The organism is Paenarthrobacter sp. NPDC089307 (genome assembly GCF_040685055.1).
Taxonomy (GTDB): Bacteria; Actinomycetota; Actinomycetes; order Actinomycetales; family Micrococcaceae; genus Arthrobacter.
Map to the genome: position 1 here is coordinate 1 of NZ_JBFBHE010000004.1, position 114,424 is coordinate 114,424.

The window sequence follows — 114,424 nt, forward strand, 5'->3', positions numbered from 1 at the left end:
CCATCCCTCAAGGATGTCCGCGACCAACCTCAACCGGACCTTTTTCAATGAGGCAACGTATCCAGTTCCACGGACCTTTTCCATGAGTCAACGCGGGTGCTTGCAATCACGGACGATCTGGGGTAGACAGGAAGGCTGCTTTGCCGTATTGTAGATATTTGCGTCTTCCCTGTTAACCTTCAGCCTTCATATAGCGGTGGGCTTTACCTCTCAGCTGCGTCATTGACGTGCCGTTCCGAAACGTGCATGGCTATGAGCAGACTGGGTCCGGGTCATATAGCGGAACCGGATTAAGTATCCTGCGGAGCACTCCGCGGAATGCAAACGGGGGAGATCTGAAAACGCCTGAAGGTCTGTGGAAGGATCCCTCTTGGTCGCCTCGAGCACCTCTAATAACGAAACCGCTAACACGACAAGCACCGATGGTGCCACCCGTCGCCTCTCATTCGCAAAGATTCACGAACCCCTGGATGTTCCGAATCTTCTCGCCCTGCAGACGGACAGCTTTGACTGGCTCGTCGGAAACGAACGCTGGCAGGCGCGGGTAGCGAAGGCTGTCGAGGAGGGCGACCTCAGCGTCGCCACCACCTCCGGACTTGCCGACATCTTCGAAGAGATCTCCCCAATCGAGGACTTCCAGGGCACCATGTCCCTGAGCTTCTCCGAGCCGGAGTTCGCTGACCCGAAGTACACCATGGCCGAATGCAAAGACCGTGACGCCACTTACTCGGCCCCGCTGTACGTCAAGGCCGAGTTCATGAACAACAACACGGGCGAAATCAAGCAGCAGACCGTGTTCATGGGCGACTTCCCCCTCATGACTGAGAAGGGAACGTTCGTCGTCAACGGCACCGAGCGTGTCGTTGTCTCCCAGCTGGTCCGTTCGCCGGGCGCCTACTTCGAGCGCACCGCCGACAAGACCAGTGACAAGGACATCTTCACTGCGAAGATCATCCCGTCCCGCGGTGCCTGGTTCGAACTCGAAATCGACAAGCGCGACCAGGTCGGCGTCCGCCTCGACCGCAAGCGCAAGCAGTCGGTCACGGTTCTCCTGAAGGCCCTCGGTTGGACCGAAGGCCAGATCCTGGAAGAGTTCGGCCAGTACGACTCCATGCGCGCAACGCTGGAGAAGGACGCTACCGAGACCCGCGAAGACGCGCTCCTGGACATCTACCGCAAGCTGCGTCCGGGCGAGCCGCCCACAGTCGAGGCTGCCCAGTCCCTGCTGGACAACCTGTACTTCAACGCCAAGCGCTACGATCTGGCCAAGGTTGGCCGTTACAAGATCAACCGCAAGCTCGGCATCGACCGTTCCCTTGGTGACAAGGAAGCTTCGGTCCTGCACGTTGAAGACATCGTTGCCATGATCAAGTTCCTCGTTGCGCTGCACGCCGGCGAGAAGACCATCATGGGCAAGCGCGATGGCGAAGACCACGAGCTCCGCGTCGACATCGACGACATCGACCACTTCGGCAACCGTCGCATCCGCGCCGTGGGCGAACTGATCGAAAACCAGGTCCGCACCGGTCTTTCCCGCATGGAACGCGTCGTCCGCGAACGCATGACCACGCAGGACGTCGAGGCCATCACGCCGCAGACGCTGATCAACATCCGTCCCGTTGTTGCAGCCATCAAGGAGTTCTTCGGAACCTCCCAGCTGTCGCAGTTCATGGACCAGAACAACCCGCTTTCGGGTCTGACCCACAAGCGCCGCCTGTCGGCACTTGGCCCGGGTGGTCTGTCCCGCGACCGCGCAGGCATGGAAGTCCGAGACGTTCACCCGTCGCACTACGGACGTATGTGCCCCATCGAAACCCCTGAAGGCCCGAACATTGGTCTGATCGGTTCGCTGGCTTCCTACGGCCGCATCAACCCGTTCGGGTTCATCGAGACGCCGTACCGCCTGGTTTCCAACGGTGTTGTCTCCGACGAGGTCCAGTACCTCACCGCCGACGACGAGGCTGAGGTCCTGATTGCACAGGCCAACGCTCCGCTGGATGCTGACAAGAAGTTCTCTGAAGAGACTGTCCTTGTCCGTGCCCGTGGTGGTGGAGGCGAGCCCGTTCTGGTTCCGGCCGCAGACGTTCAGTTCATGGACGTTTCCCCGCGCCAGATGGTGTCCGTTGCAACGGCCTTGATCCCGTTCCTCGAGCACGACGACGCCAACCGTGCCCTCATGGGTGCCAACATGCAGCGCCAGGCCGTGCCGCTGGTCCGTTCCGAGGCTCCTTTCGTGGGCACCGGCATGGAGCGCGCAGCAGCCGTCGACGCCGGTGACGTTGTCATCGCGAAGAAGGCCGGTGTGGTCACCGAGGTTTCCGCCGAACTCGTTGTCATGATCAACGACGACGGTACCGAGACCAACTACCGCATCAACAAGTTCGCCCGTTCCAACCAGGGCAACTGCTACAACCACCGCGTCCTGGTCAACGAAGGCCAGCGCCTGGAGGTTGGCGGCATCATCGCTGACGGTCCCGCAACGGACCAGGGTGAGCTTGCCCTCGGTAAGAACCTCCTCGTGGCATTCATGTCATGGGAAGGCCACAACTTCGAGGACGCCATCATCCTGTCCCAGCGCATTGTTGCTGAGGACGTCCTTTCCTCCATCCACATCGAGGAGCACGAAATCGATGCCCGCGACACCAAGCTTGGTGCCGAGGAAATCACCCGTGACATCCCCAACGTGTCCGAGGAAGTCCTGGCTGGCCTGGACGAGCGCGGCATCATCCACATCGGTGCCGAGGTCGAAGCAGGCGACATCCTGGTAGGCAAGGTCACCCCGAAGGGTGAAACCGAGCTGACCCCGGAAGAGCGCCTTCTCCGCGCGATCTTCGGTGAGAAGTCCCGCGAAGTCCGCGACACCTCCCTGAAGGTGCCCCACGGCGAGTCCGGTACGGTCATCGGCGTGCGCGTCTTCGACCGCGACAACGACGACGAACTGCCCCCGGGCGTGAACCAGCTGGTCCGCGTCTACGTTGCAGCCAAGCGCAAGATCACCGACGGCGACAAGCTCGCCGGCCGTCACGGCAACAAGGGTGTTATCTCCAAGATCCTCCCGATCGAGGACATGCCCTTCCTTGCAGACGGTACGCCGGTGGACATCGTCCTGAACCCCCTGGGTGTTCCGGGCCGAATGAACGTTGGCCAGGTTTTGGAAACCCACCTTGGTTGGGTTGCCAAGACCGGTTGGAAGATCGAAGGCGAGCCGGAGTGGGTCAAGAACCTCCCGAACCTGCCCCGCGAAACCGGCCAGACCACCGTTGCCACCCCGGTGTTCGATGGCGCCCGCGAAGAAGAAATCACGGGCCTGCTCGACTCCACCAACGTGACCCGCGATGGCGACCGCCTGATCGACTCCTCCGGCAAGACCCGTCTGTTCGACGGCCGCTCCGGCGAGCCGTTCCCGGACCCGATCTCCGTCGGTTACATGTACATCCTGAAGCTCCACCACCTGGTGGACGACAAGATCCACGCGCGCTCCACCGGCCCGTACTCCATGATCACGCAGCAGCCGCTGGGTGGTAAGGCTCAGTTCGGTGGCCAGCGCTTCGGTGAAATGGAAGTGTGGGCGCTCGAAGCTTACGGTGCCGCCTACACGCTTCAGGAACTCCTCACGATCAAGTCGGATGACATCCATGGTCGTGTGAAGGTCTACGAAGCCATCGTCAAGGGCGAAAACATCCCTGAGCCTGGCGTTCCCGAGTCCTTCAAGGTCTTGATCAAGGAAATGCAGTCGTTGTGCCTGAACGTGGAAGTTCTTTCCACCGACGGAACCACCATCGAGATGCGTGACTCTGATGACGCAGTCTTCACGGCTGCGGAAGAACTGGGTATTGATCTGTCCCGCGCAGAGCCCAGTTCCGTAGAAGAGGTCTAGCAGCGGTTCCGGCGGGCGGTCATCAACCACTGTCCGCCGGAACAGCTCCCTCTTCCCGTAACCAAGACTTCAGAATTTAGAGAACAAGAGAGAACAGGGACCATATGTCCAGCGAATCCTCCTTCGGCCTCATGCAGATCGGCCTCGCCACCGCGGAAGACATCCGTGGCTGGTCTTACGGTGAGGTCAAGAAGCCGGAAACCATCAACTACCGCACGCTCAAGCCCGAGAAGGACGGCCTCTTCTGCGAGAAGATCTTCGGCCCGTCACGTGACTGGGAATGCTACTGCGGCAAGTACAAGCGCGTCCGCTTCAAGGGCATCATTTGTGAGCGTTGTGGCGTCGAAGTCACCCGCGCCAAGGTGCGCCGTGAGCGCATGGGCCACATCGAACTGGCTGCGCCTGTAACCCACATCTGGTACTTCAAGGGCGTTCCCTCGCGCTTGGGCTACCTCTTGGACCTGGCACCGAAGGACCTTGAGAAGGTCATCTACTTCGCTGCCTACATGATCACCAGCGTTGACACCGAAAGCCGTCACGCCGAACTGCCGAACCTCCAGGTTGAGCACGACCTCGAGAAGAAGCAGATGATCGACAACCGCGACAGCGACATCGCCACGATCGCCCGCGACCTTGAAGACGAGCTTGCCCGTCTGGAAGGCGAAGGCGCCAAGGCTGCCGACAAGAAGAAGGCCCGCGACTCTGCAGACCGCCAGATGGCGAACGTCCGCAAGCGTGCCGACGCCGACATCGAGCGCCTTGAGCAGGTCTGGGACCGATTCAAGAACCTCAAGGTCGCCGACCTCGAAGGCGACGAAGGCCTCTACCGCGAACTGCGCGACCGTTACGGTCTGTACTTCGAGGGCTCCATGGGTGCCGAGGCCATCAAGAAGCGCCTCGAGACCTTTGACATGCAGGCTGAGGCTGAGTCCTTGCGCGACACCATCCAGAACGGCAAGGGCCAGCGCAAGACGCGTGCCCTGAAGCGCCTGAAGGTTGTCAACGCGTTCCTGACCACCAATAACAGCCCGCTCGGCATGGTACTGGACGCCGTCCCGGTCATCCCGCCGGAACTGCGCCCGATGGTCCAGCTGGATGGTGGCCGCTTCGCGACTTCCGACCTCAACGACCTCTACCGTCGCGTGATCAACCGCAACAACCGCCTCAAGCGCCTGCTTGACCTCGGTGCTCCGGAGATCATCGTCAACAACGAGAAGCGCATGCTTCAGGAAGCTGTTGACAGCCTCTTCGACAACGGTCGTCGTGGCCGTCCCGTCACGGGTCCGGGCAACCGTCCCCTGAAGTCCCTGAGCGACATGCTCAAGGGCAAGCAGGGTCGTTTCCGCCAGAACCTGCTCGGCAAGCGCGTCGACTACTCCGGCCGTTCGGTCATCGTCGTCGGCCCGCAGCTGAAGCTGCACCAGTGTGGTCTGCCCAAGCAGATGGCCCTGGAGCTCTTCAAGCCGTTCGTGATGAAGCGCCTGGTTGACCTCAACCACGCCCAGAACATCAAGTCGGCAAAGCGCATGGTCGAGCGTTACCGTCCGCAGGTTTGGGACGTGCTGGAAGAGATCATCACCGAACACCCGGTGCTGCTCAACCGTGCACCTACCCTGCACCGCCTCGGCATCCAGGCCTTCGAACCCCAGCTTGTGGAAGGCAAGGCAATCCAGCTTCACCCGCTGGTTTGTGGCGCCTTCAACGCTGACTTCGACGGCGACCAGATGGCAGTCCACCTGCCGCTGAGCCCGGAAGCCCAGGCCGAAGCACGCATCCTGATGCTGTCCTCGAACAACATCCTGAAGCCGTCCGATGGCCGTCCGGTGACCCTGCCTTCGCAGGATATGATCATCGGCCTGTACCACCTGACCACCAAGCGTGTCGGTTCCGCCGGTGAAGGCCGTGTCTTCTCCTCGGTTTCGGAAGCAATCATGGCGTACGACGCCCGTGAGCTGCACCTGAACTCCCAGGTCAAGATCCGCCTCGACGACTTCGTGCCGTACGCAGGTTGGGAAGCCCCGGAAGGTTGGGAGCCCGGTCAGCCGGCCCTCGTCGAAACCTCCCTCGGCCAGGTCATCTTCAACCAGACCCTGCCTGAGGACTACCCCTGGGTTGAGGCTGTTGCGGACAAGGGCGAACTGTCCCGGATCGTCAACGACCTCGCAGAGCGTTACCCGAAGGTTGTCACGGCCGCAACGCTGGACAACCTGAAGGATGCCGGTTTCTACTGGGCCACCCGTTCAGGTGTCACGGTTGCAATCTCCGACATCGAGGTGCCGACGTCCAAGCCCGCCATCCTGGCTGGTTACGAGAACATGGCCGCCAAGATCCAGGGCCAGTACGACAAGGGCCTGATCGACGACGACGAGCGTCGCCAGGAACTGATCGAGATCTGGAACAAGGCAACCAACGAGATCGCCCAGGCGATGCGCGACAGCCTGTCCCCGATGAACACCATCAACCGCATGGTGTCCTCCGGTGCACGTGGTAACTGGATGCAGGTCCGCCAGATTGCGGGTATCCGTGGTCTTGTGGCCAACCCAAAGGGTGAGATTATTCCTCGCCCGATCAAGTCCTCCTACCGTGAGGGCCTGTCGGTTCTGGAATACTTCATCGCCACGCACGGTGCCCGTAAGGGTCTGGCCGATACTGCTCTGCGTACCGCCAACTCGGGTTACCTGACCCGTCGTCTGGTGGACGTTTCGCAGGACGTCATCGTCCGTGAAGAGGACTGTGGTACCGAGCGCGGTCTGGTCACCCCGATCGCCGTGCCGGATTCCAACGGTGAGCTCGTCCTGGACGAGAACGTCGAGAACAGCGCCTACGCACGTACGCTGGCTGTCGACGTCGTCGATGCCCAGGGCAACGTCCTGGCTGCCGGCGGCACCGACTGCGGCGACGTCGTCATCGACCAGCTGCTGGCTGCAGGCATCACCGAAGTCAAGGTCCGCTCCGTACTCACCTGTGAGTCCAAGGTCGGTACCTGTGCGCTTTGCTACGGCCGTTCGCTGGCCACCGGCAAGACCGTTGACATCGGCGAGGCTGTTGGCATCATCGCCGCACAGTCCATCGGTGAACCCGGTACCCAGCTGACCATGCGTACGTTCCACACCGGTGGTGCTGTCTCCGCCGGTGGTGGCGACGACATCACCCAGGGTCTGCCCCGTATCCAGGAGCTCTTCGAAGCCCGTACTCCGAAGGGTGTGGCACCGATTGCTGAAGCAGCCGGCCGCATCACCATCGAGGAGTCCGAGCGCCAGATGCGTTTGGTCATCACTCCGGACGATGGTTCCGAAGAGATCGCCTACCCGGTGCTGCGCCGTTCACGCCTCCTCATCGAAGATGGCGAGCACGTCAGCGTCGGCCAGAAGCTGATCAACGGTCCTGTGGACCCGAAGCAGGTTCTGCGCATCATGGGTCCGCGTGCTGCACAGAAGTTCCTCGTGGACGAAGTGCAGGGCGTTTACCGCAGCCAGGGTATTGGTATCCACGACAAGCACGTCGAGGTTATCGTCCGCCAGATGCTGCGCCGCGTGACCGTCATCGAGTCCGGCGACTCCGACTTGCTCCCCGGTGAGCTTGCAGAGCGCGCCCGCTTCGAGGACGAGAACCGCCGCGTCGTGTCCGAGGGCAAGTCCCCGGCTTCGGGTCGTCCGGAACTCATGGGTATCACCAAGGCTTCCTTGGCTACCGAGTCCTGGCTGTCGGCCGCTTCCTTCCAGGAAACCACCCGCGTCCTGACGCAGGCGGCAATGGAAGGCAAGAGCGATCCTCTGCTCGGCCTGAAGGAAAACGTCATCATCGGTAAGCTCATCCCGGCTGGTACGGGTCTGCCCCGCTACACAGAGGTCACTGTGGAGCCGACGGAAGAAGCAAAGGCAAGCCTGTTCACGGGCCCCAGCGCTTTCACCGACTTCTCCTATGACGCCCTGGGTGGCGACGGCGCTCCCGAGTTCCACGCCATCCCGCTGGATGACTACGACCTCGGCAACGACTTCCGGTAACCGGAAGCTGACGCTGTAACGGTCGGGCCCCGCACTTTCGAGTGCGGGGCCCGACCCGTTAACGGCAGCTTGCCGGCCGGTTCGCCGGGGGAGTGGAGGACGACGGCGGCACCTGGCTGCCGCCGTCGCCCTCCATACACCCGATTAAGGCCTCAGATCAAGCCGTGCTAGACTTTTGGTAATTGTTCTGTGTGGCAGTGGATGAAGGCCGCCGCAGCATCATTTTGGTTTTGTTCTCATGGTGCTGGGTGGAGCCTGTTTCCGGGTTGCGGGCAACATGCGCAACGAATGCCGCACTTTTGCACGCCTACCGGAGTTTCGGCCGGCTGCACGAGCAACGCCAAAGTTCCCACGTTTACACAGGCTGGCGCCTGTGTGTGGGGGCAGAGATCAAACAACGGAGAACACGAAAGTGCCTACGATTAACCAGCTGGTCCGCAAGGGCCGCACGCCGAAGGTCTCCAAGACCAAGGCTCCCGCGCTGAAGGGCAGCCCGATGCGCCGCGGTGTTTGCACCCGCGTTTACACCACCACCCCCAAGAAGCCGAACTCGGCTCTTCGTAAGGTGGCACGTGTACGCCTCAACGGTGGCGTGGAAGTTACCGCTTACATCCCCGGTGTTGGCCACAACCTCCAGGAGCACTCCATCGTGCTCGTCCGTGGTGGTCGTGTGAAGGACCTTCCGGGTGTCCGCTACAAGATCGTCCGCGGCGCGCTCGACACCCAGGGTGTCAAGAACCGCAAGCAGGCCCGCAGCCGTTACGGCGCAAAGATGGAGAAGAAGTAATATGCCTCGCAAGGGTCCGGCCCCGAAGCGGCCGCTAGTTTCCGATCCCGTTTACGGCTCCCCGTTGGTCACTCAGCTGATCAACAAGGTTCTGGTTGACGGCAAGAAGTCCACCGCAGAGCGCATCGTTTACGGCGCACTCGAAGGTGCACGTGCCAAGTCCGGCGGCGACCCCGTTGCCGCTCTCAAGAAGGCCATGGACAACGTCAAGCCTTCCCTCGAGGTGCGTTCACGCCGCGTTGGTGGCGCCACCTACCAGGTTCCGGTTGAGGTCAAGCCGGGCCGCTCCACCGCCCTCGCTCTGCGTTGGCTCGTGGGCTACTCCAAGGCCCGCCGGGAGAAGACCATGACCGAGCGCCTCCAGAACGAAATCCTGGATGCCTCCAACGGTCTCGGTGCCGCTGTCAAGCGTCGCGAAGACACCCACAAGATGGCCGAGTCGAACAAGGCCTTCGCACACTACCGCTGGTAAAACTTCCCGAACGCCGCCGGCTCCACAGAGCCGGCGGCGGACGTGTAGTCCATCCGAAAGGGAGACCCCGTGGCACAGGACGTGCTTACCGACCTTAACAAGGTCCGCAATATCGGCATCATGGCCCACATCGATGCCGGCAAGACCACCACTACCGAGCGCATCCTGTTCTACACGGGTGTGAACCACAAGATCGGCGAGACGCACGACGGCGCCTCGACGACTGACTGGATGGAACAGGAAAAGGAACGCGGCATCACCATCACGTCTGCCGCCGTGACTTGCTTCTGGAACCAGAACCAGATCAACATCATCGACACCCCGGGCCACGTGGACTTCACGGTTGAGGTTGAGCGCTCCCTGCGCGTCCTCGACGGCGCAGTTGCAGTGTTCGACGGCAAGGAAGGCGTGGAGCCGCAGTCCGAGACTGTTTGGCGCCAGGCTGACAAGTACAACGTTCCGCGTATCTGCTTCGTCAACAAGATGGACAAGCTGGGTGCCGACTTCTACTTCACCGTAGACACCATCATCTCCCGCCTTGGTGCCAAGCCGCTGGTCATGCAGCTGCCGATCGGTGCCGAGAACGACTTCATCGGCGTGGTTGACCTCCTCGAAATGCGTGCGCTGGTATGGCCTGGCGACGCAAAGGGTGACGTCACCATGGGCGCTTCCTACGAAGTGCAGGAAATCCCGGCGGACCTCCAGGCCAAGGCCGAAGAGTACCGCGCACAGCTCGTTGAGACTGTGGCCGAGGCTTCCGAAGAGCTCATGGAGAAGTACCTCGAAGGTGAAGAACTCACCCTTGAGGAACTCAAGGCCGGCATCCGCAAGATGACCATCAACTCCGAGCTGTACCCCGTGTTCTGTGGCTCTGCCTTCAAGAACCGCGGCGTGCAGCCGATGCTTGACGCTGTTGTCGACTTCCTGCCGAACCCGCTCGACGTCCCGCCGATGATCGGTCACGATCCCCGCGACGAAGAGAAGGAACTCACCCGCAAGCCGTCTGCAGATGAGCCGTTCTCGGCCCTCGCCTTCAAGATTGCTGCGCACCCGTTCTTCGGCCAGCTGACCTTCGTCCGCGTGTACTCCGGTCACGTCGAGGCCGGCGCCCAGGTTGTTAACTCCACCAAGGGCAAGAAGGAACGTATCGGCAAGCTGTTCCAGATGCACGCCAACAAGGAAATGCCTGTTGAAGGCGCTACCGCGGGCCACATCTACGCAGCCATCGGTCTGAAGGACACCACCACGGGTGACACCCTGTGCGATGCCAACAACCAGATCGTCCTCGAGTCCATGAGCTTCCCGGAGCCCGTGATCTCGGTTGCCATCGAGCCCAACACCAAGGGTGACCAGGAGAAGCTCTCCACGGCCATCCAGAAGCTCTCCGCTGAGGACCCGACCTTCCAGGTCTCCCTCAACGAAGACACGGGCCAGACCATCATCGCCGGCATGGGCGAGCTCCACCTGGACATCCTGGTGGACCGCATGCGCCGCGAGTTCAAGGTCGAGGCAAACGTCGGCAAGCCGCAGGTTGCTTACCGCGAAACCATCAAGCGCGCAGTCGAGCGTCATGACTACACGCACAAGAAGCAGACCGGTGGTTCGGGTCAGTTCGCAAAGATCCAGATTGCGATCGAACCGATGGACACCGCTTCGGGCGAACTGTACGAGTTCGAGAACAAGGTCACTGGTGGCCGCGTTCCGCGCGAATACATCCCGTCTGTTGACGCCGGTATCCAGGATGCACTGAACGACGGCGTCCTGGCCGGTTACCCGGTTGTCGGCATCAAGGCCACGCTGATTGACGGCGCGTCCCACGATGTTGACTCCTCGGAAATGGCGTTCAAGATCGCCGGACGTATGGCTTTCAAGGAAGCTGCACGCAAGGCGAACCCTGTCCTGCTTGAACCGCTGATGGATGTTGAGGTCCGCACACCTGAGGAATACATGGGTGATGTTATTGGTGACCTGAACGCCCGCCGTGGCCAGATGCAGTCCATGGAGGACGCAGCAGGTGTGAAGGTTATCCGTGCACACGTTCCGCTGTCCGGCATGTTCGGCTACATCGGTGACCTGCGGTCCAAGACCCAGGGTCGCGCTGTGTACTCCATGACGTTCAACAGCTACGCGGAGGTCCCGAAGGCAGTAGCCGACGAGATCATCCAGAAAACCCGCGGCGAGTAATCTCCCGGTAACGGATGCAATTCCGGTATCGGGAAGGCATCTAAGCGCAAGTGGCGGGGCTGTGGCGAGAGCTGCAGCCCGGCCCCCTGCGCAAACAGGCTCTAGGAACTATCATTGGTTCCTGAATCTGCAATTTCACCAAAACCAAGCCCCCAAGTAGACTTGCTAAAGTTTCTGCCGCGAAAAGCGCGGCCGAGGAGCACTTCACTTGAAATCGTTCTAGGAGGAACCTGTGGCAAAGGCAAAGTTCGAGCGGACTAAGCCGCACGTCAACATCGGCACCATTGGTCACGTTGACCACGGTAAGACGACGCTGACTGCCGCCATTTCCAAGGTGCTGTACGACCAGTACCCGGATCTCAACGAGCAGCGCGACTTCGCGTCGATCGACTCCGCTCCGGAAGAGCGCCAGCGCGGTATTACCATCAACATCTCCCACGTGGAGTACCAGACCGAGAAGCGCCACTACGCACACGTAGACGCCCCCGGTCACGCTGACTACATCAAGAACATGATCACCGGTGCTGCCCAGATGGACGGCGCAATCCTCGTGGTTGCTGCAACCGATGGTCCGATGGCTCAGACCCGTGAGCACGTTCTGCTCGCCCGCCAGGTTGGTGTTCCCTACCTGCTGGTCGCACTGAACAAGTCCGACATGGTTGATGACGAAGAACTCCTCGACCTCGTCGAAATGGAAGTTCGTGAGCTCCTGAGCTCGCAGGGCTTCGATGGCGATGAGGCTCCGGTTGTTCGCGTTTCCGGTCTCAAGGCTCTGGAAGGCGACCCCGTTTGGGTCAAGTCCGTCCAGGACCTGATGGCAGCTGTCGACGAGTCCGTTCCGGACCCCGTACGTGACCGCGACAAGCCGTTCCTGATGCCCATCGAAGACGTCTTCACGATCACCGGCCGTGGCACCGTTGTTACGGGCCGCGCCGAGCGTGGAACCCTCGCCATCAACTCCGAGGTCGAGATCGTCGGCATCCGCCCGATCCAGAAGACCACGGTTACCGGTATCGAGATGTTCCACAAGCAGCTCGACGAAGCATGGGCCGGCGAGAACTGTGGCCTCCTGCTCCGCGGTCTCAAGCGCGACGATGTCGAGCGTGGCCAGGTTGTCGTCAAGCCGGGTTCCATCACCCCGCACACCGACTTCGAGGCCAACGTCTACATCCTCTCCAAGGACGAAGGCGGACGTCACAACCCGTTCTACTCCAACTACCGCCCGCAGTTCTACTTCCGTACCACGGACGTAACCGGCGTTATCACCCTGCCGGAAGGCACGGAAATGGTTATGCCTGGCGACAACACTGAGATGACCGTTGCGCTCATCCAGCCGATCGCTATGGAAGAGGGCCTCGGCTTCGCTATCCGCGAAGGCGGCCGCACCGTTGGTTCGGGACGTGTCACCAAGATCATCAAGTAGTCACTGCTTGTAGATCGGTGATCTCCCGGCCCAGCCGGTAGTTTGCTTGGAAGAACCCCATCGCTTCGGCGGTGGGGTTCTTCTTTGCTATCATTTATCTATCGAATGGATAAACGCTGGCTGATGCCCCTCGGCCGGTGACATCAAGGAGTTGCCATGAATGCCCTGTTGGTCGTGATGCTGCTTGCCCTAACCGCAGTGGTCAGCCATGCGCTGGGTCGGAGGCAGGGGCGCAGGGCATCGGAGGGGGAGGGCCCAGCCGGCTCGCCTGCCCGGGGCATGAATGAACAGGCGTATCACGCCGGATACCTGGCCGGCCACGTTGCCGGGTGGCGGGACGCTGAAGCCAGGCGCCAGGGGAGCGGCGCTCCGTCGGTACAACCCGCCTCCGTATCGCCCGCCCACATGCAGCCGGCGCCCCCAAGGCCCATGGCTGTCCAGCCGCCGCCATTACGGCCATTGCCATTCCAAGCAGAGCCGGTTCCTCCAACTGTCCTACCGGCACCGAGGCCTCAGCCCCAGCCAGTGACCCCGGAGGAAATGGCGGCCCGGAAGGCTAAACGGGATCAGCAAAACATCAACATCACCCTTTACGTCGCCAGCTTGTTGTTGGTGGCCGCGGGTGCGCTGTTCGTAGGAACGAGCCTTCCGGAGCTTTTCCGTTTCGCTGGGATCTGGTTCATCACGGTGTTGTTCTACGTGGCCGGCATGATCCTTCATGCAAAGATCCCGCGCCTGCGACCCGCAGCTACGGCCTTTGCAGGCACTGGACTTGCACTGATCCCGGTCACTGGACTTGCGATGTACAACTTTGTACTCCACAACGGCCCTGCTGCGTGGCTGGTTACCTCGTTGCTGGGAACTCTCGTGTATGCGTTCACGGCCGTCAAGCTGGACAACAGGGTCCTGGCCTACTTGTCGATCAGTTTTGTCGTTTCCACTGCGTGGTCGGGAGTCTCCGTCCTTGGGGGCGCATTGGTCTGGTACTTCACGGCCTTGATTGCTGTGGCCGTACTGCTTACGCTGGGCGCCTTGCTTCGGCCGCGTTGGATCCCTCCACTGTATGTCCGCCCCTTGATGTTGCTCCATCCTTACGTTGTTCCACTGGTGGCCTTGGCGGTGACCTTCACTCCCCAACTGTTGTCAAAGGGCGAGTACGCGCTGGTCATGCTGATGTGCGGCACCTACTTCTCAGTGATGGTGCTGGTCCCCAGTGCCAGGTACCGGCTGCAGCATTTCTACGCCGCCCGCGTTGCACTGACGTTGTCAGTCGTCGGGCTCGTATGGGATGTTGCCTCCGATATCAGAACGGTGTTGATGGCGGTTATCGTCTGCCTGGGCGTCCAGTCCCTTGGTGTCGCTTTCGGGGGTGTCAAACTTGCACCGCGGGTGTGGTGGGCTGACGCAGTGTCCTGCTGGGGCCTGCAACTTCTGCTCGCCGCCATCCTGACCGCGGTCCTGGGGACAGGTACTTATGACATGCCCGTCCAGCTTCCCCTTTACGTGGCCCTGCTAACGGCAATGGTGCTGGGATGGAGGCTGGCCCGGGGTCCCGTTCCTGCTGCCGCAGCAGTGCTCTTTGCCCCGGCCGCCGTGGTGGCTGTGGCGCTGGCTTTGTCGTTCCTGCTGGGCGCATGGCCGTCTGCTGTGGTCCTGGCATCAGCCGGTTCCTACTGGTTCCTGATGGCCGTGCTGCTGCCTGTCCTTCACCGCCAGCAGCTGATTCTTGCTGGCCGGATAGCCCTGACTGCGGCCGTGCCTGCCGTGGTGGCAGGGATCCTGGACGGAAGCCCAAACAGGGTTGCCTTCTCGCTGTTCTCACTTGTGGCAGCGGCGGGTCTGCAGGAACTTGCCAGTGCAGTCCTTGTGCGTGGTGGTGTCCGGCTCGTGGCTCCCCAGGCCACCGCAGCGGCATTCGGTGCCACCTCCATGGCCGCCCTTGCGCTGCAGGCGATCTTTGACCACGGCGCTGGCCGACCCTCAGTTTCTGCCTCGGTGGCAGTGGTTCTCCTCGCTGGAGTTGCCTCCGGGATGTTGATGTTGAACCGTCGGGTGGTCGGGCAGGCCGCTGGCGCGTGGACCCCCACAACCGGAGAAGTGTTGGCACCGGTGTCTGGGTTGGTGTCCTGGGTGATCGCCGCTACGGCAATCTCCATGACCATGGCGAACGTGGTGCTCCTGGTGACTGTGGCGTATTTCTGCGCTACGGCATTGCGGCTGCCCGGCATGTATCACCGGCAAAGCTACTGGTGGCTGGCTCGGGCAGCAGGCACTTTGCTTGCCGCCTCGGCCTATGTCGACGCGCTGCACGGAGGCTGGTTCGTACTCGTGGCAGGTGAGATTCCCAGCGTGCGCTTGGTGGTGGCCGCATTGGCCGCCCTGCAAATGTCACTGCCTTTGGCCGGTCGTTTCCAGCGTCGCTTCCCGACGGCCTCCGTCATTGACGCTGCAGCCCTGTTGGCCGTGATGGCAGGTGCCACTGTTGCCCTGTCGGTTGGTCCCGCTATGCGGTTCGAGGGTCAAAGCTGGCAGCCCGGGTTCGTGGCAATCGGCACCGCCCTCGCAGCGGTGGCCTCCACTCTGAGCCTGCATCGTCGCGCCGGAGCGTGGATCTTCGCTCCTGCCGCGCTAATGGTGCTGCTGCCGCTCCGGCTCGGAAACGTGCTGGACGTCGAAGTCCTCCTGGGCATCTTCACTGGCTGCAGTGTGCTCATGATGGGCCTGGTCCGTAATTCCCGGGTGCGTGGCGGCTACCTTGTGGCAGTACGCGTTCTTGGGACGGCGTTCACCGCCGTGGTGGTCGCCGACATTACGGAGTCGGCGGCTGCGGTAACCATGGCGCTGGCCGCGCTTGGGTTGCTCCAGCATGCACTGACGCTGTTCCTGCGCCGCCGGCGCGTGGATGTCGCCTTCCAGCAGCCGACGACGTGGGTCGCCTTGGTCGCCCAGGTTGTGCTTCCCGGTGCCTACCTTTTGGCCGGCGATTACGACGGCGGTGGCCGTTGGGTGGTCATGTTTGGCTTGGGCGTCGTCCCGGTAGCAACGGCAGTGGCTCTGCGTTTCCTGAACGTGCGTGGTTCCCAGTATTTGGCCACGGTTTCAATCGGGGCACTGGTGATCTCAGCAGGGCCGGCGTTGCACTTCCCTTCGTCCACGTGGATGTCATTGCCGCTCCTTACCAACTCGCAGGTGGTCTTGGTGTTGCTGGGGCTCGCGGCGTCCATGGTGCTCATTCGGATCGCCTTCCCACCGCGGTTTGACGCCCAAGAGACCACTGCGCTGCAGATCCTTGAGCAGTGGTTCTGGCTGGCATCCGCGGCAGGCTTCGTGGTGGTTGGCGGTCTCCTGTCCTTGTCCGTGGACCAGGCGCTGACCGGTTGGTCAGTACTGGTACTCGCGGCTAGCCTGTTTGCGGCTTCCCACCTGGAACGTCTGCCCCGGCTCTACCTTGCGGCCGCACCCTTGGTGCTGCTCGGTGCGATACCCGCCGTCGAGGGTTTGCTCCGCAACCTGCCGCCCGGCGTGTGGGCGCATTACGCGGTTTGGCTCCTGGGTGCCGGGGGAGCGGCAGCTGCCCTGTATGCAGCAAAGATGTTCGGGCCTCCGTCAATTCGCAGCGTGCCATGGCGGCGGAGAGCCCTGGCGGTCACCGCGGTGGCCGGCTTTGCCTGGGCGGCGGTGGTCGGGCTGGTCCACGATGAGACTGCCTTGGTGGCGTTTGTGCTGGTGTCAGCTACAGGCGCCCTTGTGGTGGCTGAGGTTCCCCGGGGGAAGTGGCTCGCCGGGGAGGTGGCAGGCCTGGCATCAGTAGCGGCCCTTCAGCGGGCGGTGCTGTTTGTGGACGCCGCAAGCCCTGACTGGTTCTGGACCGTGCAGTGGTACACGGTCGCCGTGGCCGTTATAGCAGGACTGCGCTACATCAGGGGGCAGCGCAGTGAAGGCTTGCTGCGCTTGTGTGTCGGCGCCGGCAGCCTGTCCCTGACGTCGATTGGGACCATCTTCGGCGGAACGCCGGGACAGCAGCTGTACGTCCTGGTAGCCCACGTGGTTCTGCTCGCGGCGGGACTCGTGCTCGCCGAACGCGTACTGGTGACGTGGGGAGCCGTGGGCGTGGTGCTGAGCATCATGTGGGCCCTTCGCACCTATGCCTTTGCGATGCTTGCGCTTGTTGCCGTGGGGCTCATCGTCCTCGCCGTGTGGCGGTTGAACCGCAAGCCGCCAACCGGACCCGGCGGCCCGGACCCTGGAGCGGATGCAAGCAATCCGGCACCCTCGCAGGGCTATGGTGGCATCCGATAGTGTTGCATTCCAAGGAGAGGAGCGCAGAGTGGAATTCCTGATTTTCCTGGCAGTCATAGCTGCCATTGGTGGTGTGGTGCTGTGGGGCCGCAAGAACTTCCGGCAAGAGATCGACAGGGCCAAACGCATCAGGCGCGCCAATAAGAACCAGTAGCATCCGGGGGACAAACCGGCTTCCGGAACACCCGGGAGGATTTAACCTCCTTGGGCTACATCCCCTGTCGGCGTGCGCGAGCCAACGCCCGCAGCCAGTAAAACGATTCCTTGGGGGTTCGCTCCAACGTTTCGAAGTCCACATGGACCAAGCCGAAGCGCTGCGAGTAGCCAGCTGCCCACTCGAAATTGTCCAGCAGCGTCCACACGTAGTAGCCGCGCAGATCCACACCTTCCGCAGCGCCGCCCGGGCCCGTCGCCGTCACGGCGTGGCCCAGGTGCTCAGCCAAGTACGTGATGCGGTTGGTGTCCTGGATGGGTGCGTCTACGTGGGCCGGCTCCGGATAGCTGGCACCCCCTTCGGTGATGTAGACAGGGGGCAAAGCATCCCCATACCGCTGCTTCATCTCCTGGAGCAACGTAGAGAGTTGCTCGGGGGCCTCCGGCCAACCGAAGCCGGTGGTTTCGTACTCCTGGTAGGCGGCAAGGTGGAACGGGACATTCGTCATCTCTTCGGCTTGCCCGGTAGGAATCTCGGCTGGCCCCCGTCCTGACGCCACTTTGATGGGGTAGTAATAGTTCAGGCCGTAGAAGTCCAGGGGCTGGCTGATGGTTTCGAGGTCTCCGTCGAGTACAGGACCCAAGGAACGAAACCAGGGCCACAAGGGAAGTGACGGCTTGGGGTACTGGCCCAGGAGGACGGCATCGGCGTAGATGCGGTTCAAAATCAGGTCCAGGGCCTCTGCCATCAGGCGGTCCGAGAGCCGGTTGCTCGCGGGCCGGACGGGGGAGTGCATATTGGACAGCCCGATCTTCCCTTTGACGCCCTCCGCCCGCAGTGCTTGGACCGTCAGTCCGTGGCCCAACAACTGGTGATGTGCGGCGGGAAGGCAGTCGAACAGGAGTTCGCGGCCCGGGGCGTGTGCGCCCAATGCATAGCCTTGCAGGGTCACCGAGACAGGTTCGTTGACCGTGACCCAGTGGTCCACCCGGTCACCGAACTGGCGCGCGGCCACGGCGCCATACTCGGCGAGACGCCCCGAGGTGTCCCTGTTCATCCAGCCGCCTGCATGTTCGAGGGGGAGCGGAGTATCCCAGTGATAAAGGGTGACCATGGGGGAGATGCCGGCGGCCAGGAGTTTGTCCAGCAAACGATCATAGAAGTCCAGGCCGCGCTGGTTGATCGCGCCCTTGCCGTCCGGCTGGATCCTGGGCCAGGACAGTGAGAACCGGTAGGAATCGATGCCAAGCTCCTGCATCAGGGCTATGTCCTCATCCGCGCGGTTGTAGTGGTCGCACGCCACGGCGGGGGAGCCGCCGTCGACAATTGCGCCCGGCTTTTCCGCGAAGGCGTCCCACCCGGACGGGCCACGTCCGTCAGCAGTGAGCGAGCCCTCAATCTGGAAGGCGGCGGCCGCCACCCCCAGCGTGAAACCAGGCTGCAAGCGTGCAGCGAGATCTTCCACTGAGCCTGAATCCTGGACGGACATGCCACCATCATCCACAGTTGGCGGGTGCCCGGCAATGGCCATTCAGGGGTCGATTGGCCTTTACTCCGGATTTCCGCCATACTGGATGAGTTGTTCAAGCGCTTCTTCGTGTCCCGATCCGGATAATGCCGGGTGTCAGGGTCCAGGTTGAAGCCCAAACATAACCCTGAACCCCATGGAATGCGGTCGAGTCTGCGTGGAAATCGCGACACGCCCGACCGCGGGGGTCGGTGCGCCGGCAGGTTGAGGAACCCGGAATATCCGGATTCAGCTTGTGCGGCGTGTGGTGGTAAAACCTCAAACGCCTCGGCGGCCACATCAACAGGTAAGTAAACAGAGCAGCCCTAACTAGAGCAGCACTAGCTGAAAGAGAGTCAGGCGACATGGCGGGACAAAAAATCCGCATCCGGCTGAAGTCATATGACCACGAGGTCATTGATGTTTCAGCGCGGAAGATCGTTGAGACGGTCACGCGCGCAGGCGCAACGGTAGTCGGCCCGGTGCCGCTGCCCACGGAGAAGAACGTTTACTGTGTTATTCGCTCTCCTCACAAGTACAAGGACAGCCGTGAGCACTTCGAAATGCGTACTCACAAGCGTCTGATCGACATCATCGACCCCACGCCGAAGGCTGTTGACTCGCTTATGCGCCTCGACCTGCCTGCAGACGTGAACATCGAAATCAAGCTCTAGGGAGGTGCTGAGAGACTATGACCGCAACCCGTAACGTAAAGGGCCTGCTGGGCACGAAGCTCGGCATGACCCAGGTCTGGGACGAGAACAACAAGCTCATCCCGGTAACTGTCGTCCAGGCTGACTCCAACGTCATCACGCAGCTGCGCAACGCAGACGTCGATGGCTACGTCGCCGTCCAGATCGGCTACGGCCAGATCGACCCCCGCAAGGTCACCAAGCCGCTGGCTGGTCACTTTGAAAAGGCTGGCGTCACCCCTCGCCGCCACGTCGTCGAACTGCGTACCGCAGACGCCGCATCCTACGAGCTGGGCCAGGAGCTCTCTGTTGAGATCTTCGAAGCCGGCCAGAAGATCGACGTCGTCGGCACCTCAAAGGGTAAGGGCTTCGCCGGTGTTATGAAGCGTCACGGCTTCCACGGCGTTGGCGCTTCCCACGGTGCCCACAAGAACCACCGTAAGCCTGGCTCCATCGGTGGCGCATCCACCCCGAGCCGCGTCTTCAAGGGCCTGAAAATGGCCGGCCGCATGGGCGCCGAGCGTCACACCACGCTGAACCTCACGGTTCACGCTGTTGACGTTGAGAAGTCGCTGCTCCTTATCAAGGGTGCCGTCCCCGGTGCCCGCGGCCAGGTCGTACTCGTACGCACCGCCGTGAAGGGAGCCTAGTTCAATGACTAGCACTGTCAAGGTAGACCTGCCTGCAGAGATCTTCGACGTCCAGACCAACGTGCCCCTGCTGCACCAGGTCGTCGTCGCACAGCTCGCTGCTGCACGCCAGGGTACTCACAAGACGAAGACCCGCGCCGAGGTTTCCGGTGCAGGTCGCAAGCCGTTCAAGCAGAAGGGCACCGGCCGCGCCCGTCAGGGTTCAATCCGTGCTCCTCACATGACCGGCGGTGGCGTTGTCCACGGTCCGACACCTCGTGACTACAGCCAGCGCACCCCCAAGAAGATGAAGGCTGCTGCACTCCGCGGCGCCCTGTCTGACCGCGCCCGCAACGGCCGCATCCACGTCATCGCTGAACTGGTAGCCGGCACCAAGCCGTCCGCCAAGGAAGCACTGGCTTCGCTGCGCTCCGTTACCGAGCGCAAGAACCTGCTCGTTGTTATCGAGCGCGCCAACGATGTTGCTGCACTGTCCGTGCGCAACCTCCAGGATGTTCACGTTCTGTACGCAGACCAGCTGAACACCTACGACGTGCTCATCTCCGACGACGTGGTCTTCACCAAGGCTGCTTTCGAGGCGTTCGTCGCTGACAAGGCAAAGAACGAGGAGGCCTCCAAGTGAGCGTAACCACCATCAAGGATCCGCGCGACGTCGTGCTTGCACCCGTCGTCTCGGAAAAGAGCTACGGTCTGATCGACGAAGGCAAGTACACCTTCCTGGTGGACCCTCGCTCGAACAAGACCGAGATCAAACTGGCCGTTGAGAAGATCTTCTCGGTCAAGGTTGACTCGATCAACACCATCAACCGTGCCGGTAAGCGCAAGCGCACCAAATTCGGCTGGGGACAGCGCAAGAGCACCAAGCGTGCGATTGTCACCCTCAAAGAAGGCACAATCGACATCTTCGGCGGTCCGCTCGCGTAGCGGAGACCACTTTAACGAGGAAATAAATTATGGGAATCCGTAAATACAAGCCGACTACCCCGGGCCGTCGCGGCTCGAGCGTAGCCGACTTTGCTGAAATCACGCGATCGACTCCGGAAAAGTCGTTGCTGCGTCCGCTGCACAAGACTGGCGGCCGTAACAACTCCGGTAAGATCACCACCCGTCACAAGGGTGGTGGGCACAAGCGCCAGTACCGTCTGATCGACTTCCGTCGTCACGACAAGGACGGCATCAACGCCCGCGTTGCCGAAATCGAGTACGACCCGAACCGCACGGCTCGCATCGCACTCCTGCACTACGTTGATGGCACCAAGCGTTACATCATCGCCCCCAACAAGCTGTCCCAGGGTGACTTCGTCGAGGCTGGCCCCGACGCTGACATCAAGCCGGGCAACAACCTGCCGCTGCGCAACATCCCGGTTGGTACCGTAATCCACGCAGTTGAACTGCGTCCGGGTGGCGGCGCCAAGATGGCACGTTCCGCAGGTGCTTCGGTACAGCTCGTTGCAAAGGAAGGCCGTTTCGCCCAGCTGCGTCTGCCCTCCGGTGAAATCCGCAACGTTGACGTGCGCTGCCGCGCAACCGTCGGCGAGGTCGGCAACGCCGAGCAGTCGAACATCAACTGGGGCAAGGCCGGCCGCATGCGCTGGAAGGGCGTTCGCCCGACCGTCCGTGGTGTAGCCATGAACCCGGTTGACCACCCGCACGGTGGTGGTGAAGGTAAGACTTCCGGTGGACGTCACCCGGTTAACCCGAACGGCAAGCCTGAGGGCCGCACCCGCCGTCCGAACAAAGAGAGCGACAAGCTTATTGTTCGTCGCCGCCGTACTGGCAAGAACAAGCGATAGGAGCCTGGAGACATGCCACGCAGCCTGAAAAAAGGTCCTTTCGTTGACCAGCACCTCTTTGTGAAGGTCGCACGGGAAAACGATAAGGGCACCAAGAACGTCATCAAGACCTGGTCCCGTCGTTCGATGATCATCCCCGACATGCTCGGGCACACGATCGCCGTACACGACGGACGCAAGCACATCCCGGTGTTTGTCACTGAGTCGATGGTCGGGCACAAGCTCGGCGAATTCGCTCCCACGCGGACATTCCGCGGCCATGTTAAGGACGACCGTAAGGGCAAGCGCCGCTAAGCCGCAGGCTTAGTAACGCTGTCTTTACGTCTTAGACGAGAGAAGGAAAGCAATGGAAGCCAAGGCTATTGCGCGTCACATCCGCGTAACGCCTATGAAGGCCCGGCGCGTCGTCAACCTTGTTCGTGGTAAGCAAGCGAATGAGGCTCTGGCAATTCTGAAGTTTGCCCCCCAGGCAGCTTCGGAGCCGGTATTCAAGGTACTTCAGTCGGCAATCGCCAACGCACGTGTCCTCGCGGACCGTGACGGCGTTGCGTTCGACGACAGTGACCTGTTCATCAGCGAAGCATTCGTTGATGAAGGCCCGACCATGAAGCGGTTCCAGCCGCGTGCCCAAGGCCGCGCCTACCGCATCAGGAAGCGGACCAGCCACATCACTTTGGTCGTGGCAACCCCGGAGAAAGAGGAGGCTCGCTAAGTGGGACAGAAAGTAAACCCGCACGGGTTCCGACTCGGCATCACCACCGACCACGTTTCGCACTGGTTCGCTGACAGCACCAAGCCCGGACAGCGCTACAAGGACTTCGTCCGCGAGGACATCAAGATCCGTCAGCTCATGTCCACCGGCATGGAGCGCGCCGGCATCGCCAAGGTCGAGATCGAGCGCACCCGTGATCGTGTCCGCGTGGACATCCACACGGCACGCCCGGGTATCGTCATCGGCCGCCGCGGCGCCGAAGCAGACCGCATCCGCGGCGAGCTCGAAAAGCTCACCGGCAAGCAGGTTCAGCTGAACATCCTCGAGGTCAAGAACCCCGAGATGGAAGCACAGCTTGTTGCCCAGGGCATCGCTGAGCAGCTGACTTCCCGCGTGGCTTTCCGCCGTGCGATGAAGAAGGCAATGCAGTCCGCACAGCGTGCGGGTGCCAAGGGCATCCGTGTTGCTTGCTCGGGCCGTCTGGGTGGCGCAGAAATGTCCCGCTCGGAGTTCTACCGTGAAGGCCGTGTGCCCCTGCACACCCTCCGCGCGAACATCGACTACGGCTTCTACGAAGCCAAGACCACCTTCGGCCGTATCGGTGTGAAGGTTTGGATCTACAAGGGTGACGTAACTGCCAAGGAACTGGCTCAGCAGGCAGCTGCTGCTCCGTCCCGTGGCCGTGCAGGAGACCGTCCGGGCCGCCCGGGTGGCGACCGCCGTCGTCGTAACGACCGTCCGGCAGCTGAGGCAGCACCTGCTGCCGTTGAAGCACCGGCCGCTGAAGCTGCTGCCCCCGCAGCAGAAGGAGGACAGGCTTAAATGCTTATCCCACGTCGAGTCAAGCACCGTAAGCAGCACCACCCGGGTCGTTCCGGCGCTGCTACGGGTGGCACCAAGGTCAGCTTCGGTGAGTACGGTATCCAGGCCCTGAGCCCGGCATACGTTACCAACCGTCAGATCGAGTCCGCCCGTATCGCGATGACCCGCCACATCAAGCGTGGCGGTAAGGTCTGGATCAACATCTACCCGGACCGTCCGCTGACGAAGAAGCCTGCTGAAACCCGTATGGGTTCCGGTAAGGGTTCTCCGGAATGGTGGGTCGCAAACGTCAAGCCGGGCCGGGTTCTCTTCGAACTCTCCGGTGTCAATGAAGAGGTAGCTCGCGAGGCCCTGCGCCTGGCAATCCACAAGCTGCCGTTGAAGGCACGCATTGTGCGTCGCGAAGGTGGTGAATAGAAATGGCAGTAGGGTCGAAGGATCTTGCACCCGCACAGCTGGACGGTTTCGACAACGAGCGTCTCGTTGAAGAACTCCGCAAGTCCAAGGAAGAGCTGTTCAACCTGCGTTTCCAGTCCGCCACCGGACAGCTGGAGAACCACGGTCGCCTGCGCGCGGTAAAGAAGGACATCGCACGCATCTACACCGTTCTCCGTGAGCGCGAGCTGGGCATTCGTGCCGAGGTTGCCGCACCGGTTGTGGAAGCCAAGGAAGAAAAGAAGTCCAAGAAGGCTGCCAAGGCTGAAAAGGCCGAGGTTGAAGCTGGAGAGGACGCCAAGTGAGCGAGAAGGAAACTGTGACGGAAGCAGCAGCCAGCGCTGAACAGCGCGGTTACCGTAAGACGCGTCGCGGCTACGTTGTCTCTGACAAGATGGAAAAGACCATCGTTGTTCAGGTTGAAGACCGCGTAAAGCACGCTCTGTACGGCAAGGTTATTCGCCGCACCTCGAAGATCAAGGCTCACGACGAAGAGAACACCGCCGGCATCGGCGACCTCGTTCTCATCTCTGAGACCCGCCCGCTGTCCGCTACCAAGCGGTGGCGTCTGGTGGAGATCCTCGAAAAGGCCAAGTAAATCCGACGCCAGGCATGCCTGGCAGTGATTCACTGGAAAGGCCCGCATTCCCTACGGAATGCGGGCCTTTCCGCTTTCCAGCGCGGTTCGGCTACTGGCCGTAAACGTGCTAGGATATTGAGTTTGTATGGCGCCAGTTGTGCGTCGTCCACTACCTCGTAAACAATCGTGCCACTGCATACTGCCCCGCGCAGAGTTTTCTGCAAGGGAAGCTGATGCTTGTGGCACGGGCGTTTAGGCCTGATCTGGCAAAATCCAGGCAGGTCAAGAGACACCCCGATCAACCGTTCCGCAAGGCTCATTCCGTATGCATTATTTCGGTCTGAGAACCGGCGCGACGCAAGGAGTAGAAATTGATTCAGCAGGAGTCGCGACTCAAGGTCGCCGACAACACGGGTGCTAAGGAAATCCTTACCATTCGCGTTCTCGGTGGATCCGGTCGTCGCTACGCAGGCATCGGCGACGTCATCGTCGCCACCGTCAAGGACGCTATCCCTGGCGGCAACGTAAAGAAGGGTGACGTCGTCAAGGCCGTCATCGTTCGTACCAAGAAGGAACGCCGCCGTGCGGATGGTTCCTACATCAAGTTTGACGAAAACGCAGCTGTGATCCTGAAGAACGACGGTGACCCCCGCGGTACCCGTATCTTCGGCCCGGTTGGTCGTGAACTTCGCGACAAGAAGTTCATGAAGATCGTTTCGCTGGCCCCGGAGGTGCTTTAGTCCATGGCTAAGATCAAGAAGGGTGACCTGGTTCAGGTCATCACCGGCGCCAAGCAGGAACGCGGCGGCGACCGCGGCAAGCAGGGCAAGGTCCTGCGCGTATTCCCGGACACCAACCGCGTGTTGGTAGAGGGCATCAACCGCGTCACCAAGCACACCAAGGTCGGTCAGTCGCAGCGCGGCACCAAGACCGGTGGCATCGAGGTCGTTGAGGCCCCGATCCACGTTTCCAACGTTGCTTTGGTTGACCCGTCGACCAAGAAGCCGACCCGTGTTGGTTTCCGTCTCGACACCGTTGAGAAGGATGGTCGCACCAAGACTGTCCGTATCCGCGTGTCCAAGGCCACCGGGAAGGACATCTAATGACTGAGACCACCACAGTCGAAACGAAGATCGTTCCGCGTCTGAAGACGAAGTACGCAGAGACCATCAAGAAGTCGCTGCAGGACGAATTCAACTACGCGAACGTGAACCAGGTTCCCCGCCTCGTGAAGGTCGTCGTGAACATGGGTGTTGGAGATGCCGCAAAGGACTCCAAGCTGATCGACGGCGCTGTCCGCGACCTCACCCTGATCACCGGCCAGAAGCCGCAGGTAACCAAGGCCCGCAAGTCGATCGCACAGTTCAAGCTGCGCGAAGGCATGCCGATCGGTGCACACGCAACACTGCGTGGAGACCGCATGTGGGAATTCGTGGACCGTCTGGTATCGCTGGCACTGCCGCGTATCCGTGACTTCCGCGGCCTCAACGGCAAGCAGTTCGACGGTAACGGTAACTACACCTTCGGTCTGACCGAGCAGGTTATGTTCCACGAAATCGACCAGGATTCCATCGACCGCGTACGCGGCATGGACATCACGGTCGTCACCACCGCCAAGACCGACGACGAAGGCCGCGCGCTGCTCAAGGCGCTTGGTTTCCCGTTCAAGACCGAAAACTAACTACGTGACAGGTCCGTCCGCGCTGGCTCCTAAGGGCAAGCGCAGCGGAAACCGGTACGAGGAAGGGCTATAGCCCAAATGACTATGACAGATCCTGTCGCAGACATGCTCACGCGTCTGCGCAATGCAAACTCGGCATACCACGACACCGTGTCCATGCCGTACAGCAAACTGAAGGCACGCGTTGCCGACATCCTGAAGGCTGAAGGCTACATTGCCGGCTGGAAGGAAGAAGACGCCGAGGTTGGCAAGAAGCTGACCATCGACCTGAAGTTCGGTCCGAACCGCGAGCGTTCCATCGCTGGCGTCCGCCGCATCTCCAAGCCGGGCCTCCGCGTTTACGCGAAGTCCACCAACCTGCCTCACGTGCTGGGTGGCCTGGGTATCGCAATCCTGTCCACCTCTTCCGGCCTCCTGACTGACAAGCAGGCCGGCAAGAAGGGCGTGGGCGGCGAAGTCCTCGCGTACGTCTGGTAACGGGAAAGGAAGAGAATAATGTCACGTATTGGACGTCTCCCCATCACCGTTCCTGCCGGAGTTGAGGTCAAGCTCGATGGCTCCGTCATCAGCGTCAAGGGTTCCAAAGGCGAGCTGAGCCACACTGTGGCCAGCCCGATCGAGGTTTCCCTGGAAGAGAACACTCTCACGGTCACCCGCCCGAACGACGAGCGCGCTTCGCGTTCGCTGCACGGCCTGACCCGCACCCTGATCGCCAACATGATCCAGGGCGTTACCGAGGGCTACGAGAAGAAGCTTGAAATCGTTGGTACCGGTTACCGCGTTCAGGCCAAGGGTTCTGACCTGGAGTTCGCTCTGGGCTACAGCCACCCGGTCAACGTCTCTGCACCCGAAGGCATCACCTTCGTAGTGGAGGGTCCGACCAAGCTCTCTGTTGCGGGTATCAACAAGCAGCAGGTCGGCGAGGTTGCTGCCAACATTCGCAAGCTGCGCAAGCCCGACCCCTACAAGGGCAAGGGTGTCCGTTACGCCGGCGAAGTCATCCGCCGCAAGGTCGGAAAGGCTGGTAAGTAAACCATGGCCATCGCAATTAACAAGAAGCGTACGAACAAGAGCAAGTCGGCTGCACGCAACCGTCGCCAGCTTCGTATCCGCAAGCGCATCACCGGTACGGCTGTACGTCCTCGTCTGGTCGTCAACCGTTCGGCACGCCACATGTTCGTCCAGGTTGTCGATGACAGCAAGGGTGTAACCGTGGCTTACGCTTCCACCCTGGAAGCGGACCTGCGTGCACTTGACGGAGACAAGACTGCCAAGGCCAAGCGCGTCGGCGAGCTCGTTGCCGAGCGTGCCAAGGCTGCAGGCGTCGAAGCTGTTGTCTTCGACCGTGGCGGTAACAAGTACCACGGCCGCATCGCCGCCGTCGCTGACGGTGCTCGCGAAGGTGGGCTGGCACTGTGACCGTTGAAAATAACGAAAAGGACATTCAGGTGACTGAAGCTGTAGCTGCTGAAGCAACTGAGACCGCACCCGCTGCCGATGACCGCCGTGGCGGACGTCGTGGCGAGCGTGGCGACCGTGGCCAGGGCCGCGGCGACCGTGGTGGCCGTGGTGGCCGCGACGGCGGTCGTGAAGCCGAGAAGAGCCAGTTCGTAGAGCGCGTTGTCACCATCAACCGCGTTGCCAAGGTGGTCAAGGGTGGTCGTCGCTTCAGCTTCACCGCCCTGGTCGTCGTCGGTGACGGCAACGGTATGGTCGGCGTTGGCTACGGCAAGGCCAAGGAAGTTCCCGCTGCTATCGCAAAGGGCGTAGAAGAGGCCAAGAAGTCCTTCTTCCGCGTTCCCCGCGTTGGCAACACCATCCCGCACCGTGTGCAGGGTGAGGCTGCTGCAGGCGTCGTCCTGCTGCGTCCGGCTTCCGCCGGTACCGGTGTTATCGCCGGTGGTCCGGTCCGCGCGGTATTGGAGTGCGTGGGCATCCACGACATCCTCTCCAAGTCGCTCGGTTCTTCCAACGCGATCAACATCGTTCACGCGACCGTTGACGCTCTGAAGCAGCTCGAAGAGCCCGCTTCCGTGGCTGCCCGCCGTGGCCTGCCGCTGGACGAGGTTGCTCCTGCTGCTCTGGTGCGCGCGCTCCAGAACCAGAAGGCAGGTGTTTAGTCATGGCTAAGAACCTGACTCCCTCCGACGCCAAGTTGGAGATCACCCAGATCAAGGGCGTCATTGGCGCCAAGCAGAACCAGATCGCCACCCTTCGGTCCCTCGGCCTGAAGCGCATCGGACACACCGTTGTCCGCACCGCTGACGCCGTGACCGTTGGAATGCTGAACACGGTTCCGCACCTCGTGAATGTAGAGGAGGCGAAGTAATGGCAGAGAACAAGACCGCCGCAGAGACTGCTGAGAAGCAGAACGCTCTGAAGGTCCACCACCTGCGTCCCGCCCCGGGTGCCAAGACAGCCAAGACCCGTGTTGGTCGTGGTGAAGGCTCCAAGGGTAAGACCGCTGGTCGCGGTACCAAGGGTACGAAGGCCCGCTACCAGGTAAAGGCTGGCTTTGCCGGCGGCCAGCTGCCGCTGCACATGCGCCTGCCGAAGCTCCGCGGCTTCAAGAACCCGTTCCGGGTTGAATTCCAGGTTGTAAACCTGGAGAAGCTCAACGAGCTGTTCCCGGAAGGTGGCACCGTCACCGTTGAATCACTGGTTGAAAAGGGCGCCGTTCGCAAGAACCAGCCCGTGAAGGTGCTCGGCACCGGCGACATCACCGTCAAGGTCGACGTCACCGCCCACGCTTTCTCTTCCAGCGCTTCGGAAAAGATTGCCGCAGCAGGCGGATCCACCACCACTCTCTAAGAGTTCGTGGGGCATCAGCCCGCTGTAACAAAGAATCCCGGTATGCGGGGCTTAGGCCCCGGATACCGGGATTTTTTTCGCGGTTGTGGACTCTCGATTATTCCGACGGCGTCACAAGCAGTTAGACTCGGTTGTTGGGTTTCATTGAGCCCGACCACATCCTTGTACTTTCTACTCAGGAGGACGCTTGCTAAGCGCATTCGGCCGGGCGTTTCGGACGCCTGATTTGCGACGCAAGTTGTTGTTCACGCTGGGAATCATCACAATCTTCCGCTTGGGAGCTTTCATCCCCTCGCCTGGTGTGAACTACCAGAATGTCCAGCAATGCTTGAACAACGGTGACACCTCGCAGGGCATCTACCAGCTGGTGAACTTGTTCAGCGGCGGCGCGTTGCTGCAGGTCTCGATCTTTGCCCTGGGCATCATGCCCTACATCACGGCGAGCATCATCGTGCAGTTGCTCCGGGTGGTCATTCCCCGGTTCCAGCAGCTCTACGAAGAGGGATCATCGGGCCAGTCCAAGCTGACGCAGTACACCCGGTACCTCACCATCGCCTTGGGCCTGTTGAACGCCACCACCCTGGTGTCGCTGGCCCGCTCCGGCCAGTTGCTGCCGGGCTGCAACCTGCCGATCATCCCCGATGAAAGCATCATCACCACCCTCCTGATCATCATCACGCTGACCGCGGGTACGGGCCTGATCATGTGGATGGGCGAGCTCGTTACCGAGCGCGGCGTCGGCAACGGCATGTCGCTGCTGATCTTCACCTCCATCGCAGCAGGTTTCCCCCGCTCACTCGGCTCCATCTGGGAGACCAAGGGCCCGGGCACCTTCTTCATCGTTCTTGCCATCGGCCTGCTGACCGTAGCCCTCGTGGTTTTCGTCGAGCAGTCGCAGCGCCGTGTTCCGGTGCAGTACGCCAAGCGCATGATCGGCCGCCGCACTGTGGGAGGCACCAGCACCTACATCCCGATCAAGGTGAACATGGCCGGCGTCGTGCCTGTCATCTTCGCTTCCTCAATGCTCTACCTGCCCGGCTTGATTTCGCAGTTCAACCAGCCGAAGCCAGGGGAGCAGATGGCTCCATGGGTTGAGTGGATCAACAACAACCTCACCCGTGGCGACCATCCCATCTACATGGCGCTCTACTTCGCCATGATCGTGTTCTTCACCTACTTCTACGTAGCCATCACCTTCAACCCTGAAGAAGTGTCGGACAACATGAAGAAGTACGGCGGGTTCATTCCGGGCATCCGGGCGGGTAAACCGACCGCGGACTACCTGCAGTACGTGCTTTCCAGGATTACTTTGCCTGGAGCCCTCTACTTGGGCTTCGTGGCGTTGATTCCGCTGGTTGCACTCGTCCTGATCAATGCCAACCAGAACTTCCCGTTCGGTGGCACGTCAATCCTGATCATGGTGGGTGTTGGCCTGGAGACCGTCAAGCAGATTGATGCGCAGCTACAACAACGTCACTACGAAGGGCTTTTGCGATGACGAGAATGCTGATCATTGGACCTCCGGGTTCGGGCAAGGGTACGCAGGCTGAGCGGATTTCGGAGCGCCTCGGCGTGGTCGCCATCTCCACCGGCGACATCTTCCGTGCCAACGTCAAGGGCGAAACTCCCCTGGGCATCGAAGCCAAGAAGTACATGGACGCCGGCGACTTCGTTCCGGACAGCGTCACGAACAACATGGTTCGCGACCGCCTGGGCCAGAGCGACGTCGAGAACGGCTTCCTCCTGGATGGCTACCCGCGCACCACTGCGCAGGTTGACTACCTCGACCAGATCCTCGCTGAGGGCCAGCAGGAGCTCGACGTCGTGCTCCAGCTGACCGCCGACGACGAAGAACTGGTTGCGCGGCTCCTGGGCCGTGCGAAGGAGACCGGCCGCTCGGACGACAACGAGACCGTGATCCGTCACCGTCTTGACCTGTACCACGAGCAGACAGAAGCAGTCGTGGCAAAGTATGCCGAACGCGGTATCCTCACGCAGGTGGACGGCATCGGCGGTATCGATGAAGTTACCGACCGTGTGCTCACGGCCATCGAGTCGGCCAAGGCCGTCTAGGGTTCTCCACATAGCCGGGCAACCGGCGCTTGTGCGAAGGGTGTGTCCCGTACCATAAAGTGCGGGACACACCCTTTTTCGTTGACGCGGCACATTCTTGGGGGAAGCGCATGCAGACAGCTCTGTCAGGCCATAGCCGGATTTCCGGGCTTGAGGTCTACCTGCCACCCACGCGGCTGGACACTTCCGCCGTCGAACGCCGCATCGCAGACTCCAGTCCTGGCTTCCGCATCCCACAAGGCCTCATTGCGAGGGTTACGGGAATCCGGTCCAGGAGCGTCATGGCGGAGACGGAGCAGGCGTCGGATCTGGCGGCCAGCGCTGCGGGCAAGGTCTTGGCCGAATGCGGTCTCCAGGCTCCGGATATTGACCTGCTCATCTTCGCCTCTGCCAGCCAGGACATGGTTGAACCGGCCACGGGCCACATGGTTGCCGCGAAGCTGGGACTTTCCTGCCCCGTGATGGACGTCAAGAATGCCTGCAACAGCTTCCTCAACGGCATGGAAGTTGCCGACGCCTTGATCGCCGGCGGACGCTACGCCCGGGTCCTGGTGGCCACCGGGGAGTCGCCCTCAAGGGCGGTGAGGTGGTCGGTAGCCGATTTCCAGACGTTCGCGGCCAGCTTTCCCGCGTACACCATGAGCGACGGCGGAGCTGCGGTGTTGCTCGAGGCCGCGGAAGAGCACGCCGCGGCTGGGGACGAGGCGCCGGGGATCCTCGCCACCGCTTTTACTGCGCGAAGCAGGCACTGGTCCGTGGGTACTTTGGCTGCGGGCGGTTCGGCCTTTCCCCGTGATCCTGAGGCCAGCTACTTCTCCATGGATGGGGAAAAACTCAAGGACGCTTTCCTGGACCTGGGTTCGGGAATCCTGGACGAGACACTCGCACGGCTGAACCTTTCCTGGGCTGACTTCGCCGTGGTGTGCGTGCACCAGGTCAGCGCCCCGTACCGGAAGATTTTCGCCGAAGGTGCCGGAGTCCCGGAGGAGCTGCTGGTTCATTCCGTGGAGGACTTCGGCAACCTGGCCTCCGTAAGCCTTCCCCTGCAGTTGAAGCTGGCTGTGGACAGTGGCAGGGCCGGGCCTGGCGATCTCGTCGCGTTGGTGGGCCTGGGTGGCGGCGTGAGCCTGGGGATGGCGGTGGTGCGGCTGTGAACCAGCCGGAAGAGCACAGCGCGCTCAGCAGCGCGGCCCCCACCCGCGCGTTGAGCGTCGCGATGCCGATGCTCAACGAAGAGAAATTGGTCCGGCAAGCACTGGCTTCGCTGGCCGCGCAGTCATTCCCGGACTTCACTGTGGTGGTAGTGGACAACGGCTCGACGGACCGCAGCTGCGCCATAGTGGCGGAGTTCGCGGCGGAGCACCCCACCATGGACATCAGGCTGGTGCACGAACCGGAAAAAGGCACTGGTGCGGCAGCTGATACCGGCATGCGCTTCGGCGTCGAACATGGGGCCCGATGGTTGGCGCGTACCGATGCCGATTGCCTGGCGGCTCCGGATTGGACTGCCCGGATCATGGCCGCTTTCGATAGTGGTCTGGAGTTGGTGGCGGGCCAATTGAATCCCCGTGAGGATGAGGGCATTACGACCCGTGAACGGCTCATGATGTTGTTCGCGGTGGAGGTGGCTTCCTTTTTTGGGCGTATCCGCCCTGGGAACAAGGGCGACGGGTACCTTGGCCCGTACCAGATGCTTCCTGGCTGCAACATGGCCATTACGGCAGACATGTACCACCGGTCAGGCGGCTTCCCGAGAACAAAGATCGAAGACCTTCACGAGGACCGGGCGTTGTCCAACCAGGTGCGCAAGCTGACGCGGAACTATGCACTGCGGCGCGATGTGCTGGTCTTCGGCTCCTCCCGCCGGGTGAAGGCCTGGGGCCTGAAGAACACGCTCGCTTGGTACGCGGACCACCGGTACCGTCCCGAACACGTGGATATCCGTTGACACGCGTACAGGAGGTGACAAGGGACGTTCCTGCCAACCGTCAACAGAGCACAGCGGAGCGTTGGGAACGCCGGGTCCACCTTGGCGCCCATCCGGTGCTGTACCCCGTCATCAGGGGATTGGGCAGCATGCGTCCCGTGCTGCGGCTGCCTGGACTGGGCGTGCTGGTGAGCGAAGCCGGACTGGTTCGTGAGGTTTTGATGAACCAGGAGGTTTTCGTCAAGAACGGCCCTTCGGGTTCTGGAGCGTTGTGGACCCCTGTTGTGGGGCCGAAGGCATTGGTGAACATGGACGGTGAGGAGCACAAGCTCCTGCGTCGGCGGCTGGGTGACCTCTTCACTCCCCGTTCCGTCGAGGGCATCGTGGAACCGGCGGCGGCTGCGTTGAAGGCACGTGTTCATGCTGAACTGGAAATGCGCGGCAGCTTGGATCTGGTGGACTGCGTGAAGGCCTTGGCGGGTGGCGTCATTTCCCGCTTGCTGGGGGTCCCTGGGGACGCCCCGGGAAAGCTCGCTGACAGGGAGCTTTTCGACCTCGGATCTTCCATCTCCTCGCTGGTGCGCCTTGGCCGGCCGACGCTTACGGCCAGGCAAGTGGCCAAAGGGCGGACCGCCGTCGGGATTTTGGCCGGACCGGTCCTGGCGGCCTACAGGGAAAGCGACCCCGACACCTTCCCCGGCAGGCTCCGTGAACTCGGGATGTCCGAGGACGAGGCGATGGGCATCATCAGCGCGTTCGTGATGGTCGGCACCGAAACGCTGGTGTCGTTCGTGCCCAGGCTGGTGGCTCTGCTGGCTGACAGCGGACGGCTCGATGAACTGGCCGCGGACCGGTCGGCAGTCCCGGCTGCGGTCAACGAAGCATTGCGCTTCACCGTTCCCTCGCCCATGATGCTGCGGGACGCAGTGGCCGACGCGGAAATCGGCGGCGCGAAGGTCCGCGCAGGAGACCGCATTCTGTTGTCAACGATTCATGCCGCGAAAAGCCTGGGCGGCTTCGATCCATCCCAGCCAACGCCGCAGCAGGCACGGCAGCTATGGTTTGGTGCCGGCCCGCACTTCTGTATTGGCATGCCGCTAGCGATGGCCGAAATCAATACCACGCTTGACCTGCTGTTGGATACGTACGCCCAGCGGCCATGGACCATTGCTGCCCGCCAGGTCAGCAGGGGCGTGTTGATACCCGGGTACCGGAAACTGGAGCTGGCCCATGCCTGAGGGATCACCTGTCCAGCCGCTGACGACCAAGGACTTGATCACCGCCGTCTACGCGGCGGCCGAACGGGGCCCCGACCGTCCCGCCATTACAGCTCCGGGCAAAAGGCGGCCGCCGTGGGCCAGACAGGGAAACGACGGCGTGCGGCCGGGCCGCACTGTCACGTACCGCCAGTTGGTGGAGGGTATCGAAGCCACGGCCCGGCGCCTGCAGGACGACGGATTCGGGACGGGTGAGCGAATGCTCTTCTCGGTCCGCCCCAGCCCGGACGCCTTCGTTCTGGCCTTGGGAGCCGTCAGGGCAGGCGGCTCCGTGGTGTTTATCGATCCCGGCATAGGGCCCTCCCTCTTCCGGGACAGGGCCGAGCTTGCCGCGCCCCGTTGGGCGGCGTCGGAATCACTCCTGTATGCGCTCAGTGCCAAGAGCCCGCTCCGCCCCGTTGCACGTGGCCGCGGCCTGCTTCTCCCGGACTATGGAGCCATGGATGTCCGGCATTATTATTCAGGACCGTGGCTGCCGGGCGTTCCCCGCGGCGCCTCGCCGGTGAAGCGCCTTGCGGCTCCCCTTTCCGAGGGCCGGAAGCGCGGCGTCGCCACGGAGGCGGTGACCGAACAGGAAGCGGTGATCATCTTCACCTCCGGCACCACCGGGTCACCCAAAGGGGTCATCCACACCAGGGGCTCGCTTGCCGCAGGTTTCGAGCAGTTGTCGACAAGATGCACCTTCGGCGAGGGCGATCGGATTCATTCCGAGCAGCTCATGATGGGCCTCCCGGCCTTGATCGCAGGGGCGCACTGGATCATGCCCGGTTATGGCTTTTCCGCCCATATCGACCCCCTTCGCCTCGCAGGGGAGTTGGGCGCCGTAGCCGGCAGGAAGACAAGCTACGACGCCGCCACCCACCTTTTCCTGGTGCCCTCACAATTGGCGCCCATCCTGGACGCGATCGAAGACGGTTCCGTCACTCTGCCCAGGACGCTGAAGACAATCATGCTCGGAGCGGCCCCGATCCTGGCGCCCTTCCTGGAACGGGCAATGACGCTACTGCCAGGCGTGGCCTTCAAGCTCATCTACGGCATGACCGAGGTGCTGCCCATCGCCATCGCCGAGGGCCGGGAGAAACTGGCTTTCGCCTCCGGAGCCGAAGCGGAGTTCACTGCCCCTGATGGCAGCGGTGAGGGCGACTTCCTCGGGGAGCCGCTGCCCGCCGTCGGAATCCGGGTGGCAGCAGACCACGAGCTGTTCGCCCGCGGACCGAACATGTGCCATGGCTACTTGGGCGAGGACCCGATGGTGGAGCACGCTACCGGTGATTTGGTGCGCTTGGATCACGGGGGAACGGGGGAGCCACGGCTGGTGATGATCGGGCGGAAGAAGGACATGATCATCCGCGGCAAGACCAATATCTATCCGGCCCTATACGAGCCCCTGATCGCCGCAGTGCGCGGCGTCAGACAGGCCGTCATGGTGGGGGTGCCGGACAGCATCGGGGACGAGGCCGTGTGGCTGGCTGTGGTCGCCGCCCCCGGGCAGTCAGCTGATGCCCTGAAGTCACGGTTGGCCAACGAATTGCCAAAGATCATCGATGAATCCGCCCTTCCGGACCACATCGAAGTCCTGGAAGCGATGCCGTCGGCGGGAAGGCACCGCAAACCTGACCGGCTGGCTTTGCGGGAGATGTTTGCCGCCAACGCGGTGCCTGGAACGGACGCATGAAAATCGCGGTGACAGGCGCAACGGGATTCATCGGAGGTGCGGTAGCCAACGCTGCCCAAGCCCTGGGCTGGGACGTGGTCCGTTACGCCCGCCGTCCCGGAAGGGGACTGGTCTACTGGGACCTGGCCGGCCTCCCGCCCGCCGGAATTCCGAGGGTTGATGCCGTTGTCCACGCTGCCGCCCACGTGGCCGACTGGGGCGCCGCCCCCATTTTCCACCGGGCAAATATCCTAGGGACAAGGGCAGTTACCGAAGCATTTGCCGGGACACGACTGGTGCACATTTCAAGCTCCAGTGTCTACCCCTGGTGGGAGCCATGCGTGAACCGGGCCGAAGAGGAAGTGGCTCCCCGCCATCTGAACGCGTACGGACGCAGCAAGGCGCTCGCTGACGTGGAAGCCCGGAAGCATGGGAACGCCGTGGCACTACGCCCCCACGGCGTTTACGGTCCGGGGGACCGAACCCTGTTGCCCCGCCTGGTAGGCAGCATCCATGGAGGCCGGCTGGTGAGTGTTGGACACCCCGGGGTGAAACATCAACTGACGCACGTTGACAACCTGGTCCGGGCCGTCCTTGCTGCCTGCCAGTCAACGGTGCGGGGCGCCGTCAACGTGGGAGATGCCGAACCCGTGGCGCTGGGGGCCGTACTACGGCAGGTTCTTGACGTTTCGGGCCACGCCAACGTCCCCATCGCCTACCTCCCGGAGCCTGCAGCCATGGCCCTCGCCGCCGTTTCGGAGGCGGCGTCACGGGCCACCGGCCGTGCGCCGAGGCTGACCCGCTATGCCGTCAGCCAGGTTGGGAAGGAACGGACGTACTGTTTGGACCGCCTGCGCTGCGAGCTGGGAATCGAGCCAATTTCGACCACGGTCGCAGATGCGGGAAAATGGTTGAAGCACAGGGCCTGATCGGCCCTCACCGCAAACTTTCCAGAGGAGAACATGGCGTTCGGTCAGCCCCGCATTGAATATAAGACCAACGAGCAGATGCGCACGATGCACCAGGCCGGGCTTGTCCTGAGCAGGGCGCTCGACGCTGCCGTTGCGGCTGCCAAGCCCGGCGTCACCACCAAGGATCTGGACGATGTCTTTGCCGCCGTCCTCAACGACGCCGGAGCAAAGTCCAACTTCCTCGGCTACCACGGATTTCCGGCCACCATCTGCACCTCCGTCAACGAGGAAGTGGTCCACGGGATTCCAGGCGGGCGTGTCCTCCACGACGGCGACATCATCTCCATCGACGGAGGCTGCATCGTTGATGGCTGGCATTCCGACTCGGCACGGACAGTCATCGTGGGCACCGCGGATCCGGAAGACCAGCGGCTTTCGGACGTCACCGAGGCCGCTATGTGGAGGGGTATCGCGGCCTTGGCCAAGGGCAAGTTCGTGGGCGACATCGGGAACGCGATCGATGACTACGTCTCCTCGGTCCCGGGCAAGCCCCTGGGCATCCTGGAGGACTATGTCGGCCACGGCATCGGTTCCGAAATGCACATGGCTCCGGATGTTCTGAATTACCGGACCAGCCACCGTGGCCCCAAGATCCGCGCCGGGCTTTGCCTTGCAATCGAACCCATGTTGGTCCGTGGTGACATCGAAACTGCCACCCTCGAGGACGACTGGACAGTTGTCACCACCGATGGCAAGCGTTCCTGCCAGTGGGAGCATTCAGTAGCCGTGCACGAAAAGGGCATCTGGGTCCTTTCCGCCCCCGATGGGGGCGCAGCGCAATTGGCGCCCCTCGGCGTCGTGCCCGTCCCGATCCCGTAACCCCTGCAAAAGAAGTGCGGAGCCACTCAAGGTAGCTCCGCACTTTCCTGCTTTAGGGGTTCAGGCCTTCAGCTTGGGCTTGACGTCCTTGGTGTAGATGCCCTCAAGCGTCTTCTTCAGTTCGGTCATGGTGGCCTGTACGTCCCCCTGCTGGGTGAGGATCTTGGCCGCGGACTTGGCCATTTCCTGGTCGGCGCCCGGCAGGAAGACGCGCGCGTTGTCCTGGACCTTGGTGGCTGCGAGCTGGTCCATGGCTGTCTTGATCTGCGGGGTTGCGGCGAGGACGGCTGACATGTCGGCCGAAAGCCTGGTGGGCATGTATCCGGTGGCTGCAGAGAAGGCTGCAGTGTTCTCCGGTTCCGTCATGAACTTCAGGAACGTTGCCGCGGCCAGTTGCTCTTCCTTGGTGATGCCGCTGGGGATCCCCAGGCCCGCACCACCGGTGGGGCATACGCCGCTGGGTACCTCGGGGCCGCCGGGAAGGAACCCGACACCCACGTTGAACTTGGCTGCTTTCAGGACCCCAAGGAGCGAACCTGTGGAGGAAATGGTGGACGAGGTGATCCCGGCGGCAAAGTCGTCGGCGGCCTCCTTGGAGGAAACACCGGCCCAACCGTCCTTGTAGATGGAGTCCTGGGCCCATTGAAGGGCGGCCACGGATTCCTTGGAGTCGCAGGTGATGTCCCAGCCCTTGGACCAGCCGCCGCCCCAACCCCACAGGTTGTTCTGCAGCGTCCACCCCGCGTAGCCCGCCAACGCCGGGTAGATGTAGGCGTACTGCGCCCCGGAGGTGGCCTTGAGCTTGGGAGCCCACTGCGCGAACTCCTCCCACGTGGCCGGCGCCCGGTCGGGAAGGCCCGCTGCTTTGAAGTGGTCCTTGTTGTAGTAGAACAGCGGGGTGGACCGGCCGTAGGGCAGGGCCCACTGCTTGTCGTCGTACTTGTAGTCGTCAACCAAAGACTTCTGGAAGTCGTCGATCTTGATGTCCAGCTGCTTTACCAGTCCATCGAGGGGGATGATGCTGCCGTTGGAAAAGTAGCGGAACCACCAAACGTCGGAAAGGACAACCAGCCCGGGCAGGCCGGTCTTGGCTGCCTGGGAGGTCTGGAACTTCTGCGCTATCTCTTCGTAGTTGGCCCCAGCCGTCACCAGGTTCACTTTGATGTCCGGGAACTTGGCCTGGAACTTCTCAATGATCGCCTTCTCCACGTCCTGGGACTTGCCGGGGTGGTTGGTCCAGAAGTCGATGGAGGCTGCGGGCTTAACGCCGGTGAAGTCGATCGTGGCGGTGTCGACGGCGTCCGCCGTACCCGCCGTCGACGGTCCGCCGCACGCGGCGAGGGCCGCGGCTCCGGCTCCAAGGCCTGCCAGTCCCAGGAAATGGCGGCGGTCAAGGTTGGTGCGCATGGTGCTTCCTCTCAATTACGAACTCTGATGCGAATGGTGGATGGAGAATCAACCGGTGACACTGCCTTGGGTCAGCCCGGCCACGATGTATCGCTGGAGCGCGGCAAACACCAGCAGGATGGGGACGATTACCAGAACGGCTCCGGCCATGAGGATTCCCCAGCCCGCCCCGTTTCCTTCAGAGTTCTGAAGCAAGGTCAGGCCCACGGGGAGCGTCATGGTTTCAGGGCGGTCCGTGATGATGAGCGGCCAGATGTAGTCGTTCCATTCGCTGACCACCGTCACCAGTGCCACCGTCGCGATGGAGGGAACGGAGACAGGCACGATGATCTGCCACAGGCGGCGCCAGTGGCCGGCGCCGTCGATCTCGGCGGCTTCAAGGATCGACGGCGGGAGGGTCAGGAAGTGTTGGCGCAGGAGGAACGTCCCGAACGCCGTCCCGAGCCCGGGAAGGATGATGCCCCAGAGGGTGTTCTTGCCACCCATGCCTGCAATCAGGATGTAGTTGGGCAGGATCGAGACCTGCGCCGGCACCATGAGGGCAACAAGGATCAACACGAAGATGACGTTCTTGAACGGAAAGCGCACGAACACCAAGGCGTAGGCCGTGAGGATAGCCAGGACCACCTTGACCGAGGAACCCACCACCGTAACGATCAGGCTGTTGGCGAAGAACTGCGCGAACGGGACCGTGGTCATGGCCGTGACGTAGTTCTGCAGGTTCAGTGACTCCGGAAGGATCCTGAGATCCATGGTGACGATCTCGCCGGGTTGTTTGAACGAACTCAGGAGCATCCACAGCAGCGGCAGGAAAACCACCAGCGTGGCAATTGTCAGCGGGACGTAGCCTGTTGCAACTGTCCGGAGAAGGTTCGCTCTGGACAGGGGGCGCTCGGGTGGAGCGGATTGTTGGCCGTTTTCATGCACGACGACGGGTGCTGGGGCTCTCATGAGTAGTGGACCTTTCGCTCAACGAACCGCAGTTGGAGGACAGTAATGATCAGCAGGATGGCGAAGAGGACCACCGAGATCGCCGCTGAGTAGCCCGCCCGGTTGTAGGCGCCGAACGCCTGCAGGTATGCCTCGTAAATCAGCGTGCTGGTGCCGTTGCCCAGCGGAGTCATGATGCGGATGAGGTCGAACGCCTGCAGGGAGCTGAGCATGGTGGTGATCAGCAGGAAGAACGTGGTGGGGGAGAGCAGCGGCAGGGAGATATTGAAGAACCGCCGGAGGCTGTTGGCCCCGTCCAGTGCCGCGGCTTCCATCACGTCGCGGGGCAGGGACTGCAGGCCGGCCAGGAACACCACGGCGCAGTAGCCCAGGTTCTTCCACACGTAGACGATGATGACCATTACCAGGGAGAGCTGGGGATCGTTGATCCACTGCGGGCTTTGTTGGCCGAGTCCCCGGAGGATCCAGGCGAGCACCCCGTAGCCGGGATCGAAGATGAACAGCCACACCAGGCCAACGCCCACCCCGGACAGCACATAGGGTGCGAACACCGCGGAACGGGCGAAGGTGGTGCCAGGGACTTTCGAATTCAGGGCGAGAGCGACGAGCAGGCCAAGGATCATGGAGCCGCCTACGGTCAACACAGTAAAGATTGCCGTGGTTCCCAGGACTTTGGACGCGTCCTCACTGGTGAAGAACGTGGCATAGTTCTGCAGACCGACTACCGTGGCCGAGGCCGAGCCAAGTGTCCAGTCCAGCGTTGAGTAGTAGATGTTGTTGATCAGCGGCCAATACGTGAAGGTTCCGATCAGTATCAGGTTCGGCAAGGCCATGGCCAGGAACACCACGAAGTCCTTGCGGCTGCGGGCGGACCAGCGGCGCCTCGCCTGAGCCGGCGCGGGTTCCTCAGGGGATCCTACTGTCGAGGCTGGATCCGCGTGGGCCGGCCGGTCAGTGGGCGCGGCAGTGCTGTTCTTCATCAATGGGACAGTCATGTAGTACTCACGGTTTCGAACGGATGCGGGGTGCCTGCTCCCTGCCAGGGGCGGCGAAGACAGGCCTAGCTCACCACACCGGGACGGGCCGTTGAGGCCAAAAAGGGCCTCAGTAGCGAGAGTTGTCTTACACTTTCGAGCCCGTTCACCGGACGTTACTCACGCGTTCGTATTTGAGCCGCGGCTCCCAGTTCGTCCCCGCAGGAGGGGGGGAGAATGGAGCCATGAACTCAATAACCGATGTTCCGGGCATGCGGGTGGGGCACGTGCAGAAGAACGACGACGGGTGGCTGAGCGGCGTGACCGTTGTCCTTCCGCCAGTGGGAACCGTTGGGTCGGTGGATGTGCGCGGCGGGGGACCGGGAACCCACGAGACCGACGCGTTGGACCCCACCACCCTGGTTTCCACTGTGGACGCAGTGGTGTTGACAGGAGGCAGCGCCTTTGGGCTGGCTTCGGCTACCGGCGCCCAGCTGTGGTGCGAGGACCAGGGCCGGGGCTTTGCCGTTCCGGGAACCGTGGTTCCGATTGTGCCCGCCGCGGCCATCTTCGATCTCGGGCGCGGTGGCGACATCTCTGCGAGACCGAACGCGGACATGGGTTACCAGGCGGCTGCCGCGGCGTCCGACTCCGGTGACCATGCCGCCGTCGAACGTGGAAACGTCGGCGCTGGCACCGGCGCCGTGATCGCGCGCGGGCAGTACAAGGGCGGAGTGGGTACGTCCTCCTTGACCCTGGACGGCGGGGTAATTGTTGGCGCCCTTGCCGTGGTGAACGCACTCGGGTCGCCGCTGTTTGGTCCTGCCGGGCCGCGTCCCTCCGCAGGTGGGACCCCGCCGCAGGGGCTGAACACAACGCTGGTCGTGATCGCTACGAATGCAATCCTGGACGTTGCCGAGTGCAAGCGGACTGCAAGTGCCGGACATGCGGGCTTGGCGCGGGCGCTTGATCCGTCCCATACCCTTGCCGACGGTGACACCGTTTTCGCTTTGGCGACGGGCGCCGTCGCCCTTGACCGCAGCACCGAACAGGCGCGGCAGGTATCGCTGATAACCCTCCAGAGCGCGGCCGCGGAAGCGGTCCGCCTGGCCATTCTGGATGGCGTGGTGGCGGCCGAAAGCGTCACGACGGCGGCGGGTCACTTCCCCGCTTATCGTCCGGTGGGGGAGTGACGGCCGGGGATACGTGCGCTACCATGGTCGGATTTAACTTTCCAGCCTGATTGGCGTAGAGTTATTTGTTGGTTGTCTGTGCAGCCGCGCCCTTTTTGGTGTCGTGGCTCCAAGGCGGTCAAGCAAACAAAAAACGTCCGCTGGATCTTCGGTGCCTAACCGAAGGACGGTGGCAAACAACAGTTAGCGGAGGATATGGCCAAGAAGGACGGGGTCATTGAGATCGAGGGCGTTGTGACTGAGGCGCTGCCCAACGCGATGTTTCGTGTTGAGCTCACCAACAAGCACGTCGTTCTCGCACACATCTCTGGGAAGATGCGTCAGCACTACATCAGGATTCTCCCAGAGGACCGGGTAGTGGTGGAGCTGAGCCCATACGACCTCACACGTGGTCGTATCGTCTACCGCTACAAGTAAATTGCTGGGCGGCAGGCAATAGTGCCAAGCCGCTCCAGCAGATCAACTGCAAAACACGCAAAGGAACGCCATGAAGGTCAAGCCGAGCGTCAAGCAGATCTGCGACAAGTGCAAAGTGATCCGCCGTAACGGCCGGGTCATGGTGATCTGCGAGAACCCGCGCCACAAGCAGCGCCAGGGCTAATTCCCCTTCCGGGAATCAGCGCCCGCAAGGGCAAACCTGGGTTGCTAGCCCACGCAAGTAAATAAAGGCAGCACAAGCTGTGCCAGGACTGCATTACAGAGCCTGGTCAGCGAACCCCCGGTCGGAGGCTGGGGCCGCACTGAACGTGCGGGTGTACTGCCTACGACCTCCGGTTTATTCAAGGAGTACCGCCACTATGGCTCGTCTCGCTGGCGTAGACATTCCCCGCGAAAAGCGGTTGGAAATTGCGCTTACTTACATCTACGGCGTGGGCAAGACCCGTGCACACGAAACCCTGGCTGCCACCGGCATCAGCGCTGACGTTCGCGTCAAGGACCTGACTGACGCCGAACTGGTTCAGCTGCGTGACTACATTGAAGGCAACTACAAGGTTGAGGGTGACCTTCGCCGCGAGGTAGCCGCTGACATCCGCCGCAAGGTTGAGATCGGCAGCTACGAAGGCCTGCGCCACCGCAAGGGCCTGCCCGTACGCGGACAGCGTACGAAGACCAACGCTCGTACCCGCAAGGGCCCGAAGCGCACCGTCGCCGGCAAGAAGAAGGCCGGACGTTAATCCCTCGGGATTGACCTGGTTTTCCCCCGATAACTTTCTGTAGGAGAAACAATGCCCCCGAAGACTCGTGGAGCGGTTCGTAAGCCGCGTCGCAAGGATAAGAAGAATATTGCGCTTGGCCAGGCGCACATCAAGAGCACCTTTAACAACACCATCGTGTCCATCACGGACCCGAACGGTGCTGTCATCTCATGGGCTTCCGCCGGTGAGGTTGGCTTCAAGGGTTCCCGTAAGTCCACTCCGTTCGCTGCACAGATGGCTGCCGAAGCCGCTGCAAAGCGCGCTCAGGAGCACGGCCTGCGCAAGGTTGACGTATTCGTCAAGGGCCCGGGTTCCGGACGCGAAACCGCAATCCGTTCACTTCAGGCCGCTGGCCTCGAGGTTGGCTCCATCCAGGATGTCACCCCCAGCGCCCACAACGGTTGCCGCCCCCCGAAGCGCCGCCGCGTCTAATTAGGTCTTCCCCGCCTGACCGGCCGGGCCTGCTATGGATGGTTTTCCTTCCATCAGCATGGCCCGGCTGGTCAGGCTGGAAACCGAAGCCGATTTCCACCACCTGTGTTGCGTCATATAGCGGATGCTCGCCGAAAGGAAACCTAAGTGCTCATTGCACAGCGCCCCACCCTGTCCGAAGAAGTTGTATCCGAGAACCGCTCCCGTTTCATCATTGAACCGCTGGAGCCGGGCTTCGGTTACACCCTCGGAAACTCCCTCCGCCGTACCCTGCTCTCCTCCATCCCCGGTGCCGCTGTAACCAGCATCCGGATCGATGGCGTGCTGCACGAGTTCACCACGGTTCCCGGTGTCAAGGAAGATGTCACTGAGATCATCCTGAACATCAAGAACCTTTCGGTTTCCTCCGAGCACGATGAGCCGGTTGTTGCTTACCTGCGCAAGCAGGGCCCCGGAGTCGTCACCGCCGCGGACATCGCTCCGCCGGCCGGCGTCGAATTCCACAACCCGGATCTGCACATTGCCACTCTGAACTCGAAGGGCAAGTTCGAACTCGAACTGACCATCGAGCGCGGCCGTGGCTACGTTTCGGCAGCTCAGAACAAGTCCGGCGACTCCGAGATCGGCCGTATTCCGGTTGACTCGATCTACTCGCCGGTCATGAAGGTAACTTTCCGCGTGGAAGCTACCCGTGTTGAGCAGCGCACCGACTTCGACAAGCTCATTGTCGACGTCGAGACCAAGCAGGCCATCGCCCCGCGCGATGCCGTTGCTTCCGCAGGCACCACCCTGGTGGAACTGTTCGGTCTGGCCCGTGAGCTGAACACCGCAGCTGAAGGTATCGAGATTGGCCCGTCGCCGACGGACGCTGCCCTGGCAGCTGACATGGCTCTGCCGATCGAGGATCTGGACCTCACCGTCCGTTCCTACAACTGCCTCAAGCGTGAGGGCATCCACACCGTGGGTGAACTCGTTGCCCGCTCCGAGGCTGACCTGATGGACATTCGTAACTTCGGTGCGAAGTCCATCGACGAGGTCAAGGCAAAGCTCGTGGAACTGGGTCTGTCCCTCAAGGACTCCCCTCCCGGTTTCGATCTCGCAGCCCGCGCCGCAGCCATCGAAGAGGACGACGCCGCGTTCAGCGACGACGAGCTCTAAACAGCAGATTTTGGCCGCCGGGTCCAGCAATGGACTTGACCGGCTTACATAACAGGAGAAATAACTATGCCTACCCCCACTAAGGGTCCGCGCCTCGGAGGCGGCCCGGCTCACGAGCGCCTTATGCTCGCGAACCTGGCAGCTGCTCTTTTTGAGCACAAGCGCATCACCACCACGGTCACCAAGGCCAAGCGCCTCAAGCCGTACGCAGAGCGTCTGGTCACCTTCGCCAAGCGTGGCGACCTCGCTTCCCGCCGCCGCGTTCTCGGCCTGATCAGCGACAAGGGCATCGTCCACGAGCTGTTCACCGACATCGCCGGCGCCGTTGCCAACCGCGATGGTGGCTACACCCGCATCACCAAGATCGGCAACCGCAAGGGCGACAACGCTCCCATGGCTGTCATCGAGCTCGTTCTCGACCCGGTTTCCCCGAAGCAGGCCGTTGTTGCTGAAGCAACCGCTGCCGCTGCCAAGGCTGCTCCGGCTGAGGAAGAGGTCGTTGAGACCGAAGCCGTAGAGACCGAAGCTCCTGAAGCTGAAGAGGCTCCGGCCGCTGACGCCGAAGCTGCTGACGCTGAAGTTGCTGAGACCGAAGAGGCCCCGGCCGCTGAGGACAAGAAGTAATTCACTGAATTCTTCGCAGTAGACTTGAGTCTATGAACGAACGAAAACCCGCTGCCCCCGTTATGGGGGGCGGCGGGTTTTTGCGTATCCGGCTTGATCTTTCGTACGACGGCGGCCCCTTCAACGGTTGGGCGCTGCAGCCGGGCCTGCGGACGGTGCAAGGCTCTTTGGAAGAAGCACTGGCGCTGTTGTTGCAGCGACCGGTCCGGGTGACGGTGGCCGGCAGGACGGACGCCGGCGTCCATGCCCGCGGCCAAGTGGTCCATCTGGACGTCACCGAAGCCGAGTGGCTTTCACTGCCGCGCGGGCACGAACTCGATCCCGCCGTCGCACTTTTGCGTCGGCTCCGGGGCGCCTTGAGCCGCGTTCTGGGCGACCTCACCGGGGCGGTGGAAGTGCACGACGCCGGTCTGGCGCCGGAGGGTTTCGACGCACGGTTTTCCGCGTTGTGGCGGAGGTACAGTTACCGGATTGCCGACGGTCCCGCCCGGTGGGATCCGGTGTTGCGGGGGATTACGCTCTGGCACAAGGCGCCCCTGGATGTGTCCCTGATGAACGAAGGTGCTCAGTCCTTGTTGGGGCTCCAGGATTTCCGCTCGTACTGCAAGCCGCGGGAAGGTGCCACCACCATCCGCGAGTTGCAGAAGTTCTCGTTTACGCGAGGCACCGATGGCGTCATTGTTGCCACCGTGCAGGCCGACGCGTTCTGCCACAACATGGTGCGCTCGTTGGTTGGCTCAGCGTTGCGGGTAGGGGAGCGACTGGAATCGCCTGAATGGCTGCACCAACGGCTCCTGGAACGGAAACGCGATGCCAAGTCCGTACTGGCTGCGCCGCATCCGTTGGTCCTGGAAGAGGTGGCATATCCGTCTGACAGTGAGCTGCTGGCCAGGGCTGAACTGACGCGCGCGCGGCGGGAGTAGCTTTAGGCGCAGCCCGGACGTTGGAGGACCCCCTCCCGGCTCTGGGTACCGGAAGGGGGCCGTTGTGACACTCCGTGGTCTGGGATCCCCGAAGTGCCGGTCTATATCCCGGGGACAGGATCAGCTGAAGGCCTGAATGATCCGGATGACCGCGGGACCCAGAAGGACTATGAACAGCACGGGAAAGATGCAGAACAGCAACGGAAAGAGTACCTTCACGGGCAACTTCATGGCCCTCTCTTCGGCGTTCTGCCGACGCCTGACACGTGCTTTCTTAGCCTGGGCCCGAAGCACGTTGGCGATGCCGATACCGTATTTGTCGGCTTGGATGACAGCCAGGACGAAGCTTCGAATGTCCGGGACCGCGCAACGCTCGGCAAGGGCTTCATAGGACTCTTGCCGAGGGCGTCCAACCTGGATATCTTGCAGTGTTCGCAACAGTTCGGCCGGCAGGGGCCCCGATCCTTGCACCGCCGCCCTTTCCATGGCCGACTCGAATCCGAGGCCGGCTTCAACCGAAATCAGCATCTGGTCCAGGGTGTTGGGAAACTCCAGCTTTATGGCTTCTTGCCGCTTGATTCCCGTGTTGTAGATCAGCAGATCAGGAAGAAAGTAGACAAATATTGTCAGGAAAAGTCCCATCCCCGACATTCCTGGGCCGGGACTGAGAAGAAACAGAAGGATTCCGCCGAGAGCTCCTGCCAGCGCCAGGGCCGGCTTCAACGATAGAAGTCTGGGGAGTGGCATCGACATTGGTCGCCCGGCGAGGGCAAGCAGATGGTCCAGCTTGGCTTCATAGCTTTTAGAGGTCAGCTTCCGTGCAACACCCAGCAGGAGTGGTGGGCGTTGCAGGTTCACACCAGCACCTTGTGTGAAGCCGGAACCGAGATTGCTCTGTATTGCGACGATGCTCTTACGGTCGATGCTGATCAAGGACCACGCAAAATATGCCAGGGGCAGGACGATAACGGCGATGATCAGCCATGCAATGGGAGTCATGAGCTTTATCTCCTAGAACTTGATCTTCACGGTGCGGCTCATCCAGAAGCCGCCGACGGCGAAAAGAAATACGCTGACGACGATCATGGCGATCCCCACGGGGTGGCCGGTGAAGAGTTTCAGATAATCGGGGTTCAGCACTGACATGAACATCCCCACCGCGATAGGCAGGATCATGAGAACCACTGCTGACATCTTGCCTTCGGCGCTGAGGGCACGAACGTGTCCCTTGATTTCGCTGCGTTCCCGGATGGTCCCCTCGACCTGCTCGAGAACCTCGGCCAAGTCACCGCCCACTTCGCGGTTGATCTGGATCGCTTGTCCAATCCACTGGAAATCCTCGCTGTCCATACGGGCCGCGCAGTCCTCTATTGCCTGTCGTGCGTCCTTGCCGATCCTGACTTCGTTGACAATGCGGCTCAACTCTTCGGATGTCGGGGCTTGCGATTCTTGCGCCGCGGCCTGCAGAGACCTCATTATTCCGTGCCCCACACGCAGACCACCGATCAGCATCTGGATAGTGTCAGTCAGTTGTAGCTCGAACTTTGCACGCCGTTTCTGTGTCCGTAGGACCAAGACCAGTTTGGCCAGTGAAGGGGCCAACACGGCCAGAAAGATGCCGCCAAAGACGCCGAAAATCAGAGAACCGACCACTGCGGCAACGACTGCGCTGGCGGCCACAAGCACCATGAAGTCGGCCGGTGCCTGTTTGACACCCGCTTGATAGAGAACTTCCCTGTTGAAGGGTCCTCCCGAGCGTCCGAGCGCGCTGTCCACGAACCTGACAGCGGTTTCTGACATCTGGCCCACGGCTGAAGTGTCAGTGGGGGCTTCCAACCGGCGACGTTCGATGGGAATACTGCCGCGTCGTGGTTTGAGGACAAAGACCACCAGGAAAAACAGGGCACCGACACATAGGGAGATAGCGAGGATGAACGAGGTGGGAGATTCCACGGCTACCGCCTCCCAACCGGCAAAGGAGCAACGCCAAAGGCCGCCGGAGATACGCTGATCCCAAGCTCGGCGAACCGGTCCAGGAAACGAGGACGGATACCCGTAGGTATCGCCCTGCCCAAGAATCGTCCTTGGGCATCCAGGCCCGCTGAATAGTCGAAAAGGAAGGCATCTTGCAAGGTCACGACATCCCCCTCCATGCCCTGCACCTCAGTAACGTGTGTTACTCGACGGCTTCCGTCACGCAAACGTGTGACCTGAACAATGAGATCGACAGCCGAGGAGACCTGTTCGCGGATCGCCCGGAGTGGTAGGTCCATGCCGGCCATGAGCACCAGCGTCTCCAGGCGGGCAATCGCGTCCCGCGGAGAATTGGCATGAACGGTAGACAGTGATCCATCGTGGCCGGTGTTCATGGCCTGCAACATGTCCAATGATTCCCCGCCGCGGACCTCTCCCACGATGATCCGGTCGGGACGCATCCGGAGAGAGTTCCTCACCAGATCGCGGATGGTGATGGCGCCCTTGCCCTCGATGTTGGGCGGGCGGCTCTCCAACCGGACGACGTGCCGTTGTTGCAGCTGGAGCTCCACGGCGTCTTCGATGGTCACGATGCGGTCTGATTCCGGAATGAATGACGACAGCACGTTCAGCAGCGTAGTTTTGCCGGTTCCTGTGCCGCCGGAGACGATGACGTTCAGTCGTGCACGGACACACGCACTCAACAGCTCCGCCATCTCCTGGCTCATTGAACCCCACTCGATGAGGTTTCGAACGGTCAAAGGAACGTGGCTGAATTTCCTGATGGTGAGTGAGGGGCCGTTGACCGCCAGTGGAGGAATGATCGCGTTGACACGGGAACCGTCTTCCAAACGGGCATCCACCAACGGCGAGGATTCGTCGATGCGGCGTCCAACCTTGGAAACGATTCGATCGATCACCTTTCGCAAATGATCATCCGAACTGAACTGGAGGTCCGTCAGGGCCAACTGGCCGTGGCGCTCCACGTAAATCTGATCGAAGCGATTCACCATGACTTCCGTAACGGAGGGATCCTCCAGCAACCTTTGCAAGGGACCATATCCCATCACTTCATCTGAGATCTCGCGGATCAGCCGACGCCGTTCCTCCGGGGACAAAGGAACTTGCTCGTCATCGATTACAGCTGAGAGTTCCTCCACGGCGAAGGAGCGAAGGTCCTCTTCAGATGAAGAAGCGTCCGCCATCCGACTTCCGATGCGTTCGAAGAGGGACGCTGCGGCACGCTTTTTGAGTCCGCCCAACGCATCCACCACCGGAGCCGTGGGGGCACCGCCCAGCATCGGTGTCGAGACTGAAGCAGGGGAAGCCCACTCTGCCCCGGGAATTTGTTCATCTCCGGTGGCACTGGCGGAGAGCGGATTGTTTCTGGAAAGCCTCTCCGAGAGTTTCATGACACAACCACCCTCCGGTGCAGTTTGTTGTGCGGGGCAGATTCCAGACGTGGATCGAAGCGCTGAACAAGCTTCCGCAACCCTTTGATGGCTGTATCCCTTGCTGTTCCTTGTAGTACAGGAATGCCGCGGTTGGTTGAGTAGGGCAGTGTTCTTGAGCGCGGTATGACTGTGTCGACAGGCACTCCGATGGTTGCTTCGACATCCTGGACAGAGAGTCCGCTCTTTCGGTCCGCAAAGTTCAGCACGGTATGCCGGCCCTGCGGGAGGAGTTGGAGTTCTTTCAGGACGCTGAAACACTTCCTCAGGCCCCTGATGCTTGGTACGTCCATCCCACAGACCCATACGCCGTCTGTAGCCAGCTCCAAGGTCGCCAGGCAGTGCTCGCCGAGTCCCGGGGCGGTATCCACCACCACGTACTTGAACTCCGTGGCTAATTGGTTGAGGAGTCGGGTGACGTGATCGGCCGTTATGTAGTCCGACTCCGATGGCTTCCGAGGTGCGCACAGGGCGTAGATTCCGGCCGGGTGGACGGTAAGAAACGCCTTGAGGACCATGGAGTCTTGGGCCGCAGCTCCGTGCACCGCCTCAGTGATGGAGTGTTCCGGTTCCAGCAGCAAACCGGAAGCGACATCACCGAACTGCAAGTCAAGATCGACGATCACCACGCTCATCGGTGCCAGGGTTCCAAGCCCAATGGCAAGATTTGTGGCAACGGTCGTCTTCCCCACGCCGCCTTTGGGCGACATGACGGCTATGACTCGTCCGCGTTCCTGGCCGGACTCGGCGGCGGGCAGCATCCCACGCCGCCGGCTGGCCGCAGCCAAGCACGCGCGCTCCAAAAGAACGCGGAGCTCATTGATTTCGGCTTCAGGTGACACGACATCCCTGACTCCTGCGTGCATGGCTTTCAGCACTACGTCAGCAGTGGGATCGGCAACCATCAGAAGGCTTATTTCCGGGTACTGAAGGTCCATCACGGTGGCCAGCTTGAAGGCATCGTCAGGATTGACTCCCGGGCCGAGGATCATCACCTCAGGAGGGGCCCCGGTGAGTAGTTTGAACAAATCGTCGGTGCCAGCTTGCAGGACTGAAGGTGACAAGGTTTGCAGGTCACCGTGCAGAGCCCCGGTGATGGCTTGGCGTACGCGGCTTTCAAAGTCGCGAACTGCAGTGATGGCTACGAAACGGCTCATTGGACCAGCCCTCCGAAAGTTGTCGTCGGCGGGTCGCTCTTCGCCGTCTTATCTGTCTGCTTGGAGAGCCATAAGGTACCGAATTCCGAACCGAAGACCATTTTGGCTGCGTTGGCGTCGCTGAGTGCCACTGTTACGTAGGCCGAGCCGTTGGGGAGGGCGACCGCTTTATCCGTCCCAGCTGACTTTTCGGAGTCAGGCGCCGCCTGCTGCACTGCCGTCACCAGGACGTCGTGGTACAGCAATTCCGTAAAGTTCTTCCAGCCCGTCAGGGCGGCGGGAACATTGGCGCCGGCGGCTATGGGTTCGTCCAGCTTGAAGGAGGCGAACACTGTTACTGTGTCACCGGCCTCAACCCGACCGCCGAGCATGCGTTCAGGTGCCAGCACAAAGGTTGTTTCCTGCAGTCCCTCCGGGACAGGAACGGTTCCGGGAACCAGGTCCTTCGGGCTCACCATTTTCAGTTCCAACAGTTGTTCACCCGGCTGAAGGTCGGCGGAGGTGACCTTGCCTTTTTGATCTGACAAGGCGCTCACCGTCCCGGGGGCGACGGCGGATTGCGGCAACGTCTCCATCTTGACTTTGGACCCTATGTCCTCGGCCTTGGTGCCGGCTGCAATATGTTCTTTGACGACAAGTACGTTTACGGGATCAAGCCCTTGCTGCGCCCGCTTGTCTGCTCCCTGTACATAGGTGACCAGCAATACGGTGCCTATGACTGCCAGCAGCAGTGCGGCAATGCCTCCCAGTAGGCGTGTTTTCACTTGGTAACTCCCTTCGAGTTCTCGTGAGATTGGTGGCAGGCACTCGAAGAGCGCCTATTCGGTGAGCGTTACCACCGACGCTCCATAGTTGGGGATGCCACCGGAGACTTGGGAACCTTCTTCGAGTGACACAAAACGGGAGAAATATCCCTGTAATGCCCTGCAGTTTCCGGTGCAGCTTGGTGCCGCGGGGTCAAGCTGCTGACCGCCATCGAACTTGTAACCGGTCACCTGGAATGCGGCGAAACCAACAAGCGTGTACTTCGTTTTGTTGCCGTTCTGAGCCGCTGTCTTGAACAGCGGGATAAGGGCGGGCTCGTCCATGATGTGGGCAAGCACCGTGTCGCAGGTGGCTGCATTGGGAAAATGGTTGCCCGGCTGGCCCTGCACCACCGCACCGATGTTGATGTCCGTCGAGCACGCGGAGGTCGTTTCCAGCCAGCCAAACCCTCCAGGTTGGTAGCCATTTTGCGCTACACATCCACCAACTGCGGGTGCATTCGTGTCATAGCGAAGCGTCACGTGGGTGGGGATGGGATCGCCGGAAAAGCTCCCCGTGGAATTCAGCGAGGCCAGCTGGGTCGGGGACAAATATTTCTTGAAGACGCACTCGCCGACTGTCCAGGGCAGTGTCGTTGCACTTGACGGAGCGCCCCAGGAAGCTTCCGCCGTGGCTGTTACCGCAGCAGTCTCAAACCCCAGAACCTGGGCGAAGTAGAGTGACAAACTGTTCTGGCCGCTTGTGTCCCGGGCGTTGGTTACCACGCGGACCGTCGTCGCCGCGGGAAAGGTGACAGCAGCGCCGCTGGTGTTGTCGTTGGCATTACTGTTGGCGAACTGATTTCCAGTGGAAGTGCTGCTTCCACAGCTGCCTCCGGCACAGTCGGTTGCGATGGCCAGTGCCGCAGCATCGGCACCGTTCTGCAGTTGCGCCTTCTCCGCGTAGATCGCCCCGACGTCCACTGCCAAAGCAGCGAATCCCAAAAGAACCACCATGAGGACTGCGACGATGACAGTGGAAGCACCGCGTTCATCGCCTCCACGCGTGTCAGCTTGACGGATGCGCTGCCCGGCGTCGCTCAGCCACCGCATCTCATCACCGCCACTCCTGACAGGTTGAGAGGAAATAGGCCTGTTCCATCGAGGAAGCCCGTCATCGATGGCAAAGACACGCTGGTGGTGACCTTCACGCTGGAACCAGGAGCGCAACTCGAAGCATTGTTGGTAACGGAAACGCCCAGGCCATCCAGTGCCGGCGCCGCAGACAAAGCCGCTCCGGATACGTTCAGACTACCGTCCTGATAGTGGACCGCCGCATAGCGGGCACCTTCGCGGGCAGCCTGCGTCAGAGAGACCTGGACGTTGTAAGCACGGCCAAACTCGATGATGCCAAACAGGATTAGCAGCAAGAGTGGCAGTATTATGGCCAATTCAACGGCCGCAGCGCCACGCTCGTTCGTCTTGGATTTCACGTCCATCTCCCGGTCCCAGATGTCAACAGAGTGTGCTCTTAAAGCAACGGGTTGGTCGTGGTTGCCAAGCGGCAGCCGCGACCAACCGCGTCACAGGCCGGAGCTAAAGGATTCCATCGAAGAGCGCTGTAACCCGGAGGCCGAGTGCGACGGCGGCCACTCCAACCACGACCGCGATGGCGGCGATGATAAGGCCGTATTCAACCATCGTTGCGCCCTTCTCTTCCTTGGTGAAACGGTCCTTGACGCCGGCGATGAAGGCAATGGTGTTGATCATGAAAGCAGACATTGGAAAATCCTTCCCAGAAATGACTTTGGTTGAGGGTGAAAATATTGATTCGGCAAATTCGGGGAAATTTCCCCGCTCTCCAAACTGCCCTGTGTTTCGTAGGCCGTTCGGAATTCGATGACATAAGAATTCACCCAGCACGGTACAAGTCACAATGCGTAGCCGTACTCGATTTATTCAGGCGTTCATTACTTGCCGGTTGGGCGCGTTGGTGCGAAGTACTCAGTTTCGGGACGCGAACAGGCGCAAATTACTTGGTTTTGGCAGGAGCCTTATTAGTCAGGAAGGTTCGACCAGTGGAGGTAAGGGCGTACTTACCCCGGACTAGTGCAGGGCGAGGATGATGCCCAGCGCTGCGACAACCATCGCCGGCCCATGTGCCGTTTCTGCTGGCTTTTCCGCGGATCGGAGCCGCAACATCAGCACCGTCAGCACCCCGCCCACCACGAACCCCAGCAAGCCGCCGAAGAGTACTTGCTGCCAACCCAAGTAGCCCAAGTACATTCCAAGTGGTGCTGCGAGCTTCACATCGCCCATTCCAAGGGCGCCCGGCGAAATAAGTCCCAGAATCAGGTAGCCAACCAAGAGTATGAAGCCTCCGGCCAGTGCGCGAAGCAGCTCCAGCCAGCCTGGATCCAGCAAAGAAGACAGGGCCAGGAGCGCCAGGCCACCAGTAAGAAGGGTTAAAACAAGGGGGTTCGGGAGCAAATGAAGCGTGAAATCAATGCGCGAAAGCTGCACGCCCAAAAGGGCAAGAAAGAGAAATGCCGGCAGCTCCCAGGAAATGCCAAAGCGCCATCCAAGCAAACCGAACAGCAGTGCGGTGACTGCCGCCGTCGTGATCCGTACCTTGGGGGAGGGGAGTCCGCCGAGCCGCGGCAGCATGCGCGCGATGAGCACCTCGCACAGCGGACCCAGCAGGAGGCCGGCAAGCGCCAGCAGGAGCGGCATGGCAAGTCCGTCAGTCACGAGCTCTCCCTCATTAACACAGATACCCCCAGGTGCGGTAACCCCATTTTGACCCGGGCACCCCGATGAAGGTATTGTTTAGAGTCGTTGTGCGTGTCCTATCTCGATGACACATGCCTACAGGGGGATCCAGTTGCAGGATCGCTAACTCCATGGGCATTTCGAGATCCTGGGATAACTGGTACATAGAGCCCTCACCTCTGCTCCGGTAGCGCATACATAGTAGGTACACGCCTCACTGCGTGTCGCCTAAAACATGAACGCCAGAACAAGAACGAGGCAAAACCGTGCGTACGTACACCCCGAAGCCCGGCGATATCAACCGCCAGTGGCACGTCATTGACGCCACCGACGTTGTCCTTGGTCGTCTTGCCAGCCAGACCGCAACACTGCTGCGCGGAAAGCACAAGCCGACCTTTGCGTCCCACATGGACATGGGCGACTTCGTCATCATCATCAACGCTGAAAAGGTTGCCCTCACCGGCGCCAAGCTGGAGCAGAAGCGCGCATACCGCCACTCCGGTTACCCGGGCGGCCTGACCTCCGTCAACTACGCCGAACTGTTGGAATCCAACCCGGTTCGCGCTGTTGAGAAGGCCATCAAGGGCATGCTCCCCAAGAACTCCCTGGCAGCTCAGCAGCTGGGCAAGCTCAAGGTCTACGCAGGCCCGGAGCACCCCCACGCAGCACAGCAGCCTAAGACTTTCGAAATCACCCAGGTCGCCCAGTAGTCCTGGCCACCAACCAACTTTTCATCACAAGGAGAACCGTGGCTCAGAACGAAGAACTGACCGCCGAAGCCGTCGAGGCTGAGGAAACCCTCACCAGCTACACCTCTGAAAGCAGCGCCGCTGCTGAAGATGCTCCCAAGAAGGAGCGCCCGGCACTGACCGTTGCCGGTGCAGCTGTTGGCCGCCGCAAGGAAGCCGTTGCACGCGTTCGCGTTGTTCCGGGTTCCGGCAAGTGGATCATCAACGGCCGCGAGCTGGCCAACTACTTCCCGAACAAGCTGCACCAGCAGGATGTCAACGAACCGTTCCGCGTTCTTGACCTCGAAGGTGCATACGACGTCATCGCCCGTATCCACGGCGGTGGCCCTTCCGGCCAGGCTGGTGCACTGCGCCTCGGCATCGCCCGTTCGCTGAACGAGATCGACGTCGACAACAACCGCGCCACCCTCAAGAAGGCAGGCTTCCTGACTCGTGACGCCCGCGTCATCGAGCGTAAGAAGGCCGGTCTCAAGAAGGCACGCAAGGCTCAGCAGTACTCCAAGCGTTAATTCGCTTCGCCCCATTACAGGGGTATCGGAAGCCCGTTCCGCCGTTTCGGCGGGGCGGGTTTCCGTCGTTTAACAGCCGCTTCGCCAGGCGCGGCGAGCGCCCGCTGCGGGACGCTCCGGTGGCCCGATGAACGGGTGCTGCCGTGGCGTCGTCTAAACTTGACCCGATGTCTAGATTATTTGGAACAGATGGCGTGCGCGGTCTCGCGAACGGATTACTCACCGCCGAACTGGCTATGCAGCTCGCGCAGGCAGCCGCCGTCGTACTCGGCCATGACCGCGCGACGGACGGAAAGCGGCCCCGCGCCGTGGTTGCCAGGGACCCTCGGGCGAGCGGCGAATTCCTCGCCGCAGCCGTCGAGGCCGGGCTTTCCAGCTCCGGTATTGACGTTTACGACGCCGGCGTCCTCCCCACCCCGGCCGCGGCCTACCTCGTGGCAGATCTCGACGCCGACTTCGGCGTCATGCTGTCGGCCTCGCACAATCCCGCGCCGGACAACGGAATCAAGTTCTTCGCCCGCGGCGGCCAAAAGCTTCCCGACGACGTCGAAGACGCCATCGAAGCGCAGCTGGGCAAAGAGCCACAGCGGCCGGTGGGTGCCGACGTCGGACGCATCCAGCGCTTCTCGGACGCCGAGGACCGCTACATCGTCCACCTGCTCGGCACGCTCCCGAAGCGCCTCGATGGCCTGAAAGTGGTGCTTGACTGCGCCCACGGCGCCGCAAGTGGCTGCTCACCCCAGGTGTTCAAGGACGCCGGCGCGGACGTAGTGGTCATCGGAGCCGAGCCCGACGGCCTGAACATCAACGAAGGCGTGGGCTCGACCCACCTGGGTCCGCTGAAGGAAGCTGTGGTCAAGCACGGCGCCGACCTCGGCGTAGCGCACGACGGCGACGCCGACCGCTGCCTGGCCGTTGACCACGAAGGCAACGAAGTGGACGGTGACCAGATCATGGCGATCCTGGCGCTGGCACTCAAAAAGGCGGGCAAGCTCAAGGACGACATCCTGGTTGCCACGGTCATGAGCAACCTCGGCCTGAAGATCGCGCTTCGCGATGCCGGCATCACCATCCGCGAAACCGGCGTCGGTGACCGTTACGTGCTGGAGGAAATGCGCGACGGCGGTTACAACCTGGGCGGCGAACAGTCCGGCCACGTGATCTTCTCCGATTACGCAACCACTGGTGATGGCGTGCTGACCGGCCTGCAGCTGGCAGCGCAGGTAGCGCTGACTGGCCGCACGCTTCAGGACCTTGCCGGTGCGATGACGAAGCTCCCGCAGCTCATGATCAACGTCAAGGGCGTTGACAAGGCCCGTGCCGCCACAGATGAAGGCGTTGCCGCTGCGGTGGCCGCAGCTGAGCTGGAACTCGGCGAAACCGGCCGGGTGCTTCTCCGCCCATCAGGCACTGAGGCGCTGGTCCGCGTGATGGTGGAAGCGGCAGACATGGAAACTGCCGAGCGTATCTGCACCGACCTTGCTGCCGTGGTCAAGGAGCGCCTGGGCGCTTCGAGCGAAATGGCCGTCTAGGAACGGACCTAGAGGTAGTCCGGTGCTGCCTCGAGCCCAAAGTACTCTTCGAGGGTAGCGATGCCGCGCGTGGCCATGTCCACCGCGGCATCGACTCCGATGTAGCGCAGGTGCCAGGATTCGTAGAAGTAGCCTGTGGTTTCGTGGAACATCCAGGGGTACCGGACCACGAATCCAAACTTGTGGGCGTTGGCCTTGGCCCAGACCGCTGCCGGTTGTTCGGCGAAACACGGCTGGAAGCTGCATGCTCCGCCGCCATCGCCAATGTCGAAGGACCAGCCCGTCTGGTGTTCGGAGTGGCCTGGACGGGCGGAGGCACGGTCGGCCGCGGCCTGGCCGGTGCTGGCAACGTACCCGTTGTACGTGGACACCTGGGTTGTGTAGGAACGATAGCCCGAAGCCAGCGTCATGATGACGCCCTCCGCTGCCGCTGCCCCGAACATCTTTTCTGCGGCAGTCGCCGTCGTGCTGTTCAACAACGCCGCCTCGCCGCTGACGGCGAGCCGGATGCCTGGCTGCACCAGATCGGCTGGCACGTAGTTCTGGGGACTCAATGGCCTGTGCTTATTGACGACCACCCATGGGCTGGCGGGATCGGTCAGCGAGTGCTGGGTGGGGAGGGCGCTCGAGGGCGCAGCGCTGCTCGGTGCAGGGCTGGGCGCAGCACTGCTTGGTGCGGCCTCAGTGGGCTCTGCCGTGGCCGAAGCGGCCGCTGTGGAGGGTTCCAGGCTAGAGGTGGCCGTAGACGGCGTTGCCTCGGCAGTGGAAGACATGCCGGCGGCAACGGGCGAAGGCGTCCCGTCCTGCGGAGTGCAGGCGGTCAATGCAGCGAGTCCGGCGCCGGCGGTGAGGAACCCCGCGAAGGCCCGACGGCTGGGCATTGGTGTGTTTTCGTTGCGCAACTAGACCTTCCTTAGCAGCATGCGCCGGATGGAGTGGTCTGCGTCCTTGGTGAGCACCAACTGCGCCCGGCCACGGGTGGGCAGAACGTTTTCCTTCAGGTTGGGCTCGTTGATGCGCTTCCAGATGCCCCGGGCGGTGGACTCGGCGTCGTCATCGGACAGGGTGGCGTAGCGGTGGAAGTACGACTCGGGCTGCGCGAAGGCCGTGCTGCGCAGCTTCCGGAAACGGTCCACATACCACTCCTCAATGTAGGAGGTCTTGGCGTCCACGTAGATGGAGAAATCGAAGAAGTCGCTGACAGCAAGGCCCTGCTTGCCGTCCATTCGCGGCCGTGCCGGAGCCAGCACGTTCAGGCCTTCGACAATCAGGACATCCGGGCGCCGCACTACCACTTCCTTGCCCGGAACGATGTCGTAGGTGACGTGTGAGTACCAGGGGGCCCTGACTTCCTCGGCCCCGCCTTTGACCTCGGAGACAAAGCGAAGTAGTCCGCGCCGGTCGTAGGACTCCGGGAAACCCTTGCGCTCCAAGAGGTGCCGGCGTTTGAGCTCGGCGAGGGGATAGAGGAAACCGTCCGTCGTGATGAGTTCCACATTGGGGGTTCCCGGCCAGCGGCGCAGCATTTCACGGAGCACACGCGCGATGGTGGACTTGCCAACCGCCACGGAACCGGCCACGCCGATCACGAAAGGCGTGCGCTGGGTCTGCTCACCCAGAAAGGTGGTGGTTGCGGCGTGAAGCTGGTGGGACGCCTGGACGTACAGGTGAAGAAGCCTTGACAGGGGGAGGTAGACCTCCCGGACTTCCTTCATATCCAGGGGATCGCCGAGGCCGCGAAGACGGAAGATGTCCTCTTCGTTGAGGGGCTGCTCCATCTGTGCTGCGAGCCTGGACCAGGTTTGGCGGTCCAGCTCAACAAACGGGGAAGCGCCGTCGCCATTAGCTTCGGTGCGTTGCAAAGTCACGCTCATGATTCTGCCCTTCGCGGGGCTGATCAGGAAATGGACGGTGGCTGGAGGGTGAATCGCGGGTGTCGTAGTGCGTCCAAAAAGCCTGAGGAAATGGGATGTCCCACGTCAGTTGTTTGCACTAGCCGCTAGGCTTGTACCCATGTGTGGAATCGTAGGCTATGTTGGCAATTCGTCTCGTGAGGCAGCTGGTTACAGCGCCCTCGACGTCGTGGTGGAGGGGCTGCGCCGTCTGGAGTACCGCGGCTATGACTCCGCCGGCGTCGCAGTAGTGGCTGATGGGGCCATCTCATCCCGTAAGAAGTCGGGCAAGCTGAGCAACTTGATCGAGGAACTGGAGACGCATCCCGTTCCTAAGTCCCTGACTGGCATTGGCCACACGCGGTGGGCCACGCACGGAGGCCCGACCGACCGTAACGCGCACCCGCACCTCTCCGACGGTGGCCGGTTGGCCGTCATTCACAACGGCATCATTGAAAACTTCGCTGAGCTCCGTCAGGAACTGCTCGCCAAGGGTGTCACTTTCGAATCGGAAACGGACACCGAGGTCGCTGCCGCGCTGCTCGGCGACATCTTCCGCAACCAGCTCAACGGCGACGGCGGCAACCTGACCGAAGCGATGCGCCTGGCCTGCCAGCGCCTTGAAGGTGCCTTCACCCTCCTGGCCGTGCACGCAGACCAGCCCGACGTCGTCGTGGCTGCCCGCCGTAACTCCCCGCTGGTGGTAGGTCTGGGCGACGGCGAGAACTTCCTCGGCTCGGACGTCTCCGGCTTCATCGACTACACGCGCCGCGCTGTGGAACTGGGCCAGGACCAGATCGTCACCATCACCGCGGACACCGTGGAGATCACCGACTTCTTCGGCGCACCTGCCGAAGGCAAGGAATACCACGTTGACTGGGACCCGGCTTCGGCCGAAAAGGGCGGCTTCAGCTCCTTCATGGAGAAGGAAATCAACGACCAGCCCGACGCCGTCGCGCAGACCCTCCTGGGCCGCTCGGACCTCAACGGCAAGCTGACCCTGGACGAGCTCCGTATCGATCCTGAGCTCCTCAAGCAGGTGGACAAGATCATCGTCCTCGCCTGCGGGACGGCAGCATACGCGGGCCTGGTGGCCAAGTACGCAATCGAGAACTGGTGCCGCATCCCCACGGAAGTGGAGCTTGCGCACGAGTTCCGCTACCGCGATCCGATCGTGGACTCAAACACGCTGGTGGTCTCCATCAGCCAGTCCGGCGAAACCATGGACACCCTGATGGCCGTCCGCTACGCCCGCGAACAGGGCGCCAAGACGATCTCCATCTGCAACACCAACGGCTCCACCATTCCGCGTGAATCCGATGCCGTGCTCTACACGCACGCTGGTCCGGAAATCGCTGTTGCTTCCACCAAGGCGTTCCTGGCACAGATCACGGCCGCGTACCTCCTGGGCCTCTACCTGGCCCAGCTGCGCGGAAACATCTTCTCCGGCCAAATCAAGGATGTCCTTGCGGACCTGAACAAGATCCCCGCCAAGATCCAGACGATCCTGGACAACGCAGGACCCCTGCGTGAGCTCGCCAGGAGCATGAAGGACGAAAAGTCGGTGCTGTTCCTGGGCCGCCACGTTGGCTACCCCGTTGCCCTTGAAGGCGCACTGAAGCTCAAGGAAATCGCCTACATCCATGCTGAAGGCTTCGCCGCCGGCGAGCTGAAGCACGGTCCGATCGCCCTGATCGACGACGGCCAGCCGGTCTTCGTCGTCGTGCCGTCGCCGCGTGGACGCGACTCCCTCCACTCCAAGGTGGTCAGCAACATCCAGGAAGTCCGCGCACGCGGTGCGCGCACCCTGGTCATCGCTGAAGAAGGCGACGAGTCGGTCAAGGACTACGCGGAGCACGTCTTCTACGTACCCGAGACGCCCACTCTCCTCATGCCCCTGCTGACCACCGTTCCGCTGCAGATCTTTGCGGCAGAACTGGCAGGCGCGAAGGGATACGACGTCGACCAGCCGCGTAACCTCGCCAAGAGCGTGACCGTAGAATAACCGCATGATTGTTGGCATTGGCGTAGACGTCGTAGATATTGAGCGGTTCGGTCGGCAGCTTGAGCGGACTCCGGGACTGAGGGACCGGCTGTTCGTGCCTGCCGAGCGGGAGCTCAATACCCGTTCCCTGGCCGCCCGGTTCGCAGCCAAAGAGGCAGTAGCCAAGGTCCTGGGCGCGCCCGCGGGCATGAACTGGCAGGATTGCTGGATCGGCCTTGACCAGAATGGTCCTACCGTTCAGGTCAAGGGCACGGTGCTTGCCGTGGCCGAGGCCAAGGGCGTCAAACGCTGGCACCTGTCGATTAGCCACGACGGCGGCATCGCCACGGCGACTGTCCTCGCCGAGGGTTAAACGGGCTTATAAACAAATGATCAGCGCCTTCACCGGACAACAGATCAGGGATGCGGAACAACCGCTCCTGGACTCCGGGGAGGGCGCTGTTCTTATGCAACGGGCGGCGTATGGGCTTGCCCAGGCCGTAATCCGCGAGGTCAGGAAAAAACGCAGGTTGGCCGGGGCTGGCGTCACGGTCCTCACCGGCAAGGGCAACAACGGCGGTGACGGCCTCTACGCTGCGGCCTACCTCGCCAAGCGCGGGATGCGTACGACGGCGGTACTCGCCGCAGACGCCGTGCATGCGGAGGCGTTGGCCGCTTTTCAGGCCTCCGGTGGCAAGGTATTGCGGCTGGGGTCATCGAATGCGGAAGAACTCGCGGTCCTGTGTGCTGGTGAGGACGTCATCATCGATGCCTTGCTGGGCACCGGTGCCCGCGGCGGATTGCGCGATGCCGTTGCCGAACTGGTTGCCGCACTGCAGGAACTTCGCCCCCGGTTGGTTGTGGCCTGTGATGTCCCCAGCGGGCTGGACGCCGGAACAGGGGAAGTGCATTGGCCTGTATTGGAGGCCAATGTCACGGTGACCTTTGGCGGTGTCAAGGCCGGGCTCCTGACCGATCCGGGGGAAGGCTGCGCGGGGCGGGTGGAGCTGGTGGAGATCGGGATCGAATCCGCGCTGCAGAACCAGATGCCAGAGCTGCGCCGCCTCACCGCCACGGACATAGGAGCCGTGCTTCCCCGTCCCGGCAGGCATGCCCACAAGTACTCCCGGGGCGTCCTGGGGATCGTCGCAGGTTCGTCCCGTTTTGCCGGCGCCGCCGTCCTGAGCGTGCATGCTGCAGCCCTCGCCGGAGTGGGCATGGTGCGGTACATCGGTCCCGAATCCGCGGCGCGAATGGTCCTCACGCGCACCCCGGAGGCCCTCTGGGAGTCACAGGCCCCTGGCCGGGTCCAGGCGTGGCTCATGGGTCCGGGCGTTGACGGGGACGAGCAGCTGCGCGAGGCAGGGGCTGCGGCAGAGAACGCCCTTCGCGATGACCTCCCGGTGGTGGTGGACGCCGGGGCGCTGAGCCTGCTGCCGGAGCATTGCCCACCCCATTGGATACTTACCCCACACGCGGGCGAACTCGCGTCCTTGCTGGATTCCCTTCCTTCCACCGGTGAAGTGGCGGTGACCCGTGCCGACGTCGAATCCCGGCCGCTGCACTTCGTACGGCAGGCCGCGCAACAAACCGGTGCCACCGTGCTCCTGAAGGGAGCCACCACGCTGGTGGCGTCGCCGTCGGGAACTGTGTTCAGCCAGTCTGAGGGCACGCCCTGGATGGCGACCGCAGGGAGCGGGGACGTCCTGGCCGGGGTCCTGGGCGCGCTGGTGGCGCAAGCGGCTGAGGAGATTTCGGACGACGACGGCGTTTACGCCGCCTTGGGCCTGGAGCCTGACGACCGCTGGGCTGCTGTGGCCGCGGTGGCGGCGAGCATCCACGCGCGGGCTGGAGCCCTTGCGTCGGGGGATTATGACGGTGGTCCCTTGACTGCGTCGGCGATCGCTGAGGCCGTTCCGCGCGTAATCGGTTCGCTCAGCGCGGAATACGACCGAAGAATACCGTAAGGTTACTGTCGTTGTCAGGGTCATGAGTAGGCTTGCAACAGTTGTTCGCATCATCAAGAGGAGAACGCATGGAAGTCTGGCCTGGATCGGCTTATCCGCTCGGAGCCACGTTTGACGGTACCGGCACCAACTTTGCACTGTTCAGCGAAAGGGCTGAGCGAGTGGAACTGTGCCTCTTCGACGACGACGGCGGCGAAGTCCGCGTGGATGTCACTGAAGTGGACGGCTATGTCTGGCACTGCTACCTCCCCACGGTGCAGCCAGGGCAGAAGTACGGCTACCGCGTGCACGGGCCCTACGACCCCGACGCCGGTCAACGCTTCAACCCCAACAAGCTGCTGCTGGACCCTTACGCCAAGGCAGTCCACCGCCAGATCGACTGGGACCCGTCCCTGTTCTCGTACAACCTGGGAGATCCTGAGTCCCGCAACGACGAAGACTCCGCTGCGCACATGATGCTGGGCGTCGTCATCAACCCCTTCTTCGACTGGGACGGCGACAAACTCCTGAGGATCCCGTACCACAAGTCGGTGATCTACGAAGCCCACGTCAAGGGCCTCACGCAGCTGCACCCGGAGGTGCCGGAAGAGCAGCGCGGCACGTATGCGGGCGTTGCGCACCCTGCGGTCATCTCGCACCTGCAGAAGCTCGGGATCACGGCCATCGAACTGATGCCGGTGCACCAGTTCGTCAATGACGGCATCCTGCAGGACAAGGGCCTGAACAATTACTGGGGCTACAACACCATCGGGTTCTTTGCGCCCCACAACAGCTACAGTTCCAAGGGCGATACCGGCCAGCAGGTCCAGGACTTCAAAGCCATGGTGCGTGCGCTGCACACTGCCGGGATCGAAGTGATCCTGGACGTTGTGTACAACCACACCGCCGAAGGCAACCACCTGGGGCCCACGCTGTCCTTCAAGGGCATCGACAACTCCGCGTACTACCGGCTGGTGGAAGACGACCAGAAGTACTACATGGACTACACGGGCACCGGCAACTCTTTGAACGTGCGCAGCCCGCACTCCCTGCAGCTGCTGATGGACTCCCTGCGCTATTGGGTCACGGAGATGCACGTTGACGGCTTCCGCTTCGACCTCGCGTCCACCCTTGCCCGCGAGTTCTACGACGTAGACAAGCTCTCCACCTTCTTCGAACTCATCCAGCAGGATCCGGTGGTTTCCCAGGTGAAGCTCATCGCCGAGCCTTGGGACGTCGGTCCCGGCGGTTACCAGGTGGGCAACTTCCCGCCGCAGTGGACGGAATGGAACGGCAAGTACCGGGACACCGTGCGGGACTTCTGGCGTGGCGAACCGTCCACGCTGGGCGAGTTCGCTTCGCGGATCACCGGCTCGGCCGACCTCTACGAGCACTCCGGACGCCGGCCGTTTGCCTCCATCAACTTCGTCACAGCGCACGATGGCTTCACGCTCACGGACTTGGTGTCCTACAACGAGAAACACAACGAAGCCAACGGCGAAGACAACAACGACGGCGAATCCCACAACCGTTCGTGGAACTGTGGCGCCGAGGGGCCCACGGACGATCCCACAGTTCTTGGCCTGCGGGCCCGCCAGCAGCGGAACTTCATTGCCTCGCTGTTCCTCTCGCAGGGTGTCCCCATGCTCCTGCATGGCGACGAACTTGGCCGCACCCAGCAGGGCAACAACAACGGTTACTGCCAGGATTCCGAACTCACGTGGATCAACTGGGAGAACGTGGACCAGCCGCTGATCGAGTTCACGGCTGCCGTCAGCGCCCTCCGGGCCAAGCACCCCAGCCTGCGCCGCAGCCGATTCTTCGATGGACGCCCTGTTCTCCGCGGTGAGGGCGAGCGGCTTCCGGACATCGTATGGTTGGACGCCGACGGCACCACCATGAGCCCTTCGGATTGGGATGAGGCGTTTGGCCGCTCTGTGGGCGTTTTCCTGAACGGCGACGGTATCCACGGCCGTGACAACCAGGGCCGGCGCATCACAGACGTCAACTTCTTGCTCTACTTCAACGCCGACCAGGACGAGGTAGGCTTCCGGATTCCTTCCGACGAGTACGCCCCGGCTTGGGACGTCATGATCGATACCGCTGGGGAAGGCGCCGAGGCTGGCGTCATCAAGCCCGACCAGATTCTCATGGTGGGCGGCAAGTCGCTGGTGGTCCTGCGTGCCCACAGCACTCCGGAGATTGAACCGGACCACTCCGTTGCGGCCTCGCTTGCGGCGTTGACGCAGACGAGCACCCCGGAAACGGCGTCGATCACGGCGCCGGCAGTCACGTCGCTGCCGTACGACTACAAGTCCGATGGGCCAACAGACGACGGCGGCGAGGCTGCTGGCGGCGACGCTCCCGGCGAGGCTTCCGAGGAAGCGAAGGAGTCGGAGTCATGAGGACCCCTGTCTCCACCTACCGCCTCCAGATCCGCTCGGGCTTCACGCTCCAGGACGCCGCCGAACTTGCCGACTACCTGAAGTCCCTGGGCATCGATTGGGTGTACGTCTCACCCATCCTCACTGCGGAGCAGGGCTCGGACCACGGCTACGACGTGACCGATCCCTCAACCGTGGACCCCTCCAGGGGAGGTCCCGAAGGCCTGGCTGAGCTGTCCAAGGCGGCCAAGGACCACGGTTTGGGGATACTTGCCGACATCGTGCCCAACCACATGGGTGTTGCCTCTCCCAAGCAGAACGCCTGGTGGTGGAGCCTGTTGAAGGAAGGGCGCGGGTCCAAGTATGCCGAGGCCTTCGACGTCGACTGGGACTTTGGCGGTGGCAAGATCCGGCTTCCGGTGCTGGGCAGCGATGACGACCTCGACCACCTCAAGGTGGTCGACGGCGAGTTGCACTACTACGATCACCGTTTTCCCTTGGCCGAGGGGACGTTCGCCCCGGACGACAACCCGAGGGATGTTCACTCGCGCCAGCACTATGAACTGATCGGATGGCGGCGGGCGGACGCGGACTTGAACTACCGCAGGTTCTTTGCCGTGAATACCTTGGCGGGCATTCGCGTTGAGGTTCCCTGGGTCTTCGATGAGTCCCACTCCGAGATTGTCCGCTGGTTCCGTGAAGGCCTGGTGGACGGGCTCCGGATCGACCACCCGGATGGCCTTGCCGACCCGGAAGGCTATCTCGCCAGGCTCAGGGAGGTGACCGGTGGTGCCTATCTGCTGGTTGAAAAAATCCTCGAGCCGGGTGAACAACTTCCGGACACCTTCAGCTGTGAAGGGACCACAGGTTACGACGCACTCGCCGACGTCGACCGCTTGTTCGTGGACCCGGCGGCCGAGGAGTACCTCAACTCTTTGGACGCCCGGTTGCGCAATTCGGAGAAGGCGGCCGATTACGCGGAGATGATCCACGGGACCAAGCGGCGGATCGCTGACGGGATCCTGCGTTCGGAGATCCTGCGGCTTGCCCGCCTGGTACCTGCTTCCTTGGAACTGCCTTTCGCCAAGGTGGCCGATTCCCTCGCCGAGGTCATCTGCTGGTTCCCGATTTACCGGACATACCTGCCCTACGGCGGGAAGACCCTGGTGGAAGCCATCGAACGGGCCGGACGCCACCGCCCTGAACTCGAACCTGTCCTGGCCAAACTGCAGCCGCTCCTCCTGGATGCCGATGGCGCCTTGGCGCGGCGGTTCCAGCAGACCTCGGGGATGGTGATGGCCAAGGGCGTGGAGGACACAGCGTTCTTCCGCTACACCCGTTTGGGCTCCCTGACAGAAGTTGGCGCAGATCCCACCGAGTTCGCACTGCCCAGCGGTGTCTTCCATGAACGGATGGCCCGGCGCCAGCAGCTCCTGCCGCTCTCGATGACTACCCTGAGCACGCACGACACCAAGCGAAGCGAGGATGCCCGGGCGCGGATATCGGTCATTTCCGAGGCCGTGCCCGAATGGGAACTGTTCCTTGGAACAGTGCAGCAGCTGGCCCCGATTCCGGATGGTCCTTTGGCCGCGCTCGTGTGGCAGTCGATCGTGGGTGCCTGGCCGGCAGACCGTGGACGGCTTCAGGCATACGCCCTGAAAGCTGCCCGTGAAGCCGGCAACTCCACCAACTGGACCGACCCCAACCCGGAGTTTGAGCGGCACCTGGCTGCCGCCGTCGACGCCGCGTTCGACGTTCCCGAGGTCGCGGCCGCGCTGGCCAATTTCGTGGCCGAGCTGGAACCCTACGGGACGTCCAACTCGCTCTCCGCCAAGTTGATCCAGCTCACCATGCCCGGTGTCCCGGACGTTTACCAGGGCACTGAGTTCAGGGACGGCTCGTTGACGGATCCGGACAATCGACGACCCGTGGACTTCAAGGCCCGCCGGGCTGCGCTCGCGGAGCTGGACCAGGGCGCCAAGCCGTCGTTCACGGACGAATCCGCCAAGTTGCTGGTACTTTCCCGCGCACTGAGGTTGCGTCGGGACCGGCGGGAGCTGTTCGAAGGGTACCTGCCGGTGGCAGCGCAGGGCGCTGCGGCGGCCCATGTGGTGGCCTTTGACCGTGGTGCTGCCCGGCGTGGTGCGCTCACCGTTGCCACCCGGCTTCCACGGCGCCTCGCCCGGGACGGCGGATGGCGTGACACGGTCATTGAGCTGACCGTGAACTGCAAGGACGAGCTCACCGGGGCCAGCTACGCCGCCGGGACCGTCAAGGTAAGCAGCCTTCTGGAGCGGTACCCCGTGGCGCTGCTGGTACCCACCGACTGACGCCACCATAAATTACGGCAACGCACGCTTAGGGAACTTACAGGGGAACATCATGCTGAAGCACGCTGCTGGAAAGAATCTTTTTGATGTCTGGGCGCCGAACGCAAAGACCGTTCGGCTGGTGGCCGGTGGCCACGAATATGGCATGGAGCAATATGACGACGCCGGTGCCCGCGGTTGGTGGCATGCGCCGGCTGACGTCGGGGCCGGGGAAGCCGACGGTGTACCGTATGGCTACCTCGTCGATGGGGAAGGCCCGTTCCCCGATCCTCGTTCACGGCGGCAGCCGGACGGGGTCCATGGCCTGTCTTCCACGTTCGACGCCTCCACCCACGAGTGGAAGGATGCCGGCTGGAAGGGGCGAAGCCTCAAAGGGGCGGTCATCTACGAGCTGCATCTTGGCACGTTCACTCCCGAGGGCACACTGGATGCTGCCGCCGGGAAACTGGACTACCTGGTGGATCTCGGCGTCGATTTCATTGAGCTCCTGCCGGTCAATGGATTCAACGGTGTTCATAACTGGGGCTACGACGGCGTCCTTTGGTACGCGGTACACGAGCCCTACGGGGGCCCGGCGGCTTATCAGCGTTTCGTTGATGCTGCACACGCTGCAGGGCTTGGCGTTATCCAGGACGTTGTCTACAACCACCTCGGTCCCAGCGGGAACTATCTGCCGAAGTTCGGGCCCTACCTGAAGTCCGGGGAGGGCAATACCTGGGGCGACTCAGTGAACCTCGACGGCCCGGGCTCGGATGACGTGCGCCGCTACATTCTCGAAAACGCGGCCATGTGGCTCCGCGATTACCACGTTGATGGACTTCGGCTTGATGCTGTCCACGCGCTCCGTGATGAACGGGCCGTGCACATCCTTGAGGACTTCGGTGCGTTGGCTGACCAGATCGAAGCGGAGACGGGCATCCCCAAAACCCTGATCGCAGAATCCGATCTCAACAATCCACGCCTGATTTATCCCCGCAAGGACAACGGCTATGGCTTGGAAGGCCAATGGAGCGACGACTTCCACCACGCCGTCCACGTCAACCTGAGCGGGGAGACCACGGGCTACTACTCGGACTTTGACTCCTTGTCCGTGCTGGCCAAGGTCCTCGAACACGGGTTTTTCCACGACGGAAGCTATTCAAGTTTCCGTGGACGTCACCACGGCAGGCCCATCAGGCAGGATTTGGCCCACCCCTCGGCCTTGGTGGTCTGCCTGCAAAACCACGACCAAATCGGAAACCGGGCCATCGGTGACCGGCTCACGGCAACGCTGTCCTACGGCCAGTTGGCCGTCGGTGCCGTGCTGACCATGACCTCGCCCTTCACGCCCATGCTGTTCATGGGCGAGGAATTCGGGGCTTCTACGCCGTGGCAGTTCTTCACCTCCCACCCGGAACCTGAACTTGGCAAGGCCACAGCCGAAGGACGAATCAAGGAGTTCGAACGGATGGGCTGGGACCCGGCCGTTGTTCCCGATCCGCAGGATCCCGAGACGTTCCAGCGCTCCAAGCTCAAATGGGACGAAGCCGGCGAGGGAGACCACGCACGCCTGCTTCAGCTGTACAAGGATTTAGCACAGCTGCGCCGGAATACACCGGAACTCGTCGACGGTGGCTTTGGAGATACCTCCGTGGAATTCGACGACGACGAGCGTTGGCTGGAGATGTCCCGCGGCAATGTCCGTGTCGTGTGCAACCTGGGGGATGAGGCACTCGTGACACCCCTCAACGGCTCTTTGCTGCTGGCTACTGACCCTGAAGCAGTCCTGGACGAGGAGGCGCTGACGCTTCCCGGCGGTAGCGCCGCCGTCGTGCGCGTCGACTAAGGCAACCACCGAACCGGGGTGACGGCGCCCACATGGCGGACAGCGCCGTCGCCCCGGTTGGTGCAGTGGCAGGATAGAACGTATGACTTATTCGGCCGCGGAAAACCGCTACGAAACCATGCCCTACCGCCGTGTCGGACGCAGCGGTCTCAAGCTGCCCGCCATCTCGCTGGGCCTCTGGCACAACTTCGGCGACGACAAGCGTTTCGAGGAGCAGCGCGCCATCCTGCGGCGCGCGTTCGACCTCGGCGTCAACCACTTCGACCTCGCCAACAACTATGGTCCGCCGGACGGCTCCGCCGAAACGAACTTCGGACGCCATTTGAAGGACGACTTCAAGGCCTACCGCGACGAACTCGTCATCTCCACCAAGGCTGGCTACTACATGTGGCCCGGACCGTATGGTGAGTGGGGATCCCGCAAGTACCTGATCTCCAGCCTCGACCAGTCCTTGGAACGCATGGGCCTGGAGTATGTGGACATCTTCTACAGCCACCGTCCGGACCCCGAGACGCCGCTGGAAGAAACAATGGGGGCCCTGGATTACGCAGTGCGCTCGGGCAAGGCCATGTACGCCGGCATCTCCTCCTACACTCCTGAGCAAACCCTGGAAGCGGCCCGGATCCTCAAGGAACTCGGCACCCCGCTGCTGATCCACCAGCCGAGCTATTCCATGCTCAACCGGTGGACAGAGAACGGCTCGCCAAACCTTTACGAGGCGTTGGACCAGGTGGGTGCAGGATCCATCGCCTTCTCCCCGCTGGCCCAAGGTATGCTCACGGACCGGTACCTCAACGGGGTGCCCGCCGATTCACGCGCCGCGAAGGAACGCTTCCTCTCCGAATCGCAGCTGACCGAGGACAAACTGGACCGTGTGCGCGGGCTGAACGCCATCGCCAAGGGACGCGGGCAGACCCTGGCGCAAATGGCGGTGGCGTGGATCCTTCGCGACCAGCCGAAGGGCTCACCGGTCACTTCGGCACTGATCGGTGCTTCCAGCGTGACGCAGCTCGAAGACACACTCAGCGCCATCAACAACCTGGAGTTCAGCACTGACGACCTGACGGCTATCGACGAATTCGCCGTCGAATCCGACATCAACCTGTGGGCGCAGAAGTAGCCGTTCGGCAATGACATAAACGGAAGGGGCCCGCCGGGAACAAAGCCGGCCCCTTCCGTGTTGGCTACAATGCAAGTGTGCGCCGAATGGCGCCGTGCCAATCAGTCGTGCCCTGGACTCAGCCAACGGTGCGCCTGGCACCTGAGGTTTAGTTCTCAAAAGGAGTTCCGTGTCTTCACATCCGATTCGTGTTGCCATTGTCGGCGTAGGTAACTGCGCCGCATCGCTGGTCCAAGGTGTTCAGTACTACCGCGACGCTGACCCCAAGGCCACGATCCCGGGTCTGATGCACGTCGAGTTCGGCCAGTACCACGTCAACGACGTCCAATTCGTTGCTGCTTTCGATGTTGACAGCAAGAAGGTTGGACTGGACCTGGCAGACGCCATCGGCGCCAGCGAAAACAACACCATCAAGATCGCCGACGTTCCCGCCACCGGCGTCACCGTCCAGCGTGGCCATACCCTGGACGGCTTGGGCAAGTACTACCGCGAGACCATCGTTGAAGCTCCTGAAGAAGCTGTGGACATCGTTGCTGCATTGCGCGAAGCCAAAGCCGATGTCATGGTCTGCTACCTGCCGGTCGGTTCGGACCAGGCCGCCAAGTTCTATGCCCAGTGCGCCATCGACGCCGGCGTCGCTTTCGTTAACGCACTTCCCGTCTTCATTGCAGGCACCAAGGAATGGGCCGACAAGTTCACCGAAGCCGGTGTGCCGATTGTTGGTGACGACATCAAGAGCCAGATCGGCGCCACCATCACCCACCGCGTGATGGCCAAGCTCTTCGAAGACCGCGGCGTCACCCTGGACCGCACGTACCAGCTGAACGTCGGCGGCAACATGGACTTCAAGAACATGCTGGAGCGCGACCGCCTGGAGTCCAAGAAGATCTCCAAGACCCAGGCTGTTACTTCCAACGTCGAGGCAGAACTGCACGCCGACGACGTCCACATCGGCCCTTCCGACTACGTAGCCTGGCTTGATGACCGCAAGTGGGCTTTCGTCCGCCTTGAGGGCCGCAACTTCGGCGATGCCCCCGTCTCCCTTGAGTACAAGCTTGAGGTTTGGGATTCCCCGAACTCCGCTGGCGTGATCATCGACGCCATCCGTGCCGCAAAGATCGGCCTGGACCGCGGCATCGGCGGCCCGCTGCTCTCCGCTTCCAGCTACTTCATGAAGTCGCCGCCGGAGCAGTTCAACGACGACATCGCCCGCGAGAAGGTCGAAGCCTTCATCCGCGGCGATATCGAGCGCTAAACGCCGCAACAATCCCTCGTTTAGCTGACGCCCCTGCACCTTTGTGCGGGGGCGTCGGTCGTCTCCCGCGAGCAACGCCCAATCACATCCCATGGCATCCGGCCCATCGCTCGCTCACGTTCCGGGTGCTTGGGCTTGTCGCTCGGTCACGTTCTGGGTGCTTGAGCCCATCGCTCGGTCACGTCCTGGGTGCTTGGGCCCATCGCTCCTCCAGTCCTTGGTCTGGAATGAAGTCCCGAGGCGGAGAGAACCCCGGCTCTACTTCTATTCCGACACCCCTGCAGCAGCCGGGTGAGTAAGCGTCCTGTCCAAAGGCCCGGGATGTGATGGAGGGTTGGGGTGATGGGCCCGGGGATGTGATGGAGGGTTGGGGTGATGGGCCCGGGGATGTGATGGAGGGTTAGAAGAGGCCCATCGGGTTGCCGTCGGCATCCACGTCCATGCGCATCGCGGCCGGTTCCTTGGGCAGCCCGGGCATGGTCATGACGGCCCCCGTGAGAGCGACGATGAAGCCCGCCCCGGTTTTGGGGATCAGGTCACGGACGTGCACCCGGAATCCCTTGGGCGCGCCCAGCCGAGTGGCGTCGTCGGTGAATGAGTATTGGGTCTTGGCCATGCAGACAGGGAGGCCGGACCAGCCGTTCTTCTCGATCTCAGCGAGGCGCTTGAGGGCCGGCACCGAGAATTCCACTCCGTCGGCACCGTAGATCTCCTGCACGATCGTCCGGATCTTGTCCTCCACAGGCAGGTCCAGGGGGTAAAGGTGATGGAAGTCCGACCCCGCCTTCAGTGCAGCTGCCACTTTGTCGGCGAGCTCGTCACCGCCGTCGCCGCCGCCACCGCGACCCCAGACATCGGCGACGGCGGCCTCCACGCCTTCCGCCGCACACCAGGCCAGAAGCCACTCGAGTTCGCCGGAAGTATCGGTGGCAAACTTGTTGATGGACACCACGGGAGTGATGCCGAATTTGGCCACGTTCCGGATGTGCCTCTTGAGGTTCTCCACCCCAGCGGCCAAGGCATCCACATTTGGTTCGCTGAGGTGCTCCTTGGGAACCCCGCCCTGCATCTTGAGCGCGCGGATGGTGGCAACAACCACGACGGCGGATGGCGCCACATCAGCGATCCTCGCCTTGATGTCCATGTACTTTTCGGCGCCAAGGTCAGCCCCGAAGCCCGCCTCAGTGACGACAACGTCGGCGAGCTGCATGGCCGTCCTGGTGGCGATCAGTGAGTTACAGCCGTGGGCGATGTTGGCAAACGGCCCCCCGTGGACCAAGGCGGGAGTCCCTGCGATGGTCTGGACGAGGTTCGGCTTGATCGCGTCCTTCAGAAGCATGGTGAGTGCGCCCTCGACACCAAGGTCAGCAACGGTGACGGGAGCACGATCGTAGGTGTACCCGAAGGTGATCCGCCCCAGCCGGGACCGGAGGTCGTCGAGGTCCGTTGCCAGGCAGAAGACGGCCATGATCTCCGAGGCCACGGTGATGTCGAAGCCGTCCTGGCGCGGCACTCCCTGGGCGGGCCCACCGAGGCCGATCACCACTTCCCTCAAAGCGCGGTCGTTCATGTCCAGCACGCGTTTGAACGTCATGCGGCGGGGATCGATGCCCAGCTGGTTGCCTTGGAAAATATGGTTGTCCACCAAGGCCATGAGGGCGTTGTTCGCCGAGGTGATCGCGTGGAAGTCCCCGGTGAAGTGCAGGTTGATGTCGTCCATCGGCAGGACCTGGGAGTAGCCGCCTCCCGTGGCCCCGCCCTTCATGCCGAGGATCGGTCCCAGTGATGGCTCCCGCAGGGCGATCATCACTTTGTGCCCGGCGCGGGCGAGGGAGTCTGCGAGCCCGACAGTGGTGGTTGATTTACCTTCACCGGCGGGGGTGGGGGACATGGCCGAGACAAGCACAACCTTCCCGGGCGACTTGCCTGCAGGGAGGACGAGTTTGCCTACGTTGATCTTCGCTTTGTACGGCCCGTACAGCTCAAGGGCATCCACAGTGATGCCGGCCTTCCGGGCGATCTCCTCGATGGGGAGGATGGCGGCGTTATGGGCAATCTCAAGATCGCTCATGACCTTGTCTTCAGACATCGTTGTCCTTCGGCTGGATGTTCCCGTTCAGGGCTGACGCTTGTGGCGCGCAAACGCTGTGCGCGCAAATCTACCAGCCGTACGGCCCCTTCACGGGGATCCTCAGCTCCGGGGAAGAAGCAGGCCTCCAACGGCTTCGCGGTAGCTTTCCATGGTGATCGCAGCTGTGCGTTGCCATCCGAAGGACTCGGCGTGGGTGGCAGCGAGCCGGCCCATGTCTTCGCGCGTCTGGACGTCGTCGTACAGATCCTCGAGGGCATCGGCCCAGTCGGTGGGGTCGTGCCCGTTCACCAGAATTCCTGTGCGGCCGTCCGAGATGGCCCGGGACAGGCCTCCGACGTTGGTGGCAACGACCGGAGTACCGCACGCCTGTGCTTCCAAGGCCACCAGGCCGAAGGATTCACTGAAGGAGGGCATCACCACGACGTCGGCAGAGCGGAACCAGCCAGCCAGCTCCGGCGCCACCACCGGCGGCCGGTGAGTGACGACGTCGTCCATTCCTGCCTCGTGGATGATCTGCTGGAGGTTGAAGTCCTTGGCCCCGCTCAGCGAGCCCAGGATTGTCATTTCCAGATCGATGTCCGGCCGCCGCTTCCGCAGGATGCCTGCGGCCTTGACGAAGACCTGGGGACCCTTGAGCCGCTGGATGCGGCCAGCGAACAGGATGTGGAAGCTGTCCGGCCGAACCTCAAGCCTGGCGCGCGACTTCTTGCGGAACGATGGCGTGAAAACGTTGAGGTCCACTCCGGGCGGGGCTACGTCAATCCTGTCGCGGTCGGCTCCGTAGTGGGACACGAGTTCGTCCGCTTCCGCAGGGGTGTTGGCGATCAGCCGCGCGGCGCCGTCGACGATCTGCTGCTCGCCGATCTCCCGGCGCCGTGGCTCAGGGCGTTCGCCCGGTTGCAGGACGAGGTTCTTGACCTTGGCCATGGTGTGCATGGTGTGGACCAGCGGAACGCCCCACAGCGCGGACAGCTCCAAGCCGGCAACGCCGGACACCCAGTAGTGCGAATGGATGGCGTCGTAGCGGCCGTGAAGTTGCTGGTTCCGGATGTGGTCGATTTCTCCCACCATCTGGTGCAGGAGCTCCGGCAATTCTTCCTTGGGTATCTTCCGGCGTGGTCCGGCCTGGACGTTGTGGACGCACACCCCTGGACCGGGATGCTCGACGGCGGGTTGGCTGGCTTTGGTGGCCCGCGTGAAAATCTCCACCTCCACGCCTGTCTCCGCCAGTGCCATGGCCAAGGCCCGGACGTAGACGTTCATTCCGCCTGCGTCACCGGCCCCGGGCTGCTCCATGGGGGAGGTGTGCAACGACAGGAACGCCACACGACGGACCATCGGCATCGCACCCCTCCTGACTTTCACTGCAATTCACTTTGCCCTGCAGAAAACACTACTCCTGCCCTTCCGCCCCTCAAGAAAGCGGCCCCGCTATGTGGACAAAGGCTGCTAGCGTGTGGGCTGTGAGCCAAGAACAATCCTTCGACATCCGCAAGGCGGCCCCTGGGGACTGGGCCGGAATCTGGTCCATCCTGGAGCCCGTAATCCGTGAAGGCGAGACCTTCACATGGGATCGCGACACCACTGAGGAAGCAGCGAGGGCCAAGTGGTCCAAGGAAGCCCCCGGACAGACGTTCGTTGCGGTGGACAAGGACTCCGGAAAGATCCTTGGCACCGGAGAGTTCCACGCCAACCAAGGTGGCGGTGGCAGCCATGTCGCCAACGCCGGTTACATGGTGGCTGCCGGCCATTCGGGCCAAGGTATTGCGCGGGCACTCTGCGCCTACTCCCTTCAAGAGGCCAAGGCGGCAGGCTTCTACTCCATGCAGTACAACGCCGTGGTGGAGAGCAACGTCCGGGCCGTATGGCTGTGGCAGTCCATGGGATTCAAGATTCTGGCCACGGTGCCTGAGGCTTTCAACCATCCCGAGATCGGTTACGTTGGCCTGCACGTGATGTACCGCAAGCTCTAGCCCCCAGCCCGCCGGCCATTGCTCCAAAGCGCCGCCAGCCCCGGGAATTCCTTTTCGTAGCCCGCCAAGAGCTGCCTGCCCAACAGTTCCGAGCCCACCAGCGGATGCGAGGCGAACGCCTGGACGGCGGCTTCGCGGTCGTGGTCGCGGACGGCGCGGATCGTGAGCCGCTCCACCTCTTTGACGCGCTGCATCAAAGTGAGGAACGGGCCCGGGGGCCGTTCCTGCGCGACCGCCACCGCGCCGTCGGGCGTCACTTGGGCGGGGACTTCGACGACGGCGTCCGCCGGCAACCCGGGGACGGCCACTTCTGCATCGTGGGGACCATCGGCAGCCAGCACGGGGGCGTTGGGCACGTTGAGGATGAGTTGGGCGGTTCCGCCGGCCGAAAGGGCCCGCATCACGGACAACGCAACCCGTTCGTAGCCACCTCCGGCAAGATCGGACTCGTCGCGCTGCTCGCCGTTCGTCCGGGCTTCCGCCAGATAGCCTTCCTCACGCGATCGACGGGCCGCATCCCACAGTGAATAGGCGTCATCAGCGTGCACCAAAGCGGGGTAGAGCGCATGTTGTTGCAGGTGGATCGAGGCCCCACGCGTCTGACGTTGTGCACGGATGGCTTTGGTGGCCTGCGCCGTTTGGTAGTAGTAGTACAGGTACTCGTTGGGCAGGCAGCCGAGCTTTTCCAGGGTGTGCTGCCCAAAAAGGCGGCCTTCCTCCATGGACCCAAGGGCGGAGGGATCGGCCAGAAGCCCGGGCAGGAGATCCCTGCCGTGCGGCGCCAGCCGGTAGAGCCAGCCGAGGTGGTTCAGCCCGTAGTAGCCCACGCCGTCGAGACTTCCTTCAATCAACGGGGTGCCGGCCGCCCGGGCCGCACGCTGCGCCAAGCCCCCGGCGGAATCACAAATCCCAATCACCCGGTTCCCAAGAACAGGCACCAAGGCCTCGGTGACCATCCCGGCAGGGTTGGTGAAGTTGATCAGCCAGGCGTCGGGACAATGACGGCGCATGCCCTGGGCGAGTTCCAACATGCGGGGGATGGATCGCAGTGCGTAGGAAATTCCGCCTGCACCGGTGGTCTCCTGGCCCAGTAGCCCGAGTGCCAACGCAACGCCCTCATCGGCGATCCGGCCGGCAGTTCCGCCGGGCCGGATGGCCGCAAACACGATGTCCGTCCCGGTGAGAGCCTGCCCAAGGTCGTTGCACCCCACGATCGTAGGACGCGGACCAGGGGTGGTGGGCATATCGCGCAGTACTGCCTGGATCGCCTTGAGCCGTTGCTCGTCGACGTCGAAAAGCACCAGTTCGCTGACCAGGCCGGCAAAGGGACCCTGGCACAACACCCGGTACACGAGGGGAACCCGGAATCCGCCGCCACCGGCGATCATGAGCCGCATGCTTTGAGTCTATGCAGCCCAGCAAGCTGCGGCGTAGTGTGCCGTTCATGGACGCTTTGCCGCAGCGACGATTCGACCCCCTTGCCGCCGTAAGGTCCGACGGCGACGCCGGGTGCGATCTCCTCCTGACCGGCACCGTCTTCCAGGACATCATTTTCACCGGCCTTCCCCAAGCGCCCGAACCCGGCACCGAAGTGTGGAGCGAAGGCATGGGAAGCTGCCCGGGAGGAGTGGCCAACCAGGCAATCGCCGCGGCCCGGCTCGGATTGCGGACCAACCTCGCAGCCACGTTCGGTGATGACGGCTACGGCGACTACAACTGGCAGATCCTCGAAACCCAGGAACACGTGGACCTCTCGCTCTCGCGCAGGGTACCGGGATGGCACTCGCCCGTGACGGTATCCATGTGCGTGAACCAGGACCGCTCCATGGTCACCCACGGGCACCCGGCGCCGATCAGTTCTTCCGAGTTAATTGGCAGGCCTCCCCGGGCGCTCGCAGCCGTTGCGGAGCTGGAAGAGGAGATGGAGCCGTGGATGGTGGCCGCCAAGGCCGCCGGCACCAAACTCTTCGGGGTGGTGGGATGGGACCCTACCGGGGAATGGTCGGAGCGGAGGCTGGACCAGCTTGGGAACTACTATGCCTTCCTCCCCAACGCGCCCGAGGCCATGGCGTTCACGGGCAAATCAGACCCTTGGGCTGCCCTGTACTCCCTGGCCGACCGCGTGCCGGTCGCAGTGGTGACCCTTGGCCCGCAAGGCGCGGTGGCGGTGGACTCGGAAACTGGCGAGGAGGAGTGGGTGCCGTCGCTGCCGGTTTCAGCTTCTGATCCCACGGGGGCGGGGGACTGCTTTGGTGCGGCCTTCATTGTGGGGAGCCTTGCGGGATGGCGGTTGGGTGACCGGCTGCGTTTTGCCAACCTGTGCGCCTCCCTTGCCGTCCAGGAGGTCGGCGGCTCATTGGCGGCACCGGGCTGGGGAGACATTGCGGACTGGTGGCAGCGGGCGAATGCGCGGAAGGAGCGCCAGTCCAGCCAATGGCTGCGGCGCTTCGCATTCCTGGAGCCGATCGTCAAAGACATTCCGGCCGAAGCCCAACGGCGCGCCCGGGCCACCATCGCGCACTTGTCGGATGCGCAGTAGCGGCAGGGACCCCTGCGCAGTTAACCCGAATTCACTGGCACCACTAGAATCTCTAGGGTGACTTATGAAGCAGCTGCAGATATCGGGATCGGCTCCAAGGCGTCAATAGCCAAAGCGGCGGTGCTTGAACGATCCGCAGTGATCGACCTCGAAGCTGTGCGCCACAACGTTCGCCAGTTCGTAGCCATCGCCTCTCCTGCCGCCGTCATGGCCGTCGTGAAGGCCGACGCCTATGGCCACGGAGCCGTGCAGGTTGCGCGGGCAGCCCTCGACGCCGGTGCCGCCTGGCTCGGGGTGGCGCACATTTCCGAGGCGCTCGCCTTGCGCGCCGCCGGCATCGACGCGCCGTTGCTCGCGTGGCTGCACACCCGCGGAAGCAACTTCCAAGCGGCAGTAGCTGCCGGCGTCGACGTCGGAATTTCGGGGTGGGAACTTGACGCGGTAGTCGCGGCAGCGCGGGAGCAGGAACGCCCGGCGCGGGTGCACCTCAAGATCGACACGGGCCTCGGCCGTAACGGCTGCACCATTGCCGACTGGGACCAGCTGCTCGGCCAGGCAATGGACTACCAGGACCAGGGCCTTCTGCGCGTGGTGGGCATCTTCTCGCACCTCGCCGTGGCTGACGAACCGCACCGCCCCGAAACCGATGACCAACTTGCCGTGTTCCGCGAAGCCATCGCCATGGCCGAGGACGCCGGCGTGGACACCGAGGTCCGGCACATCGCCAATACGCCCGCCACGCTGTCCCGGCCGGATTCGCATTTCGACCTCGTCCGCGTGGGCCTGGGCATCTACGGATTGTCGCCTTTTGAAGGCGCCACTTCCGCCGAACTCGGCTTGCACCCGGCCATGACGGTGCGCACGCTCCTGTCCAACTGCAAGAAGGTCCCCGAAGGCCAGGGTGTCTCGTACGGGCTGAACTACCGGACCAGCGAGGAAAGCACCCTTGGTTTGGTGCCGTTGGGATACGCCGATGGCGTCCCGCGGATCGGTACCGGCGGACCCGTCCGCGTCAACGGCGTCAATTACCCTGTGGTTGGCAGGATCGCGATGGACCAGATGGTCATAGACCTGGGCCCGTTGGCTCCCGAAACGATGGCCACCTTCAAAGGTGCCGAAGCCGTCATGTTTGGTGACGGCTCCGACGGCGGCCCCACCGCGGACGATTGGGCGGCGGCGGCAGGAACCAACAACTACGAAATCGTCACGCGCATCAGCCCCCGCGTGCCACGCAGCTACGTCAATGAACTGCCGGCACAACCCGATGTGGCAACTGCCGCAGCCGCCAACGCCGAAAAGGCAGCGCTGTGAGCGGACCCCAATGGGAGCGCAGGTTGACGGTCACGACGGCGGAGCAGACCCACTCGCTCGCAGCGGCACTCGGTGAGGTGCTTCAGACGGGCGACCTTCTGGTGCTGACCGGTGAACTGGGCGCCGGCAAGACCACGTTCACCCAAGGCCTGGGGGAGGGCCTGGGAGTGCGCGCCGGGATCATCTCGCCAACCTTTGTGCTGGTACGGATCCATCCCAACCTGCCCGAAGGTCCCCGCCCGGGTGGCCCGGACCTTGTCCACGTGGACGCCTACAGGTTGGAATCCGCTGCGGAGATCGACGACATCGATCTTGAGAACACCATGGACACCGCGGTCACCGTGGTGGAGTGGGGCCGGGACCGGGTGGAGCACCTTTCGGAGAGCCGCCTGGAGGTTGAGCTGCACCGGTCCGTTGGTGGTGATGACGCGGCAGGCTCCCCGGACGGGGATGTGCTGAATTTTGATACCGATGACGACGACGAGCCCCGCACCATCGTTTTCCGTGGCTTTGGTCCCCGCTGGGCCCAGGCTCCAGCACTTCTTGAGAACGCAGAACAGGGAGGGCACTGATGCTGATCCTGGCCATTGATACCTCGGCGGTGGCAAGTGCTGCCCTCATTTCGGACGAAGCCATGGAAGGCGTGGTGGATTCGTTCGCCACGGAGGACACCCGCAGCCATGCCGAAGTCCTGGCTCCTGGCATCGAGAAGCTCCTGGCAGGTGCCGGCGTGACCGGCGCGGACATCGACGCCATCGTCACCGGCGTGGGGCCCGGTCCGTTTACGGGCCTGCGCTCCGGCATTGCCACGGCGCGCACCCTGGCCTTCGTGTGGAACAAGCCGTTGTACGGCCTCATGAGCCTCGATGCGATCGCGCTCGAGGTAGCGGAATCCACGACCGAAGCTGCCGAGTTCCTGGTTGCCACGGATGCCCGGCGGAAAGAGGTCTACTGGGCCCGTTATGCCTTGGCCCAGGGGCAGCTCCCGGAACTTGTGGATGGCCCGCATGTGGGCTTCGCGGCGGACCTCCCGGACCTCCCCGTCTATGGTGCGGGCGCGGGCCTGTATGCCGATGTCCTCCGCGCGGACCAGGACTTCGCTTCGAAACAGCCCGATGCCGCCTCCCTGGGCCAGCTTGCCCTGGCCCGGCTCAACGCGGGGCAGCAACTGCTGGACTCCACGCCTTTGTACTTGCGGGAATCGGACGCCCAGGTGCCCGGCCCCCGGAAGCGCGCCCTCTGATGGGACGGAAACTATGAAATTGTCACCCAAAATGGAGCTCGCCGGTGTGTCCCTGCGCGACATGACCGAGGCCGACATCATGGCCGTGGAGGCACTCGAACGCCGGTTGTTCCCCGTTGATGCGTGGCCGCTTCAGATGTTCATTGATGAGCTGGCCCAACCTGAGACCCGACGGTACGTGGTAGCTGAGGCCGACGGCGGAATCGTGGGTTACGCGGGGTTGATGTGCATCGAGCCAATTGCGGACGTCCAGACGATCGCCGTCGTTCCTGAATTCGAAGGCAAGGGGATTGGCTCGGCCATGCTGACGGAGCTGATCGACGAGGCCCGGCGGCGCCGGGCGGCAGATGTCCTGCTGGAGGTGCGGGCGGACAATCCCCGTGCCCAGCAGCTGTACCTGCGGTTCGGTTTCGAACAGATCCACATCCGCCCGCGGTACTACCGGGACGGCACGGATGCCTTGATCATGCGGCTGCAATTGAGCGACTCCCCATCCCAGGAAGGAATGACGGCATGAGCGCGCCTGTTCCGCACCAGCCACTGGTGCTCGGCATTGAATCTTCGTGCGATGAGACAGGTGTCGGCATTGTGCGCGGAACCACCCTGCTCACCAATACGGTGTCCTCGTCCATGGACGAGCACGTACGGTTCGGCGGCGTGATCCCCGAGATTGCCTCGCGGGCGCACCTTGACGCTTTTGTCCCCACCCTGCAGGAGTCACTGCATGAAGCCGGGGTCACCTTGGACGAGATCGACGCGATCGCCGTGACGTCCGGTCCGGGCCTGGCCGGTGCGCTCATGGTGGGAGTCTGCGCTGCCAAGGCGTTGGCCGTCGCCACGGGAAAGCCGCTGTACGCGATCAACCATTTGGTGGCCCATGTTGGCGTTGGCCTGCTGGATCGGCGGCCAGGACAGGGAGGTAAGTCCGACGCCGGTGCTGCCGCCGGCCTGGGTGCCGGGCCCTTGCCGGAGAACCTGGGAGCGCTCCTGGTATCGGGTGGGCATACGGAAATCCTGCGCATCCGCAGCATCACCGACGACGTCGAGCTGCTGGGTTCAACCATCGACGACGCCGCCGGGGAAGCCTACGACAAGGTTGCCCGCATCCTGGGCCTCGGCTACCCGGGTGGGCCTGCCATCGACAAACTGGCGCGCCAAGGCAATCCCAAATCCATCCGCTTTCCCCGTGGCCTCACCCAGCCCAAGTACATGGGAACGGCCGAAGAGAAAGGCCCGCACCGCTACGACTGGTCCTTCAGCGGCCTGAAAACCGCTGTGGCGCGGTGCGTGGAGCAGTTCGAGGCCCGGAGCGAGGAAGTGCCGGTGGCAGACATCGCCGCAGCCTTCCAGGAAGCCGTAGTGGACGTCATCACCTCAAAGGCGGTCCTGGCCTGCAAGGAGAACGGCATTACGGACCTCCTGCTGGGGGGAGGGGTGGCAGCCAACTCGCGGCTCCGGGAGCTGACCGGGCAGCGTTGTACCTCCGCCGGAATCAGGCTTCACGTGCCGCCGTTGGACCTGTGCACGGATAACGGAGCAATGGTGGCGGCCCTTGGTGCCCAGCTGATCATGGCCGGCGTGGGCCCGTCCGGCGTGGAGTTCGCGCCGGATTCCTCCATGCCCGTCACTACGGTGTCGGTGCCTGCCTAAGTCGAACCGACTAGGCGTCCGGACCTTTTCGCATCTGCTGGACGAGGTCCATGACCACTGCCTGGAGGTCGCCGTTGTGCTCGGCTGCCACCCGACGTTGTCGCTGGTAGCTGGCACCGCGTTCGACGATCTTCAGGACATCTGCGAGTTCTTCCGAGCAGCCGAGCTTGGCTGCCACAGGCTCAAGCCGGGCTACGGTTTCCGCCAGGTGTTCGGTGACCAGCTGCTCGTTGCCCGCGGCGTCGAGGATGATGATGGCTTCCATGCCGTAACGCGCGGCGCGCCACTTGTTCTCCTGCACATGCCACGGCGGCATCGTGGGGATGCTGCCTCCGGCATCCAGGATGGAGGAGAACTCGTCCACCAGGCACTGGGTCAAGGCCGCGATGGCGCCGACTTCCTCGAGGGTCGCCAGGCCGTCGCAGATGCGCATTTCGATGGTGCCAAGGTTGGACACGGGGCGGATGTCCCAGCGGATCTCGGACGTGGAGTCGATCACTCCGGTGGTGAACATGTCCTGGACGTAGGACTCGTAGGCCTCCCACGTCTCAAACTGGAACGGCAGTCCCGCGGTGGGGAGCTGCTGGAACATGAGGGCGCGCTGTGATGCGTAGCCGGTCTCTTCGCCGGCCCAATAGGGGCTGGAGGCTGACAATGCCTGGAAGTGCGGGAAATAGTTGACCAGTCCGTCCAGGATCGGTAGGACTTTTTCCTTCCGGTCGATACCCACGTGGACGTGGACGCCGTAGATGACCATCTGGCGTCCCCACCATTGGGTCCGCTCGATCAGTTTGGCGTAGCGCTCTTTGTCGGTGACCGGCTGGAGCAGGGGAGGGCTGAAGGGATGGCTGCCGGCGCAAAACACCTCGACACCCATGGGGTCGGTGACTTCCCGCACGGCCGCCAATGAACGGCTGAGGTCCTCTTTGGCATCCTTGATTGTCTCGCAGATGCCAGTGACGAGCTCCACGGTGTTCAGGAGCAGTTCCCGCTTGATGTGCGGGTGTTCGTCGTCCTCGTTCAGGTCGGGGTGGTTTGCTGCCACGCCCTTGAGGACATCATTTGCTACGGAGACAAGTTCCCCGGTGCGTGCATTGACGAGCGCCAACTCCCATTCCACACCCAGTGTCGATTGCCTGGATGGCGCAAAATCAATCTGCACGTAGTCCCCTCATTGTGTCGTGTCAGCCGGGCACGGTTCCCCGCTGTGGGGCCGCCAGCGGTCGGATCAAGTCTAATGCAGCCGGAACCAGGGCAATTGCGGGATGACGCAGCGTTCCATCCAGCGTGATTTGTTATTGAGAATGATTCGCAGTAACATCATCCCATGCACTTCTCAGTTGTCAGTTCCCTGGACAGTCAGTGCCGTGAGGCGGCCACCGGGCGGCTCGGCCGCACCCACGAAAACCCGGTAGTGGTTCTCCATGACCTCCTGGATGGCTCATTGGTCCTGCGGCGCATCTACCAGGGAGGCCGGCTTTTGGAGCAGGAGACGACGGTCCTCGAACATGGTTGCCTCAGCTGTACGGTCAGGTTGGATGTTGTCCCGACGGCGGAACGGCTCGCCGCGTGCGGCTTCGACCACGTGGTCCTGGGCCTTCCGCCGGGTGTTGCAACCGGGATGGCGATCGCGGAACTCAGTCCGGGACTGGGTGCGGTGTTGTCCGGCGATTCGCTGGAAGGGGCGGAGCCCTGGCTGAGGGGAGTCGAGCTTCTGGGAGAACTGGCGCCCATGCCAACCTCGTGGGCACGGCCGACGCGTTCCTGCCGGGATGCTTCGACCCCGCCGAGGCGGCGGCCCGCAACCGTCCCGGCGTCGTGCGCATGCCCGCCGGCGATTCGCGTGGCGCCTTCACCACAGTGCTCCACAAAGCCCGCCGTCCCCTGCATCCCGGACGGTTCCGCGACGCTTTGCCGCACCTGGCCAGCGGAACCCACTGGATGCGGGGTCGCCTCTGGATTGCATCGGCTCCGAAAACCCGGATCGCCGTTCAGGGGATCGGGCCAAGAGTCTGGCTCGAAAGCACCGGGACGTGGCTGGCAGACTCGGCTGAACCAACGCCCGGGGCTACGCATCCCGGCAGCCCAGGTGCCGACGTCGATGCCGTTCTTGACTGGCACCCACGCCACGGAGACCGCGGCACCGTCCTGGCCCTCACGGGCTATTCGCAGGACATGGATATCCGCGAGGTCCGCGGGCTGCTGAATGGCTGCCAGTTGACCGAAACCGAAATGGAAGCGGATTTTGGCGGGTGGGAGGATCCGCTGGATCTGCGCAATGCGCTCTGACGCCAAACCGCCAAGCCCAACCACCAAGGAAAAGGAGATAACACCATGAAGGTCAGGAACTCGCTGCGTGCACTGAAGAGGATCCCGGGCGCGCAAATCGTCCGCAGGCGCGGACGCACGTTCGTCATCAACAAGAACAACCCACGGATGAAGGCCCGCCAGGGCTGACCCGTAGGGAAGCGTGAAAGGGCCGTTGTTTAATGGGTGAATGCCCATCCTGAATAAAGACATGTCCTTGTGCATTTCGCTCGCGGCCCGCCCCAGCAATATCGGGACCCGGTTCCACAATTATCTGTACGATCTGCTCGGCTTGAACTTTATCTACAAGGCATTCGCTCCTGCTGACATCACCCTCGCAGTTGCGGGCATCCGCGGCCTCCCCATCCGGGGTGCCGCGGTGTCCATGCCCTACAAGGAGGCCGTTATTCCCTTGGTGGATGTGCTGGACCCCTCCGCCAAGGCCATCGATTCCGTGAACACGATCGTGAACGACGACGGCGTCCTGACGGCCTACAACACTGACTACATTGCCATCGCCCGGCTGCTGAAGGACCACGAGGTTCCTGCCGGCCATACCGTGCTGTTGCGCGGCGCCGGGGGCATGGCCAAGGCTGTCGCGGCCGCACTGAGGGATGCCGGGTTCACGGCCGTCACCATCGTGGCCCGCAATGAAACCGCGGGCCGTGCCCTGGCCGGGCTCTATGGTTTCCGGTGGCAGGAGGACGTCAACGGAGCAACGGCGGACCTCATTATCAACGTCACGCCTCTGGGCATGGCCGGTGCGGACGAAACCGCCCAGTCCTTCGACGACGCGACCATTGCCGCTGCGAAGGTGGTTTTCGACGTCGTTGCGTTGCCGTCCGAAACGCCGCTCATCAAGGCCGCACGATCCGCTGGAAAGCCAGTGATCACCGGAGCCGAAGTCATCGCCATCCAGGCGGAGGAACAGTTCGTCCTGTACACCGGGGTGCGCCCCACCCCCGGACAGGTGCGCGAAGCCTCGGAATTCTCGCGTCGCTGACGCCCTAGGCAGTCACCGGTTCCACCACTGCAACCACTCTTTCCTCACCAATCCTGGTGAGGACAAGGGTGGCTGTTTTCGCATCCTTGCCCTTTTCGGGCTTGCCCGGCAGCAGTTGCTTCCTCAGCTCTTCGGGAGTTACCGCGGTGCCGCGCTTCTTGATGTCCAGGACCGTGATGCCGTTGGCCTTGACCCATCCCTTCAGGGCTTTGACGTTGAACGGCATCACCTCCAGGACCTTGTACGCGCGGGCGAAGGGTGTGTCCTGCAGTTCGGACGCGCAGATATAGGCGATGTGCTCGTCAACAAGGTGCCCGCCCAGGCGTTCGGCGACGTCGGCCACCAGCCCTGCGCGGATCACCGCCCCATCGGGTTCGTAGAGGTAGCCTTCAACAGGCCCGACGGCGGCTGCCGGACCGCCGTCGAAATCCTCGCCGCTGGTGATCTCGGCGGCGCCCTGGCTGCCGATGACGAGCGCTGCGCGGCGAACGCCGGGCCGGGCCACGGCGTTGAACCACAGCGTGGCCTCGGTGACATCGCCGCCCACGGAAACCCACTGGACCTCGCACTCCGAGGGCACGGAATCGTGGGGGATCCCCGGGCCCATCTTGACACCCACGGCGCGCCCGGTGGCCGCCAGGCTTTCCACGAACGACAACGGAGGCGAGAAAGCCTCCGGATCCCAGATCCGCTTGGTCCCCGAGGTCGAAGTGGTTCGTCGGGCGGGGTCCAGCCACACGCCGTAGATACCCTCGAGGTCCACCGACTCGGCCTCCGCGTGCACCACTTTCGCGTGCGGGAAAGGCATGAGGTTCATCATTGCGCACGCTGCGGTGGTCTCATCCATTTCCACAGCAGTGACGGCAATATCCATGGATGCCATCGCCATGGAATCGGCACCAAGGCCACAGCCGAGGTCAGCTACATGGGTGATACCGGCCTGGGCGAAACGCTCAGCGTGGCGGGCGGCGACGTTCAATCGGGTGGCTTGCTCCAAGCCCGCCTGGGTGAAGAGCATTTGCCGGGCGAATTCGCCGAACTTGGCCTCGGCGCGGGTCCGCAAACGGGATTGCGTGAGCACGGCGGCCACGAGTTCGGGGGAGTGGCCGGCCTTCCGGAGACTGGCATTGACGGTGAGGGCATCCGCCTCACGGTACGGCCCCAGCGAGGCAAGAAGTTCCCAACCTTCAGAGGTCAATAAAGGCGCGATCTGTTCCTGCGGTGCATGAGGCATGGGAACAAGCCTAACGTTGCGCGTCGCGGCGGTGTGACTGTGGAATCAGCCGGATAGGGTTGTTTTCATGGAAGACAACGCAGCACCGCAGCCCTCCCGCCTCACCAAGTTCGCCCGGCCGGCCCTGATCGCGGGCGCTGTCATCGCGGTGGTCTGCATCGGCCTGTTGATCGTTATCTTCGCCCTGGACTCCTTCAACGCGGCAGCCTATTCCGTCACCGGCAAGAGCGTCAGCGACTCCACGGATGAGGCGCGCGACATCCGCGACCTCTACAGCGGCGCCCGCTTGGGCGGCATCATCGCCCTGGTGGTATCCGGCGTCGTGGCGGCGGCCTCGGCGGTGGTGCTCTATGTGAACCGTGGCAGCGCCTCACTGGATGGGGACGACGACGGCGAAGACTATGACCTGGACGACCTCAGGGACCAGTGAGCGACGTTCACCCATGACGAAATGCTGGCACTCACCTTGACCGAGTGCTAACGCCTTACATAGAGTCTTGTTAGCACTCTCCCCCGGAGGCTGCTAATCCCGCCAGGCGTCCACCGGCACCGCGACGACGGTTGTACGCCACGGCACCCTAGTTCTTAGTCCATGAATCAGCTCATGAAAAGGAGAGTCCGAGTGTCGGTCTCGATTAAGCCTCTTGAGGATCGTATTGTTGTTCGCCCGCTCGAAGCAGAGCAGACCACGGCTTCCGGCCTGGTTATTCCGGACTCCGCACAGGAGAAGCCGCAGGAAGGCGAAGTTGTTGCAATCGGCCCCGGCCGCTTCGATGACAACGGCAACCGCGTACCGGTTGACGTAGCTGTTGGCGACGTCGTCATCTACTCCAAGTACGGTGGAACCGAAGTCAAGACCGGCGGCAGCGAGTACCTCGTTCTGTCCGCCCGCGACGTCCTTGCGATCGTCGTAAAGTAACTTCCTGGAGCCCCGCACCGCCGTCGCGTTGGAATTATTCCGAGCGTCAGCGGTGCGGGTTTTCTGTCTCGAAAGGACACAACCATGGCAAAGCAGCTTGCTTTTAACGATGCTGCCCGCCGGTCTCTTGAGGCCGGTATCGACAAGCTCGCCAACACTGTCAAGGTGACGCTTGGCCCGCGCGGCCGCAACGTCATTCTGGACAAGAAGTGGGGCGCTCCCACGATCACCAACGATGGCGTCACCATCGCGCGTGAAGTTGAGCTTGACGACCCCTACGAGAACCTTGGTGCACAGCTGGCCAAGGAAGTAGCTACCAAGACCAACGACGTCGCAGGCGACGGCACCACCACGGCAACCGTGCTGGCCCAGGCCCTGGTCAAGGAAGGCCTGCGCAACGTTGCTGCCGGTGCCGCTCCCGGCGAGATCAAGCGCGGCATCGAAGTTGCCGTTGAAGCCGTTGCAGCACGCCTCCTGGAGAACGCCCGCGAAGTCGAAGGCACCCAGGTAGCCAACGTTGCAGCCATCTCCGCCCAGAGCGACGAGGTTGGCGAACTGCTGGCCGAGGCGTTCGGCAAGGTGGGCAAGGACGGTGTCATCACCATTGAAGAGTCCTCCACCACGCAGACCGAGCTGGTCCTGACTGAAGGCATGCAGTTCGACAAGGGCTACCTGTCCCCGTACTTCGTCACCGACGCAGAACGCCAGGAAGCTGTCCTCGAGGACGCCCTCATCCTGATCAACCAGGGCAAGATCTCCTCGCTGCAGGACTTCCTGCCGCTGCTGGAAAAGGCCCTGCAGGCGAACAAGCCGCTCTTCATCATCGCTGAAGACATCGAAGGCGAGGCCCTCTCCACGCTGATCGTCAACCGCATCCGCGGCACGCTCAACGTTGTTGCCGTCAAGGCTCCCGGCTTCGGTGACCGCCGCAAGGCCATGCTCCAGGACATCGCCACGCTCACGGGCGCCCAGGTTGTTTCCCCGGATCTTGGCCTGACGCTGGACTCTGTCGGCCTCGAGGTACTTGGTACGGCCCGCCGCATCACGGTCACCAAGGACAACACCACCATCGTGGACGGTGCCGGAACCGAGCAGGATGTTGCTGACCGCGTTGCACAGCTCCGCGCTGAACTGACCCGGACGGACTCCGACTGGGACAAGGAAAAGCTGCAGGAACGCCTGGCCAAGCTGGCTGGCGGCATCGGCGTCATCAAGGTTGGCGCAGCCACCGAAGTTGAGCTGAAGGAAAAGAAGCACCGCATCGAGGACGCCGTGTCCTCCACGCGTGCAGCCCTCGAAGAAGGCATTGTTTCCGGTGGCGGTTCCGCCCTCATCCACGCCCTGAAGGCACTGGATGAGTCCCCGGCCGTCAAGGACCTCGAAGGTGACGCAGCAGCCGCTGTAGGCATCGTCCGCCGCGCACTGGTCCAGCCGCTGCGCTGGATCGCCCAGAACGCCGGTTTCGACGGCTTCGTCGTGGCAGCCAAGGTGTCCGAGCTCGAAGCCAACCATGGCTTCAACGCCAAGTCCGGTGAGTACGAGGACCTGATCGCCGCAGGCGTGATCGACCCCGTCAAGGTCACCCGCTCGGCACTCCGCAACGCCGCTTCCATCGCAGCCCTGGTTCTCACCACCGAGACGCTGGTTGCCGAGAAGCCCGCTGAGGAAGAAGACGCACACGCAGGCCACCAGCACTAAGCGCCTGTCCTGCTGAAACCCTGCAGGAACCCCGGTCACACTTGGTGGCCGGGGTTTCTGCTGTTTATGTTCCCGTGCAATATGTCACACCCTTGACCTGTGCGGCCGGGGCAGGCCCGGGGCCCCGGATAGGGTATCGCCACAGGTCACGCACAGGAAAACCTGCAATGATAGGTGGCTGAACCGGGGCCGGGGGAGGCCCGGAGGGCGGTCTGCAGCACCCTCGAACTGGGGGCGGGTGGGCAAAACCGCGTATTATTGATGCTTTGTGCCAGCCGCTGTGCCACCGCTTTAAGGAACTGCCTAACGTGACTACCCCAACGATTACAGCCTCAGCCCACCGCGGCAGGCGGGCTTCAGGTCCCGTTGGAAAGTCCAAGTTCCGCCCTGAGATCCAAGGTCTCAGGTCCCTCGCCGTGCTCATGGTGGTGAGCTACCACATTTGGATCGGGCGCGTCTCCGGAGGCGTTGATGTCTTCCTGCTGATCTCCGCCTTCCTCATGACGCTGCAGTTCACCGGACGCTACCAACAGGGCCGCCCGATGGACCTGGTGCGGCACTGGCTCCATCTGTTCAGGCGCCTGCTGCCCGCCGTCGTCGTGGTCCTGACCGGAACCCTCGCCGCCACGTTTGTCCTCATGCCCGCCACCAGGTGGGTGGAGATTGTCCAGCAGGCGTGGGCATCGCTGTTCTACTACGAGAACTGGTTGCTGCAGCAGCTCGCGGTGGATTACTACGCCACGGACCACAGCCTTGCGAGCCCGGTCCAGCACTTCTGGTCACTGTCGATACAAGGCCAGGTATTCATCCTTTGGCCCACCATCTTTGCCGCTGTCGCGCTGCTGTGCCGCCGCTTTGCGCTGCGTTACCGCGCGACGCTGGTGTACGTTTTCGGCATCATTTTCCTGGTCTCGTTTGTGTACTCCATCATCTTCACGGCCACCAACCAGGCAGTGGCGTACTTCGATACCTTCGCCCGCCTATGGGAATTTGCCCTGGGAACTCTGCTGGCGCTGATCCTGCCGGGGCTGAACTTCTCCAAGCCCGTCCGCGTGGTGATGGGCTGGGTCGGCGTGGCCGCCATGCTCACCTGCGGCATCCTGTTGCAGGTCCAGACCGCCTTCCCCGGCTTCGTGGCCCTGTGGCCCACCCTGGCGGCCGTGGCGGTCATCGCCGCCGGCCACACCGGGAGCCGTTTCGGCGTGGACCGCATCCTCAGTTCCAGGTTCCTGGTCCGCCTGGGTGACAACTCCTACGCCCTCTACCTGTGGCACTGGCCCATCCTGGTGATCGCCCTGGCATGGAGCGGCAAGGACCACGCCGGCTGGCTTTCCGGCACCGCCATCGTTGCGCTCTCGCTCCTCCTGGCTTTCCTCACCACCAAATACATCGAGAAGCCCTTCCGCCAGTGGAAGTGGCCCGAGATGAAGCGCAGGCGTGCGCTTATCGCCATCGCGGCTTGCGTGGCAGTGGCCTCTGCGCCTCTCCTCGGCTTCCAGTACAAGTTGGACCAGGACGAACAAGCTGCGCAGGCCCGGATGGTCTTCGACAATCCCGGCGCCAAGTCCCTCCTCCCGACATATGTGAACGAAATCGCCCCCAACGCCCTCACCCAGCCCACAGCCGAACGGATCGGGCGCGACTGGGCAAAGCTTCCGGATGGATGTTCCGGAGATACCAAGCCGGACTCGCAGCTTCTGCGGGACAACTGCCAGCAGAACAACGTTGGCTCCGATGCCACCAAGACCATCCTCGTGGTGGGCAACTCGCATTCCCAACAGTGGCTTGCCGCGCTTGGCCAGTTGGCGGAGGAACACCACTGGAAGTTGTATGCCTTGCTGTATGGGGCCTGTCCCTTTGCTACCGATGACCCCGACGTCGAGCCCGAGTGCAACGAGTTCAACCGTGAGGTCCGCCAGCACATTGAGGAGCACGCCCCCGATGCCGTGTTCACGGTGGGCACCAAGGCCGAACCCTCTGAACCGGACGAGAAACTGACGCGCGGATTCGAGGAGCTTGTCCAGGAAATCACTTCACGCGGAACGCAGGTCGTTGCGGTGCGTGACAACCCCAGGTTCACCTACAGCCTGACGGACTGCACCCTCTCGAAGGGCGTGGACAGCCCTGACTGCCGGCCCTTGAAGGCGGACGTGCTGGCAGAGCAGAGCCCCTTTGAAGAAGTGATGGGCAAGTACCAGGACCTGTTCGTGATCGATATGACGGACCTGATCTGCCTTGGGATCTACTGCCCGCCCATCATTGGCAATACCTTCGTCTACCTGGACGACAACCACCTGACCAAGACGTATGTGAAGAGCATGACGGACATGCTTGATGAGAGGTGGTTTGCCACGACGGGGTGGCAACAATGACGACCACCGCAGCCGCCACGGCTGCGAGCAACTCCGGTGGAAGTACGACGCCGGAACGCGGCTTCCGCCCGGAAGTCCAGGGCCTGCGTGCCTTGGCGGTGCTCATGGTGGCCGCCTACCATATTTGGCTGGGCCGGGTATCCGGCGGGGTGGACGTCTTCCTGCTCATCTCCGCCTTCCTACTGACGTTGTCGTTCACCCGGAAGCTTGAAGCGGGCTCGCCGTTGAAGCTGTTGCGGCATTGGCTTCACGTGTTCAAGCGGCTGCTGCCCGCCGTCGTCGTGGTTTTGCTGGGAGTCCTGGCCGCCACCTGGGCGTTCATTCCGCAAAGCCGCTGGCCCGATGTCCTGGCCGAGGCCTGGGCGTCATTGTTCTACCGGCAGAACTGGCAGCTCGCGGAGAACGCCGTGGATTACTACGCGCAGGACCATTCAGGTGCCAGCCCGCTCCAGCACTTTTGGTCGCTGTCCGTCCAAGGCCAGGTGTTCATCCTGTGGCCGTTGGTCTTCGCGGCCGTGGGGCTGCTGCAGCCACAACTGGCCAAATTTTTTCCGCAGGGTAAGGCGCCGGGCCACCGGAACCTGCTTTTCTTCGCGTTTGCTGCGGTGTTCTTGGCGTCCCTGGTGTTCTCCATCGACCAGACCGCCAACAACCAGGAATACGCCTACTTCGATACCCGTGCCCGGCTGTGGGAGTTCGCACTGGGGTCCCTGCTGGCACTTGCGCTGCCGTACCTGAAGCCGGGTCGCCGGCTTCGGGTGTTCCTTGGCTGGGCCGGAATTTCGGCGATGCTCGCCTGCGGCCTGGTGCTGACAGTGGACCGTTCCTTCCCTGGGTTCATCGCGCTTTGGCCTACCCTTGCCGCCGCTGCGGTCATCGTGGCAGGGCAGAGCAACAGTCCCTACGGCGCTGACCGTCTCCTGGGCTCCCGGCCCCTGGTCATGGTGGGAAACAACTCCTACGCCCTTTACCTGTGGCACTGGCCGGTGCTGGTGTTCTTTCTGCTTGTCACCGGCACCACCACCCCTGGCCTGATCCAGGGACTGGGCATCATGGCTGGGTCAATGCTCCTGGCGATCGCGACCACCAGGTTCGTGGAGGAACCCATGCGCCGCTGGAAGTGGCCGGACGTGCGTTCCTGGCGTGCCGCCGTTGTGATTGCCGCCTGCGGTGGTCTGCTGGCCATGCCCGTGACTGTCTGGCAGGGTGCCATCGCCGCGGAAGACGCGGCGATCGCGGGCCAGCCCAAGGACCTGACGCCCGGTGCCGCGGCGTTGTCACCTGAATTCGTGGGACAACCTGCCCAGGAGGCCATGATCATTCCGGCCCCGGCTGCCATGAAGGATGAATGGGCCGACATTGACGGGCTGTGCACAGGGGACAACGTGCCCGACGATCCACTGCTTCAAGGGTGCCTGCAGAACGATGAACCCGAGGTTGTGACCAAGAGGATCGTGGTCCTCGGTGACTCGCATGCCCAGCAGTACATGGCGGCGCTCGGGCCCATCGCCAAGGAGCATGGCTGGGAAGTGGTGACGCTCTTGAAGGGCAGTTGCCGCTTCGGGGCCGAATCTCCGGAACGTACCGGGGAGTGCAACGAGTTCAACAAGGCCAGCGCGCAGTATGTGATGGAGCACAAACCGGACGCCGTGTTCACGGTGGCGTCCCTGACGCACGCCGATGCCCCTTTCGAGACTGAGGTGCCGGGGTACCTGGAGGGCATCAAGCCGTTCACGGATGCCGGGATCGATGTCGTGGGCATCCGCGACAATCCGCGGTTCAGCATCAACATGCCCGAATGCGTACAGAAGAAGGGCCCCGACTCGCCCGAGTGCAACGCGCCGCTGGAAGAATCGTTGGCGGCGTCATCACCGTTGGACGATTATGCCGGCAAGGTCGACCGGCTGCACCTGATGGACATGAGCGACTTCATCTGTGAGCAAGGAACGTGTCCGGCCGTGGTTGGCAACGTGTATGTCTACAAGGATGACAACCACCTGACCAAGACATATGTGCAAAGCATGATTCCGATGTTCGAGGAACGGCTTTTGGCGGCGACAGGCTGGTCCAGCAGCTAGTTTCCGGCCCGCTCCGGCCCAAAAAGCCGGCGACGGCGGCCTGCCGCCAGTGCTGTTGCTCACACTGCGGCGTTACGGAATATGGCGATCGCCGCAGAGGTTCTACTATTTATTCAACACTTATGCACAGGCCAGTCCCGTAATGACGGGCTGGTCATCAGTTGCAACCCCTACCAGTTAAGCCCCCGGAACCAAGGTAAGAGGCGCACTCATGACCCAGCCCGAACACAATCCTTTCGGCCTTATTGGCCTGACCTACGACGACGTCCTGTTGCTTCCCGGACACACGGATGTCATTCCGTCCGAAGCAGACACCTCATCCCGGATCTCCAAGCGCATCAGCGTCCAGACCCCGTTGCTTTCCGCTGCCATGGACACCGTGACCGAGTCCCGCATGGCCATCGCCATGGCGCGGCAGGGCGGCCTGGGCGTCGTCCACCGCAACCTCGCGATCGATGACCAAGCGGAGCACGTTGACCGCGTCAAGCGCAGCGAGTCCGGCATGATCACCAACCCGCTGACCATTGGACCCGAAGCCACCCTCCAGGAACTGGACGAGCTTTGCTCCCGTTACCGCGTTTCCGGCCTGCCGGTTGTCGACACCGACGGCCGCCTCCTGGGCATTGTGACCAACCGCGACACCCGTTTCATTCCGGAATCGGACTTCCCGTTCCGCAGCGTCAGCGACACCATGACCAAGATGCCGCTCATCACCGGCCACGTGGGCATCAGCCGCGACGAAGCCTCGCACAAGTTGGCCACCAACAAGATCGAGAAGCTCCCGTTGGTGGACGAGCAGGGCCGCTTGAAGGGCCTCATCACCACCAAGGACTTCACCAAGGCCGAGCAGTACCCGCTCGCCACCAAGGACGACGAAGGCCGCCTCCGGGTGGGCGCTGCCATCGGCTTCTTCGGTGACGGTTGGGAACGCGCCATGAAGCTCATCGACGCCGGCGTGGATGCGCTCTTCGTGGACACCGCCAACGGCCACTCCCAGGGCGTGCTGGACATGATCCGCCGCCTGAAGTCGGATCCGGTTGCCGCGCACGTGGACGTCATCGGTGGCCAGGCTGCCACGCGTGAAGGTGCGCAGGCGCTGATCGACGCCGGTGCTGACGGCATCAAGGTGGGTGTGGGCCCAGGCTCCATCTGCACCACCCGCGTTGTTGCCGGTGTGGGTGTCCCGCAGATCACCGCCATCTACGAATCCGCGAAAGCAGCCATTCCGGCCGGCGTTCCGCTGATCGCCGACGGCGGCCTGCAGTACTCGGGCGACATCGGCAAGGCACTGGTTGCCGGAGCTGACACCGTGATGCTCGGATCCCTGCTGGCAGGCTGTGAAGAATCCCCGGGCGACCTCATCTTCGTCAACGGCAAGCAGTTCAAGAGCTACCGCGGCATGGGCTCCCTCGGCGCCATGCAGTCCCGCGGCAAGAACACTTCCTACTCCAAGGACCGCTACTTCCAGGCTGATGTTTCCGGCGATGACAAGCTCATCCCCGAAGGCATCGAGGGTCGCGTGGCCTTCCGCGGACCGCTGGCGTCCGTTGCCTACCAGCTGGTGGGCGGACTCCGCCAGACCATGTTCTACACCGGTGCGCCCACCATCCCCGAGCTCAAGGCCCGCGGTAAGTTCGTCCGCATCACGCCGGCCGGCTTGAAGGAGTCGCACCCGCACGACATCCAGATGACGGTGGAAGCCCCCAACTACGGCTCCCGCTAGGCAGCTCCTGTTCCCCGCGGAATTTCCGCGGGGAACAGTTGTTTAACCGGGCAGTAGGAATGTCGGTCCACGGGAATAGGCTGGGCACATGTCAGAGAAGCCCGCGCAACCGCGGCACCCGGAGTCCGTCCGACTGGACCCCGTCCAACGCGGCAAGGCGCCGCCCCGCAAGCTGGCCTTGCGGCCGTACGCACGCGCCGTCGGGCAGGTCCTGAAGGTGAGCTTCAAAGCCTCGCCTGTCGCGGTCATCATGAAAGTCCTGGGCTCCGTCATTTCCGCGACCCTGCCGTTGGTCACCACCTACTTCGCGGCGTTGACCACCACGGCGCTGGCTGCCGGTTATGCGGGGGATCCCGACGCCGGTCCGCGGGCAGTTCTGTACGTCGTCATCACCGCCGCGCTGGGGTTGTTCTGGGGCGCCTTCAGCAGTGTGGACCGCTACATCCAGCAGTTGATGAGCTTCAAGGTGGGCGCCATTGTGGGCGACCTTATGTACCAGCGTTTCCTCGCCTTGGAATTCTGGCGTTATGACGACAAAGAGACAGTGGATCTCTACGACCGCGCGAAGCGTTTCTCGGACTCCTATGCACGGGTCCTGGACCGGATAGCAGCCATCTTCACGCAGTTGGTCTCGGTAATTCTTGCCATCGGTGCCCTGGTGTTGGTGAGCTGGTGGATTGCAGCGATCGTGCTGGTCGCAATCGTGCCCAGTGTGTACCTCCAGTTCAAACTCTCCCGTGAACAGATTGCCCATTGGAACACCCAAGTGGACTCCCGGCGGCAGCGCCGCATGATCGAGCAGAACCTCCTCCGGCCACAACACATCGCCGAGATGCGCTTGTATGGCATCGTCAGCTACCTGATGGACCTGCGCTCCCAGCTGAGGGATGCCGACGAACGCAGGCGCCTGGACTTCCAAAAGCGGTATATCCCGAAGCAGTTGGCCGCCGACTCACTGCAATATGGCGCCGAAGTCGTGTCACTGATCTGGGTAGTGGGGCAGATCATTGCCCGCGCGCAGCCCGTGGGACAGTTCCTGTACGTGCAACAAATCGTCAGCCGGGCGCTGTCCACGGCGAACAACCTGGTGTCCTCGCTCAGTTCCATTGACGAGGACCTGGCCAACCTGAAGGACTACGAACTGTTCATGGCCCTGCCGGTGCCCACTGGCCATGAGGAACCCTTGGCGGCATCGCCCACAACTGTGGAACTGCAGGACATACGGTTCAGCTACACGGGCAGCGACATCGAGGTCATCAAGGGTATTTCGATGACCATCAAAGCCGGTCAGCACATCGCGATCGTGGGGGAGAACGGCGCCGGCAAGTCCACCTTGATCCGGATACTCGCCGGTTTGTACCGGCCCGATTCCGGGCGGGTTCTGCTGGACGGCAAGGACCTGGCGGAAATCGACGTGACAAGCTGGCACAGGCATTTGGCTGTCCTGAGCCAGGAGTTCCTGAAGTACGAGTTCGCCACCGCGGCCGAGAACATCTACCTAGGCGACGTCGACCTGCCCCGGGACGATCACCGGATCCGCAGGGCTGCGTCGGACGCCGAGGCCATGGAGTTCATCAACAAGCTGCCCAACGGCTTGGAAAACCACGTCAGCAACTGGATGGAGGATCCGCGCGGACGGAAAGGAAGCGGGCTCTCCGGCGGCCAGTGGCAGCGCTTGGCCATGGCACGCAACTTCTACCGCGACGCTTCCTTCATGGTGATGGACGAGCCCACGTCCGCGATCGACGCATTGGCCGAGCACCGCATTTTTACGAGGCTCTTCGCCGACCGCAGCAGCACCATCATCGCCATCAGCCACCGCTTGGCCACCATAGAAAAGGCGGACATCGTCTACATGCTTGAGGACGGCCGGATAGCAGAGCAGGGGACCCACAAGGAACTCGTTGCGCTTCGAGGCCGGTACTTCCGGATGTTCGAGTCGCAACTTTCAGTGGACGAGACCAGCCAGGCGGCCCCTGAGGTCTAAAGCGGGCCGTACCCGGCTTGACCGTACGGATCACGCCAGGTGGCGAGGTCCTGTTCCAGCAGCGCCCGAAAATGGGGATCAGTTGCAGCCTTGCGGCGAAGCGACTCCCGCGAACGCCCCGCAATGGTGGCGGGGATGATGATCGCAACCACAAGGAAGCAGACCATGAAGAACAGAACCGTAGCCAGCGTCAGCAGCGCGGCAGGGTCCTGCCACGTGGACGGTTTGGCCACGAAAACGAACAGTCCTGCGAAGACCACCAGGATGAACGCAACGAAGGAGAGCGCCCCGCGCAGGCTCCCCGGCCCACGATTGACCAGGGCCCGGCTTGTTCGCGGCAACCGGTCCCGCACGCGGGCATGGAAGATACTGCACAGCACTGCCATGGCCGCACCGGGAAGCCCAAATGAGGGAACCGGGACGAACGTGCCTAAGCGAACGGCCAGGACTACGCCGAGGAGGACAAGGACAACCCCGACGCCAATCCCAGCGGCCCACGCACCCATGTAAGCACCCCGGGCCCCGGCGATTTCGCGCAGGCGGGAGCGCGCATTTGCCGGTGATATGGCGGCAAGCTCGGGGGAAAGCCAATAATCCAAAGGACGGTTGGAGTGGAAAAGGGGAGCGGGGCCCGTCTGGTAGCTCACGCGGGCTGATGCTCCAGGCCTGCGCGGATACGGGAATCGAGATGCTCAGGCGCAAGGGCTGACGCGTCGAGGTTTTCGCCCTCGCCTGTGGCAATGGAAAGGGAACCGTCGGCCTCCGCTTTGACGTGTACTGCGCGGGAGGTTCCGTCTTTGAAGTGCCTGCGGGTTGTGGCGGCAGCAGGGAAGCCGTCGGGCGCTTGGTTCAGGTAGTACCCGGCCATCTGCACGGCTGTGGTGACCATGCCTTCGGCCCCCGTAATGGGGTGAAGCTCGTGAACGCCGTACTTGCTCAGATTGAGCAACAAGGCACCCTGTTCTGCCCCGAACATAAAGGAAACATGCTCCGAGGCCGGGGTGACAAGGGCTGTTTCCAGCCATGCCGTGGCATCCGCCAGGACAGCCGTCACCGTGGCGGCCGGCCCCACGGGCAGGAGTGCGTCGTTTTCGATCTTCATCAATCCACGTTCCAGCAGGGTGGCAACACCGGCCTGTTCCAAGGGCGACCCGGCGGCGTGGTCGAGGCGGAACAGGGTCTGGCACCTCAGGGCGCCGTCGGTGCCAGCCAGCGCGATGAGGGCAATGAGCTCATGTTCGGTGATGAGCAGAGCCTGGTTTTCTTCGGTCTGGTTGGTCATTTCTGCCTTCTCTTGTGCGGTTCTCTGTCCAGTCTAGGAAGTGGCGCCGTCAGGTGAGCCATCCCCAGACCTTTTTGGCGCCGTCGGCTATGGCTCCAGCGGCATCCTGCGCGCCTTCCCACACATGCTTGGCGCCGTCAGCGACCATGGAGGAGGCGGAGTCATAGCCCATGCTCGTGGCCAGGAGGCCCAAGCCGCCCCAGGCGATGCCGGCGACAGCGCAGGCAGGACCAATGACCGGGACGAAGCTGCCGAAGGCCAAGGCAGCGGAGATGCCACCGTCCACAGCCACGCCGGGATGTCCCGTCTGGACGCCCTGATAGACCTGCAACGCGCCCGTGGCAAAACCCAGGGCCCCGGAGAGACGGCCAAGCATGGAACTTCCGTTGAGCAACTGGGTGCCCTTGACATACCCGGCGCCGGCGGCCTGGCCATATTGGGCACTGAGCCAGGGCCACTTGGTCAGCTCCGTGACCAACCCGCCTTTGGCCATCTGTGCCAGGATCGAATCCGTCGCCAACCCATTGGCGGTGACAAGGGTGTTGCCGGCCCACCATCCCTGGCTGCCGGTGACGCTGAAAACTCCCTCAAACCCAGTGGTGGGAGTGACCTGGCCTCCGCTGCCGCCGGGAACCTGGGGACCAGTCGGTCCACCTGATCCACCGGCGGACTGGCCGCCCTGCGTGCTGGCCGTGTTCTGTTCATCGGCCTGGGTGCGCAGTGTCCTGGACGCGTCATCCAAGGACCTGGATGCCTGGTGCAACATGGGCCGGAGGGTACTGCTCCATTCGCGGCGGAAACGCTCTCCGTCGGTTCCCTTCCAGGAAACGCTGGAGATCAGGCCGTTGATTTGGAGTTCCTGGTTCTGGAGCCGGCTGCCGGCCTGTCCCATTTGTTTGGATAACGAGCGGAGCTGTTCAGTGTCGGCTCCGTAGAATCCAGGCGCCATGGGTCCCCCTTGCATGGTGTGCGTATGTCGTCGCAGGCTATCGGATACGTCCGGGATCCTGCCATGGGCACTCCTGCCCATGTAGAGAACTCCCAAAGGTTGCTCCCGCAGTTTGTGAAGTGTTCACTTTGATGGCCGAATCGGGGTTCTTCGAGGGGTCCAGTAAAGTAAGAGCCGTGACTTATGAGATTGAGATTGGCCGTGGCAAGCGTGGGCGTCGTGCCTACTCCCTGGATGACATCGCGATCGTTCCGAACCGGCGGACGCGTGACCCGAAGGACGTCTCGGTCTCCTGGCAGATCGACGCCTACAAATTCGACATGCCCGTGATCGCCGCGCCGATGGACTCGGTGATGTCACCGGAGTCCGCCATTGCCTTGGGGCGCTTGGGCGGCCTCGGCGTCCTGGACCTTGAAGGGTTGTGGACCCGGTACGAGGACCCGCAGAAGGTTCTTGACGAGATCGCCGGCCTGGCTGACGAGACAAGCAGCCCGGCTGTTACCCGACGCATGCAGGACCTGTACCAGGCTCCCGTGCAGCCCGAACTCATCAGCTCCCGCCTTGCTGAGATCCGCGCCGCTGGCGTGACTGTAGCGGGTTCCCTCACCCCGCAGCGCACCCAGGAGCACTACAAGACTGTGGTGGCCGCCGGCGTCGACATCTTTGTCATCCGCGGTACCACCGTCTCGGCTGAGCACGTCTCGAAGAACCACGAACCCCTGAACCTCAAGCAGTTCATCTACGAACTCGATGTTCCCGTCATCGTCGGCGGCGCGGCCGGATACACCCCGGCCCTCCACTTGATGCGTACAGGTGCAGCTGGTGTCCTGGTCGGCTTCGGCGGCGGCGCCACCACCACAACCCGCCGTGCGCTGGGCATCCACTCGCCGATGGCATCGGCGATTTCCGACGTCGCTGCCGCCCGCCGTGACTACATGGATGAGTCCGGCGGACGTTACGTCCACGTCATTGCCGACGGCGGCATGGGCCGCTCCGGCGACATCGTCAAGGCCATTGCCATGGGAGCGGACGCCGTCATGCTCGGCAGTGCGCTGGCCCGCGCCGAAGAAGCCCCTGGCCGTGGCTGGCACTGGGGTCCGGAAGCCCACCACCTGGAGTCCCCGCGTGGTGACCGCGTCAATGTTGGCACGGTTGGCCCCCTCGAGGAGGTCCTGTTCGGGCCTGGCCACCACACCGACGGAACGTCCAACCTGATTGGCGCCCTGCGCCGCTCAATGGCGACCACCGGCTATTCGGACCTGAAGGAGTTCCAGCGGGTCGACGTCGTCGTCTCGCCGTACCTCGGCTAGACCCCTGAAGGAGGGCCCCGGGAGCAGACCTTTGAATCCAAAGGCCCGCTCCCGGGGCCTTCTTTGTTTGAGGCCTGCCAGGACGCTTCTGTTCGGTGGCCCTGCCCAAGGGGACATGCAGCAAGTAGGGTAAGGGGACTACCAGCTGTTGCGTTTGAGGAGGGGTCCGATGAGCAATGTCGCAGGCGGTCCGCAGGCAAGTTCTCCGGGGGCACTGAGCCCGGAATCCCGCGCCGCATCGATTGAGGTCCTGAAAGCCACGGCCGAGCCCGGCAAGGAGTTGGACATCCTGATTGTGGGCGGTGGCGTCGTGGGCGCCGGTGCTGCTTTGGATGCAGTCACCCGCGGACTCAGCGTTGGCATCGTCGAAGCCAGGGACTGGGCTTCGGGCACGTCGTCGCGCTCGTCCAAACTCATTCACGGTGGCCTCAGGTATCTGGAGATGCTGGATTTTGGCCTCGTGCAGGAAGCCCTGCAGGAGCGCGGGCTGCTGATCCAGCAGATCGCTCCCCACCTTGTCCGTCCTGTGCCCTTCCTCTACCCCCTGACCCGCCGTTTTTGGGAACGCCCGTATGTGGGCGCAGGCATCATGCTGTACGACACGCTCGGTTTGACCTCCGGCCACAGCCGTGGCGTCCCCATGCACAAGCACCTCTTCCGGCGCGGCACACTGCGCGCCGCTCCAAGCCTCAAAGACGATGCCTTCGTCGGGTCCATCCGTTACTACGACGCACAGGTGGACGATGCCCGCCTGGTGGTCAACCTGGTCAGGACCGCAGCGCACTACGGCGCCCATGCAGCCAACCGGGTGCGCGTGGTGGACTTCCTGCGCGAAGGCGAACGCGTGGTTGGTGCCAAGGTGGAGAACCAGGAGGACGGCAGCGTTTTTGAAGTGCGGGCCAAGCAGGTGGTGAACGCCACCGGCGTGTGGACAGACGAAACACAGGCCATGGTTACTGACCGTGGCCAACTGAAAGTCCGGGCGTCGAAGGGAATCCACTTGGTGGTCCCGCGCGACCGCTTCCAGTCCACGGTGGGATTGATTCTTCGTACTGAGAAGTCGGTGCTGTTTGTCATTCCGTGGGGACGGCACTGGATCATCGGGACCACGGACACCGACTGGAAACTGGACAAAGCCCATCCGGCTGCCTCCAGCAAGGACATCGACTACGTGCTGGAACACGTCAACAAGGTACTCAAACGCCCATTGACCCGGGAAGATGTGGAAGGCGTCTATGCAGGCCTGCGTCCGCTCCTGGCAGGCGACAACGACTCCACAGCGAAGTTGTCCAGGGAGCACGTCGTGGCCCACCCGGTTCCAGGGCTGGTAGTGGTGGCCGGTGGGAAGTACACCACCTACCGCGTCATGGCCAAGGATGCCGTGGATGAGGCAACGAGGGCCATGGATGAGCGCGTACCGTCCAGCTGCACCGACACCATTCCGTTGCTGGGGGCCGAGGGATTCAAGGCCGCCTGGAACCGCAGGGGCAAGTCGGCCGAACAAGCCGGGGTGCATGTAGCCCGGGTGGAACACCTTCTGAACCGCTTCGGATCCATGGCGCCGGAGGTCCTGGACATCATCTCCAAGCGACCGGAACTGGGGGAGCCACTTCCAGGAGCCGACGACTACCTTGCCGCCGAAGTTGTCTACGCAACAACCCATGAGGGTGCACGGCATGTCGATGACGTTCTGACCCGGCGGACCCGGATCTCCATTGAAGCGTGGGACCGGGGTGTGTCCGCGGCGCCTGTAGTAGCTAAGCTGATGGGAGAAATCCTTGGCTGGAGCGATGCTCAGCGCGAGAGCGAGATCAAGCACTACCTTGCACGGGTGGAGGCTGAGCGACTCAGCCAGCAGCAACCCGATGACGAATCGGCAGACGCCGCGCGCATGGGAGTGGAAGACATCGTTCCCCTCCGCTGACCGGCTCAGGGAATTGAGGCCGGAGGGCCACATGGAGGGAACACGACTTGGCTGAACCACTGGACAGATACGACGCGGAACTGACCACCCCGGACATGGTCATCCTTGAGCTTGTTGCCGAGGACAAGATCGACGCCGCAGCACAGTTGGCTCACAAACTCCATGAGGCCGGCCGGATCTCAGACCTGGACGGGTTCCTCGAGCAGGTGCATTCCCGCGAACACCAGCTGGCTACCGGCCTTCCCGGAGGGATCGGCCTTCCCCACGCCCGCAGTGAATTCGTGGACAGGATTTCCATTGCCGTGGGCGTCACAAAGTTTGGCCACGCGTTGGACTTTGGGGCGGCCGACGGCCCGGCAACCCTGATCCTGCTCATCGCGACGCCGGCCAGTTCCTTTTCGGACCACCTTGAGGTTCTGGCCACTTTGGCGCGCTCGCTTTCCAAGGAATCGTTCAGGGAATCCCTGCGCCGGGCTCATGATCCCGAAGTGATTTCCGAACTCATCAACTCCAGCCTGGTCTTCTTCGACCACTAAGGACGGGTTCCCGCCCGCGGCGGCGTGAGGCCGTTTCGTTGTTCTACAGCCGGACGAAGTACGGTTAAGGGGTGTTGAAAACCGCTCTGAAACCCCGCTGGATCGCAGGACTGGTCTTTGCGCTTCTGTTGTCCGGGGTTTTTGTGCTGCTCAGTCAATGGCAGCTCAGCCGGTCTACCCAGCACGAGGCCCCGCCGCCGTCCACCACTGAAGAAGTCAAGCCCCTGGTGGACGTCCTGAAGCCCGGCCAATTCTTTCCCGGCTCGGTGTCCGACCAGATGGTCACTGCCACCGGAACCTACGATCCCGCCAAGCAGGTGCTGGTCGAGGGCCGGCTGTTGAACAACCAAAAGGGATTCTGGATCGTCTCGGCTTTCGCGGTCAACGACGCTCCCGCCCTGAAAGGCGTCGCCGCCTCGCCCCGGACGTGGATTCCAGTAGCCCGCGGCTGGGTGGCCGATGCCGCCCAAGCCGGGCCGCCGCCGTCGGGCACTGTGACGCTGACCGGTCGCCTCATCCCATCCGAAGCGCCCGTACCAAATGTCGACGCCGGTCCGGACCGTGCGTCGGCGGTTTCCTCCGCGGAACTCATCAACAAGTGGGAAGTTTCAAGCTACCCCGGCTTCATCGCCGCCACTTCTGAAGTTGCAGGCGGAGCGACGATACCGCTGGACGCGAACGTGAAGGCCCTCAACATCCCGCCGCAGCCACCGGCAGAACAGGTCAATTGGCTGAACCTGTTCTACGCCGTGGAATGGGTGGTGTTCGCCGGGTTCTCCGTCTTCATCTGGTGGCGGCTGGTCCGCGACGACTATCGCCGGGACCTCGAAGAAGACGAAGACGACGAGTACGACGAAGACGACGACTACGACGACGCAGCAGTCCAGGACGGGCCCGACGCCGTCCCGGCAACCAACGAAGCTACAAGCCCCGATCCAGAACATAAGGTGCAGCAATGATTGAGCCCAAACCTGCCATCCAGCCTGAGCAGTCAGGACCGAAGCCGAAGAAGCGGCGTTTCGGCGGGACGGAAGCGCAAATCCGTTCGGCCCTGAAGTTCTACAAAGTCATGGCCTACCTCACGGGCGCCATGTTGCTCCTGCTTTGTGCCGAACTGATCGCTCGGTACGTTTTCGGCGTCTCGCTCTTCGCCGGTGGCACCAATGCCGCAACCGGCCAGCCGTTCGGCTTTGGCTTTGCCGAGTCCGAGCCCAAGGGCGTGATCGGTGGATTCAACATTTCCACCACTGTGCTGATCGTGCACGGTTGGATGTACGTGGTCTACCTCGTCTCCAACTTTCGTCTGTGGTCATTGATGCGCTGGCCGTTTTCCAAGATGGTGCTGCTGGCGCTTGGCGGCGTGATTCCGCTGCTGTCCTTCATCGTTGAGAAGAAGTTCCATGCTGAAGTCGAAGCGGAACTGGCTGCCAACCCGCAGGCGTCCAAGCGCTACTGACAGGCACTGGGCCTTTTCGGTGTGAGATGCCTAACGACCGGGCCGGTTTTGGCCCTTGGCCGCCTTCGCCAACGTGCGCGGGGGCGGTCCGGCAAAGTAGTCTTGGTTGGTGACTACTCCCACCGCACCCCAGACTTCCCAAAAGCCGGTGCTGGTTGTTGACTACGGTGCCCAGTACGCGCAGCTGATTGCCCGCCGCGTCCGTGAAGCAAACGTGTATTCGGAAATTGTTCCGCACACCTTCACCACCGAGCAGCTTCTGGCCAAAGACCCGGCAGCCATCATCCTTTCCGGCGGACCGTCCAGCGTTTACGCAGAGGGCGCACCGTTCGTAGGCGCCGACCTCTTTGAGGCCGGGGTTCCTGTTTTCGGCATCTGCTACGGGTTCCAGGCCATGGCGAACGCCCTGGGTGGCAAGGTGGCCCAGACCGGCTTGCGGGAGTACGGCGCCACCGAAGCGCTGCTCGTGGGGGATGCACGTTCCATCCTCGACGGCGTCCCGGCATCCCAGAACACTTGGATGAGCCACGGCGACTCCGTCCACGAGGCACCCGAGGGCTTCGAGGTACTGGCAACGACGGCGGGAGCCCCGGTAGCTGCCTTCGCCAACGATGAGAAGCGCCTCTACGGTGTGCAGTGGCACCCGGAGGTAAAGCACTCTGTCCTGGGCCAGCACGTCCTGGAGAACTTCCTGTTCAAGGGCGCGGGCCTGAGCCCCAACTGGACCACGGGCAACATCCTCGAAGAGCAGGTGGAGCGTATCCGCCAGCAGATTGGTGACTCCAAGGTCATCTGCGGCCTTTCCGGCGGCGTGGACTCGGCTGTCGCTGCAGCCCTTGTCCAGCGCGCCGTAGGCGACCAGCTCACCTGTGTCTTCGTCGACCACGGCCTGCTTCGTGAAGGCGAGGCCGAGCAGGTCGAACGTGACTTCGTGGCAGCCACCGGTGTCAACCTGTACGTTGCCAACGAGCAGGAGCGCTTCCAGTCTGCCCTTGCCGGCGTCAGCGATCCTGAGACCAAGCGCAAGATCATCGGCCGCGAATTCATCCGTGCCTTCGAAGAAGCGGAGCGGGCCATCATCGCCCAAGCCGCCGCCGAAGGCGAAAAGATCAAGTTCCTGGTCCAAGGCACGCTGTACCCGGACGTCGTCGAATCAGGCGGCGGGGAGGGCGCAGCAAACATCAAGAGCCACCATAACGTCGGTGGGCTCCCGGAGGACCTGCAGTTTGAGCTTGTGGAGCCGCTGCGTGCCCTCTTCAAGGACGAGGTCCGTGCCGTTGGTGCGCAACTCGGCCTGCCCCAGGAAATCGTTGGCCGCCAGCCGTTCCCGGGTCCCGGACTGGGTATCCGGATCGTGGGCGAAGTGACCAAGGAACGTCTTGACCTGCTCCGTAAGGCCGATGCCATCGCCCGTGCTGAGCTCACGGCCGCCGGGCTCGACAACGACGTTTGGCAGATGCCCGTAGTCCTCCTGGCCGACGTCCGCAGCGTAGGCGTCCAGGGTGATGGCCGTACCTACGGGCATCCCATCGTCCTGCGTCCGGTTTCTTCGGAAGACGCCATGACCGCGGACTGGTCACGTCTGCCCTACGACCTCCTGGCTCGGATTTCAAACCGCATCACCAACGAGGTCGATGGCGTGAACCGCGTGGTGCTGGACGTCACCAGCAAGCCACCGGGAACCATCGAGTGGGAATAGCATTCTGAGTGGCCGGCTTCCTTCGGGAGGCCGGCCACTGTGCTTTTCCCGAAGCTCCGACGCGGCCCGCGATCGGCAGGAAGCTGTGAAAACGGGCCAATTTCGCGTCGGAACAGCGTTGCGGAGGGGGCTGGCCGTAGATTCCCGCTACCCTCGAAAGTATGCCGGTATGGTCCAAGGCTGCTAAAGCTAGTACAGAAAAGAAGGCAGAAGTTGTGTCAGTAGGTCAAGGCCAGGAAGAGGGCTCCGAAGAGCTCCGCAAATGGCTGTCTGGTCTCAAACCCGTCACCGGGGCAGACACTATGCTGCGTTTCGTCAAGACGCCCGAAGGCGCCATTGACCTCAGCAACGCGCACCCGTCGGGCCTCGCACAGCTGCTGGCGGGGCGTAGGACCAGGTTGTCCACGCTTATCCGCGACAGGCAGCAATATCTGGTGGCGGCGCGGGCTGCGCGCAACATACGGTCCAAAATTTTCGAGCTCAGCAATGATCGCGGCATCGAAGCCGGGTACCTGTCCGCCGGAACGGTCGTGTGGACCTCAGCCGTAGGTGGCAAACCGCAGCGTGTCTCCGCGCCCGTGATGCTCACATCCATCGTCCTGACTGTCCGGCCGGGCGAGGACGACTTCGAACTCCAGCTCACTGAGCAGGCGCGCATGAACCCCGCGTTGGTACGTCATCTCAAGACGGTCCACGGCATCGTCTTCGACGTCAACGCGGTGGCCCGGATGGCCTACAACACCGCACGCCTGGATCCCCAACCGGTCCTGGACCGCCTGTCCACCCTGGTTCAGCCCATTCACGGCGCCGAGGTTGAGTTCAACCTCCTGGTCACCACTTTGGCTGATCTCTCGGGCAACCTGGACGATCCTTGGATCAACCTGAACAACCCCACGGTGGCGGCCCTGGCCACTGCCGCCAACGGCGGTGACATTGAACCGGAACCGATCAAGGCCGGCCGGTTCCCCAGCCTGGACCTCCGTGATCCGGCCGATGAACTGCTCCTGCTCGACGCCGACACTGACCAGCAGTACGTGGTGGACGCCGTACGCGCCGGAGACTCGCTTGTTGTCAGCACGCCTCCGGGCAGCGGGCAGACGCAGACTGCCATCAATGCCATTGGTGCTCTGGTGTGCGAAGGAAAATCAGTCCTGGTGGTGGGGGACAGGCAGTCCAGCCTGGCTGGATTGTCCGCGCACTTGGAATCGCTGGGCCTTGATTCGCTTCTCTTCCGCCCCGGCAATGGAACCACGCCGCAGCAGCTCAAGGGCCAGCTGGTCCGGGCCATCATGCGTAACGAGAAAGCCCTCGAGCCGCAGCTGGGCAACCTCCACCAGACGTTGATCGGGCATCGGCACGCCCTCATGGACCATGTGGCCTCGCTGCATAACGTTCGTGAACGGTGGGGTTGCTCGCCGTACCAGGCCATGCAGTCGCTCGCTGAACTGACCTCCATCCACCCTTCGCCCTCCACCACCGTGCGCCTGAAGCGCAGCGTGCTGGACAACATCAAGGACCGCGAGGAACTGGCGGCCAGGCTTCGTCGCGCCGCGGAACTTGGCAGTTTCAGCCGGGCTTCAACCACCAGCCCCTGGTACGGTGCCCGCTTGGTCACCCGCAAGGAAACCGAGGAAGCGCAGCAGCTTGCCCGGTTGGCGGCGGAGAAACTCCCGGTGCTGCGTGACCGCATGAAGCAGGTGTCCGATCACGCCGAGATCCGTTTGGGCGACACCTTCACGGAGTGGGGTGCCCAGCTCGAACTGTTGATCGCCGTGCGGGAGAGCCTGGATAAGTTCACGCCTGACATCTTTGACCGTCCGGTACACGATCTCATCTCCGCGACGGCCAGTTCGGCGTGGCGCCGCGAGCGGAACATCGAGATGCCTTCCATGCAGCGATCCAGGCTGCGGCGTGTGGCCAAGGAGTATGTGCGGCCGGGCGTCCATATCGCCGACCTCCACAGCTCCCTGGTCCTGGTCCAGGAACAGCGCGCGTTGTGGGCCGGTTACGCCACCACCCAGCGGCATCCCGCAGTTCCTTCGGGCCTGGCCGACCTTGGCGCCCTCTACCGTGAACTCGATACGGAACTCCGGCGGCTCGGTGAGGCGCTCAAGCACACATCGGCCGGTGGCTCGCTTCACGGCACGCCGTACACGGAGCTCATGGAGCGCCTCGAACGGCTTGTGGCAGACACCGCCACGCTTGAAACCCTGCCGGAACGCACGCTCCTGATCGAGGAGATGCGCGAGCACGGCCTCGGGGAGCTCTTGGCGGACCTTGCCGAGCGGGAAGTCCCGGCGTCGTCTGTGGCCGCCGAACTGGACCTCGCCTGGTGGCAGTCCGCGTTGGAGGCCATGATCAGCGGTGATGACTATCTCGCCATGTCCGACGGCGACTCGCTGCGCCGCCTGGAAGCTGAGTTCCGGCTCGCCGACCAGGCCCACATCGCCAGCGGCGCAGCACGGCTCCGGTGGCAGCTGGCCCAGAGATGGCGGCAGGGCCTTCTCGACCACCCGCGCCAGGCGGAGTTGTTGCGTGCCTTGCTGAAGGACGGCCGGGTAACGTTGCCTGCCCTGAGTGCCCAAGCCCCGGATCTGGTGCCGCTGCTGGTGCCCGTATGGTCCGTCAGCCCGTACCTGCTGACCGGCGTCCTGCCTGCAGAGCAGAAGTTTGACGCCGTCGTGGTCATCGACGCCGAGTCCACCTCCTTGCAGGCAGTCCTTCCTGCGATTGCCCGCGCGCAACAGGTGGTTGCGTTCGGCGACGCGAAGATTGCCAATGCCCGCACCTTCAGCGTGGCCGTCGAACCGCCGGTTGCCGGGGTCGCAGGCCATGAGACCGTGGAAAGCGCCTACAAAGCCTTGGCCAGGGTCCTTCCCTCGTGGCAGCTGAACTGGGTGTACCGCGCAGTGGACGAAGACTTGATCCTGCAGCTGAGCAAGAATTATTACGACGGCGGTCTGAAGCGGTTGCCTGACGGAAACTCGGTCACGGGGCTGGACCGTTCGATCCTTGTTGAGTACATTCCCGACGGCACCGGACTTCCCGGAGCCGATCATGAGGGAGTCGAATCGGTCACTGCCGAGGTTAACCGCGTGGTGGACCTCGTCTTCGAACACGCCACGCTGCGTCCGCGCACCAGCCTGGCGGTGGTGACGGCCAGCCTGCGCCACGCTGCCAGGATCGGCGAGGCCATCAGGCTGCAACTGCCCAACCATCCTTTGCTGTCGTCCTTCTTTGCTGCCGGCCCAGAGTCCTTCCGCGTAGTGGATCTTGAGCGTGCGCAGGGCCTCGTGCGGGACCATGTGATCTTCTCCCTCGGTTACGGACGCACGCCCCACGGCCGGGCTCTGCACTCCTTTGGCCCGCTGTCCACTGAAGGCGGGCGTAACCGCTTTGCCTTGGCGATGACCAGGGCACGGCGCTCCATGCATGTCCTGAGCTGCTTCCGGCCCGAGGACCTTGACCTTGATCGACTGGCGCACGGAGCTGTGGACTTCTACGAGTTGTTGGACCGGGAACTCTCTGGCAACAGCAACCTTGGAACCCCGGCTTCCCGTGCCGTTGCCAGCGAGCAGGCGCTTGGCGAGGACCCGTTGGTGGCTGATCTCGGTGAGCGACTGCGTGCCCGTGGTGCCCGTGTCTGGCACCTCTACGATGGCGTCCTGGACATTGCCGCGGCAGCGGATCCGGTTCACACCATCGGCCGTGAAGGCGCTGAGATTCCCACGCCTGTGGCCATCGAATCCGATGGCACGGAACGCTATCGGCGCATGAGTGTCCGCGAACGCAGCCGCTTGCGCCCACAACTGCTGGAGCGCATGGGGTGGCGCTATATGTCGCTGTGGACGATCGAGGTCTTCACTGACCCGTCCTCTTGTGCAGACCGCATTGGCTCCTACCTGGGGTTGGAAAACCACATCCCGAAGTCCACGGGCTCGCCGCAGCATGGCTTCCTGGACATGGATGTTGAACAATTGAACCTGGAGAAAGCGCAACCAGTGTTTAACCGCCCATCCGCCACGGAACCGGCTCACCAGGCCGGGGAGGACGCCGATACCGCGCGGGACCAGGCCGGGAACAGGAAAGAAGCACCAATGACGGAACAAGGAAACGGCTCCACCGACGCCCCTGGGGCGGACGCTGTGGACGCAGTCGAATCCGGCGACGCTGCGGCGGAGGAAAAGACCACCGAAGCGGCCACTGCCAAGCACAGCTCCGGCGGGATCCTCCCCACGAAAGCCGCTGAGGACGATCCCCGCAGATGGGGCGACGAGGGCGGCTACGACCACGAACAGTGGTTGAAGGAGCAGAAGCCTCCGCACTGGGGCTAACTGCTTGAGAAGCTTCATGGGCTGACCAAAACAAAGAAAAGCTTGCCTTGCGTGGATGCGCCGGCAAGCTTTTCTGCTTGTTGGGGGCTGGCAGCCACCACAACCAGCCCTTCGGTGTCACTGGTGCCGAGCCATTCGCCGGCCTTGCCGCCCTGCGCGGAAGTCCAGAGGACAGGGACGGGGCCTGCCAGCACCTGGCTTTGGCGGGACTCGTCGTAGGATCCCGCAGCTGTGAGGACAACGGTCACCAGTTGGCCGGGCGACAGCAGCTGGATGGAGGATGGATCGGCCATGCGAAGGGGAACAGCAGCAGAACCGGCAGGAGCGCCCACCAGGAGCCCGGGGCCCAGGAGATCCGAATCCATGGGCGTTTGCCCCTTGTTCAGCGGTGAAGCCAATTGGCGCCCCGCAAGCGCCCCAACGTCGTTCAATGCGGCGGGTATGGCCAACTCGGGAGCAACTGCCACGGTACTGAAGTCGGACTCTTTCAGGCTGGTACCGGCGGGCAGATCGCGCGCTGCGACAACCACGCTGACACGTTCCACGGACGCCGGGGTCAGTTGCTGGACCGCCAGTCCTGCCGCGACGCAGAGCAGCAGCGCAACAAAGAGCCGCCGGTTACGGGAAATCCATGCTCCGGGTGTTCTGCGTTGCAGCCCGCCGCGGGAAGCAGCCCGGGACAAGCCCAGGGGAGTGCGGCCACGGGACGGCGGGTGGTGCGGCTGCCTGAGTGGCCGGGGGAATTCGTTGCCGGCTGACCGCTCGGCATGTGCGAGGAGGGCGCTACGGGAGGAATGTGACATTCAGTCACGGTAGCCAGCGTGCCCGGCCGCCTAACAGGGGCCGGGCCGCCTATGTGGAAAAAGCTGCGGGCCTAGCTTGCCGCTGCGGCCGCGGGTGCTGGCGTGGCCGAAGGCGCCGGTGCGGCCGGTGCTGCTGCAGGAGCAGCGGATACTGTGCTTCCCTTGGCATCGCGGGAGTCGGTGCGGTAAAAACCCGAACCCTTAAAGACGACGCCCACGCTGTTGAACTTCTTGCGCAGGGTGCCCTGGCACTCCGGGCACTCTGTCAGGGAGCTGTCTGAGAAGGACTGGACGATGTCGAAGGCATGGTCACAGTCTTTGCAGGCATATGCGTATGTGGGCACTGAGTTCCTCCTTTAGGACAAAGTTCAGGTCCTGTTCCGCTGCAGCGGATCATTTCCGCATTAGCAGTCCCAGGGCCTGAGTGCCAATTCTATCACCCGTCCACGCGGCTGATGCCAGTACTTGTGCCGGAACTCACCAGCTGGCGCAAGCTTTCAAGAGACGATTACGCATCCCCAAGCCGCACCACGCCGGAGGGCGTGAGTACTTCCCGCACGGGGCGGTCAAAAGCCTCGGCGGGTATGGAGCCCGAAGGCAACAGATCGTCGTCGTACACTACCGCGATGGTGGGCGGCCGCTGGCCGGAAGCATCAAGGCCCTGGAGGAGCCGGTCGTAATAGCCGCCGCCCTGGCCAATCCTGTTCCCGTCCCGGTCCACAGCGGTGGCCGGCATGAAGATGCCTGCCGTGGAGGCAACCACCGTACTGTCCAGCCGCTCTCCCAAAGGCTCGTCTATGGGGGCATAAGCGGACCGGACGAAGACCGTGGACGGGGTCCAGTACACCCAGCTCAACTGCCGGTCCGGCTCGCACACTGGAAGCAGGACTTCATGGCCGTCGTCGTGGAGCGCCTTAAGGAGCGGCATGGTGGGCGGCTCGAACGACACGCCGACGTAGACCGCGAACGCGGACGGTTCGCCGGAAGCTGCCGACTTCGCCCATGCGCTTCCGTGCCGGGCGATATCCCCGCCCGCTGCTGCGATCTGCTCGGGAGTCAGACCCCTTCTGTACAGTCGCCGGCTGCGGCGGATGTCTTCTTTCGATGCCATCTGTGTCCCATTCTGAGGTTTGTCCGGTCTGGCGGAATTGTTTCCTGGTGTTGAGCGTGCAGGAAAATGTGAGGCCTGCGCGGCGGGGGGTTTAGCTGATGATCTGTTCCTTCCGTTACATTAGTCCGGTGACTCTCGATAACAACGCTGTCCGTAAGGCTGTCATCCCCGCAGCGGGTCTTGGTACCCGGTTCCTTCCCGCCACCAAGGCGATGCCGAAGGAAATGCTGCCTGTGGTCGACAAGCCCGCCATCCAGTACGTCGTCGAAGAAGCGGTCAAGGTGGGCCTGCACGACGTCCTCATGATTACAGGACGCAGCAAGCGCGCCCTGGAAGACCACTTTGACCGTGTGCCGGCGCTTGAAGCAACCCTGGCTGAAAAGGGCGACACCGCCAAGCTGGAAGCAATTCAATCCGCCACCAACCTCGGCGACATCCACTACGTCCGTCAGGGTGACCCGAACGGCCTCGGCCACGCGGTCTTGCGTGCAAAGCAGCACGTGGGCCACGAGCCCTTCGCCGTCCTCCTGGGTGATGACCTTATCGACGCCCGTGACGACCTCCTCAGCGAAATGATCGCTGTCCAGCAGAAGACCGGCGGCTCCGTCGTTGCTTTGATCGAGGTGGAGCCTTCCAAGATCAGCGCTTACGGCTGCGCCGACGTCGAAGACATCGGCGAAGACGGATACGTACGCATCAAGCAGCTGGTGGAGAAGCCGTCCCCCGAAGAGGCGCCGTCCAACCTTGCCGTCATTGGCCGGTACGTGCTGCACCCGGCCGTCTTTGAAGTCCTGGAGCAGACCGGA

Annotated in this window: 107 protein-coding genes (1 of these 107 cut by a window edge); 80 read left to right on the forward strand and 27 right to left on the reverse strand. The window is 62.7% G+C overall.

Annotated features, from left to right (window positions below; all coding sequences use genetic code 11):
- The first annotated feature begins 370 nt into the window (after nt 1-370).
- From rpoB to AB0N72_RS10355, 8 genes are all read left to right on the forward strand, one after another.
- The gene (gene rpoB / locus AB0N72_RS10320) at nt 371-3,877 is read left to right on the forward strand and encodes a DNA-directed RNA polymerase subunit beta (RefSeq protein ID WP_363930349.1); all 3,507 of its coding nucleotides are present in this window, start codon (nt 371-373) and stop codon (nt 3,875-3,877) included.
- A gap of 104 nt (nt 3,878-3,981) precedes the next feature.
- Nucleotides 3,982-7,881 carry a DNA-directed RNA polymerase subunit beta' gene (locus tag AB0N72_RS10325; protein ID WP_363930350.1) on the forward strand — a complete coding sequence of 1,300 codons (3,900 nt, stop codon included), beginning with the start codon at nt 3,982-3,984 and terminating at the stop codon, nt 7,879-7,881.
- Between the two features lie 412 nt (nt 7,882-8,293).
- Nucleotides 8,294-8,668: a 30S ribosomal protein S12 gene (rpsL, locus tag AB0N72_RS10330; protein WP_009358312.1), complete on the forward strand. Its 375-nt coding sequence runs from the start codon at nt 8,294-8,296 to the stop codon at nt 8,666-8,668.
- A 1-nt stretch (nt 8,669) separates the two neighbouring features.
- Entirely contained in the window at nt 8,670-9,140 is a 471-nt protein-coding gene (gene rpsG, locus AB0N72_RS10335) for a 30S ribosomal protein S7 (protein WP_003803829.1), read from the forward strand.
- 69 nt (nt 9,141-9,209) lie between these two features.
- Nucleotides 9,210-11,324, forward strand: a complete 2,115-nt coding sequence (gene fusA / locus AB0N72_RS10340; protein ID WP_144659413.1) for an elongation factor G — start codon at nt 9,210-9,212, stop codon at nt 11,322-11,324.
- 232 nt (nt 11,325-11,556) lie between these two features.
- The gene (tuf, locus tag AB0N72_RS10345; RefSeq protein WP_018776689.1) at nt 11,557-12,747 is read left to right on the forward strand and encodes an elongation factor Tu; all 1,191 of its coding nucleotides are present in this window, start codon (nt 11,557-11,559) and stop codon (nt 12,745-12,747) included.
- Between the two features lie 525 nt (nt 12,748-13,272).
- Nucleotides 13,273-17,046: a hypothetical protein gene (locus AB0N72_RS10350; protein WP_363930351.1), complete on the forward strand. Its 3,774-nt coding sequence runs from the start codon at nt 13,273-13,275 to the stop codon at nt 17,044-17,046.
- 28 nt (nt 17,047-17,074) lie between these two features.
- Nucleotides 17,075-17,200 (forward strand): hypothetical protein, encoded by a 126-nt coding sequence (locus AB0N72_RS10355; RefSeq protein ID WP_363930352.1) that lies wholly within the window; start codon nt 17,075-17,077, stop codon nt 17,198-17,200.
- Between the two features lie 55 nt (nt 17,201-17,255).
- Here AB0N72_RS10355 and AB0N72_RS10360 read toward each other — a convergent pair whose 3' ends face one another.
- Nucleotides 17,256-18,689, reverse strand: a complete 1,434-nt coding sequence (locus tag AB0N72_RS10360) for a GH1 family beta-glucosidase (protein ID WP_363930353.1) — start codon at nt 18,687-18,689, stop codon at nt 17,256-17,258.
- A gap of 383 nt (nt 18,690-19,072) precedes the next feature.
- Between AB0N72_RS10360 and rpsJ the strand changes: the two genes are divergently transcribed.
- The 28 genes from rpsJ to map all read left to right on the forward strand — a co-directional run bounded on the left by rpsJ (nt 19,073) and on the right by map (nt 37,604).
- Complete coding sequence (gene rpsJ, locus AB0N72_RS10365; RefSeq protein WP_003803825.1) at nt 19,073-19,381, forward strand: 30S ribosomal protein S10; 309 nt, start codon at nt 19,073-19,075, stop codon at nt 19,379-19,381.
- A 17-nt stretch (nt 19,382-19,398) separates the two neighbouring features.
- Nucleotides 19,399-20,049 (forward strand): 50S ribosomal protein L3, encoded by a 651-nt coding sequence (rplC, locus tag AB0N72_RS10370; protein WP_018776685.1) that lies wholly within the window; start codon nt 19,399-19,401, stop codon nt 20,047-20,049.
- 4 nt (nt 20,050-20,053) lie between these two features.
- Entirely contained in the window at nt 20,054-20,671 is a 618-nt protein-coding gene (rplD, locus tag AB0N72_RS10375) for a 50S ribosomal protein L4 (protein WP_235517124.1), read from the forward strand.
- Nucleotides 20,668-20,973, forward strand: a complete 306-nt coding sequence (gene rplW, locus AB0N72_RS10380) for a 50S ribosomal protein L23 (protein WP_011775593.1) — start codon at nt 20,668-20,670, stop codon at nt 20,971-20,973. The genes rplD and rplW overlap by 4 nt, the downstream gene beginning before the upstream one ends.
- Before the next feature lie 29 nt (nt 20,974-21,002).
- Complete coding sequence (rplB, locus tag AB0N72_RS10385; RefSeq protein ID WP_011775592.1) at nt 21,003-21,842, forward strand: 50S ribosomal protein L2; 840 nt, start codon at nt 21,003-21,005, stop codon at nt 21,840-21,842.
- A gap of 12 nt (nt 21,843-21,854) precedes the next feature.
- Nucleotides 21,855-22,136 (forward strand): 30S ribosomal protein S19, encoded by a 282-nt coding sequence (gene rpsS, locus AB0N72_RS10390; protein WP_011775591.1) that lies wholly within the window; start codon nt 21,855-21,857, stop codon nt 22,134-22,136.
- Nucleotides 22,137-22,188: 52 nt separating this feature from the next.
- On the forward strand, nt 22,189-22,554 hold the full coding sequence (rplV, locus tag AB0N72_RS10395; RefSeq protein ID WP_281450704.1) for a 50S ribosomal protein L22: 366 nt from the start codon (nt 22,189-22,191) through the stop codon (nt 22,552-22,554).
- Entirely contained in the window at nt 22,555-23,376 is an 822-nt protein-coding gene (gene rpsC / locus AB0N72_RS10400; RefSeq protein WP_011775589.1) for a 30S ribosomal protein S3, read from the forward strand.
- Nucleotides 23,377-23,793, forward strand: coding sequence for a 50S ribosomal protein L16 (rplP, locus tag AB0N72_RS10405; protein ID WP_003803795.1), 417 nt, complete (start codon nt 23,377-23,379; stop codon nt 23,791-23,793).
- Between the two features lie 2 nt (nt 23,794-23,795).
- Nucleotides 23,796-24,116 carry a 50S ribosomal protein L29 gene (gene rpmC, locus AB0N72_RS10410; RefSeq protein ID WP_014922387.1) on the forward strand — a complete coding sequence of 107 codons (321 nt, stop codon included), beginning with the start codon at nt 23,796-23,798 and terminating at the stop codon, nt 24,114-24,116.
- Nucleotides 24,113-24,409, forward strand: coding sequence for a 30S ribosomal protein S17 (gene rpsQ / locus AB0N72_RS10415; protein WP_011775587.1), 297 nt, complete (start codon nt 24,113-24,115; stop codon nt 24,407-24,409). The genes rpmC and rpsQ overlap by 4 nt, the downstream gene beginning before the upstream one ends.
- Before the next feature lie 353 nt (nt 24,410-24,762).
- Nucleotides 24,763-25,131, forward strand: coding sequence for a 50S ribosomal protein L14 (gene rplN / locus AB0N72_RS10420; RefSeq protein WP_003803789.1), 369 nt, complete (start codon nt 24,763-24,765; stop codon nt 25,129-25,131).
- A gap of 3 nt (nt 25,132-25,134) precedes the next feature.
- Complete coding sequence (rplX, locus tag AB0N72_RS10425; RefSeq protein ID WP_144659420.1) at nt 25,135-25,494, forward strand: 50S ribosomal protein L24; 360 nt, start codon at nt 25,135-25,137, stop codon at nt 25,492-25,494.
- Entirely contained in the window at nt 25,494-26,072 is a 579-nt protein-coding gene (rplE, locus tag AB0N72_RS10430) for a 50S ribosomal protein L5 (protein WP_363930354.1), read from the forward strand. Before rplX ends, rplE begins: the two co-directional genes overlap by 1 nt.
- A 78-nt stretch (nt 26,073-26,150) precedes the next feature.
- The gene (gene rpsH, locus AB0N72_RS10435) at nt 26,151-26,549 is read left to right on the forward strand and encodes a 30S ribosomal protein S8 (protein ID WP_011775584.1); all 399 of its coding nucleotides are present in this window, start codon (nt 26,151-26,153) and stop codon (nt 26,547-26,549) included.
- Between the two features lie 18 nt (nt 26,550-26,567).
- Nucleotides 26,568-27,104, forward strand: a complete 537-nt coding sequence (rplF, locus tag AB0N72_RS10440; RefSeq protein WP_363930355.1) for a 50S ribosomal protein L6 — start codon at nt 26,568-26,570, stop codon at nt 27,102-27,104.
- A gap of 3 nt (nt 27,105-27,107) precedes the next feature.
- On the forward strand, nt 27,108-27,491 hold the full coding sequence (gene rplR / locus AB0N72_RS10445; protein ID WP_281450701.1) for a 50S ribosomal protein L18: 384 nt from the start codon (nt 27,108-27,110) through the stop codon (nt 27,489-27,491).
- A 29-nt stretch (nt 27,492-27,520) separates the two neighbouring features.
- Nucleotides 27,521-28,192, forward strand: a complete 672-nt coding sequence (gene rpsE / locus AB0N72_RS10450) for a 30S ribosomal protein S5 (protein ID WP_363930356.1) — start codon at nt 27,521-27,523, stop codon at nt 28,190-28,192.
- Nucleotides 28,193-28,194: 2 nt separating this feature from the next.
- Complete coding sequence (gene rpmD / locus AB0N72_RS10455; protein WP_018776677.1) at nt 28,195-28,401, forward strand: 50S ribosomal protein L30; 207 nt, start codon at nt 28,195-28,197, stop codon at nt 28,399-28,401.
- Nucleotides 28,401-28,883, forward strand: coding sequence for a 50S ribosomal protein L15 (gene rplO, locus AB0N72_RS10460; protein ID WP_363930357.1), 483 nt, complete (start codon nt 28,401-28,403; stop codon nt 28,881-28,883). The genes rpmD and rplO overlap by 1 nt, the downstream gene beginning before the upstream one ends.
- A 187-nt stretch (nt 28,884-29,070) precedes the next feature.
- A complete protein-coding gene (gene secY / locus AB0N72_RS10465; protein ID WP_144659427.1) occupies nt 29,071-30,381 on the forward strand; it encodes a preprotein translocase subunit SecY in 1,311 nt (436 codons plus the stop codon).
- Nucleotides 30,382-30,386: 5 nt separating this feature from the next.
- Nucleotides 30,387-30,956 (forward strand): adenylate kinase, encoded by a 570-nt coding sequence (locus AB0N72_RS10470; protein WP_363930753.1) that lies wholly within the window; start codon nt 30,387-30,389, stop codon nt 30,954-30,956.
- A gap of 110 nt (nt 30,957-31,066) precedes the next feature.
- Nucleotides 31,067-32,110, forward strand: a complete 1,044-nt coding sequence (locus AB0N72_RS10475; RefSeq protein WP_363930358.1) for a 3-oxoacyl-[acyl-carrier-protein] synthase III C-terminal domain-containing protein — start codon at nt 31,067-31,069, stop codon at nt 32,108-32,110.
- The gene (locus AB0N72_RS10480; protein ID WP_363930359.1) at nt 32,107-32,904 is read left to right on the forward strand and encodes a glycosyltransferase family A protein; all 798 of its coding nucleotides are present in this window, start codon (nt 32,107-32,109) and stop codon (nt 32,902-32,904) included. Before AB0N72_RS10475 ends, AB0N72_RS10480 begins: the two co-directional genes overlap by 4 nt.
- Entirely contained in the window at nt 32,901-34,121 is a 1,221-nt protein-coding gene (locus AB0N72_RS10485) for a cytochrome P450 (RefSeq protein ID WP_363930360.1), read from the forward strand. The genes AB0N72_RS10480 and AB0N72_RS10485 overlap by 4 nt, the downstream gene beginning before the upstream one ends.
- Complete coding sequence (locus tag AB0N72_RS10490; protein ID WP_363930361.1) at nt 34,114-35,835, forward strand: class I adenylate-forming enzyme family protein; 1,722 nt, start codon at nt 34,114-34,116, stop codon at nt 35,833-35,835. The genes AB0N72_RS10485 and AB0N72_RS10490 overlap by 8 nt, the downstream gene beginning before the upstream one ends.
- Nucleotides 35,832-36,743: an NAD(P)-dependent oxidoreductase gene (locus AB0N72_RS10495; RefSeq protein WP_363930362.1), complete on the forward strand. Its 912-nt coding sequence runs from the start codon at nt 35,832-35,834 to the stop codon at nt 36,741-36,743. The genes AB0N72_RS10490 and AB0N72_RS10495 overlap by 4 nt, the downstream gene beginning before the upstream one ends.
- Before the next feature lie 33 nt (nt 36,744-36,776).
- Nucleotides 36,777-37,604 carry a type I methionyl aminopeptidase gene (gene map, locus AB0N72_RS10500; RefSeq protein WP_363930363.1) on the forward strand — a complete coding sequence of 276 codons (828 nt, stop codon included), beginning with the start codon at nt 36,777-36,779 and terminating at the stop codon, nt 37,602-37,604.
- Between the two features lie 60 nt (nt 37,605-37,664).
- Here the strand turns inward: map and AB0N72_RS10505 are convergent, their stop codons facing one another.
- From AB0N72_RS10505 to AB0N72_RS10515, 3 genes are read right to left on the reverse strand one after another with little or no spacing between them, the layout of a single operon-like run.
- The gene (locus AB0N72_RS10505; RefSeq protein ID WP_363930364.1) at nt 37,665-39,011 is read right to left on the reverse strand and encodes an ABC transporter substrate-binding protein; all 1,347 of its coding nucleotides are present in this window, start codon (nt 39,009-39,011) and stop codon (nt 37,665-37,667) included.
- A 48-nt stretch (nt 39,012-39,059) separates the two neighbouring features.
- On the reverse strand, nt 39,060-39,962 hold the full coding sequence (locus AB0N72_RS10510; protein WP_363930365.1) for a carbohydrate ABC transporter permease: 903 nt from the start codon (nt 39,960-39,962) through the stop codon (nt 39,060-39,062).
- The gene (locus tag AB0N72_RS10515) at nt 39,959-40,957 is read right to left on the reverse strand and encodes a sugar ABC transporter permease (protein WP_363930366.1); all 999 of its coding nucleotides are present in this window, start codon (nt 40,955-40,957) and stop codon (nt 39,959-39,961) included. Before AB0N72_RS10515 ends, AB0N72_RS10510 begins: the two co-directional genes overlap by 4 nt.
- A 224-nt stretch (nt 40,958-41,181) precedes the next feature.
- Here AB0N72_RS10515 and AB0N72_RS10520 point away from each other — a divergent pair, with 224 nt between their 5' ends.
- The 8 genes from AB0N72_RS10520 to truA all read left to right on the forward strand — a co-directional run bounded on the left by AB0N72_RS10520 (nt 41,182) and on the right by truA (nt 46,462).
- Nucleotides 41,182-42,129, forward strand: a complete 948-nt coding sequence (locus AB0N72_RS10520) for a P1 family peptidase (protein WP_363930367.1) — start codon at nt 41,182-41,184, stop codon at nt 42,127-42,129.
- Nucleotides 42,130-42,324: 195 nt separating this feature from the next.
- Nucleotides 42,325-42,546 carry a translation initiation factor IF-1 gene (gene infA, locus AB0N72_RS10525; RefSeq protein ID WP_011775571.1) on the forward strand — a complete coding sequence of 74 codons (222 nt, stop codon included), beginning with the start codon at nt 42,325-42,327 and terminating at the stop codon, nt 42,544-42,546.
- Between the two features lie 70 nt (nt 42,547-42,616).
- On the forward strand, nt 42,617-42,730 hold the full coding sequence (gene rpmJ / locus AB0N72_RS10530) for a 50S ribosomal protein L36 (protein ID WP_011775570.1): 114 nt from the start codon (nt 42,617-42,619) through the stop codon (nt 42,728-42,730).
- Nucleotides 42,731-42,926: 196 nt separating this feature from the next.
- Entirely contained in the window at nt 42,927-43,304 is a 378-nt protein-coding gene (rpsM, locus tag AB0N72_RS10535) for a 30S ribosomal protein S13 (RefSeq protein WP_011775569.1), read from the forward strand.
- A 51-nt stretch (nt 43,305-43,355) separates the two neighbouring features.
- Entirely contained in the window at nt 43,356-43,757 is a 402-nt protein-coding gene (gene rpsK / locus AB0N72_RS10540) for a 30S ribosomal protein S11 (protein ID WP_014922380.1), read from the forward strand.
- A 147-nt stretch (nt 43,758-43,904) separates the two neighbouring features.
- Nucleotides 43,905-44,915, forward strand: a complete 1,011-nt coding sequence (locus AB0N72_RS10545) for a DNA-directed RNA polymerase subunit alpha (RefSeq protein ID WP_011775567.1) — start codon at nt 43,905-43,907, stop codon at nt 44,913-44,915.
- Nucleotides 44,916-44,981: 66 nt separating this feature from the next.
- Nucleotides 44,982-45,539 carry a 50S ribosomal protein L17 gene (rplQ, locus tag AB0N72_RS10550; protein WP_363930368.1) on the forward strand — a complete coding sequence of 186 codons (558 nt, stop codon included), beginning with the start codon at nt 44,982-44,984 and terminating at the stop codon, nt 45,537-45,539.
- A 32-nt stretch (nt 45,540-45,571) separates the two neighbouring features.
- Nucleotides 45,572-46,462 carry a tRNA pseudouridine(38-40) synthase TruA gene (gene truA, locus AB0N72_RS10555; protein WP_363930369.1) on the forward strand — a complete coding sequence of 297 codons (891 nt, stop codon included), beginning with the start codon at nt 45,572-45,574 and terminating at the stop codon, nt 46,460-46,462.
- A gap of 120 nt (nt 46,463-46,582) precedes the next feature.
- Here truA and AB0N72_RS10560 read toward each other — a convergent pair whose 3' ends face one another.
- From AB0N72_RS10560 to AB0N72_RS10600, 9 genes are all read right to left on the reverse strand, one after another.
- On the reverse strand, nt 46,583-47,461 hold the full coding sequence (locus tag AB0N72_RS10560) for a type II secretion system F family protein (protein ID WP_363930370.1): 879 nt from the start codon (nt 47,459-47,461) through the stop codon (nt 46,583-46,585).
- Nucleotides 47,462-47,473: 12 nt separating this feature from the next.
- Complete coding sequence (locus tag AB0N72_RS10565) at nt 47,474-48,415, reverse strand: type II secretion system F family protein (protein ID WP_363930371.1); 942 nt, start codon at nt 48,413-48,415, stop codon at nt 47,474-47,476.
- A gap of 2 nt (nt 48,416-48,417) precedes the next feature.
- Nucleotides 48,418-49,737, reverse strand: coding sequence for a CpaF family protein (locus tag AB0N72_RS10570; protein ID WP_363930754.1), 1,320 nt, complete (start codon nt 49,735-49,737; stop codon nt 48,418-48,420).
- Between the two features lie 107 nt (nt 49,738-49,844).
- Nucleotides 49,845-51,044, reverse strand: coding sequence for an AAA family ATPase (locus tag AB0N72_RS10575; protein WP_363930372.1), 1,200 nt, complete (start codon nt 51,042-51,044; stop codon nt 49,845-49,847).
- Nucleotides 51,041-51,808: an RcpC/CpaB family pilus assembly protein gene (locus AB0N72_RS10580; protein WP_363930373.1), complete on the reverse strand. Its 768-nt coding sequence runs from the start codon at nt 51,806-51,808 to the stop codon at nt 51,041-51,043. The genes AB0N72_RS10575 and AB0N72_RS10580 overlap by 4 nt, the downstream gene beginning before the upstream one ends.
- Nucleotides 51,809-51,862: 54 nt before the next feature.
- A complete protein-coding gene (locus tag AB0N72_RS10585; RefSeq protein ID WP_363930374.1) occupies nt 51,863-52,900 on the reverse strand; it encodes a Tad domain-containing protein in 1,038 nt (345 codons plus the stop codon).
- Nucleotides 52,888-53,286: a TadE/TadG family type IV pilus assembly protein gene (locus tag AB0N72_RS10590; protein ID WP_363930375.1), complete on the reverse strand. Its 399-nt coding sequence runs from the start codon at nt 53,284-53,286 to the stop codon at nt 52,888-52,890. The genes AB0N72_RS10585 and AB0N72_RS10590 overlap by 13 nt, the downstream gene beginning before the upstream one ends.
- Nucleotides 53,287-53,383: 97 nt before the next feature.
- The gene (locus AB0N72_RS10595) at nt 53,384-53,569 is read right to left on the reverse strand and encodes a Flp family type IVb pilin (protein WP_363930376.1); all 186 of its coding nucleotides are present in this window, start codon (nt 53,567-53,569) and stop codon (nt 53,384-53,386) included.
- A gap of 324 nt (nt 53,570-53,893) precedes the next feature.
- Entirely contained in the window at nt 53,894-54,538 is a 645-nt protein-coding gene (locus tag AB0N72_RS10600) for a prepilin peptidase (RefSeq protein WP_363930377.1), read from the reverse strand.
- A 287-nt stretch (nt 54,539-54,825) separates the two neighbouring features.
- Between AB0N72_RS10600 and rplM the strand changes: the two genes are divergently transcribed.
- From rplM to glmM, 3 genes are all read left to right on the forward strand, one after another.
- Nucleotides 54,826-55,269, forward strand: coding sequence for a 50S ribosomal protein L13 (gene rplM / locus AB0N72_RS10605; protein WP_011775554.1), 444 nt, complete (start codon nt 54,826-54,828; stop codon nt 55,267-55,269).
- A 38-nt stretch (nt 55,270-55,307) separates the two neighbouring features.
- Nucleotides 55,308-55,817, forward strand: coding sequence for a 30S ribosomal protein S9 (gene rpsI, locus AB0N72_RS10610; protein WP_189013610.1), 510 nt, complete (start codon nt 55,308-55,310; stop codon nt 55,815-55,817).
- A 167-nt stretch (nt 55,818-55,984) separates the two neighbouring features.
- Nucleotides 55,985-57,349 (forward strand): phosphoglucosamine mutase, encoded by a 1,365-nt coding sequence (gene glmM / locus AB0N72_RS10615; protein WP_363930378.1) that lies wholly within the window; start codon nt 55,985-55,987, stop codon nt 57,347-57,349.
- A gap of 8 nt (nt 57,350-57,357) precedes the next feature.
- On the opposite strand, the gene AB0N72_RS10620 is transcribed toward glmM, so the two are convergent.
- Both AB0N72_RS10620 and coaA read right to left on the reverse strand, forming a co-directional pair.
- Nucleotides 57,358-58,230, reverse strand: a complete 873-nt coding sequence (locus AB0N72_RS10620) for a M15 family metallopeptidase (RefSeq protein WP_363930755.1) — start codon at nt 58,228-58,230, stop codon at nt 57,358-57,360.
- 21 nt (nt 58,231-58,251) lie between these two features.
- Nucleotides 58,252-59,223, reverse strand: a complete 972-nt coding sequence (gene coaA / locus AB0N72_RS10625) for a type I pantothenate kinase (protein WP_363930379.1) — start codon at nt 59,221-59,223, stop codon at nt 58,252-58,254.
- 139 nt (nt 59,224-59,362) lie between these two features.
- On the opposite strand from coaA, the gene glmS reads away from it, so the two are divergent.
- From glmS to AB0N72_RS10665, 8 genes are all read left to right on the forward strand, one after another.
- On the forward strand, nt 59,363-61,246 hold the full coding sequence (glmS, locus tag AB0N72_RS10630; RefSeq protein WP_363930380.1) for a glutamine--fructose-6-phosphate transaminase (isomerizing): 1,884 nt from the start codon (nt 59,363-59,365) through the stop codon (nt 61,244-61,246).
- Nucleotides 61,247-61,250: 4 nt separating this feature from the next.
- Nucleotides 61,251-61,598, forward strand: coding sequence for a holo-ACP synthase (locus AB0N72_RS10635; RefSeq protein WP_018760400.1), 348 nt, complete (start codon nt 61,251-61,253; stop codon nt 61,596-61,598).
- 16 nt (nt 61,599-61,614) lie between these two features.
- The gene (locus AB0N72_RS10640; protein ID WP_363930381.1) at nt 61,615-63,192 is read left to right on the forward strand and encodes an NAD(P)H-hydrate dehydratase; all 1,578 of its coding nucleotides are present in this window, start codon (nt 61,615-61,617) and stop codon (nt 63,190-63,192) included.
- A 68-nt stretch (nt 63,193-63,260) separates the two neighbouring features.
- A complete protein-coding gene (gene glgX / locus AB0N72_RS10645; protein ID WP_363930382.1) occupies nt 63,261-65,576 on the forward strand; it encodes a glycogen debranching protein GlgX in 2,316 nt (771 codons plus the stop codon).
- Nucleotides 65,573-67,885 (forward strand): malto-oligosyltrehalose synthase, encoded by a 2,313-nt coding sequence (treY, locus tag AB0N72_RS10650; RefSeq protein WP_363930383.1) that lies wholly within the window; start codon nt 65,573-65,575, stop codon nt 67,883-67,885. The genes glgX and treY overlap by 4 nt, the downstream gene beginning before the upstream one ends.
- Before the next feature lie 52 nt (nt 67,886-67,937).
- Complete coding sequence (treZ, locus tag AB0N72_RS10655; RefSeq protein WP_363930384.1) at nt 67,938-69,710, forward strand: malto-oligosyltrehalose trehalohydrolase; 1,773 nt, start codon at nt 67,938-67,940, stop codon at nt 69,708-69,710.
- Nucleotides 69,711-69,792: 82 nt separating this feature from the next.
- Nucleotides 69,793-70,830 (forward strand): L-glyceraldehyde 3-phosphate reductase, encoded by a 1,038-nt coding sequence (gene mgrA, locus AB0N72_RS10660; RefSeq protein ID WP_363930385.1) that lies wholly within the window; start codon nt 69,793-69,795, stop codon nt 70,828-70,830.
- 169 nt (nt 70,831-70,999) lie between these two features.
- Nucleotides 71,000-72,085 carry an inositol-3-phosphate synthase gene (locus AB0N72_RS10665; RefSeq protein WP_363930386.1) on the forward strand — a complete coding sequence of 362 codons (1,086 nt, stop codon included), beginning with the start codon at nt 71,000-71,002 and terminating at the stop codon, nt 72,083-72,085.
- Between the two features lie 400 nt (nt 72,086-72,485).
- Here the strand turns inward: AB0N72_RS10665 and AB0N72_RS10670 are convergent, their stop codons facing one another.
- Both AB0N72_RS10670 and mshA read right to left on the reverse strand, forming a co-directional pair.
- Nucleotides 72,486-74,174 carry a formate--tetrahydrofolate ligase gene (locus AB0N72_RS10670; protein ID WP_363930387.1) on the reverse strand — a complete coding sequence of 563 codons (1,689 nt, stop codon included), beginning with the start codon at nt 74,172-74,174 and terminating at the stop codon, nt 72,486-72,488.
- A 102-nt stretch (nt 74,175-74,276) separates the two neighbouring features.
- A complete protein-coding gene (gene mshA, locus AB0N72_RS10675) occupies nt 74,277-75,521 on the reverse strand; it encodes a D-inositol-3-phosphate glycosyltransferase (protein ID WP_363930388.1) in 1,245 nt (414 codons plus the stop codon).
- A 119-nt stretch (nt 75,522-75,640) separates the two neighbouring features.
- Here mshA and AB0N72_RS10680 point away from each other — a divergent pair, with 119 nt between their 5' ends.
- Entirely contained in the window at nt 75,641-76,150 is a 510-nt protein-coding gene (locus AB0N72_RS10680; protein WP_363930389.1) for a GNAT family N-acetyltransferase, read from the forward strand.
- Here the strand turns inward: AB0N72_RS10680 and AB0N72_RS10685 are convergent.
- On the reverse strand, nt 76,147-77,547 hold the full coding sequence (locus tag AB0N72_RS10685; RefSeq protein ID WP_363930390.1) for a 6-phospho-beta-glucosidase: 1,401 nt from the start codon (nt 77,545-77,547) through the stop codon (nt 76,147-76,149). The two genes, AB0N72_RS10680 and AB0N72_RS10685, sit on opposite strands and share 4 nt — an antisense overlap.
- A gap of 47 nt (nt 77,548-77,594) precedes the next feature.
- Between AB0N72_RS10685 and AB0N72_RS10690 the strand changes: the two genes are divergently transcribed.
- Genes AB0N72_RS10690 through tsaD form a run of 6 tightly spaced genes read left to right on the forward strand, consistent with a single transcriptional unit; the run spans nt 77,595 to nt 82,893 of the window.
- Nucleotides 77,595-78,689 carry a carbohydrate kinase family protein gene (locus AB0N72_RS10690; protein WP_363930391.1) on the forward strand — a complete coding sequence of 365 codons (1,095 nt, stop codon included), beginning with the start codon at nt 77,595-77,597 and terminating at the stop codon, nt 78,687-78,689.
- Nucleotides 78,690-78,746: 57 nt separating this feature from the next.
- Entirely contained in the window at nt 78,747-80,000 is a 1,254-nt protein-coding gene (alr, locus tag AB0N72_RS10695; RefSeq protein WP_363930392.1) for an alanine racemase, read from the forward strand.
- Nucleotides 79,997-80,572 (forward strand): tRNA (adenosine(37)-N6)-threonylcarbamoyltransferase complex ATPase subunit type 1 TsaE, encoded by a 576-nt coding sequence (gene tsaE, locus AB0N72_RS10700; protein ID WP_363930393.1) that lies wholly within the window; start codon nt 79,997-79,999, stop codon nt 80,570-80,572. Before alr ends, tsaE begins: the two co-directional genes overlap by 4 nt.
- The gene (gene tsaB, locus AB0N72_RS10705) at nt 80,572-81,243 is read left to right on the forward strand and encodes a tRNA (adenosine(37)-N6)-threonylcarbamoyltransferase complex dimerization subunit type 1 TsaB (protein WP_363930394.1); all 672 of its coding nucleotides are present in this window, start codon (nt 80,572-80,574) and stop codon (nt 81,241-81,243) included. The genes tsaE and tsaB overlap by 1 nt, the downstream gene beginning before the upstream one ends.
- A 13-nt stretch (nt 81,244-81,256) precedes the next feature.
- The gene (gene rimI, locus AB0N72_RS10710) at nt 81,257-81,760 is read left to right on the forward strand and encodes a ribosomal protein S18-alanine N-acetyltransferase (protein ID WP_363930395.1); all 504 of its coding nucleotides are present in this window, start codon (nt 81,257-81,259) and stop codon (nt 81,758-81,760) included.
- Entirely contained in the window at nt 81,757-82,893 is a 1,137-nt protein-coding gene (gene tsaD / locus AB0N72_RS10715; protein ID WP_363930396.1) for a tRNA (adenosine(37)-N6)-threonylcarbamoyltransferase complex transferase subunit TsaD, read from the forward strand. Before rimI ends, tsaD begins: the two co-directional genes overlap by 4 nt.
- Before the next feature lie 10 nt (nt 82,894-82,903).
- Here tsaD and AB0N72_RS10720 read toward each other — a convergent pair whose 3' ends face one another.
- The gene (locus AB0N72_RS10720; protein WP_363930397.1) at nt 82,904-84,055 is read right to left on the reverse strand and encodes a glutamate--cysteine ligase; all 1,152 of its coding nucleotides are present in this window, start codon (nt 84,053-84,055) and stop codon (nt 82,904-82,906) included.
- 279 nt (nt 84,056-84,334) lie between these two features.
- Entirely contained in the window at nt 84,335-84,478 is a 144-nt protein-coding gene (locus AB0N72_RS10725) for a hypothetical protein (RefSeq protein WP_363930398.1), read from the reverse strand.
- Between the two features lie 158 nt (nt 84,479-84,636).
- Between AB0N72_RS10725 and AB0N72_RS10730 the strand changes: the two genes are divergently transcribed.
- From AB0N72_RS10730 to AB0N72_RS10740, 3 genes are read left to right on the forward strand one after another with little or no spacing between them, the layout of a single operon-like run.
- Nucleotides 84,637-85,182 (forward strand): GTP-binding protein, encoded by a 546-nt coding sequence (locus AB0N72_RS10730; protein WP_363930399.1) that lies wholly within the window; start codon nt 84,637-84,639, stop codon nt 85,180-85,182.
- Nucleotides 85,183-85,227: 45 nt separating this feature from the next.
- The gene (gene ykgO, locus AB0N72_RS10735; RefSeq protein ID WP_363930400.1) at nt 85,228-85,350 is read left to right on the forward strand and encodes a type B 50S ribosomal protein L36; all 123 of its coding nucleotides are present in this window, start codon (nt 85,228-85,230) and stop codon (nt 85,348-85,350) included.
- Nucleotides 85,351-85,390: 40 nt separating this feature from the next.
- Nucleotides 85,391-86,203 carry a shikimate 5-dehydrogenase gene (locus tag AB0N72_RS10740; RefSeq protein WP_363930401.1) on the forward strand — a complete coding sequence of 271 codons (813 nt, stop codon included), beginning with the start codon at nt 85,391-85,393 and terminating at the stop codon, nt 86,201-86,203.
- Between the two features lie 4 nt (nt 86,204-86,207).
- Here the strand turns inward: AB0N72_RS10740 and AB0N72_RS10745 are convergent, their stop codons facing one another.
- Entirely contained in the window at nt 86,208-87,437 is a 1,230-nt protein-coding gene (locus AB0N72_RS10745; protein ID WP_363930402.1) for an SAM-dependent methyltransferase, read from the reverse strand.
- Between the two features lie 67 nt (nt 87,438-87,504).
- On the opposite strand from AB0N72_RS10745, the gene AB0N72_RS10750 reads away from it, so the two are divergent.
- The 7 genes from AB0N72_RS10750 to AB0N72_RS10780 all read left to right on the forward strand — a co-directional run bounded on the left by AB0N72_RS10750 (nt 87,505) and on the right by AB0N72_RS10780 (nt 98,214).
- The gene (locus AB0N72_RS10750) at nt 87,505-87,867 is read left to right on the forward strand and encodes a hypothetical protein (RefSeq protein ID WP_363930403.1); all 363 of its coding nucleotides are present in this window, start codon (nt 87,505-87,507) and stop codon (nt 87,865-87,867) included.
- A gap of 192 nt (nt 87,868-88,059) precedes the next feature.
- Nucleotides 88,060-88,356, forward strand: coding sequence for a co-chaperone GroES (gene groES, locus AB0N72_RS10755; RefSeq protein ID WP_018776625.1), 297 nt, complete (start codon nt 88,060-88,062; stop codon nt 88,354-88,356).
- Nucleotides 88,357-88,440: 84 nt separating this feature from the next.
- Nucleotides 88,441-90,054, forward strand: coding sequence for a chaperonin GroEL (gene groL / locus AB0N72_RS10760; RefSeq protein WP_363930404.1), 1,614 nt, complete (start codon nt 88,441-88,443; stop codon nt 90,052-90,054).
- 308 nt (nt 90,055-90,362) lie between these two features.
- Nucleotides 90,363-92,426: an acyltransferase family protein gene (locus AB0N72_RS10765; RefSeq protein ID WP_363930405.1), complete on the forward strand. Its 2,064-nt coding sequence runs from the start codon at nt 90,363-90,365 to the stop codon at nt 92,424-92,426.
- Nucleotides 92,423-94,504 (forward strand): acyltransferase family protein, encoded by a 2,082-nt coding sequence (locus AB0N72_RS10770; protein ID WP_363930406.1) that lies wholly within the window; start codon nt 92,423-92,425, stop codon nt 94,502-94,504. Before AB0N72_RS10765 ends, AB0N72_RS10770 begins: the two co-directional genes overlap by 4 nt.
- 211 nt (nt 94,505-94,715) lie before the next feature.
- Nucleotides 94,716-96,227: an IMP dehydrogenase gene (gene guaB / locus AB0N72_RS10775; RefSeq protein ID WP_363930407.1), complete on the forward strand. Its 1,512-nt coding sequence runs from the start codon at nt 94,716-94,718 to the stop codon at nt 96,225-96,227.
- Nucleotides 96,228-96,315: 88 nt separating this feature from the next.
- The gene (locus AB0N72_RS10780) at nt 96,316-98,214 is read left to right on the forward strand and encodes an ABC transporter ATP-binding protein (RefSeq protein ID WP_363930408.1); all 1,899 of its coding nucleotides are present in this window, start codon (nt 96,316-96,318) and stop codon (nt 98,212-98,214) included.
- On the opposite strand, the gene AB0N72_RS10785 is transcribed toward AB0N72_RS10780, so the two are convergent.
- The 3 genes from AB0N72_RS10785 to AB0N72_RS10795 are packed head-to-tail and all read right to left on the reverse strand — an operon-like array spanning nt 98,211 to nt 100,445.
- A complete protein-coding gene (locus tag AB0N72_RS10785) occupies nt 98,211-98,861 on the reverse strand; it encodes a hypothetical protein (protein WP_363930409.1) in 651 nt (216 codons plus the stop codon). The two genes, AB0N72_RS10780 and AB0N72_RS10785, sit on opposite strands and share 4 nt — an antisense overlap.
- Nucleotides 98,858-99,496 (reverse strand): hypothetical protein, encoded by a 639-nt coding sequence (locus tag AB0N72_RS10790; RefSeq protein WP_363930410.1) that lies wholly within the window; start codon nt 99,494-99,496, stop codon nt 98,858-98,860. The genes AB0N72_RS10785 and AB0N72_RS10790 overlap by 4 nt, the downstream gene beginning before the upstream one ends.
- Nucleotides 99,497-99,545: 49 nt before the next feature.
- Nucleotides 99,546-100,445, reverse strand: a complete 900-nt coding sequence (locus AB0N72_RS10795) for a hypothetical protein (RefSeq protein WP_363930411.1) — start codon at nt 100,443-100,445, stop codon at nt 99,546-99,548.
- Between the two features lie 176 nt (nt 100,446-100,621).
- Between AB0N72_RS10795 and AB0N72_RS10800 the strand changes: the two genes are divergently transcribed.
- The 7 genes from AB0N72_RS10800 to AB0N72_RS10830 all read left to right on the forward strand — a co-directional run bounded on the left by AB0N72_RS10800 (nt 100,622) and on the right by AB0N72_RS10830 (nt 111,704).
- Nucleotides 100,622-101,755: a GuaB3 family IMP dehydrogenase-related protein gene (locus AB0N72_RS10800; RefSeq protein WP_144659509.1), complete on the forward strand. Its 1,134-nt coding sequence runs from the start codon at nt 100,622-100,624 to the stop codon at nt 101,753-101,755.
- Between the two features lie 169 nt (nt 101,756-101,924).
- Nucleotides 101,925-103,679, forward strand: a complete 1,755-nt coding sequence (locus AB0N72_RS10805; RefSeq protein ID WP_363930412.1) for a glycerol-3-phosphate dehydrogenase/oxidase — start codon at nt 101,925-101,927, stop codon at nt 103,677-103,679.
- A 47-nt stretch (nt 103,680-103,726) separates the two neighbouring features.
- Nucleotides 103,727-104,215, forward strand: coding sequence for a PTS sugar transporter subunit IIA (locus tag AB0N72_RS10810; protein ID WP_363930413.1), 489 nt, complete (start codon nt 103,727-103,729; stop codon nt 104,213-104,215).
- Nucleotides 104,216-104,286: 71 nt separating this feature from the next.
- The gene (locus AB0N72_RS10815; RefSeq protein WP_363930414.1) at nt 104,287-105,174 is read left to right on the forward strand and encodes an SURF1 family protein; all 888 of its coding nucleotides are present in this window, start codon (nt 104,287-104,289) and stop codon (nt 105,172-105,174) included.
- Nucleotides 105,171-105,671, forward strand: a complete 501-nt coding sequence (locus tag AB0N72_RS10820) for a DUF3817 domain-containing protein (RefSeq protein ID WP_363930415.1) — start codon at nt 105,171-105,173, stop codon at nt 105,669-105,671. The genes AB0N72_RS10815 and AB0N72_RS10820 overlap by 4 nt, the downstream gene beginning before the upstream one ends.
- A 109-nt stretch (nt 105,672-105,780) precedes the next feature.
- Nucleotides 105,781-107,370 (forward strand): glutamine-hydrolyzing GMP synthase, encoded by a 1,590-nt coding sequence (gene guaA, locus AB0N72_RS10825; RefSeq protein WP_363930416.1) that lies wholly within the window; start codon nt 105,781-105,783, stop codon nt 107,368-107,370.
- Between the two features lie 161 nt (nt 107,371-107,531).
- Nucleotides 107,532-111,704 carry a DUF4011 domain-containing protein gene (locus AB0N72_RS10830; protein ID WP_363930417.1) on the forward strand — a complete coding sequence of 1,391 codons (4,173 nt, stop codon included), beginning with the start codon at nt 107,532-107,534 and terminating at the stop codon, nt 111,702-111,704.
- Between the two features lie 14 nt (nt 111,705-111,718).
- Here the strand turns inward: AB0N72_RS10830 and AB0N72_RS10835 are convergent, their stop codons facing one another.
- From AB0N72_RS10835 to AB0N72_RS10845, 3 genes are all read right to left on the reverse strand, one after another.
- Nucleotides 111,719-112,507, reverse strand: coding sequence for an RcpC/CpaB family pilus assembly protein (locus AB0N72_RS10835; RefSeq protein WP_363930418.1), 789 nt, complete (start codon nt 112,505-112,507; stop codon nt 111,719-111,721).
- Between the two features lie 71 nt (nt 112,508-112,578).
- Nucleotides 112,579-112,851 (reverse strand): FmdB family zinc ribbon protein, encoded by a 273-nt coding sequence (locus AB0N72_RS10840; RefSeq protein ID WP_363930419.1) that lies wholly within the window; start codon nt 112,849-112,851, stop codon nt 112,579-112,581.
- 164 nt (nt 112,852-113,015) lie between these two features.
- On the reverse strand, nt 113,016-113,618 hold the full coding sequence (locus AB0N72_RS10845) for a 5-formyltetrahydrofolate cyclo-ligase (protein WP_363930420.1): 603 nt from the start codon (nt 113,616-113,618) through the stop codon (nt 113,016-113,018).
- Nucleotides 113,619-113,746: 128 nt separating this feature from the next.
- On the opposite strand from AB0N72_RS10845, the gene galU reads away from it, so the two are divergent.
- Nucleotides 113,747-114,424, forward strand: the 5' portion of a protein-coding gene (galU, locus tag AB0N72_RS10850) for a UTP--glucose-1-phosphate uridylyltransferase GalU (RefSeq protein ID WP_363930421.1). Its footprint extends 228 nt past the window's final position; only the first 678 of its 906 coding nucleotides appear in the window; it begins with the start codon at nt 113,747-113,749; the stop codon falls past the right edge of the window.

What these genes read in the sequence shown, in the direction of transcription:
- AB0N72_RS10325 (WP_363930350.1), top strand. Translation starts at nt 3,982, where the DNA reads ATGTCCAGCGAATCCTCCTTCGGCCTCATGCAGATCGGCCTCGCCACC.
- rpsG (WP_003803829.1), top strand. Translation starts at nt 8,670, where the DNA reads ATGCCTCGCAAGGGTCCGGCCCCGAAGCGGCCGCTAGTTTCCGATCCC.
- AB0N72_RS10360 (WP_363930353.1), bottom strand. Translation starts at nt 18,689, where the DNA reads ATGTCCGTCCAGGATTCAGGCTCAGTGGAAGATCTCGCTGCACGCTTG.
- rpsJ (WP_003803825.1), top strand. Translation starts at nt 19,073, where the DNA reads ATGGCGGGACAAAAAATCCGCATCCGGCTGAAGTCATATGACCACGAG.
- rplC (WP_018776685.1), top strand. Translation starts at nt 19,399, where the DNA reads ATGACCGCAACCCGTAACGTAAAGGGCCTGCTGGGCACGAAGCTCGGC.
- rplD (WP_235517124.1), top strand. Translation starts at nt 20,054, where the DNA reads ATGACTAGCACTGTCAAGGTAGACCTGCCTGCAGAGATCTTCGACGTC.
- rplB (WP_011775592.1), top strand. Translation starts at nt 21,003, where the DNA reads ATGGGAATCCGTAAATACAAGCCGACTACCCCGGGCCGTCGCGGCTCG.
- rpsS (WP_011775591.1), top strand. Translation starts at nt 21,855, where the DNA reads ATGCCACGCAGCCTGAAAAAAGGTCCTTTCGTTGACCAGCACCTCTTT.
- rplV (WP_281450704.1), top strand. Translation starts at nt 22,189, where the DNA reads ATGGAAGCCAAGGCTATTGCGCGTCACATCCGCGTAACGCCTATGAAG.
- rplP (WP_003803795.1), top strand. Translation starts at nt 23,377, where the DNA reads ATGCTTATCCCACGTCGAGTCAAGCACCGTAAGCAGCACCACCCGGGT.
- rpmC (WP_014922387.1), top strand. Translation starts at nt 23,796, where the DNA reads ATGGCAGTAGGGTCGAAGGATCTTGCACCCGCACAGCTGGACGGTTTC.
- rplX (WP_144659420.1), top strand. Translation starts at nt 25,135, where the DNA reads ATGGCTAAGATCAAGAAGGGTGACCTGGTTCAGGTCATCACCGGCGCC.
- rplE (WP_363930354.1), top strand. Translation starts at nt 25,494, where the DNA reads ATGACTGAGACCACCACAGTCGAAACGAAGATCGTTCCGCGTCTGAAG.
- rpsH (WP_011775584.1), top strand. Translation starts at nt 26,151, where the DNA reads ATGACTATGACAGATCCTGTCGCAGACATGCTCACGCGTCTGCGCAAT.
- rplF (WP_363930355.1), top strand. Translation starts at nt 26,568, where the DNA reads ATGTCACGTATTGGACGTCTCCCCATCACCGTTCCTGCCGGAGTTGAG.
- rplR (WP_281450701.1), top strand. Translation starts at nt 27,108, where the DNA reads ATGGCCATCGCAATTAACAAGAAGCGTACGAACAAGAGCAAGTCGGCT.
- rpmD (WP_018776677.1), top strand. Translation starts at nt 28,195, where the DNA reads ATGGCTAAGAACCTGACTCCCTCCGACGCCAAGTTGGAGATCACCCAG.
- rplO (WP_363930357.1), top strand. Translation starts at nt 28,401, where the DNA reads ATGGCAGAGAACAAGACCGCCGCAGAGACTGCTGAGAAGCAGAACGCT.
- AB0N72_RS10470 (WP_363930753.1), top strand. Translation starts at nt 30,387, where the DNA reads ATGCTGATCATTGGACCTCCGGGTTCGGGCAAGGGTACGCAGGCTGAG.
- AB0N72_RS10475 (WP_363930358.1), top strand. Translation starts at nt 31,067, where the DNA reads ATGCAGACAGCTCTGTCAGGCCATAGCCGGATTTCCGGGCTTGAGGTC.
- AB0N72_RS10490 (WP_363930361.1), top strand. Translation starts at nt 34,114, where the DNA reads ATGCCTGAGGGATCACCTGTCCAGCCGCTGACGACCAAGGACTTGATC.
- AB0N72_RS10495 (WP_363930362.1), top strand. Translation starts at nt 35,832, where the DNA reads ATGAAAATCGCGGTGACAGGCGCAACGGGATTCATCGGAGGTGCGGTA.
- map (WP_363930363.1), top strand. Translation starts at nt 36,777, where the DNA reads ATGGCGTTCGGTCAGCCCCGCATTGAATATAAGACCAACGAGCAGATG.
- AB0N72_RS10505 (WP_363930364.1), bottom strand. Translation starts at nt 39,011, where the DNA reads ATGCGCACCAACCTTGACCGCCGCCATTTCCTGGGACTGGCAGGCCTT.
- AB0N72_RS10510 (WP_363930365.1), bottom strand. Translation starts at nt 39,962, where the DNA reads ATGAGAGCCCCAGCACCCGTCGTCGTGCATGAAAACGGCCAACAATCC.
- AB0N72_RS10515 (WP_363930366.1), bottom strand. Translation starts at nt 40,957, where the DNA reads ATGACTGTCCCATTGATGAAGAACAGCACTGCCGCGCCCACTGACCGG.
- AB0N72_RS10520 (WP_363930367.1), top strand. Translation starts at nt 41,182, where the DNA reads ATGAACTCAATAACCGATGTTCCGGGCATGCGGGTGGGGCACGTGCAG.
- infA (WP_011775571.1), top strand. Translation starts at nt 42,325, where the DNA reads ATGGCCAAGAAGGACGGGGTCATTGAGATCGAGGGCGTTGTGACTGAG.
- rpmJ (WP_011775570.1), top strand. Translation starts at nt 42,617, where the DNA reads ATGAAGGTCAAGCCGAGCGTCAAGCAGATCTGCGACAAGTGCAAAGTG.
- rpsM (WP_011775569.1), top strand. Translation starts at nt 42,927, where the DNA reads ATGGCTCGTCTCGCTGGCGTAGACATTCCCCGCGAAAAGCGGTTGGAA.
- rpsK (WP_014922380.1), top strand. Translation starts at nt 43,356, where the DNA reads ATGCCCCCGAAGACTCGTGGAGCGGTTCGTAAGCCGCGTCGCAAGGAT.
- rplQ (WP_363930368.1), top strand. Translation starts at nt 44,982, where the DNA reads ATGCCTACCCCCACTAAGGGTCCGCGCCTCGGAGGCGGCCCGGCTCAC.
- truA (WP_363930369.1), top strand. Translation starts at nt 45,572, where the DNA reads ATGAACGAACGAAAACCCGCTGCCCCCGTTATGGGGGGCGGCGGGTTT.
- AB0N72_RS10560 (WP_363930370.1), bottom strand. Translation starts at nt 47,461, where the DNA reads ATGACTCCCATTGCATGGCTGATCATCGCCGTTATCGTCCTGCCCCTG.
- AB0N72_RS10570 (WP_363930754.1), bottom strand. Translation starts at nt 49,737, where the DNA reads ATGCTGGGCGGTGCCCCCACGGCTCCGGTGGTGGATGCGTTGGGCGGA.
- AB0N72_RS10575 (WP_363930372.1), bottom strand. Translation starts at nt 51,044, where the DNA reads ATGAGCCGTTTCGTAGCCATCACTGCAGTTCGCGACTTTGAAAGCCGC.
- AB0N72_RS10585 (WP_363930374.1), bottom strand. Translation starts at nt 52,900, where the DNA reads ATGCGGTGGCTGAGCGACGCCGGGCAGCGCATCCGTCAAGCTGACACG.
- AB0N72_RS10590 (WP_363930375.1), bottom strand. Translation starts at nt 53,286, where the DNA reads ATGGACGTGAAATCCAAGACGAACGAGCGTGGCGCTGCGGCCGTTGAA.
- AB0N72_RS10595 (WP_363930376.1), bottom strand. Translation starts at nt 53,569, where the DNA reads ATGTCTGCTTTCATGATCAACACCATTGCCTTCATCGCCGGCGTCAAG.
- glmM (WP_363930378.1), top strand. Translation starts at nt 55,985, where the DNA reads ATGTCTAGATTATTTGGAACAGATGGCGTGCGCGGTCTCGCGAACGGA.
- AB0N72_RS10620 (WP_363930755.1), bottom strand. Translation starts at nt 58,230, where the DNA reads ATGCCCAGCCGTCGGGCCTTCGCGGGGTTCCTCACCGCCGGCGCCGGA.
- coaA (WP_363930379.1), bottom strand. Translation starts at nt 59,223, where the DNA reads ATGAGCGTGACTTTGCAACGCACCGAAGCTAATGGCGACGGCGCTTCC.
- glmS (WP_363930380.1), top strand. Translation starts at nt 59,363, where the DNA reads ATGTGTGGAATCGTAGGCTATGTTGGCAATTCGTCTCGTGAGGCAGCT.
- AB0N72_RS10635 (WP_018760400.1), top strand. Translation starts at nt 61,251, where the DNA reads ATGATTGTTGGCATTGGCGTAGACGTCGTAGATATTGAGCGGTTCGGT.
- AB0N72_RS10640 (WP_363930381.1), top strand. Translation starts at nt 61,615, where the DNA reads ATGATCAGCGCCTTCACCGGACAACAGATCAGGGATGCGGAACAACCG.
- glgX (WP_363930382.1), top strand. Translation starts at nt 63,261, where the DNA reads ATGGAAGTCTGGCCTGGATCGGCTTATCCGCTCGGAGCCACGTTTGAC.
- treY (WP_363930383.1), top strand. Translation starts at nt 65,573, where the DNA reads ATGAGGACCCCTGTCTCCACCTACCGCCTCCAGATCCGCTCGGGCTTC.
- treZ (WP_363930384.1), top strand. Translation starts at nt 67,938, where the DNA reads ATGCTGAAGCACGCTGCTGGAAAGAATCTTTTTGATGTCTGGGCGCCG.
- mgrA (WP_363930385.1), top strand. Translation starts at nt 69,793, where the DNA reads ATGACTTATTCGGCCGCGGAAAACCGCTACGAAACCATGCCCTACCGC.
- AB0N72_RS10670 (WP_363930387.1), bottom strand. Translation starts at nt 74,174, where the DNA reads ATGTCTGAAGACAAGGTCATGAGCGATCTTGAGATTGCCCATAACGCC.
- mshA (WP_363930388.1), bottom strand. Translation starts at nt 75,521, where the DNA reads ATGCCGATGGTCCGTCGTGTGGCGTTCCTGTCGTTGCACACCTCCCCC.
- AB0N72_RS10685 (WP_363930390.1), bottom strand. Translation starts at nt 77,547, where the DNA reads ATGCGGCTCATGATCGCCGGTGGCGGCGGATTCCGGGTTCCCCTCGTG.
- AB0N72_RS10690 (WP_363930391.1), top strand. Translation starts at nt 77,595, where the DNA reads ATGGACGCTTTGCCGCAGCGACGATTCGACCCCCTTGCCGCCGTAAGG.
- tsaB (WP_363930394.1), top strand. Translation starts at nt 80,572, where the DNA reads ATGCTGATCCTGGCCATTGATACCTCGGCGGTGGCAAGTGCTGCCCTC.
- rimI (WP_363930395.1), top strand. Translation starts at nt 81,257, where the DNA reads ATGAAATTGTCACCCAAAATGGAGCTCGCCGGTGTGTCCCTGCGCGAC.
- tsaD (WP_363930396.1), top strand. Translation starts at nt 81,757, where the DNA reads ATGAGCGCGCCTGTTCCGCACCAGCCACTGGTGCTCGGCATTGAATCT.
- ykgO (WP_363930400.1), top strand. Translation starts at nt 85,228, where the DNA reads ATGAAGGTCAGGAACTCGCTGCGTGCACTGAAGAGGATCCCGGGCGCG.
- AB0N72_RS10740 (WP_363930401.1), top strand. Translation starts at nt 85,391, where the DNA reads ATGCCCATCCTGAATAAAGACATGTCCTTGTGCATTTCGCTCGCGGCC.
- AB0N72_RS10745 (WP_363930402.1), bottom strand. Translation starts at nt 87,437, where the DNA reads ATGCCTCATGCACCGCAGGAACAGATCGCGCCTTTATTGACCTCTGAA.
- AB0N72_RS10750 (WP_363930403.1), top strand. Translation starts at nt 87,505, where the DNA reads ATGGAAGACAACGCAGCACCGCAGCCCTCCCGCCTCACCAAGTTCGCC.
- groL (WP_363930404.1), top strand. Translation starts at nt 88,441, where the DNA reads ATGGCAAAGCAGCTTGCTTTTAACGATGCTGCCCGCCGGTCTCTTGAG.
- AB0N72_RS10770 (WP_363930406.1), top strand. Translation starts at nt 92,423, where the DNA reads ATGACGACCACCGCAGCCGCCACGGCTGCGAGCAACTCCGGTGGAAGT.
- guaB (WP_363930407.1), top strand. Translation starts at nt 94,716, where the DNA reads ATGACCCAGCCCGAACACAATCCTTTCGGCCTTATTGGCCTGACCTAC.
- AB0N72_RS10780 (WP_363930408.1), top strand. Translation starts at nt 96,316, where the DNA reads ATGTCAGAGAAGCCCGCGCAACCGCGGCACCCGGAGTCCGTCCGACTG.
- AB0N72_RS10790 (WP_363930410.1), bottom strand. Translation starts at nt 99,496, where the DNA reads ATGACCAACCAGACCGAAGAAAACCAGGCTCTGCTCATCACCGAACAT.
- AB0N72_RS10795 (WP_363930411.1), bottom strand. Translation starts at nt 100,445, where the DNA reads ATGGCGCCTGGATTCTACGGAGCCGACACTGAACAGCTCCGCTCGTTA.
- AB0N72_RS10805 (WP_363930412.1), top strand. Translation starts at nt 101,925, where the DNA reads ATGAGCAATGTCGCAGGCGGTCCGCAGGCAAGTTCTCCGGGGGCACTG.
- AB0N72_RS10820 (WP_363930415.1), top strand. Translation starts at nt 105,171, where the DNA reads ATGATTGAGCCCAAACCTGCCATCCAGCCTGAGCAGTCAGGACCGAAG.
- AB0N72_RS10830 (WP_363930417.1), top strand. Translation starts at nt 107,532, where the DNA reads ATGCCGGTATGGTCCAAGGCTGCTAAAGCTAGTACAGAAAAGAAGGCA.
- AB0N72_RS10835 (WP_363930418.1), bottom strand. Translation starts at nt 112,507, where the DNA reads ATGTCACATTCCTCCCGTAGCGCCCTCCTCGCACATGCCGAGCGGTCA.
- AB0N72_RS10845 (WP_363930420.1), bottom strand. Translation starts at nt 113,618, where the DNA reads ATGGCATCGAAAGAAGACATCCGCCGCAGCCGGCGACTGTACAGAAGG.